Raw genomic sequence first — 113,992 nt, 5'->3', positions numbered from 1 at the left:
TGGTATCAGCTTCTCTGAACTGCTGCTCGTCGGCCTCGTAGCCCTGCTGGTGCTGGGCCCCGAGCGTCTGCCGGGTGCTGCGCGCACCGCAGGCCTGTGGGTCGGCCGTCTGAAGCGCAGCTTCAACGCGATCAAACAGGAAGTTGAACGTGAAATCGGTGCCGACGAGATTCGTCGGCAGCTGCATAACGAGCACATTCTGTCGCTTGAGCAGGAGGCGCGGAAGATTTTCACGCCGACTCAGCAAGAAGCCACGCCGGTTCAGCCGGTTGAACCTGTGGCGGAGCAAACGATTCATGCTCCGATGGCAGCGGAACCTGCCCCGGTTGTAGCCGCGGTAGAACCTGCACCCGTTGAACCTGTTGCTCCTGCCGCCGTGCCGTCAACGCCGGCTCCTCACGACACCACTTTGCCGCCGCGAGTCTCATGAGCGATCTCCCCGAAAATGACCAGCACATGCCGCTGGTTTCGCACCTCACTGAGTTGCGTACCCGTCTGCTGCGCTGTGTAGCGGCGATCTTCATCATCTTCGCCGGGTTGTTTGCCTTCACCCAGCAGATCTACACCTTCGTCTCCACGCCGCTGCGCCAATACCTGCCAGTGGGCGCGACGATGATCGCCACCGACGTGTCGTCGCCGTTCCTGACTCCACTGAAGCTGACCATGATGGTGTCGCTGTTCCTGGCGATCCCGGTGATCCTGCATCAGATCTGGGGCTTCATTGCGCCAGGCTTGTACAAACATGAAAAACGCATCGCCGTGCCCTTGCTGGTATCGAGCATCATGCTGTTCTACGCCGGCATGGCGTTCGCCTATTACCTGGTGTTCCCGCTGATCTTCAAATTCTTCGCCGCCGCCACCCCGGCCGGCGTGGAGATGATGACCGACATCAGCAGCTACCTCGACTTCGTCATGACGCTGTTCTTCGCCTTCGGCGTGGCGTTCGAGATCCCGGTGGCCGTGGTGCTGCTGGTGTGGATCGGCGTGGTCGACGTCAAATACCTGAAGAAAATCCGCCCGTACGTGATCATCGGCTGCTTCGTGGTCGGCATGATCCTGACGCCACCGGACATCTTCTCGCAGACACTGTTGGCCGTACCGATGTGGCTGCTGTTTGAAATCGGCATCCTGTTCGGTGGCCTGATCAGCAAGCGCGGCGATCATCCGGACGACCAGCCGGTCGACGATCACAACGACCAGCCGCCAGCGACCCAAGCGTGAACCTGCTGCTTCTCGAAGAGGCCGACTTCATTGCGGCCGACCGGGCGATCCTGCGTGATCGCCGGTTGACGCACATGCAGGAAGTCCACCGTTCGGTTGTCGGCGACAGCCTGCGGGTCGGGCGTATCGGCGGGCTGATGGGCTCGGCCGAACTGCTGCGCCTGGACGCCGATGAAGCCGAGTTGCGCGTCACTCTCGACCAGCCACCACCGGCCAAGCTGCCGCTGACCTTGGTGTTGGCGCTGCCACGGCCGAAAATGCTGCGCAGGGTGTTTCAGACCGTGGCGGCCATGGGTGTGCCCCGAATCATTTTGGTGAACAGCTATCGCGTCGAGAAGAGCTTCTGGCAAACGCCGTTTCTGGAGCCCGAGGCGATTCGCGAGCAGTTGATCCTCGGCCTGGAACAGGCCCGGGACAGCGTGCTGCCGGAAGTCGTCATCGAGAAGCGCTTCAAGCCGTTCGTCGAAGACCGTCTGCCGGCGATCACCGACGGTACCCTCGGCCTCGTTGGCCATCCCGGCCATTATCCGCCCTGTCCTCGCGGCCTGGCCGAACCGGTGACCCTGGCCATCGGCCCCGAAGGTGGCTGGATTCCTTACGAAATCGACCTGCTCGGCAAGGCCGGTCTGCAACCGGTGCAGCTCGGCGACCGTATCCTGCGGGTCGAAACCGCTGTCACTGCGCTACTCGCCCGTCTCTTCTAAAACCTACAGATTCCCGCCCGCCTGCCGATACAACTCCCATAAAACCAACGAATGGTTCGAGGGAGTTGCAGCATGTACCGATGGCTAGCCGAGAAACTGGGGAACGTCAGCGTCAATCGCAAACTGGGTGTCGGCTTCGGTCTGGTGCTGCTGCTTACCTTGTTGATAACCTTCACCGGCTGGACCGGCCTGAGCGGTGTGATGAGTCGCGGCGATAAGCTGGGGTTTATTGCCAGCCTCAATGACCTGACCAAAGACCTGCGCCTGGCCCGTCTGGATTACGAAATGCGTCGTGGCGACCAAGGCCCCGGTGCGGTCAACGACCTGCTTGGCCAACTCGATACCGGCCTGAAAACCGCGCGCACGCTGATCGAACAACCGGCCGACGTGGCGATGATCGACCAGCAACTGGCTGCCGTCAGTGAGTACAAACAAGCCTTCACGGCCATGACCCAGGCCGGCGCCAACCGCGAAGACGCCCGCGGCAAACTCGGCGCAACCGCCGACAACGCCGCGGCCCGTGTCGCCGAAGTCGAAAAATCCATGCTGCAAGGTGACAGCGTCGCCGATTTCAACAGCGTGATCGACTTGAGCAAACTGATCCAGCAAGCGCGCTTCCAGGTTCGCGGTTATACCTACAGCGGCAAAACCGAGGCCGAGCAACCCGCTCTGGACGCCATCGACAACGCGTTGAAAAACCTCGAAAGCCTGCCCTCCAAACTGCCTGAACAGCACATCGCCAACCTGCAACAGGCCACTGACTCGCTCAAAGCCTATCGCGCCGCCGTCGGCCAGTTCCGCGACTCTCAGGTTGCCAGCGCCGCTGCGCTAAAACGCATGGCCGTACAAGGCGACATCCTGCTCGACGTCAGCAAAAAACTCACCGTGTCGCAAACCATCGTCCGTAACACTGACGCCGCGCATGCCAAAAACCTGCTGCTGCTGGCCACCGTCCTGGCGCTCGCCTTCGGCCTGCTTGCCGCTTGGGCGATCACTCGCCAGATCGTGATTCCCCTGAGCCAGACTCTCAAAGTGGCAGAGCGCGTTGCTGCCGGTGACCTGACCCAAAACCTTATCTCTGAGCGTCAGGACGAACTCGGTCAGCTACAGCGCGCCATGCAGAGCATGACCCTGGGCCTGCGCGAGTTGATCGGCGGCATCAGTGACGGCGTCACGCAAATCGCCAGCGCCGCCGAAGAGCTGTCGGCAGTCACCGAGCAGACCAGCGCCGGGGTCAACAGCCAGAAGGTCGAGACCGACCAGGTAGCCACCGCCATGAACGAAATGACCGCCACCGTGCAGGAAGTCGCGCGTAACGCCGAAGAAGCGTCCGAAGCCGCCGTCGCCGCTGACCAGCAGGCCCGCGAAGGTGACAAAGTAGTCGGCGAAGCCATCGCCCAGATCGAGCGCCTGGCCAAGGAAGTCGGCAACTCCACCGAGGCCATGGCTCATCTCAAACGCGAAAGCGACAAGATCGGCAGCGTGCTCGACGTGATCAAATCCGTGGCCCAGCAAACCAACCTGCTGGCCCTCAACGCCGCCATCGAAGCCGCCCGTGCCGGTGAGGCCGGACGTGGTTTTGCGGTGGTCGCCGACGAAGTCCGCAGCCTGGCCCAGCGTACCCAGAAGTCCACCGAAGAAATCGAAGAGCTGATCGTCGGCCTGCAAACCGGCACCCAGCAGGTGGCGACCATCATGGACAACAGCCGCAGCCTGACCGACAGCAGCGTCGAACTGACCCGCCGCGCCGGTGGCTCGCTGGAAAGCATTACCCGCACCGTCTCGGCGATTCAGTCGATGAACCAGCAGATCGCCGCCGCGGCAGAACAACAGAGCGCGGTGGCCGAAGAGATCAACCGTAGCGTGCTGAACGTGCGCGACGTGTCCGAGCAGACCTCGGCAGCCAGTGAAGAGACCGCGGCGTCCAGCGTTGAGCTGGCACGGCTGGGGACGCATCTGCAGATGCTGGTGGGCAGGTTCAAGGTTTAAGGCGATTCAATGACATCGGCTCGCTTGGGACCGAGGTGACGCAATCGCGGGCAAGCCTTGCTCCTACAGTTTGATGTTTGCCGCAAGAATCGGGCACAACATCAAACTGTAGGAGCAAGGCTTGCCCGCGATGCTTTTAGGCCGGCGCTGAGGTTAGAGGACCTGCCGCAAGAAGGCCTGAGCCCGTGGATCCTTCGGCGCATCGAAGAATTGGGCCGGTGAAGCGTCTTCCAGCAATTTGCCGTGATCGAAGAACAGCACCCGATCCGCCACTTCCCGGGCGAAGCCCATTTCGTGGGTGACGCAAACCATGGTCATGCCTTCCACCGCCAGGGTTTTCATCACGTCCAGCACTTCGCCGACCATTTCCGGGTCGAGCGCCGAGGTCGGCTCATCGAACAGCATGACCTTCGGTTCCATCGCCAGTGCCCGGGCGATGGCCACGCGCTGCTGCTGACCGCCGGAAAGACGCGACGGAAACTCGTTGGCCTTCTGCGCAATACCGACCTTTTCCAGCAACGCCAAGGCCTTGGCCTCGCGCTCCTTCTTGCCGCGTTTGCGCACGACTTTCTGGGCCAGGCAGAGGTTTTCCAACACGGTCATGTGCGGGAACAGGTTGAAATGCTGGAACACCATGCCGACTTCGCGGCGGTAGGCATTCACATCGGTTTTCGGGTCGGCCAGTTGCAAGCCGTCGATGCTCACCGAGCCAGAATCAAACTCTTCCAGGCCGTTGAGGCAGCGCAGGAAGGTGGATTTGCCGGAACCGGACGGGCCGATCACCACCAGCACTTCGCCCTTGGCCACGTGCGTCGAGACGTTATCCACCGCGCGAACCACGTGGCCGCGGGTGTCGAAAACTTTTACCAGATCGCGGACTTCAATCACTTTGCGCGAGCCTCCGCTCAAGCCGGCTGGCGATTTTCGACAGCGGCAGGTTGATCAACAGGTACAGACCGGCCACGCAGAACAGGATTTCGAACGGCGAGAACGAGGTGGTGATGACTTCGCGGCCGCTTTTGAGCAGCTCGGTAATGGCGATCACCGACACCAGCGAGGTGTCCTTGACCAGACTGATGAACTGGCCGGCCAGCGGTGGCAGCACCCGTTTGAACGCTTGCGGCAGCACCACGTGGCGCATCGACTGACCAGCGCTCAGGCCCAGGGAGCGCGCGGCTTCGTTCTGGCCACGGGCGATGGATTGAACGCCGGAACGGATGATTTCCGCCACATAAGCACCGGTGAACAGCGACAGCGCGGCGATCCCGGCGAACTCCCGGGAGAGGTTCATCACAGTGCCGATGAAGAAGTAGAAGATGAAGATCTGCACCAGCAGCGGCGTACCGCGGACAAGCTCGACGTAGATCGTCGAGAGATCGCGCAGGGTCGGGTTGCTCGATAGTCGGCACAAGCCCGTGGCCAGGCCGATCAGCAGACCGAGCACACCTGAAATCACGGACAACCATAAGGTGGTCCAGAGCCCCCACATCAGCGGTCCGGCGGCCCAATGGCGGGTCACGCCAATCACATCGCCCTCGGCCACGTCATCACCTTGGGCGACTTGCAGGCTGTTGTCGTCGACGGTCAGGTGTTGCTCGACGCCGGCATCATTGCGCAGGGTGACTTCAGCCTTGTCGCCCTTGCGCACCAGTTCGCTGACGGTGGAGATATCGGCGGCACGCTGGGATTCTTCGGCGTGATAGGCGAAGTATTGCGGCACACGGTTCCAGCGCCATTCGTAGGACATCAGCGAGGTGGCGTAATACAACGCGCCAGCCAGGCCGATCAGCAGCAGCACGGTTAATACGTGCCACGGCCATTGGGCTTTTTTCTGTTTCATCTGTAAGCAGATTCCGAAATTTGTGTCGCCAAGGAGGCCGCCTTCGCGGGCAAACCTCGCTCCTACTTTGGAATGCGTTCCCCCTGTAGGAGCGAGGCTTGCCCGCGAATGGAGCGACGCGGTCTAGCTGACCGGGCCTTATTCCATATCCTTGAGCCAAGCGGTGTCTTTGAACCACTTGTCATGGATGCGATCGTAAGTGCCGTCTTCGTGGATCTGGCGCAGGAAGTTGTTGATGAAGTTGATGCTGTCGTAGTCACCCTTCTTCAAACCAAAGGCCAGCGGCTCGTAGGTGAACGGCTTGTCGAGGAACACCAGTTTGCCGGCACCAACCTTGTTCACCGCCACAACGTTGTAGGGCGCGTCGTAGATGAAAGCGTCGGCCTTGCCGTTGACCACGTCGAGCACAGCTTCCTGCTCGTTGTCATAGCCGTGGTATGTGGCTTTGGAGATAAGCTTTTTGGCCACCATCTCGCCGGTGGTGCCAAGCTTGGAAGTAATGCGGTAGTCGGCGGTGTTCAGGTCTTTATAGGACTTGATGGTGCCTTCCAGTTCCTTGCGGATCAGCAGGGTCTGGCCCACCACGATGAACGGTTCGCTGAAGTTCAGGCGCAGGTTGCGCTCCTGGGTCAGGGTCATGCCGCTGCCGATCATGTCGAACTTGTCGGTGAGCAAGGCCGGGATAATGCCGTCGTAGCCGGTGGAAACCATCTCCAGCTTGACGCCCATGGCCTTGGTCATGGCTTTGAGAATGTCGACTTCGAAGCCGATGATCTCGCCGCGCTTGTTGGTCATTTCGAACGGCATGTAGGTCGGGTCCATGCCGACTTTCAGCGTGCCGCGCTTGACCGCGTCATCGATGGCACCGGCGTACGCCGCGTTGACTGCAACCAATGCCGTGACGCCGACCAGCAGCATCGAGAGATACTTCTTCATCATCAAGTCCCCAAAACCATCGCGTTGTGAGGCGCGCAAACCGCGGGTTTCCATTGGGAAACCGGCAGATACGAACAGAAAGTTGTCCGGGCGCACCAATTCGGGAACGGATGCTAACGCACTCGTTCGTTTGCACAAGGGTTTACACAGGATTTGTTGCTCAAACGCAGAGCGTGGGAACGATCATCTGCGCAAAAAAAAACCCGCTTTCGCGGGTTTTTTTGTCAGGCCAACTGAGGCTGCACACTCAGCGGCTTGAGCGGCAACAGCGGCGCATGGGGGTCGGCTTTCACCGATTTACGCCACGCTTCCAGCCACTCGGGGTGAGCTTCGTTCCAGATCTGCTCATGCAGACGACCCAATGCCACCGGATCACTGAGCAGTTGCACGCGCTCATTGTTGTTCAGACCTTCAGGCCCGGCTTTCAGCGCATGACGCACCCGTTCGATCCGCAGCCATTCGATCGGCTCGGCCTCACGGTGGCGTGAAGTCGCCAGCGAGCACGCCAAGGCGTTCTGCTGTGGATCGACCACTGCCCGGACGAAGCCGTCGTTCAGCGCATGCCAACGGTTTTCGTGGGTGTACTGGTCGGTCGCCACCAACGCCTGTGGCGGATTGTATTCCTCAGGGATCAGGAACAGGCTTTCGTCACGGGACTTGAGGCCCAGGCCAACTCGACTGGAGATCACCGACACCGGAATCGACAGCATCAACGAACCGACGATCGGCACCAGCCACCAGAGAAAGCTCGGGTTCAGCCAGATCACCAGCAGGGCCCAGAAAAAGCCCAGCAAGGTTTGCGGACCGTGGCGTTTGACCGCTTCGCTCCATGGCGTGGAATCGTCGTCACGTTGCGGCGAGTTCCAGGTCGCGGCCCAGCCGAGGAACGCGGCGAGCACGAAGCGGGTGTGGAAAATCATCCGTACCGGTGCCAGCAGCATGGAGAACAGCATCTCCAGCAGCATCGACATCGTCACCTTGAACTTGCCACCGAACTCTTTCGCGCCCTTGGCCCAGATCAGGATGATGCTCAACAACTTCGGCAGGAACAGCAGCACGACGGTGGTCGAGAACAGCGCAATCGCCTTGTCCGGGTGCCATTGTGGCCACAACGGATAGAGCTGACGTGGCTCAAGGAAGTACTGCGGCTCCATCAGCGTGTTGACCGCCAGCAGCGCCGTCGACAGCACGAGGAAGAAGAACCACAACGGCGCCGACAGGTAAGACATCACGCCCGTCAGGAACACCGCACGGTGCACCGGGTGCATGCCTTTTACCAGGAACAACCGGAAGTTCATCAGGTTGCCGTGACACCAGCGACGGTCACGCTTGAGTTCGTCCAGCAGGTTCGGCGGCAATTCTTCGTAGCTGCCCGGCAAGTCGTAGGCAATCCACACGCCCCAGCCGGCACGGCGCATCAGCGCCGCTTCAACGAAGTCATGGGACAGAATTGCACCGGCAAACGCGCCTTTACCGGGCAACGGCGCCAAGGCGCAGTGCTCGATGAACGGCTTCATGCGGATGATCGCGTTGTGGCCCCAGTAGTGGGATTCGCCCAACTGCCAAAAGTGCAGACCGGCGGTAAACAGCGGACCGTACACGCGAGTGGCGAACTGCTGCATGCGTGCATACAGCGTGTCCATGCCCGAAGCGCGTGGCGCGGTCTGGATGATCCCGGCGTCCGGGGTGGCTTCCATCAAGCGCACCAGACTGGTCAGGCAATCGCCGCTCATCACGGAGTCCGCGTCGAGCACGACCATGTACTTGTAATCACCGCCCCAACGACGGCAGAAGTCGTCGAGGTTACCGCTTTTACGCTTAACGCGGCGGCGACGGCGGCGATAGAAGATCTTGCCGAAGCCTTTGGCTTCACGGCAGACGTCCAGCCAGGCCTGTTGCTCGGCGACGCAGATATCGGCGTCGTTACTGTCGCTGAGGACAAAGAAGTCGAAGCGATCCAGGTTACCCGTGGCCGCAACCGACTCGAAGGTCGCCCGCAAACCGGCAAACACCCGCGGCACGTCTTCGTTGCAGATCGGCATCACCAGTGCGGTGCGCGCGTCCGTGGGGATCGGCTCGTTACCGGCGCTTTTACCGGAAATGCGGTATTTGTCATGGCCTGTGAGCAACTCGAGGAAGCCCATCAACGCGGTCCAGAAACCGGCCGACACCCAGCAGAACAGAATCCCGAACAGAATCAGGATGCTGGTTTGCAGCGCATACGGCAGTACTTGGGTGACGGTTTGCAGGAACGGCTGGTGCAGGACTTCATCGAGGTCGACGAACGACCAGCCCTGGTACGGCATGATGCCTTTCATGTACCAGCCGGCAACGATGGTCTGGCCGAGCATCAGTATCAGCAGAATGTAGCGACGGATCGAACCGACGGTGCGCCAGCGAGCCGCCGGCAGCACATTTTCATCCTTCGGCGGGGCCGGCGGATTGGTGCGACCGGTCAGACGACGCCAGCCACGCACCAGAATGTTGGTGCGCCACGGCTCCGGCACGACTTTGGTCCGACGAATCGGCGGGGTTGCCCGCAGGCAAACCCGGCCGCTGGCGTCGAGCACCAGCATTTCAGCGTCGGCCAGTTCTTCGGCGGTGTTCAGCGTCAAACGACGCCCCACCGAAGCTTGAGCAGCCTCGGTCGGCGCGTCGAACGTCGAGGACGAAAGGCGCTCATGCAATTCGCTGAAAGACTGGCAGCCCGCGAGTTCCGCGCGCTGCTGGTCGGTCATCGGCAGATGCGCCAGATACTCGGCAAGAGTCTCTGGCTGTACTTGAGAATTACTCATCGGCAGGCAACTGGTAGCTCCAGGTCTCGGTCAGGACTTCTTCAGTCGGTACCGATTCCGGTGTGGCTGGGGCCGCCTCGGCAGCAACAGGCTGCTTGGCGTCTTTGTTGTCCTTGTCCTTGGAATCTGCGGCTGGCTTGGCTTCAACCTGCTTGGCCTCAGCTTGATTGGCTTCCTTGTCCAGCTTCTCCTGCTGCCGAGCGGCAATCTTGTCAGCCTTGGCGACGGAAGAATTGGATGCCGGATACGATGTTTTGGCCAGGTCGGCAGTCACGATGTTCTTGACCAGCGCAGCACGCATCTCGGTAGGCTTGCCCGGATCCTTGATTTTCATCCGCAGCGTCAGGCGCCAGCCTTTGGTTTCAGGGTTGTAACGTACGCTGTTCTCGACCAGCTCGGCATTCTCGCCAACGCTGACCTGGCTACGAACCTCCGTATCTTCCGGCAATGCCGCAAGGGACGGGCCTTCGAAGTCCACCAGATAAGCAACGCTGCCGTCCGGCTGACGGATCAGGTTGGACTGTTTCACGTCACCTGTGGAACGCAGGGTCTGTTGGACCCAGGCGCTGTCCGGTGCGTGAAGCGAAGCTTCGTCGATGGTCCAGTGCATGCGATAAGCGACGTCCAGCGGCTGGCCAGGCTCAGGCAGTTTTTCCGGACTCCAGAACGCGACGATATTGTCGTTGGTTTCGTCGGCAGTCGGAATCTCTACCAGATCGACGGAGCCCTTGCCCCAATCGCCTTTTGGTTCGATCCAGGCACTTGGGCGCTTGTCGTAGCGGTCGTCGAGGTCTTCGTAGTGGCTGAAGTCACGGCCACGTTGCAGCAGGCCGAAACCTCGCGGGTTCTCGATCGAGAAATTGCTCACTGACAAGTGTTTCGGATTGTTCAGTGGGCGCCAGATCCACTCGCCGTTACCGGCATGGATCGACAGACCGCTGGAGTCATGCAGTTCTCGACGGTAGTTCAGCACTTTCGACGGCTGATTGGCGCCGAACAGGAACATGCTGGTCAGCGGCGCAACGCCAAGCTTGGTGACCTTGTCACGCAGGAACATCTTGGCCTTGACGTCGACAACGGTGTCGCTGCCCGGACGCAGGGTCAGGCGATAGGCACCGGTAGCGCGTGGCGAATCCAGCAGGGCGAAGATCACCAGGTGCTTGTCACCCGGTTTTGGCTGTTGAATCCAGAACTCGGTGAAACGCGGGAATTCTTCGCCGGACGGCAACGCGGTATCGATGGCCATGCCGCGAGCGGACAAGCCATAGGTGTGACCCTTGCCGACAACGCGGAAGTAACTCGCGCCGAGCATGGTCATGATTTCGTCTTGCTTGTCAGCCTTGTTGACTGGGTAAAGCACACGGAAACCGGCATAACCCAGTTGCTCGGTGGCTTTCGGATCGAACTTCACGTCGCCGAAATCGAAACGACTTGGGTCGTATTTGATCTCTTCGACGGTGTTAGCTGTGATTTCGTTGATTTTCACCGGCGTATCGAAATGCATACCCTGGTGATAGAACGACAGCTTGAACGGGGTCTTCTGATCGGCCCACTCGGCTTTTTCGGTCAGGAAGCGAATTTTTTGATAGTCCGCGAATTTCATCTCGCGGAACTCGTTCGGCAGGTTACTGCGCGGAGCTTCGTACTTCTGCCCGGCCAGCTCTTTTGCTTTGACCGATACATCATCCAGATTGAATGCCCAAAGCTGACCGGCGCTGAGCAGGCAGAGCAGTGCAGAGCCCGCTACCAGAGCGCTTCGTAACCGTTTGGCAGACAATTTTGGTGCATTACAGGGACTAACAATCACGAGCAACCCTCGCCGAAAACAGATCAAAAAACCAACGGCCAGTTAAAGAGCCTGTGAGGAGAACGGCATGGAAAAACCGACCCTACAGACCACTCTTGCCAAGTTGGCGAGCATTGTTCCGACTCCTATGGGGCTAAATGATTCCCCAAGAAGTCCAGGACAAGTCTCTACCTAAGTCAAAATGGACCAACGAACGCTGATCCCCGTAGCGCGCGATTATCTAGTAGGCCGCGTTACAACGCATCAGGGGTAACAAAGTATTTATCGCGAAAAACCCCTGTTTTCAGTCGAAAAGCCCTTAAAAACATGTTTCAAGCGCTTTCAGGTCTGTAACAGGAAGGTTACCGGGCCGTCGTTGACCAGGTGCACCTGCATATCCGCGCCGAATCTACCTGATGCCACAGTGCCATGCACCTGTTTCGCTTTGCCTAATAGATAGTCGAAAAGTTCCTCGCCAAGGGCCGGAGGGGCAGCGGTCGAAAAACTCGGGCGCAACCCGCTCTTGGTATCGGCGGCCAGGGTGAACTGTGAGACCAGCAGCAACCCACCGCCTACATCCGCCAGGGACAGATTCATCTTGCCCTCGGCGTCACTGAACACACGATAGTTAAGCAGCTTCTGCAGAAGTTTGTCGGCGCTGGCCCGAGTATCCTCGGGCTCGACCGCCACCAGCACCAGCAAACCCTGATCAACGGCGCCAACCACCTCCCCCGCTACCTCGACTCGCGCGCCACGCACGCGTTGCAGCAGGCCCTTCATGCTTCTTCAGGGGCCAGGTCGAGCAGACGATGGGCCATCTGATTGGCGGCGCGAACCAGTGCGTCAGTAATGCCAGGTTCGGAGGCGGCATGGCCGGCGTCACGGATCACCTGCAATTCACTGTTCGGCCAGTTCTGATGCAGTTCCCAGGCGTTATCCAGCGGGCAGATCACGTCGTAGCGACCGTGGACGATCACGCCAGGCAAATGAGCGATCTTGCCCATGTCGCGGATCAGCTGGTTGGGCTCGAGGAACGCATTGTTGGTGAAGTAGTGACATTCGATGCGGGCGATGGACAGCGCGCGCTGTGGCTCGGAGAAACGATCGACCACCATCGGGTTCGGGCGCAGGGTAGCGGTCCGGCCTTCCCAGGTGGACCAGGCCTTGGCCGCGTGCATCTGGGCAATCTGATCGTTGCCGACCAGGCGTTTATGGAAAGCCGAGAGCAAGTCTTCACGCTCGTCCAGCGGGATCGGCGCGATGTAGTCCTGCCAGTAATCGGGGAACAGACGACTGGCGCCACACTGGTAGAACCACTCGATTTCCTGCGGACGGCAGAGAAAAATCCCGCGCAGAATCAGACCGTGCACACGCTCCGGATGGGTTTGTGCGTAGGCAAGCGCCAGGGTCGAACCCCACGAACCGCCGAACAACACCCATTTGTCGATGCCAAGGTGCTGGCGAATTCGCTCAAGGTCGGCGACCAGATCCCAGGTGGTGTTGTTTTCCAGGCTGGCGTGGGGCGTGGAACGACCGCAACCGCGCTGGTCGAAGGTCACAATGCGATACAGGTTTGGATCGAAATACCGGCGGCTCTGGGCATCACACCCGGCGCCGGGGCCGCCGTGGATGAATACAACCGGCAAACCTTCCGGCGAACCGCTTTCGTCGACATACAGCGTGTGGGTTTCATCGACGGCCAGATCGTGCCGGGCGTGGGGTTTGATCTGCGGGTACAAAGTCTGCATTGCGCGCTCCGTAAGGGGTCGAGGTCATCCCTGGGGGGACTTCTATTATTCTGCCGTCCGGCATCATAAACCCGAATTACGCCAATGAGCATGCCTTGCAGAGTCAGAGTTTTTCAGCCCGTTTTTTCAGACAAATAGCCGAGCAGCGTTTCATAGAGTGCGTCGACCTCGGCGACCTGCCCCCGAGCCCGCAGACAGCCGTGGACCAACCCCTCGCCGTAGTAAAGCGTCGCTGTCACATCTGATGCGTTCAGTCGCTCGGCGTAGAGCACGCCGTCATCGCGCAGCGGGTCGAATTGCGCCACGGCGATCAAAGCCGGCGGCAAGCCCCTGAAATCTTCGGCGAGCAACGGCATCGCATAGGCCCCTGGCTGCCCAGTGCCGCGCAAGTACAGGGCGTGATAACAATCCAGATCGCTACTGCTGAGCAAGGGGGCATCGATGCATTCGCTGCGCGACGGCAATCGGTGATCACCGCCCAGCCCCGGATAAATCAGCACCTGCGCAGCCGGCAATGGCTCCCCCGCATCGCGCAACGCCAAACACAACGCAGCCGCAAGATTGCCACCGGCGCTGTCCCCGGCCACCAGCGTTCGTTCAGGATCGAGCCGGAATGGCCCGGTCCGTAGCGCACGCCAGACACCCAGACAGTCCTCGAACGCCGCCGGAAACGGATGCTCCGGCGCCAGCCGATAATCGACGGCGATCACCAGCACACCGAGCGTCGACGCCAGTTCGGCGCAGATGAAGTCGTGGGAATCCAGATCCCCCACCACCCACCCACCGCCGTGCAGATACACGATGCACGGGCAACCGCTGGTCGGTGGCGAAACCGGCGGCTGATAAGACCGCACCGGCACGCCGGCCAATTCGAAATCCACCACATAAAGCCCGGCGGGACGTGACGGAGTGAACGCCCGGCACATGTCGCTGTAGGCCTGACGCAAACCGGCGAGGCTGCTGTCGGTGCTGTTGTAGCTGACGGTTTTCCCGACGAAAGCCGCCATTTGCTCGGATAACGGATAGGAACTCATCAAAGTTTCAAACTGGTCTGAACGGTCGCCACGCCATCCTTGCCATCAAAACTGGTGACACCGGCGAGCCAGCGCTGCAGATCCTCGGGATGATCGCGCAACCATTGTTTGGCGACGTCCTGAGGCGTCTTGCGCTCCATGATCGGCACCATCAACTGGCTTTCCTGGGCCGCGGTGAAGGTCAGGTTTTCCAGCAGGCGATTCACATTCGGGCAGCGCTGTGCGTAGTCCGGGGCGGTCACGGTGGAGACGGTGGCGGCGCCCTCGTTCGGGCCGTAAACGTCTTCGCTGCCGGTCAGGTAGGCGATCTTCATGTTGATGTTCATCGGATGCGGGGTCCAGCCGACGAATACCACGAACTCCTTGCGATTCACCGCCCGCTGAACGGCGGCAAGCATGCCGGCCTCACCGGACTCGGTCAGCTTGAAATCCTTCAAGCCAAAGTGATTGGTCTCGATCATGGATTTGATGGTGGTGTTGGCGCCGCTGCCCGGCTCGATGCCGTAGATCTTGCCGCCGAGTTGATCCTTGAATTTGGCGATATCGGCGAAAGTTTTCAGGCCTGCTTCGGCGACGTACTCCGGTACGGCGAGCGTTGCCTGGGCGTCAGCCAGGCTCGGCTTGTCCATGACCTTCACCTGATTGGCAGCCACAAACGGGGCGATGTTTTTGTCCATCGCCGGTTTCCAGTAACCGAGGAAGATGTCGAGGCGCTTGTCGCGGATGCCGGCGAAGATGATTTGCTGCACGGCGCTGGTTTGCTTGCTTTCGTAACCGAGGCCATTGAGCAGCACATCGGCCATGCCACTGGTGGCGATCACGTCGGTCCAGTTGACCACGCCCATGCGCACGGCCTTGCAGGAAGCGTCGTCACTGGCCAGGACGCTGGTGCTCAGAAGAGCGGTGCCGCAGAGGATTGAGAGACAGCGGGTAAACAGTCTTTTCATTGGGGAGGTTCTCGTGCGGCAGCGGATTATTGTCGGGCCGGTGTCTTTGTGCACCGTGCCCAGAACATTACGCAGCGCCGAGAGGGAAAAAGCGAACTGTAGCGACCGTGTTTTGCACGGTGGCGACTGTCCCTATCAAGTATCGAGACGGACACCAACCTGTGGGAGCGAGCCTGCTCGCGAAGGCGGTGTATCAAACAACATTTATGTCGACTGATACTCCCTCTTCGCGAGCAGGCTCGCTCCCACAAGGGTTATGCGCTGTAGTGTTTCTCGCCCCAGGCCAGCAGCCCTTGCAGCAATTCCTTGAGCACCACCTGCGTCGGCGCCGCCAGGTCCGGGCGATAGCGGAACGGCTCGAACTCCTCCATGTACGTGCACTGGCCCAACTCCAGTTGTACGGCATGGATGTTCTCGGCCGGATTGCCGTAATGCCGGGTGATGTGGCCGCCCTTGAAGCGACCGTTCAGCACATGGCTGTAATCGCCGTGGCGCGCGCAGATGGCTTCCAGCTCAGAGGCCAACTGCGGATCGCAACTGGCGCCGTTGAAGGTGCCGAGGTTGAAGTCCGGCAGTTTGCCGTCGAACAGGTGCGGAATGATCGAGCGGATCGAGTGCGCATCGAACAGCAATGCGTAGCCAAACTCGGCTTTCAGTCGCGCCAGCTCGTTCTGCAAAGTGCTGTGGTACGGCGTCCAGATCTGCTCCAGGTAAGTCGCGCGTTCCGCCGCTGACGGCTCCATGCCCTCACGGAACAACGGAATGCCGTCGAACAGCGTCGCCGGGTACAGACCGGTGGTCGCGCCGGCATACAAAGGCTTGTCGTCGGACGGTCGATTCAGGTCGATGACAAAACGCGAGTACTCGGCGGCCAAGGTGCTGGCGCCCAGCTCGGCAGCAAATTCATAGAGCTGCGGGATATGCCAGTCGGTGTCGGGCAGGCTTTTCGCGTCGGGGATCAACCCGGCTTCGACCGTCGGGGTCAGGCGCAGGCCGGCGTGGGGCATGCTGATCAGCAGCGGCACGCGGCCTTGTTTGAAGTTCAGAACCTTATCCACAACTGTTCTCCTAAATGCTCACTTCAACGCCGTGACGCACGACGCGTTTTTCCAGGTCACCGCCCAGCCAGTACGACAGGTCGGCCGGACGATCGATTTGCCAGGCGACGAAATCTGCACACTTGCCGACTTCCAGCGAACCGTGAGTTTCAGCCATGCCCAGCGCGGTGGCGGCATGAATCGTTGCACCCGCCAAGGCTTCTTCCGGGGTCATGCGGAAACAGGTGCACGCCATGTTCAGCATCAAACGCAACGACAGCGCCGGCGAGGTGCCTGGGTTGAGGTCGCTGGCAATGGCGATTTTCACGCCGTGTTTGCGCAGGGCCTCCATCGGCGGCAATTGGGTTTCCCGCAGGAAGTAAAAGGCGCCGGGCAGCAACACTGCGACGGTGCCGGACTTGGCCATGGCGATGGCGTCGTCTTCGGTCATGAATTCCAGGTGATCGGCCGACAGTGCGTGGTAACGCGCCGCCAGACTCGAACCATGTAACGACGACAACTGTTCGGCGTGCAGCTTCACCGGCAAACCGAGTTCCTGCGCAGTGATGAACACCCGTTCGACCTGCGCCGGCGAAAACGCCAGGTACTCGCAGAACGCATCTACCGCATCCACCAGCCCTTCGGCGGCCAGGGCCGGGAGCATCTCGGCGCAGATGTGATCGATGTAGTCATCGGCACGATCCGCGTACTCCGGCGGCAAGGCGTGAGCGGCCAGGCAGGTGCTGCGCACGCTGACCGGGAGCTCGGCGCCGAGACGGCGGATGACTCGCAGGATCTTGCGTTCGCTGGCCAGGTCCAGGCCGTAGCCGGATTTCATTTCGACCGTGGTCACGCCGTCGCGCATCAGGCTCTTCAGACGCTTGGCGGCGCTGACGAACAGCTCGTCTTCAGTGGCCGCGCGAGTGGCGCGCACGGTGCTGGCGATGCCGCCACCGGCCGCTGCGATTTCTGCATAGCTGACGCCTTGCAGACGCTGCTCGAATTCACCGCTGCGGTTACCGCCGAACACCGTGTGGGTGTGGCAGTCGATCAGGCCCGGCGTCACCCAGGCCCCTTTAAGATCATTGACTGCCGGGTACTCGCCCGACGGCAGTTCAGCGCGTGGGCCTATCCACTCAATGTGCGCTCCTGACGTCACGATGGCCGCATCCTCGATGATCGAGTAGGCGCCTTGCGCCATGGTTGCGACGTGGCAGTGTTGCCAGAGAGTTTTCATCCGTAGCCTCCGTTAGGTTATCGATGAGTAAAAGAAGGTTCCCGCTCCACCGGTACTGCCTTGCCTGCCGCCGGTTTCACCCACGTCAGGTAGGCCAGCACCAGCAATACAATCCAGACCACGCCGACGATCAGAGCCGCCTGGGTGTCCGGGAAATAGCCCAGCACGCCAAAGATGAACAGCATGAAGGCAATCGCCGCCATTGGCGCATAGGGCCAGAACGGCACCGGGAATTTCAGTTGGGCGACCTGCTCGGCACTCATGGAGCGACGCATGGCCACTTGGGTGAACAGAATCATCAACCAGACCCACACCGTCGCAAAGGTTGCGATGGAGGCGATCAACAGAAATACGTTTTCCGGAATCAGGTAGTTCAGCAGCACACCCAGCAGCAGCGCGGCACTCATTACCACCACGGTCATCCATGGCACGCCATTGCGCGACAAGCGGGCGAAGCCCTTGGGCGCATGCCCTTGCTGGGCCAGACCGTACATCATGCGGCCAGCGCCGAAGATGTCACTGTTGATCGCCGACACCGCTGCCGAGATCACCACGATATTGAGAATGGTCGCCGCCGAGCTGATCCCCAGGTTGTCGAAGATCTGCACGAATGGACTGCCTTGGCTGCCGATCTGCTGCCATGGAAAGATCGACATCAGTACGAACATCGTCAGCACGTAGAACAGCAGGATACGCAACGGTACGGCATTGATCGCCCGGGGCAGCACGTGCTGCGGGTCTTTGGCTTCACCGGCCGTCACGCCGATGATTTCAATGCCGCCAAACGCAAACATCACCACCGCAAACGAAGCGATCAGGCCGCCCACGCCATTGGGCATGAAGCCGCCATGGCTCCAGAGATTGCTGATGTCGGTCGCCTGAGCACCGGGCGCGGTGCTGATGCCGAACAGCATGATACCGAAGCCACCGAGGATCATCGCGACGATGGCCGCGACCTTGAGCAGCGACAGCCAGAACTCCATTTCGCCGAAGACTTTGACGTTGCACAGGTTCAAGCCGCCGACCACCGAAACGATGCCCAGTACCCAGATCCAGCGGTCGACTTCCGGAAACCAGAAGCCCATGTAAATACCGAACGCGGTGACGTCGGCCATGCCGACGATGACCATTTCAAACGCGTAGGTCCAACCGAGGATGAAGCCCGCCATCGGACCCAGGTAGGTGCTGGCGTAGTGGCCGAAAGAACCGGCCACCGGGTTGTGCACCGCCATCTCTCCGAGGGCGCGCATGACCATGAACACCGCTGCGCCACCGATCAGGTAAGCGAGCAGGACCGCAGGACCGGCCATTTGAATGGCCGAGGCAGAACCGTAAAACAGCCCGGTGCCGATTGCCGACCCCAGCGCCATGAAGCGAATATGTCGGGCAGAGAGCCCGCGTTTCAAACCCTTTTCTGACTGTTGCATTGCTCGTCCTTAATTATTCTTATTCGACGTTGAATCGAATCGCGAGCAGGCTCGCTCCCACAGGGGTATGCATTCCAATGTGGGAGCGAGCCTGCTCGCGAAAAGGCCATTACAGGCTAGGCAACAACTTCGCCGTAACCAGCTCGTTCAGGCAACGCGTGGCCAACAACTCGCTCGCCGCATTGATGTCTGGCGCGAAGAAACGGTCCTTCTCATAGAACGGCACTTCAGCACGCAGAATCGCGCGAGCTTTTTCCAGTTTTGGCGAGGTTTTCAGACCGTCGCGCAGATCCAGACCTTGGACCGCAGCCAACCATTCCACCGCGAGAACGCCGCGCGTGTTTTCGGCCATTTCCCACAGACGCTTGCCGGCAGCCGGGGCCATGGAAACGTGGTCTTCCTGGTTCGCGGAAGTCGGCAGGCTGTCCACCGAGTGCGGATGGGACAACGCCTTGTTCTCGCTGGCCAGTGCCGCAGCGGTCACCTGGGCAATCATGAAGCCGGAGTTCACGCCGCCATTGGCCACCAGGAACGGCGGCAGTTGCGACATGTGCTTGTCCATCATCAGCGAGATACGACGTTCGCTCAGGGAACCGATTTCAGCGATGGCCAACGCCATGTTGTCGGCTGCCATGGCGACCGGTTCGGCGTGGAAGTTACCGCCGGAGATCACGTCGCCTTCAGCGGCGAATACCAGCGGGTTGTCCGAAACGGCGTTGGCTTCGATGGCGAGCACTTCGGCGGCCTGGCGGAACTGGGTCAGGCAGGCGCCCATGACTTGCGGCTGGCAGCGCAGGGAGTACGGGTCCTGAACCTTTTCGCAGTTCTGGTGCGAGTCGGACACTTCGCTGCGCTCGCCCAGCAGATCGCGGTAAGCGGCAGCGGCGTCGATCTGGCCTTTCTGGCCACGAGCGGCGTGGATGCGAGCATCAAACGGCGAGCGCGAGCCCAGCACGGCTTCAACGGTCAGGGCGCCCAGCGCCACAGCGCCAGCGAACAGATCCTCACCTTCGAACAGACCACGCAACGCGTAAGCGGTGGACACCTGAGTGCCGTTGAGCAGCGCCAGACCTTCTTTCGCGGCCAGGGTCAGCGGGGTCAGACCGGCGACTTTCAGCGCTTCGGTTGCTTCCATCCACTCGCCTTTGTAGCGGGCCTTGCCCTCACCCAGCAGCACCAGCGACATGTGGGCCAAAGGCGCCAGGTCGCCGGACGCACCGACCGAACCTTTCAATGGAATGTGCGGGTAAACCTCGGCGTTGATCAGGGCGATCAGCGCGTCGATGACCTTACGACGAATGCCGGAGAAACCACGGCTCAGGCTGTTGACCTTGAGCACCATGACCAAGCGAACCAGTGCGTCGCTGATCGGCTCGCCAACACCGGCGGCGTGGGACAGCACCAGCGAGCGCTGCAGGTTTTCCAGGTCTTCGCTGGCGATACGGGTCGACGCCAGCAGGCCGAAACCAGTGTTGATGCCATAAGCGGTGCGGTTCTCGGCGAGGATCTGTTCCACGCAGGCAACGCTGGCTTCAATCTGGGCCGAGGCACTGTTGTCGAGGGTGATTTTGACCGGTTGCTGATAAACATCACGCAGTTGGGCAAGGCTCAGTTGGCCGGGAATCAGGTTTAACGCAGTCATTTTGTGCTCCTTTTGAGAGTTTTATTCTTCATAAATGAAGAGGACTCACCAGACGCTCCGGAGATTTCCGTTGTCCGTCGCGTCTCGCCTTCTGGGGAGCCGCGCCTTGGCACGCTGGTGTGGTGGAAATCAGTTCAGGTTCGGTAACACTTTGTGCAGCAAAATCGGGTCTTTCAAAACGGCGGCGGCACTGGCGATGTCCGGAGCCAGCCAGCGGTCCTGGTCGTAGGCCGGAACTCGCTCGCGCAGCAGACGCCAGGCGGCATCGGTGCCGGCGCCGAAGCGTTGCTCTTTCAAGAATTCAAACGCCTGAGACGCCAGCAGGTACTCGATGGCGAGAATCTGTGTGCAGTTTTCCAGGGCACGATGCAGCTTCAACGCGGCGTTGGTGCCCAGGCTCAGGTGGTCTTCCTGCAGGCCCGAGGTGACGTAGTTGTCGAGTACTGCCGGTTGCGCCAACTGACGGTTTTCCGCACACAGCGAAGCGGCGACGTACTGGACGATCATCATCCCGGAGTTCACACCCGGATTGGCCACCAGGAATGCCGGCAAACCACTGACGTGCGGGTTGATCAAACGATCCAGGCGACGTTCGGCGATGGAGCCGATTTCAGCCATGGCGATGGCCAGCAAATCCGCCGCCAAGGCCACGGATTGACCGTGCGGGTTGGCTTGGGACACCACCCGGAAGTCGTCCGGCGTGCCTAGCAGCATCGGGTTGTCGGTAACCGAGTTGAGTTCGGTTTCGATCTGCTTTTTCGCGTGCTCAAGCTGATCGCGAGCGGCGCCGTGAACTTGCGGAATCGAGCGGATGCTCAGCGCATCCTGAGTACGAATGCCTTTGCTGCTGGCGATCACTTCACTGCCATCGAGCAACGCCCGCAGGTTGATGCCGACTTGCTGCATGCCTGGATGCGGTTTGAGCGCGATGATCTCGGCATCGAACGCGGCAATCTGACCGCGCTGAGCTTCGAAGCTCATGGCACCGATCACGTCGGCCCATTGCACCAGACGCGTCGCGTCGGCGAGTGCCAGGCAGCTGAGGCCGGACATGCACGGCGTGCCGTTGACCAGACACAGGCCATCTTTGGCGCCCAGTTGAACCGGTTGCAGACCTTCTTCGGCCAGGGCTTGCTGCGCGGAAACGATCTGCCCGCGATAGCTGACATTGCCGACACCCAGCAGCGCAATGCTGATGTGGGCCATATGGGTCAGGTAACCGACCGAACCCTGGGACGGCACTTGCGGGGTAATGCCGCGATTGAGCAGCGCCAACAGGGCTTCGACCACTCGGCGATGAATGCCGGATTTGCCATGGCTGTAGTTGCGAATAGCGGCGCAGATGATTGCGCGAGTCTGTTCGTCGGCCAGTGGCGCGCCAACGCCACAGGCGTGACTGAGCAAGGTGTTGCGCGACAGTTGGCTGAGTTGCTCGTCTTTGAGCGAGACATTGCACAGCGCGCCGAGGCCGGTGTTGACGCCATAGGCGCGCTCGCCGCTGACGACGATGCGCTGGACGATCGCCTGAGCATTTTCGATCCGCGCCCAGACCTGTGGTGACAGCTCAAGCTGTGCGCCATGACGGGCGACGGCGACCACATCCTGCCAACGCAGGTGGTCGCCTGCGATAACGATTTTTTCATCCTGGGACATCTTCAACCTCATCCAAATATTGATGCAGCTTCACCGCCGCCTTCGCGAGCAGGCTCGCTCCCACATTGGAATGCATTTCCCTGTGGGAGCGAGCCTGCTCGCGAAGGGGCCGGAACAGACACCGCAAGGCTCTTAAACCACCGCAGCCCGCCGCTGTACGAACCGATCGACATACTCATCCGCCGGCGAATGCAGGATCTCCCTCGGCGTACCCACCTGAATCAGACGGCCATCCTTGAGAATCGCAATCCGGTTACCAATCCGCACCGCCTCATCAAGGTCGTGGGTGATGAAGACGATGGTCTTGTGCAGGGTCTTTTGCAGGTCCAGCAACTGGTCCTGCATCTCGGCGCGAATCAGCGGATCGAGGGCGCTGAACGCCTCGTCCATCAGGATGATGTCGGTGTCTGCCGCCAAGGCGCGAGCCAGGCCCACACGCTGACGCATGCCACCCGAGAGCTGGTGCGGGTATTTGTTTTCGTAGCCCTTGAGGCCCACGGTGTTGATCCAGTGCAGCGCGCGTTCGGAGCACATTTGCTTGGTCCCGCCACGCACTTTCAGGCCGTAGGCGACGTTATCCACCACGGTCTTGTGCGGCAGCAGGCCGAAGCTCTGGAACACCATGCTGATCTTGTGCCGGCGAAATTCGCGCAGGGCTTCCATGTCGTATTGCAGGATGTCCACGCCATCCACCAGGATCGCGCCGCTGGTCGGGTCAATCAGGCGATTGAAGTGGCGCACCAGAGTGGACTTGCCGGAGCCCGACAGGCCCATGATCACGAAGATCTCGCCGGTGCCGATGCTCAGGGACAAGTCGTTCACGCCGACCACGCAGCCGGTCTCGGCCAGCACCTGATCCTTGGTTTTGCCCTGACCAATCATGGCCAGCGCATCCTTGGAACGGTTGCCGAAAATCTTGAAGACGTTTTTGACTTCGATTTTGCTCACGGTTGCGTCGTTCATTTGCTCACCTCATGCCGTGCCCGACCATACGCCTGAGTAATGCGGTCGATAACCACTGCCAGAATCACGATCGCCAGACCCGCCTCAAGGCCACGTCCAACGTTGAGGGTCTGAATCCCCACCAACACGTCTTCGCCCAAACCACGGGCACCGATCATCGAGGCAATCACCACCATCGACAGGGCCATCATGGTGGTCTGGTTAATCCCGGCCATGATGCTCGGCAGGGCCAGTGGAAGTTGCACGCCAAACAGTTGCTGCCAGCGGTTGGCACCGAAGGCGTTGATCGCTTCCATCACTTCGCCGTCGACCTGGCGAATACCCAGATCTGTCAGGCGGATCAGCGGTGGTGCGGCGTAGATCACGGTGGCGAAAATCGCCGGGACCTTGCCCAGGCCGAACAGCATCAGCACCGGGATCAGGTACACGAAACTCGGCATGGTCTGCATGATGTCCAGCAACGGCATCAAGATCGAACGCAGGCGATTGCTGCGCGCCGAGAGAATGCCCAGTGGAATGCCGATCATCACCGAAATGATGGTTGCCACCATCATCAGCGCCAGGGTCTGCATCAGCTTGTCCCAGAGGCCGACCGCACCCACCAGGAACAACAAGCCTACGATCACGGCGGTGGTCACGACTTTGCGGGTCGCGTGCCAGGCAACGCCCGCCACGATGGCCAGCATCAGCCACCAGGGCGCCGCACGCAGCAGCCCTTCAAGATTGACGATGGCCCACAACAGGGTGTCGGAGATGCTGCGGAACACATCGCCGTAGTTGGTGACCAGTGAATCGACCCAACTGTTGACCCAGTCGGCGATGGAAAAGGTAAAGCTTTCGGGAAACATAAGAGACTCTCAATCAAGGGGTTGCGATCAAGCGTCCGACTGCCGCTCAGGGCAGTCGGAGAGGCTCGACCTACAAGGCCGCGTCGATCTTTTTGGCTGCGTCTTCGCTCACCCATGCGTGCCAGACTTCAGGATGTTCCTTGAGGAAGATTTTCGCCAGTTTTGGTGACTCGATCCGCTCTTTGGCCATGCGCCCGAGGTTCTGGTTGAGCAGGTCGATTGGCAGGTTGACCTTCTCCAGCACAGCCACCAGTTCCGGGGCTTGCTCGTGGAAGGTCTTGGACAGGCCGACCTTGATGGTCACGCGCTTGTCCACGCCTGGTTTCTCTTCGAGTTTCACCAGATCAACCTGACCCATCAGCGGGGTTGGCGACCAGTAGTAGAACAGGATCGGCTCGCCACGTTTGTAGCTCGACAGCACGGCGGCATCCAGTGCCGGACCGGTGCCCGGACGGAAGTTGGTGTAGGTGCTTTCCAGGCCGTAGCTTTTCAGCATTTCGCTGTTATCCAGCTCACAGGTCCAGCCCGCCGGGCAGTTATAGAAACGGCCCTTGGATGGCTCTTCCTGATCCTTGAACACGGCGGCGTACTTGGCCAGGTCGGCGATGTTTTTCAGGTCCGGCGCCTTGGGTTCCAGCTTGCGCTTGGCGTCGCCTTCGATCACGTAGCGCGGCACGTACCAGCCTTCGATAGCACCCACCACCGGAGCGCCGACACCGACGACTTTGCCGGCCTTCTCGGCCTTGTTCCAGACTTCGCTGCGGCCGACCCACTCTTCGGCGAACACTTGGATGTCGTTGCTGCTCAGGGCGTTTTCCATGGTGATGGAGTTGCCCGGCAAGCTGTCGGTCTTGCAGTCGTAGCCCTTCTCCAACACGATTTGCATCACGTCGGTCAGCAGCATGCCGCTCTCCCAGTTCAGGCCGGCGAATTTCACCGGTTTGCCCGACTCGCACCAACCGGCTGCCTGAGTGGCGCCGGCGCTGGCCAGTAGGCCCATGGAAAGCAATGTGGTCAGCAGGGTCTTGTTCGATTTCATTGTGTGACGCTCCTAATCATGAATTGGCTTACGGCAGTCAAGAGGCATCCAGCCCTGTCCACGTCCAATCAGGCCTGCGCCGCAGCGCGACTGGCCCCGCTTGTTATAGGTGCTGCATCGCTGTCCTGCTCGACTGGCAGAATCAGGTGATCGGGTACTGCGCTGTGCCATTTTTTCGCGCACACGTAATACAGGACTGCAGGAAGCACCAGACCGATGATCCAGGAAATATCCACACCACCCAGAGCGTCCACCAGCGGACCGGTATAGAACTTGGTGGAGATGAACGGCAGTTGCACCAGTACACCGAAGACATAGACGCTGATACCGAGGGGGTTCCAACGGCCGTAGCGACCGTTCGGATCGGCCAACGCCGGCACGTCATAGCGTTCGCGGGTGATGCAGTAGTAGTCCACCAGGTTGATCGCGCTCCATGGCGTAAAGAACGCCAGCAAGAACAGGATGAAGGACTTGAACGCACCGAGGAACGAGTGCTGACCGAGCAATGCGATGAGGGTCGCAGTGCCGACGATGACCAGCACGAAGACCAGACGCTGCAAGCGCGTTACCCGCAGGTCACCTCGAAAACCGCTGATGACGGTCGCAATGCACATGAAGCTGCCGTAAGAGTTCAGCGTGGAGATGGTGACCTTGCCGAACGCGATGCTGAAGTACAGCAGCGCAGCGGTGGCACCGCTGCCGCTCAAACCAACGATGTAGGCCACTTCGTGGCCGGCGAATTGCCCGTTGGCCATGGCGGCGGCAAACACGCCGAGGATCATCGCCACCTGTGCGCCAATGACCGAACCTGCGCCAGCGGCGAAAAAGGTTTTCACCGAGGAAGTCTTGCTCGGCAGGTAGCGTGAATAGTCAGCCACGTACGGGCCGAAAGCGATCTGCCAGGATGCCGCGAGCGACACCGCGAGCAGGAAGCTGCTCCAGCTGAAGTGGCGGATCTGCAGGAGTGCGCCAACGTCCGTCTGGCTCATCAGACGACTGAACAGGTAAACGAATGCAATCACACCAATAACGCTGGCGACACGGCCAATGAAATGGATCACCCGATAGCCAAGCACCGTGACCAGCACAATGACACTGGCGAAAATCAGGATGCCGACGCTGTCGCTGACCCCAAACAACTGACCCAGCGCCTGGCCGGAAAGCACGGTGCCCGTCGCAGTGAAACCGAGGTACATCAGACAGACCAGCACGATCGGGATGGCCGCGCCATACACGCCGAACTGTACCCGGCTTGAGATCATCTGAGGCAGGCCAAGCTTGGGCCCTTGCGCCGCATGCAGCGCCATTACGCCGCCACCGAGCAGTTGACCGATCAACAGACCGATCAACGACCAGAACACGTCACCGCCCAGCACCACGGCCAGGGCCCCGGTGACAATCGCGGTGATTTGCAGGTTGGCACCCATCCACAGGGTGAACTGGCTCAACAGACGACCGTGTCTCTCCGCTTCCGGGATGTAGTCGATCGAACGTGTCTCGATCAACGGTTTACTGCCTGCACGATCGCTGTTAACAGCCATGATTCAACCTCTGTGGATTGTTTTGTGGGGTTAGCTTTGCGTTGTTATTTACCGGTAATCATCGGCAGGTTCAGCCCCTGCTCCTTGGCGCAGTCGATCGCGATCTGGTAACCCGCATCGGCGTGACGCATGACACCGGTCGCCGGGTCGTTGTGCAGGACGCGAGCGATACGCTCGGCCGCTTCGTCAGTACCGTCGCAGACAATCACCATGCCCGAGTGCTGGGAGAAGCCCATGCCGACGCCGCCGCCGTGGTGCAGCGAAACCCAGGTCGCGCCGCTCGCGGTGTTGAGCAGAGCGTTGAGCAGTGGCCAATCGGACACGGCATCGGAACCGTCCCGCATCGATTCGGTTTCGCGGTTCGGACTGGCTACCGAACCGGAGTCCAGGTGGTCGCGACCGATCACGATTGGCGCGGACAATTCACCGCTGCGAACCATTTCGTTGAACGCCAGACCAAGTTTGGCGCGCAGGCCCAGGCCAACCCAGCAGATACGTGCCGGCAGACCCTGGAAGCTGATGCGCTCGCGCGCCATGTCCAGCCAGTTGTGCAGGTGGGCGTCGTCCGGGATCAGTTCTTTTACTTTGGCGTCGGTTTTGTAGATGTCTTGCGGATCGCCCGACAGTGCAGCCCAACGGAACGGGCCGATACCGCGGCAGAACAGCGGACGGATGTAAGCGGGTACGAAGCCTGGGAAGTCGAATGCGTTCTCGACGCCTTCTTCTTGGGCCATCTGACGGATGTTGTTGCCGTAGTCGAAGGTTGGAATGCCCATCTTCTGGAATTCGAGCATCGCTTTAACGTGCACGGCCATCGATTGCTTGGCGGCTTTGACGACAGCGGCTGGCTCGGTCTTGGCGCGAGCGCGGTACTCTTCCCAGGTCCAGCCGGCTGGCAGGTAACCGTTCAGCGGGTCGTGGGCGCTGGTCTGGTCGGTGACCATGTCCGGGCGCACGCCGCGCTTGACCAGTTCCGGAAGGATTTCAGCTGCGTTGCCGAGCAGGGCGATGGAAATCGCTTTGCCTTCCTTAGTGTATTTGGCGATGCGGGCCAGCGCGTCGTCGAGGTCGGTGGCTTGCTCATCGACGTAACGGCTGTTCAGGCGGAAATCGATGCTGACCTGCTGGCATTCGATGTTCAGCGAGCAAGCGCCGGCCAGGGTCGCGGCCAGAGGTTGAGCGCCGCCCATGCCGCCGAGGCCTGCGGTCAGGACCCAACGACCTTTCAGGTCATCGTTGTAGTGTTGGCGACCGGCTTCGACGAAGGTTTCGTAGGTACCCTGAACGATGCCCTGGCTGCCGATGTAGATCCAGCTGCCGGCGGTCATCTGGCCGTACATGGCCAGGCCTTTGGCGTCGAGTTCATTGAAGTGTTCCCAGCTCGCCCAGTGTGGCACCAGGTTGGAGTTGGCGATCAGTACGCGCGGGGCGTTGCTGTGGGTCTTGAACACGCCGACCGGCTTGCCGGATTGCACCAGCAGGGTCTCGTCGTCATTCAGGTTGGTCAGGCTTTCGACGATCTTGTCGTAGCATTCCCAGTTACGTGCCGCACGACCGATACCACCGTAAACCACCAGTTCTTTAGGGTTCTCGGCGACTTCCGGGTCGAGGTTGTTCATTAACATGCGCAGCGGCGCTTCGGTCAGCCAGCTCTTGGCGGTCAGCTTGTTACCGCGGGCAGCGCGGATTTCGACGTTACGGTGCTTTGTAAAAGAAGCGGTCGTAGGTTTCTGGGTATTGTCAGTCACGAAAAAGACTCCTCAGCGATCAATCCAAACCAACCCTGGCGGTGGGTAAGCCAGCCTGTGCGCGTCAAAGCGACACAAGCGAATCAGTGGACGTTGCGAGGAGTCTCGATCGACTCTTACGCATACGTCTTTACTTGTACATACAAGCATATGCAATCAAGCGGCCAACTTGCTGGATGAGTGTTCAAGAAAAGTTCTGAAAGGGCTGGAAAGCGCCTGGATCGAGGGTTCTGGCAAAGATGAAATTTTTCGGGGGGATTTTGCGAGGGAGATTACAGCTGTTACTTGAGCGAGGTTTTGCGCCACGCTGGGGCGTTCGGTAACAAGTTGGTGCGCAGTTTCGAATCAGATGATCGTTCCCACGCGGGAGCGTGGGAACGATCAGTGGAGGTGTTGAATCAGCGTGCAGTCAGTTCAATCACGCAGCAGGCGCCATTGCTGGAGACTTCCAGCAGGCCGGCGTTACCGTCGAGTTGCAGGCAATCATGGCGACCGAGTTGTGAGGCGCTGTTACCGACCTTCACTTCAAGCTCGTCGGTGACACTGAACACGAGCACGGTGCCTGCCGAGCTGAAAAACCGCTGCTCGCCGTCCAGCCACTGCAATCGCGCGCTATAACGCTGCGGCGCATAAATCAGGTTGAAGTCGCGAATCGGCTCACCGAGCAATGTGCAGAAAACCTGGCTCTCGCCGCTGAAAGCAAATGGGTCCAGCGGTAACAGTGGCTTTGTGTCCTGGCCATCAACCCGCAAGGTCATGCCCTCGCCTTGCAGCACAGTGATCACTCGCTCGTAGCCGGCGAACGTCGAGAAGCCGCCCGACTCGCCGATATCGGCAATCGACAGACGCCAGCCGAACCCCTCAAGGCCGGCACCTCCATCACGGGTGATTTCTTCGGTACTGCCGCCGCCGTTTTTCCACGGCATGCGCGGGTAATCAACTGCGCGTAGAACCTTGAACTGACTCATTTATGCTCTCTATTTATGGAATCGTCCTTCCAGACGATGACGGGAACCGGGGTGGATCAAACGGGCGGCGGTCACTGGCTGACGGCCGGACCAGGTACGACGACGAATCAGCAGGCACGGCTCGCCCTTTTCAATCTGCAGCAACTTGCATTCGCTGGCCTCGGCCAGAATCGCCTCGACCACATGCTCGCCTTCAGTCAGCGGCGCGACCTGGTTCAGATAGGCGTATGGCGTTTGCAGGGTGAAGTCCTGCTTGAGGTAATCCGGCGCCACCAGCGCGTTGACGAAACGGTCTTCGATTTGTACCGGGATATCGTTTTCGAAATGCACGATCAGCGAATGAAAGACTTTCTGGCCTTCACGCATGTCCAGCGCCAAGGCGCGCTCGGAACCGGCGGCCTCTTCTTCAAGGGTGATGACCTTGCAGGTATGATGATGGCCACGGGAGGCGATTTCGTCGGCGATGTTGTGCACTTCAAACAGCGCGGATTGGCTTTTCGGTTCGGCGACAAAAGTCCCGACACCCTGCATGCGCACCAACAGACCGTCAGCGGTCATTTCGCGCAGGGCGCGGTTGATGGTCATGCGGCTGAAACCCAGCTGGTTGACCAGCTCGCTTTCCGACGGAACGCGGTAGTGCGGCGGCCAGTTTCCACTGTCGATTTGCTGGGTGATCATCTGTTTGACGCGGGCGTACAAGGGCGCCGGACTGTCGCCCAGATTGGCGCTCAGATTGGCATTCGGCGGCAATGTGGCAGGCGGAGTCGGCACGGTTAATCCTTGGTCATTTGGTGAGGGTTGCTAGCTTGCCGGAGTTTACCGAGCAGGCAAACGTCTGTATATGTATATACAAATAACACACGATGGGGTGCTGAACCATGTCCGCCTTCTTTGCCGAACGCGCGCTGCTGCCTAGTGGATGGGCCAACAATGTACGTCTTGAGGTCAGCGCCGATGGCGTGTTGACCCAGATCCAGGCCGATTCCAACGCAGATGGCGCCGAGTGGCTGAGCGGTCCGCTGCTGCCGGGTATGCCGAATCTACACTCCCACGCCTTCCAGCGGGCCATGGCCGGGCTAGCGGAAGTGGCAGGGAATCCGAATGACAGTTTCTGGACCTGGCGCGATTTGATGTATCGCCTCGTCGGAAAAATCAGCCCGGATCAACTCGGCGTCATCGCCCGTCAGCTGTACATCGAAATGCTCAAGGCCGGTTACACCTCGGTCGCGGAATTTCATTACGTACACCACGACACCAACGGCCAGCCTTACGCGGACCCGGCCGAACTGGCGCTACGTATCAGCCAGGCCGCCAGTTCCGCCGGGATCGGCCTGACCCTGCTGCCGGTGCTCTACAGCCATTCCGGTTTCGGCGGCCAGGCCCCGAACGAAGGCCAGCGCCGCTTTATCAACAGCACCGAAAACTACCTCAAGCTTCAATCGCGCTTGCAGCCAATCCTGGCGCAGCAACCGGCGCAGTCGTTGGGTTTGTGTTTCCACTCGTTGCGCGCGGTAACACCGCAGCAAATCAGCGAAGTGCTGGCGGCCAGCGACCAGCAGTGCCCGGTGCACATTCACATCGCCGAGCAGCAGAAGGAAGTCGATGACTGCCTGAGCTGGAGCGGCCGCCGTCCGCTGCAATGGCTGTACGAAAACACCGAGGTCGATCAGCGCTGGTGCCTGGTTCACGCGACCCACGCCAACCCGGAAGAAGTTACGCTGATGGCCAAGAGTCGCGCCATCGCCGGCTTGTGCCTGACCACCGAAGCCAACCTCGGCGACGGGATCTTCCCGGCGGTGGATTTCCTCGCTCAGGGCGGGCGCATGGGCATCGGTTCCGACAGCCATGTGTCATTGAGCGTGGTGGAAGAATTGCGTTGGCTGGAATACGGCCAACGTCTGCGCGACCAACGACGTAACCGTTTGTATGGCGCGGATCAGCCGATGGTTGGCCGCACGCTGTACGACGCGGCGCTGGATGGCGGCGCTCAGGCGCTGGGTCAGCCGATTGGTGCACTGGAAGTTGGCAAGCGTGCGGATTGGCTGGTGCTGGATGGCAACGATCCGTACCTGGCGACAGCCAGCGGCGACGGGATTCTCAATCGTTGGCTGTTTGCCGGCGGTGATCGCCAGGTGCGGGATGTGCTGGTCAATGGCCAGTGGGTTGTGCGCGACGGGCATCATGCGGGCGAAGAAGAGAGCAATCAAGCCTTCACCCAAGTCCTTCGCGATCTTTTGGGCTAACACCGGAAACCATTGTGGGAGCGAGCCTGCTCGCGAAAGCGGACTATCAGTCAACATTATTGTTGGATCTGACGGCCTTTTCGCGAGCAGGCTCGCTCCCACATTGGGTCTTCGGTGACTGTTAATTCGAAGTCTTGGCCATCTGCGTATCGGTCGCGCGCCAGATCAGCCGCGTAGTGTCGTAACCCTGCTGACGTGCCTTGCTCAGCAGTTCCTCACGCACTACACCATTGACCGTCGGGGTCCGTGACAGCAGCCACAGATACTTGCGGCTCGGATCGCCAACAATGGCGGTCTTGTAGTCATCGCTGACGTACAACACCCAATACTCGCCCTTCGCCACACCCGGAATCAGCCGCGAAAACCAGTTATCGAACTCGACCCACAGCTTGTCGGTTTTGCCCGGCTCCTGTGGCCAGGCCGTGCCTTTGGCCTCTTCCCATTGCCAGTCTGCCGTCAGGCAGCGATTGAGCACCAATACCTTGCCGTCAGGCTTGAGCGTGTAATGGGCTTCGGATTGTGCGCAGTTGCGCTGGAAATACATCGGCAGACGAGCCAACTCGTACCAGGTCCCTTGGTACTTCTTGAGATTGACGCTGTTGACGGTTTTCGGTGCCAACGGATCTACGCCGGAAGTGGCGCAGCCGGCCAATACCAGGCCGGCAAAAAGGACTATCAGTAACCGCTTCATTATTTTTCTCCCGTGGGCGTATAGCCCCGGATTACTTCAGGCCTTGGCCGGAAAACATCAGCACTTTGTCACCGGCGTACTGCACACTGATAAAGCTGTTCTTGTCGCCCCAAGTGCAACTGGACATGCCGAGCGCGCCCGAGCAGTCGGTGGGTTTGCCCAGCAAGGTTTCTACTTCGGCCTTGGGCATGCCTGACGACAGCTTCGAGTAGTTTTCCTGATTGACCTTGCTGCACGCGGCCAGCAACACGCAGAACGAAAGCAGGGCGATTGAACGCAGCGACATTGTGTAGCTCCTGGGGCGAAGGGGAATGGCAGGACTGCCAAGCAGAAGCTTAGAAGAGAAAACCCCTATCTGGTTCCGTGGCCGGCCGCCTATTTTCGGGCCGCTCGTCCGCCTTTCGTGAAATATAAGGAACTTTTGTTTGCTGTTGAACATTTCGTCGGTTTTCGCAAAAGCCGCCTAATCTTTGGCACCGCTCAGTCGACATAAAAGCAGCGCAAAGCCCACGACTGTGGCAAATTGACGCCCCTTTGTTGACCAGCCTCTTCGCGGTAGTTCATTTAATGACCAAAAACATGAAGTTCAGCCACAAGATCTTGTTGGCTGCCGCCCTCGTGGTGGCCGTTGCATTCGCTTGCTTCATCCTCTTCAACGACTACCGCCAGCGGCAAACCCTGCGCAGCAGTACCGAATCCTCGATGCAGGAACTCGGCAGCCTGACCACCAGCAACATCCAGACCTGGCTGGAAAGCCGCATTCAGTTGCTGCAATCGCTGTCCCAGCAGATCGCCGTGGACGGCAGCGCCCAGGCCAACCTCAAGCGCGCCATCGACCTGCCGGCCTACACCAGTAATTTTCAGTTGAGCTATTTCGGTGGCACCGACGGCGTGATGTTCTCGGTTCCGGCTGGCAATCGTGCCGCGGATTACGACCCCCGCTCCCGTGGCTGGTACAAGGCGGCCAACGGTGCGCAACAGACCATCGTCACCGAACCGTACATCGCCGCGTCGTCGGGCAAACTGGTGATCACCGTTGCCACCCCGGTGAAACATCAGAATCAAATGATCGGCGTCGCTGGCGCAGACATCGACCTGTCCAGCGTCAGTGCGATCATCAACTCGCTGAACTTCGGCGGCCACGGCCATGCGTTTATCGTCAGCGCCGACGGCAAGATCCTGATTCACCCGGACAGCAAACTGGTGCTCAAGAGCCTGACCGATGCCTACCCGAACGGCGCGCCGAAAGTCAGCCCGGGCATGAAAGAAGTCGAGATCGACGGCAAGACTCAATTCATCTCCTTTACCCACGTCAATGGTGTGCCCTCGGCAGACTGGTACGTGGCGCTGGTGCTGGATCAGGACGCCGCGTTCTCGATGCTCAGCGAATTTCGCACCTCGGCGATCATCGCCATGGTCATTGCCGTGGTGATCATCATCGCGCTGCTGGGCATGCTGATCAGCTTCTTGATGCAGCCGCTGTTGACTATGGGCCGCGCCATGCATGACATCGCCGAAGGCGAAGGTGACCTGACCAAACGACTGACCATCCACGGCCAGGACGAATTCGGTGCCCTAGGCACCTCGTTCAACCGTTTTGTGGAGCGTATTCACACCTCGATTCGCGAAGTGTCCTCGGCCACCGGCCAGGTCAACGAAGTCGCCTTGCGTGTGGTTGCCGCGTCGAACTCGTCGATGTTCAACTCCGACCAGCAAGCCTCGCGCACCAGCAGCGTGGCAGCCGCCATCAACGAACTGGGCGCCGCCGCCCAGGAAATCGCCCAGAACGCCGCCCTCGCCTCTCAGCATTCGAGCGATGCTCGCGCATTGGCCGAGGACGGTCAGCAAGTCGTCGATAAAACCATCGCGGCGATGCAGCAGCTCTCGGCGAAGATCAGCGATTCGTGCGGCAACATCGAAACGCTCAACAGCAACACCGTGAACATCGGGCAGATTCTGGAAGTGATTACCAGCATCTCTCAGCAGACCAACTTGCTGGCACTCAACGCAGCCATCGAAGCGGCCCGTGCCGGTGAAGCCGGTCGTGGTTTTGCCGTAGTGGCCGACGAAGTGCGCAACCTCGCGCACCGTACTCAGGATTCAGCGCAGCAAGTGCAGAAGATGATCGAGGAACTGCAAGTCGGCGCCCGGGAAGCCGTGATCACCATGACCGACAGCCAACGCCAGAGCGAAAGCAGCGTTGGCATCGCCAACCAGGCTGGCGAACGTCTGGGCAGCGTGACTCAGCGTATCGGTGAGATCGACGGGATGAATCAGTCGGTGGCCACTGCGACGGAAGAGCAGACGGCGGTGGTGGAGTCGATCAACGTCGACATCACCGAAATCAACACGCTAAATCAGGAAGGCGTGGAGAACTTGCAGTCGACCTTGCGCGCGTGTGCGGATCTTGAGCAGCAGGCGGCGCGGTTGAAGCAGTTGGTGGGTAGTTTCCGGATCTAAAGCGCTTTTAAAGGCCTCATCGTCGGAACGCCGCCCGGAGCCGGCTCGCTCCCACACTTGATTTGTGTCATGCACAAATCCCCTGTGGGAGCGAGCCTGCTCGCGATGGCGACATCAGGAACAACAAAGAATCAGAACCTGGATCCAGGCCCTGAAAGAAACTCCAACTCCTCAGCCGTAGACTCCCTTCCCAACACCGCATTGCGATGCGGAAACCGTCCAAACCGCGCAATCACTTTCTGATGCCGCTCGGCATAATCCAGGTTATCGGCAAACACCGCCCGATCACCCTCAGGTTGCTGCGCCACCAACTCGATAAATCGTGAAACCGCTTCGTTCTGCACCGCCAGATTCTCGCAATGCTCAAACACCAGATAGATGAATACACGCTGAATCGGCCGCAACTGCCGATCGAAATCCGCAGCAATACCTTGCGCTACCAGTGCCTGAGCCCTGAGATCGCCTGAAAAGGATTTGGGAGTGTCACGAAAGATCATTCGCGGGAGTTGATCGAGCAGCAGCACCAGAGCCAGCCAACCTTCAGGGCGTTGCGCCCACTCGGTCAATCCGCCGGCCAGTGCTTGCTCGACCCAGTCCCCGAAACGCGTGCGCGCTTCGAGGTCCTGGCTGTCGCGCTTGCCGAACCATAACTTGCCCTTGTCAGCCGCTATTTCGTTGGGGGATTCGAGCGTTCCGAACCACCATTCGAGCAACGGCTGCCAGGGCGCGGTCATGGTTTATTCCTTGTGGTAAGCCGTGACGCGTGCGACTTCTTCTTTCGAGCCGAGGAACACCGCTACGCGCTGGTGCAGGCCTTCCGGTTGAATGTCGAGGATGCGCTGGTGACCATCGGTTGAAGCGCCGCCGGCCTGTTCAACCAGGAACGACATCGGGTTGGCTTCGTACATCAGACGCAGCTTGCCCGGCTTGGACGGCTCGCGGCTGTCGCGTGGGTACATGAACAAGCCACCACGGGTCAGGATGCGGTGCACGTCCGCGACCATCGCGGCGACCCAGCGCATGTTGTAGTTCTTTTTCAGCGGGCCTTCTTCGCCAGCCAGCAATTCGCCGACGTAGCGTTGTACCGGAGCTTCCCAGTGACGCTGATTGGACGCGTTGATCGCGAATTCCTGAGTGGACTCCGGGATCTTGATGTCTTCATGGGTCAGTACGAAGCTGCCCATTTCGCGGTCCAGGGTGAAGCCTTTTACGCCATCGCCCAAGGTCAGTACCAGCATGGTCTGCGGGCCGTAGATGGCATAACCGGCGGCTACCTGCTCGGTGCCTGGCTGCAGGAAGGCCTTTTCGTTCAAGGCTTCGTTCTGGCTCAGGTATTCGCTCGGGCAACGCAGCACCGAGAAGATAGTACCGACCGGCGCGTTGATATCGATGTTCGACGAACCGTCCAGCGGGTCGAATACCAGCAAGTACGCGCCTTTCGGGTATTTGCCCGGAATCTGGTAGGCATTGTCCATTTCTTCGGACGCCATGCCGGCCAGGTGACCGCCCCATTCGTTGGCTTCGAGCAGGATCTCGTTGGAGATCACGTCGAGTTTCTTCTGCACTTCGCCTTGGACGTTTTCGGTGCCCATGCTGCCCAGAACACCACCGAGGGCGCCTTTGGACACGGCATGGCTGATTTCCTTGCAGGCGCGCGCCACCACTTCGATCAGGAAACGCAGATCGGCAGGGGTGTTGTTGCTACGGGTCTGCTCAATCAAATAGCGACTCAGGGTAACGCGGGACATGGAAGGCTCCGGTGGAATGGGGGGCTAAAAACCCGCGCAGTTTAACGCGAGTCGGGGCGCATTTCCTCCTATCAGACGTGTTACACCCAATAGAGTTCATGCGCCCGGTTGAGCGTAGATCGAAACCGCCCGGATGTGCACCGGGCGTTGCTGCCAGTTTCAAGGTTTGACTGGTGGCTTGCGCAACAGACTGAACGCCATCGCGCCCAGAAACAAAACACTGAGCAGCAACACCGCCCACAACCCGAACTTCTTCCAGTTTGTGTCCATCGTCGCAGCCGTTGTCACTGTTGACGCTGGCGTGGCCACCGCCCCGCCTTCCACCGTAGCCTTGCCCAATGTCGCCAACTTTGCAGCGCTGTAATCCGGAATCAACGTCGACAGCGGCAGGCTCGCCGCCTTCACCGTGGCATTTCCCAGCGCGAGCGTATAAGGCCCCGCTCCGCGCGCCAGGAACACCAATTGAATGGAGCGCACGGCGAACCGCACAGTCGGGGCCTCGGCCCCCAGACCGCCGCCGCGCTCGTCCACCGTCAGCTTCAACTGCTGAACGGTTTGCCCCGACAGCTGCAATTCGTTCTGCACCACGTCCTGGCCACTCTGGGTCAGGCGATAGAGCAAACCGCTGCTCAGCGGCTGCCACGGCAGGCTGCTTTCCCGACGACCGGACAAGGTCACGGGCGCCAAACTGTTGGGCTGACTCAACTCGACTTGCAAGCGCTCGACATTCAGCCCCATGGGTAATTGCCAGGTGTATTCACCGGCCTTTACGCTGCTGCCAGCCAGCGGTTGCGACCAGACAAGCGGTAGCGGCAGGCTGCGGGTCTTGGCGCTTTGCAGTTGCGCCGAAGTCAACGTCGGGGCCGATTGCGGCGTGTTCCACAGCAAGCGCAGATAACGGGCCGATTGCCCCGGCAAGACGACTTCATGCTGCTCGACCCGCTCGTCGGCGAACGTCAGGCGTGCCACCTGCCCTTCGCCCCACGACTGCCAATGCTGCAGGTCGTCGCTGGCTTCGATGGTGAAACGCTGGAAGCCATCGCGTTCGCTGGTCCAGTCGAGAATCAACTGCTGCAACGGTGCCTTGATGGCGCTGGCGTCAAGCAACCAACCGCGCAGCATTTCTTCGCCCGCCTCCAGCTGACTGGACGGCTGCACTTCGACCAGCGTGCCATTGGCGCTCGATTGCACCCGCACGCTTGGTGCGTGCTCGGTGGAGTCCGCCGAGTTGTACAGCGGGAACCATTTCACGTCGGTCAGGGTACGGTTGTCGCTAGTCTGCGCCGGCGCGCGCGCCAAGGAATACGCCTGAGCCTCACCGGCGGCATTGAACACGCGCACATCGCTGAGATCGGTTTGTCGCGCATTCAATTGCACGCTCAACGGCAATTCGAGGCGATACCACGGACCTTCGCCACTGACCGGCAACGGCACCTGCGTGGCGAAGTCCGCCAATTTTTCCTGAGCACTGGCCGACAGCGCCACACCCAGCGCAACAGCGCCCAACCAGACACGGTTCAGCTTCTGACTCAAGACGACACTCCTTCGGTTTGCGGGGCCGGTTTTTCAGCCTCCGGCACAGCATCAAAGCGCTTGGGCGGCAATGGGGCGAAATAGCCCACCACCAACAGCAACACGCCAACGCCGATAAACGAGACGATCCGGGCGAGTCCGCCGCGGTTACTCAATTCGACAAAGAACAGTTTGGCCACCACCACACCAATCAGCGCCGCACCGATCAGCCAGACTTCGCGGCGATGACGCAGATGGCCGCCAATCATCAGACTCAGAGCCATCAAGGTCCAGACGATGGACAGACCGGCCTGCACCCGCATGGATTCGAGCAACGCATCCAACTCAAACGGCACACCGCCCCAATGGTGGGCAGTGCGCATCACCAGCGCAGTAAAGAACACAAACAGCGAGGCGCCAGCGATCAGTTGCGTGGCGTGATCAAAGTAGTCCTTGCGGATCGCCAGTTGCGTCACGGCGCTGCGAGACCAGACATAAACGCCGAACAGCGCAAACAGCAGACCCAACTCCAGTGGGTTGATCAGCGGCACGTAAGGCAACGGCTCGGCGGTGCCGTCGCTGACGACGTTCGCCAGCCAGAACCAGCCGAGCATCAGCAACGCCAGCGGTGCCGCCGTGTATAAACGGTATTCGCGGGCATAAGCCGACACCGGCCACGGCCAGGCACGGGGTGCCGCCATCAGCACCAAATACACGCTCGGCAGAATCGCCCATCCCAACCAGCGCCAGGCGTTGTACTGCTCGGACAACAGCAACAGGCCGTAACGCAGCTCCAGGGCCAACACACCAATCAATAGCCAACAGCCGAGCACGTGCGCGGTACTGAGGGTGCGCTCCGGCAAAATCGACGCCAGACGCCGCAGAGAGATGAAGTGCACAACGAACACGGCCGCCCACACCAGCCAACCGACGTTGGCCGCCGGGTGATAACGCGAGTGCCACGCAGCCAGCAACACCAAACCGGCCGCAGGAATCAGCAAGGTGCAGAGCAAGCCCAGCGACGACCATTTCAGGCGCAGCGCCAAGATTGTCCACAGCGCCACGCTCACTGCCGCGACGGCCAGCAACAACGTCGCTTGCAGAGTCAACGGTGCGAAGCGCAGTACTTCACTCACCCACGCCAGCGCCCACCAAGCCGCGCCCCACACCAGCAAAACTTCGGACAAACGCTCCAAGCTCAGCACATCGAAGGCCGAAGCATGATTGCCGAGCTGCAAGCGCCAAGCGCCAACCATCGCGGCCAGACCCAACACCAGCGGCGTCCAGAAACCGCTATGAGCCAGAGGCTTCAATCCTTCGCTCGCAAGCGGTCCGAGCCAATCAGGCCCGGCCATCAGGAACGCAGCGCCGCCGATGACCTGCAACAGCAAACCGAAGACAAAACTCACGCGCTGCTTCAGGTACAGGCTCAGCCAGATGATGAACAGACCGCTGGCCGCCCACACCGCACTCGCCGTTTGCCAAGGCAGGACGAACAGCACCGCCAGATTGATCAACACCAGACCGGCCAGCAGCACCACCGACAAGCCGCGCAGCAATCGCACGTCGCTGCGGACCATCTCATCGCGCGCCGCCAGCAACATGCCAGCGATCAGCGCCAGGCCGATCAACGACGCGCTCAGCAGGCCGCTCCAACCAGTGTTGAACACAGCGCCGAATTCACCGCTCGAACCTTGCAGCCGCAGCAGGAACAAAGCTCCCCCGAGCAATTGCACGGCGAACGCTGTGAACAGGAATGTCCGCGATTGCAGACGCAAGCCAACAAACAAGGTCGCCAACCCCGCCAGCGCCCAACTGATCGCCGTGCCGTGAGTGAAGAAGAACAACGGCGCCAGCAGATAGAGGAAGGTCAGACCGAGGCAAGCCAATACCGGCAACCCTTTGCGTTCCCATTCCGACGCCTGCTCGGGCAAGGCTTTGCGCAACTGGTAGAAGCTGAACAACAACGCCACGCCGAGCATCAACGCACCGAGCGGCGCACCGTCGAGCAGGCTGCTTTCACCGATCCGTAGCTCACTGATAAACGCCAGCGCCGAGCCCAGTTGCAGCAGCAAGGCAAAGGCTCGGGCCAGCGGTCGTTGCTGACGCAGGCCGAGCCAGAAGATGCCGGCGCCTTCGACAGCCCAGGCAGCAGCAGTCCAGCGCGCATCGAGCCCCAACGGAATCGCGAGGCTGGCAAAGATCACCCCCAGCGCCAGACAGGTTTCCGCCAGCAACAACGCTCGTCCGCCCATCAGCAGCCGCGCCAGGCCCATATAAATCATGCCCAATGCCAACGCGCTGAAGGCTGCAGCGAATTCCAAGTGTTGGACCAACGCGAACTGCAAACCGAAGCCCACCAACGGAGGACCGAACAGCATCGTGCCGTCGACGTAATCGCCCTTGCGCGCCGACCAGTGCAGAAGCGCTTCACGACTGTCGTCCTCGGGTGCGTCGCTCATTTCCAGCAACTTGCGTCGGGCGAACAGTAGACCGATGGCCAGGTACATCAGGAAGAACACAATCAGGAACGGCTCGGTGCTCCACAACAACTCCGGCGTATAGGAGCGCAGGCCCCAGACGAAACCGATGCCGAAGGTGCCAACGAAGCCGATCAGGTTGAGCAGCCGCCAGGCCTTGAACCAGGCGATCGCAAGGATGCCGGCGTTAAGCAAGGCGAAATAGCTGAACAGCGCGACATGGTTGCCAGCACCGGTGGAGGTCAGGATTGGCGCCGCGAAACCACCGAGTGCCGCAGCGGCAGCCAGGCCCAAAGCATCCTGGGTGATGGCGAGGATCGCCGAGAACACCGTCACCGCGACCAGCAGACCTAACGCCGCCGTAGGATCGAGCAGCGGATGCAGGCGCATCGCAGCAAACACGGTCAGGTACAACACCGCGATCCCGGTGCCTTGCAGCATCAACGCGTAATGGCTGTTGCGTGTTCTAAGCCACCAACCCAGCCCCAAAAGACCCAATGCCGCCGCCGCAACACCGGCGTAACGCAACTCGATCGGCACCACCATGCCTTCGGTGGCGTAACGCAACAGGAAGGCCAGACCGAGAAACAACAGCACCACACCGACCCGTAGCACAGTGTTGCCACCAAACAGCCAGTTGCGTGCGCCACTGATGGCGCGGTCGATGAAGTTCGGGGCGCGCGGGATGGCGGGTTGTTGCGGCTCGCGGGCGACCGGTTCGGGTTTCCAGGCATCGACAGGCACTGGTCGGCTAGCTTCGGCGGCGGCCGCGGTGATCGGTTCCAGTTCGGGAGGGAGTTCCCAGATCAGCTCCGGGGCCTCGGCAGGGATTTCGTCGAGAGTGAATTCGGGAGGTGCAGCGGCTTCGCTGGCAACTGGCTCACGGGTTTGCGGCGCCTTGACGTCTGACACCTCCAGCAATGCCAGACGTTGCTCGACCGCATTCAGCGTCACCTGCGCCTGTTCAAGCAGCCGGCGCTGCTGGTCAGCTTGTGAACCCAAGCGGCCAATGCGAATGGCCTGGCCAATACCCAACCCGAGCAGCCCGCCCAGTAGCGCATCACTGAAAGACTCGTCGAGTACCCAGCCCAGCACCAGCCCAATCAGCATGAACATCCATTGCATGGTCGATATCCCTAAGCGCAGTGGCCAATCCGGCAAACTGACGCTCAGTATATCGGCCAGGCCCAACAACCGTCGGGCCTTGCTCGCAATTATTGCTAAAAGTTACTCCAACGCTTTCCAGATATCCGTGGCGTACTCGCGAATGGTCCGGTCGGACGAGAACCAGCCCATCCGGGAGGTGCTCAACACCGCTGAACGCCACCATTCCTTCGAATCGTGCCAATGGGCTTCAACCCGCATCTGCGCGTCCCAGTAAGAGTCGAAATCGGCGCAGACCAGGAAGCGATCGTAGTCGATCAGCGAATCGATCAATCCTGTGTAACGGGAAGGATCATCCGGCGAGAACACCCCGCCGCGAATCGCTTGCAGCACGTCATTGAGCCGGTGGGATGCCGCAATATCCGGCGTCGCGTTGAACTCATGGTTCTGCTTGCGCGCTTCAACCTGCTGAGCGCTGAGGCCGAAGATGAACATGTGTTCGACGCCAATGCGTTCGCACATTTCGACGTTGGCCCCGTCCATGGTGCCGATGGTCAGCGCGCCGTTCAGGCCGAACTTCATGTTGCTGGTGCCCGAGGCTTCGAAGCCGGCGGTGGAAATCTGCTCCGACAAATCCGCTGCCGGAATGATGCTCTCCGCCAGACTGACGTTGTAGTTGGGCAAGAACACCACTTTGAGCAAACCGCGTACCGTCGGGTCGTTGTTCACCACCCGAGCGATGTCGTTGGTCAGTTTGATGATCAGCTTGGCCTGGTGATAACTGGCCGCCGCCTTACCGGCGAAGATCTTCACCCGCGGCACCCAATCGATTTCCGGCTCGGCGCGAATCGCCTGATACAGCGCAACGGTGTGCAACAGGTTAAGCAACTGACGTTTGTATTCGTGGATCCGCTTGACCTGCACGTCAAACATCGCCGCCGGGTTGACCGCCACGCCAAGTCGCTCGTGAATGATGTACGCCAAGGCTTTCTTGCTGTGCAGCCGCTGTTCGGCGAACGCCTTGCGGAACGCGGCTTTCTCGGCGAACGGTTCCAAGCCGAGCAAACGTTCTTCTGGGTTGTCCAGCAGATCCGGGCCGAGGGCATCGACCATCATCGCGGTCAACTCCGGGTTGGCCTGGTAGAGCCAGCGGCGGAACGTGATGCCGTTGGTCTTGTTGTTGATCCGGTCCGGGTAGAGTTTGTGCAGTTCGGAGAACACCGTTTTGCGCATCAGCTGCGTGTGCAGGCCGGATACGCCGTTGACGCTGTGGGAGCCAAGGAACGCCAGGTTGCCCATGCGCACGCGACGACCGTTGTCTTCTTCGATCAGCGATACCGCGCGCAGCACCTCGAAGTCATGGATACCCTTGGCCCGCAGCGAATCGATGTGCTGGGCGTTGATCAAGTAAATGATCTGCATGTGCCGCGGCAGCATCCGCTCCATCAAACCGACTGGCCAGGTTTCCAGCGCTTCCGGCAGCAGCGTGTGGTTGGTGTAGGACAGCGTGTCGACGGTGACTTGCCACGCCGCATCCCACGCGACGTCATAGACATCGACCAGTTGCCGCATCAGCTCGGCCACGGCAATCGAAGGGTGGGTGTCGTTGAGCTGGATCGCGGCATGATCGCCCAGGGTCAGGACCGAGGTGTGCATGTTGCGATGGCGGCGCAGCAAATCCTGCAAGGACGCGGCGACGAAGAAATATTCCTGACGCAGGCGCAGTTCCTGGCCGGCTTCGGTGCTGTCCGCCGGGTAGAGCACCCGGGAAATACTTTCGGCCCGGGCGACTTCCGCTACGGCGCCCAAGTGGTCGCCGGCGTTGAAGCGTTCCAGGTGCAAATCTTCCATGGCCCGGGCGCGCCACAGGCGCAGCGTGTTGACGCTCGCCCCGCGCCAGCCAACGACCGGCGTGTCATACGCAATCGCGCGAACGGTTTCTGCTGGCGTCCAGACTTGCTTGGACTTGCCCGCTTCGTCGGTGACGGTTTCGACACTGCCGCCGAAACCGATCGGGTAAACGACCTCTGGTCGTTCGAACTCCCAAGGGTTACCGAAATCCAGCCAGTGCTCGGTCTGTTCCTGTTGCCAGCCGTCGACGATGGCCTGGCGGAACAAGCCGTGTTCGTAACGAATGCCGTAACCGTGGCCGGCGATTCCGAGGGTCGACATGCTTTCCATGAAGCACGCGGCCAGACGACCGAGACCGCCGTTACCCAGCGCTGCGTCGGGTTCCAGCAGGCGGATGCGTTCAAGGTCGACGCCGAGCTCAGTCAGGGCTTCGCGGGCGACGTCCAGCAGGCCAAGGTTGCTCAGGCTGTCGTAGAGCAGACGGCCGATCAGAAATTCGAGGGAGAGGTAATAAACCCGCTTTTGACCTTTGCGGTAAATCTGCCGGGTGTGGTCCATCCAGTGCTCGACCATGTGATCGCGCGCCGCCAGGGCAATGGCTTCGAACCAGTCGTGGTCGAAGGCGTGATCCGGGTCTTTGCCCACCGCGTAGGTGAGTTTGGTCAAGACGGCGTCGCGGAATGCGGCCACCTCTGCTTCGCGAACAAGTGGTTCTTGAGTCATCGATAGGACCTCGAGCGAGCGTGGAGTTGTTGAGCCTAGACGGTCTGACAGGCCGTTGGAACTCTGGTTCGGCAGTTTTTCCCGTTAGAGTGAGATAGATCGACATTACCTTGTCGCGCACCGGAAATAATGCAGGGGCCGTGCCGGGTTACAGGTGTTGTTGGGCGGAATACGAAAAAATCTGGCGAAAGGTTGTTCAAAAATCCACCAGTCCCGGTATGATCGCGCGCCCTGATGCACGCTGGTAACAACCGATGATGAAGTCCAACCTGATCGCCGCCGCGGAGATCGATCGCCTCGATACCTGGGCCAAGTACTCCGCCCCGATGTGTGGTTCGTGCGTTTCCAGCTGCTGCACCCTGCCGGTCGAGGTCAAGATCAAGGATCTGATCCGTATCGGCATCGTCGATGAATTCGAGCGCGGCGAGCCGCCAAAGAACATCGCCAAGCGTCTGCAGAAGGAAGGGATCGTCGAGCGTTACAACCAGAAGTCCGAGATCTTCACCCTTCAGCGCATGAGCAACAACGATTGCCTGTACCTGGATCGTAAGAGCCGTCTGTGCACTATTTATGAAAAGCGCCCGGATACTTGCCGTAACCACCCGAAAATCGGGCCGCGGCCGGGGTATTGCGCTTACAAACCGAAAGAAGTGGCGCGCGAGACCAGCGAGAGCCGTCGGACCCTCGAGAAGTTTTAACCCTACCTCGATCCCCGTAGCAGCTGTCGAGCCCCAGCGAGGCTGCGCAGCAGTCGTAAACTCTGTGAATGCGGTGCACATGAATCACCGAGGCGCACGGTTTAACGACTGCTGCGCAGCCGAACGCAGCCTCGCTGGAGCTCGACAGCTACAGAGACGAACGAGTTGCTACAGCCAGACAAACAAAAACGCCCCCGACCTTGCGGTCGGGGGCGTTTTTTTAGCTGCTAACTAAGTCGAAACTCAGTTACCGGCTTTCTTGGCAGCGCGGGTACGCTCGCTTTCGCCCAGGATCTTCTTACGAAGACGGATGGACTTAGGAGTGACTTCGCACAGTTCGTCTTCTTGCACGAACTCAAGAGCTTGTTCCAGGGTGAAACGGATAGGCGGAACCAGAGCGATGGTTTCGTCTTTACCCGAAGCACGCATGTTGTCGAGCTTCTTGCCTTTGGTTGGGTTAACGCCCAGGTCGTTGTCGCGGCTGTTGATGCCGACGATTTGACCTTCGTACACGTCTTCACCGTGACCCAGGAACAGTTTGCCGCGAGCTTGCAGGGTTTCCAGCGAGTAAGTCAGAGCCTTACCGGTAGCAACCGAAACCAGCACGCCGTTCTGACGGCCGGACATGTCGCCGGACTTCATCACGTCGTAACGATCGAAGATCGAGGTCAGGATGCCTGCACCGGAGGTCAGGGTCAGGAACTCGTTACGGAAACCGATCAAGCCACGAGCCGGGATGTTGTACTCAAGGCGCACACGGCCCTTGCCATCCGGAACCATGTTGGTCAGGTCGCCTTTACGGATACCGATCTGTTCCATGATCGAACCTTGCGATTCTTCTGGCAGGTCGATGGTCACGTTTTCGTACGGTTCGTGCTTGACGCCGTCAACCATGCGGATGATCACTTCCGGACGACCAACACCCATTTCGAAGCCTTCGCGACGCATGGTTTCGATCAGTACCGAGAGGTGCAACTCACCACGGCCGGAGACTTTGAACTTGTCGGCGGTGTCGCCTTCTTCAACGCGCAGAGCAACGTTGTAGAGCAGTTCTTTGTCCAGACGTTCCTTGATGTTACGGCTGGTGACGAACTTGCCTTCACGACCGCAGAACGGCGAGTCGTTAACCTGGAAGGTCATGGAAACAGTTGGTTCGTCAACGGTCAGCGGCTTCATCGCTTCGACGTTCAGTGGGTCGCACAGAGTGTCGGAGATGAACAGCTGGTCGAAGCCGCTGATGCAGACGATGTCGCCGGCAGCTGCTTCGTCAACGTCGATACGGTGCAGACCGTGGTGACCCATCAGCTTCAGGATACGACCGTTACGGCGCTTGCCGTCGGCGTCGATAGCCACAACTTGAGTGTTCGGCTTGACGCGACCACGGGCGATACGGCCAACGCCGATAACACCCAGGAAGCTGTTGTAGTCCAGTGCCGAGATTTGCATCTGGAACGGACCGTCACGGTCAACTTGTGGAGCCGGTACGTGGTCAATGATCGCCTGGTACAGCGGGGTCATGTCTTCAGCCATGTCGGTGTGTTCCAGACCGGCAATGCCGTTCAGGGCCGAGGCGTAGACAACTTTGAAGTCCAGCTGTTCTTCGGTAGCACCGAGGTTGTCGAACAGGTCGAAGATCTGGTCCAGAACCCAGTCCGGACGCGCGCCTGGACGGTCAACCTTGTTGATGACCACGATTGGACGCAGGCCGGCTTCGAAAGCCTTCTTGGTCACGAAACGGGTTTGCGGCATAGGGCCGTCTTGAGCGTCAACCAGCAGCAGAACGGAGTCAACCATCGACATTACGCGTTCAACTTCGCCGCCGAAGTCGGCGTGGCCCGGGGTGTCCACGATGTTGATGTGGTGGCCGTTCCAGTTGATGGCGGTGTTTTTCGCCAGAATGGTAATACCGCGTTCTTTCTCCTGGTCGTTGGAGTCCATCACGCGCTCGTCGTTGAGCTCGTTGCGCTCCAGGGTGCCGGATTGACGCAAGAGTTTGTCTACCAGGGTGGTTTTACCATGGTCAACGTGAGCAATGATGGCGATGTTGCGTAGATTTTCGATCACTTGTGTATCTCGATCAGAGGATTCGGTGTGCTGACAAGTCTTGGCAGCGATTAACAGTAGAGTCCGGCAAAGCCGTTACAGCTTGACGGCGGCGTCGGGGGGCCGGTGACGCAGGCCACAGGCAAACAGCCCCGGGCACTTAGCTCGGTCGATAAACGCGCACATTGGCATGCCCCTCACTGAGCAAATGGTGGGCATGCAGGCGACTCATCACGCCTTTGTCGCAATACAGCAGGTACTGGCGAGTAGGGTCCAGTTCCTTGAAACGAGCGTTCAATGCATAAAACGGCATCGTTTGTACCTCAATGCCAACGAGGCCCAGCGGGTCGTCTTCAGCGGCATCCGGGTGACGGATGTCGATGACGATCTGACCAGCCAGCGCTTCGCTGACTTCTTCGATCTGCACATCCTGGCCCAATTCGTCGATCACGCGATCGATCGGCACCAGTTTGGCGTTCTCGAGCGCACGCTCAAGTACTGCCATGTCGAACTGTTGTTCTTCGTACTCCACGCGTGGACGCTTGGCGTGGGTCTTGGGGTTCACCGAGATGACCCCGCAGTATTCCGGCATGTGCTTGGCGAAGTCGGCAGTACCGATTTCGTTGGCCAGGTCGATGATGTCCTGCTTGTGACTGGCGATCAGCGGACGCAAGACCAGCTTGTCGGTCACGCAGTCGATCACGGACAGGTTCGGCAGCGTCTGGCTCGACACCTGGGAAATCGCTTCGCCGGTGACCAGCGCATCGATGTCCAGCCGATCGGCAATACGGGAAGCAGCGCGCAACATCATACGCTTCAAAACTACGCCCATATGACTGTTATCGACTTTCCCGAGAATTTCTCCCAGTACTTCCTCGAACGGCACACTCACAAATAACACGCGCTGGGAGCTGCCGTACTTCTTCCAGATGAAGTGCGCGACTTCCATAACGCCCAGTTCATGGGCTCGTCCGCCCAGATTGAAGAAGCAGAAATGGCTCATCAGCCCACGGCGCATGATCTGGTAAGCAGCAACAGTGGAATCGAAACCGCCGGACATCAGCACAAGTGTCTGTTCCAGGGCACCCAGCGGATAACCGCCGATGCTGTTGTGCTGGCTGTGGATCACGAACAACCGTTTGTCGCGAATTTCGAGGCGAACTTCGATTGCAGGCGTTTTCAGCGAGATTCCGGCGGCGCCGCACTGACGACGCAGTTGGCTGCCGACGTATTTCTCGACGTCCATCGAACTGAATTCATGCTTGCCGGCACGCTTGCAGCGCACCGAAAAGATCTTCCCGGCCAACGCGTCACCGAAGTGCTGTTTGCACTTGGTGACGATGTCGTCGAAGTCGCCCAACGGGTATTCATCGACTTGCAGGAAATGCGCGATGCCCGGCATGCAGCTCAGGCGCTCGGTCATGTCCTTCAGGGCTTTGGGCTCGCTGACGCGGGTCTCCAGCTCGAGATTGTCCCACACACCGTTCACCACCACAGCCGGGTCCAGGTCGCGGAGCACGGTACGGATGTTTTTGGCCAACTGGCGGATGAAACGCATCCGTACCGGGCGGCTCTTGATGGTGATCTCGGGGAAGACTTTTACGATTAGTTTCATGAAAACAGCGCGCGCTGGGCCAGCCGAAAAAGGGGGGCGCGGATTATAGCGGAAATTGCTCAAGGTTTAACCAGTTAATGTGCAGAAGGTTTTGCGCGCACCAAAACGGGTCATTTGTTGGATTTGACGCTACATTACGGGGCGCTATTTCCAGCTTTGCTGCGCCTTGCACCTTTATAAGCGTGAAATTGGGGCAAAAAACCCATGGTGGGGCACTGGCATGCAATTTGCTCCCTTGTGAGGCAGGTTGCCTTGGCAGAGTATTCGCGCCGGCATCACCCACATTCTAAGGGCATCCACTACTAAGCCCGAAGCCACCCGGAGGACACTATGTCGAAGTCGGTTCAACTCATCAAAGATCATGACGTCAAGTGGATTGATCTGCGCTTCACGGACACCAAAGGCACTCAGCACCACGTGACCATGCCGGCTCGCGACGCGCTGGATGAAGCTTTCTTCGAAGAAGGCAAAATGTTCGACGGTTCCTCCATCGCTGGCTGGAAAGGCATCGAAGCCTCCGACATGATCCTGATGCCGGACGACAGCACTGCCGTTCTCGACCCGTTCACCGAAGAGCCAACCCTGATCCTGGTTTGCGACGTGATCGAGCCTTCGACCATGCAAGGCTACGACCGTGACCCACGTGCGATCGCCAAGCGTGCCGAGGAATACCTGAAGTCGACCGGTATCGGCGACACCGTATTTGTCGGTCCAGAGCCTGAATTCTTCATCTTCGACCAAGTGAAGTTCAAGTCCGATATCTCCGGCTCGATGTTCAAGATCTACTCCGAACAAGGTTCGTGGATGTCCGACCAGGACGTGGAAGGCGGCAACAAAGGCCACCGTCCAGGCGTCAAAGGCGGCTACTTCCCGGTTCCACCGTTCGACCACGACCACGAAATCCGTACCTCCATGTGCAACGCCATGGAAGAAATGGGCCTGGTCATCGAAGTTCACCACCACGAAGTGGCAACTGCCGGCCAGAACGAAATCGGTGTGAAGTTCAACACCCTGGTGGCCAAGGCTGACGAAGTTCAAACCCTGAAGTACTGCGTACACAACGTTGCTGATGCATACGGCCGCACCGCGACCTTCATGCCTAAGCCACTGTACGGCGACAACGGTTCGGGTATGCACGTTCACCTGTCCATCGCCAAAGATGGCAAGAACACCTTCGCTGGCGAAGGCTATGCCGGCCTGTCCGACACCGCTCTGTTCTTCATCGGCGGCATCATCAAGCACGGCAAGGCGCTGAACGGCTTCACCAACCCGTCGACCAACTCCTACAAGCGTCTGGTCCCAGGTTTCGAAGCTCCGGTAATGCTGGCCTACTCGGCTCGTAACCGTTCCGCTTCGATCCGTATTCCTTACGTGTCCAGCCCTCGCGCTCGCCGTATCGAGGCTCGCTTCCCGGATCCGGCAGCCAACCCGTACCTGGCCTTCGCTGCCCTGGTAATGGCCGGCCTGGACGGTATCCAGAACAAGATCCACCCTGGCGACGCTGCTGACAAAAACCTGTATGACCTGCCGCCTGAAGAGGCGAAAGAGATCCCACAAGTTTGCGGCAGCCTGAAAGAAGCCCTGGAAGAGCTGGACAAAGGTCGTGCGTTCCTGACCAAGGGCGGCGTTTTCAGCGACGACTTCATCGACGCTTACATCGCCCTGAAAAGCGAAGAAGAAATCAAGGTTCGTACCTTCGTACACCCACTGGAATACGAGCTGTACTACAGCTGCTGATCCAGTAGCGCCTGCGCAAGCGGCGTGACAAAAGAGAGGCTTCCTTCGGGAGGCCTTTTTTGTGGGCGCTCGTTTCCCCCGGACACACATCCATGGATAATCCGCCGCTCTCGCGCCCTGCCCGGCGCCTTGACGAAAGGATTCGTATGAAGTGGTTGTGGTTACTCGCCCTGATGGCTGGCTTTGGTTGCACGGCCGTCAACGCGGCGCCGTTTTACGATGGCAAGTCATTGGCTCATCCGCTGATCCAGGGCCTTCAGGAAAGCTCGGCTACCCTCGCATTCATCAAAGAGGCGGGCGGCGTTAAAGGTTATTACTGCCTTTGCGATAGCGGGAATGAACAACCACAACTGCTGGATGATTTCGGCGCAGCGTCGATCGAGTCGGTATTCCTGATGCCACTGGACAGCGAAGTCCCGACCCGGTTCGTGCTGTTCAGGCAACAGGCGCAGTACAAGGTCCACGCCTACAAATACGACGCCAACGATCATCTCTACAGTCGAGTCAACGGCCTGCAAAAGGCCCTAGACCGCATGACCGCCGGCCAGAAAAACCTCGACGCCCTGGCGATCAAGAAGGCATTGGCCAAGCTCACGCCACTTAATTACCGCTTCTACTATGAAGAATCAGGCATACCTGAGTTCGACCAACTCGACCTCACCCAAGGGACACTGGTTGGCTATTTCGATGAGCGCACCCAACCTCTTGGCATCACCTCTCCCGGCACTGGGCAGCACTACTATAAAAAGACCTTTCAAGAAAAAGACGGCCGCTTTTTGACCGCAACCTTCTGGCGTGGCATCGACACCTCAATCAACGATGGCAGCCGCACGCTTTACAACTATCAGGTCAGTCGCATGGCCTGGGAAACCAATCCGGCGACCTTCAGCGGCAGCGAAGACGGCGCCTCCGTCGCTTATAACTTCGGCGCCATTACCGCCCAAGGCGCCTACAGCCACGGCGCACGCACGGGCAATTGGTCGTTCACCAAAGGTTTCCAGTATTCGTCCGGGGGAACCTATGTAGACGGTAAACGCCAGGGTCAATGGACTGAGACGATTGACGGGCAAACCCATACGGGCGAATACCAGAATGACTTGCGCGAAGGCCGCTGGGTGCTGTCGAGCGAGGAAGGCGAGTCGGATGTCAGCGGTTTTTCTACTTACATTCACGACAAACTCAACGGCCCGAGTGAGCAGCGTATCAATGGCACGATTGAACGCGGCAACTACCGCGACGATAAACGCGAAGGCCCATGGGTTACTGAAGCCGGCACAGGTAACTACGAAGATGGCCTGAAAAGTGGTCCGTGGAAGCTAAAGGCTGACAAGGGTCATACCCAAAATGTGAACTTCGTCGCCGGCAAAAAAGAGGGCGAACTGCGCGATACCGACACTAACGGCGTACTAAGCAAGATCGAGCACTACAAGGCGGATGTGTTGTCCGGTACTCGCGAAGGCTATGGCCCCGACGGCCAGTTGCAATACTCGCAGCAGTACGAAAACGGCAAGCTGGAAGGCCGTTCACTGGGCTACAGCGAAGACGGCAAGGTACTGCTCAACGATATTTCCTGGCACAACGACCTGCGCGAAGGCCCGTACCTGACCTTCCTTCGCGACGGCACACCAGCCACCGTCGGACGCTTCGAACTGGGGCGATTTGTCGGCCTGATGAAGGGCTACGACGAAAACGAGGTGCTCTATGAAGAATCCAACTGGTGCCGTTACGACAAGGACGGTCCTACCATCGGCCGCTGCGGCATATCTCGCTACTTTACTCACGGAAAGCTGTCATGGGAGACCAACTTCCTCTACGGAGATAGACAGGCTTCCGTTGAATACAACTACGAAACCGGTCGCAAGACTCGCGAGAGAATCATCGGCGACAACGACCAGATTACCGACCGTACCTACTACGACAACGGGCAGATTGAGTGCCAGAAGAACTCGGTAGGCTTCAGCTGGATGACCGTCAACCAACAGCAATTCAAGAACTACGAGTGGGGCGGCGACTTGACCGGTGAACAGCTGTGTTATCACCGCAACGGTGTGGTCAAGAGCCGGGCTTTTTATGATAAAGGTCCGGTTGGCTGCACGGTACTTTATGACGAAACCGGGCAGCAGACATTCCCCGGCCCCGAGGGCTGCCCAAAGCCACCAGCGGCACCCGAGAAGAAGCAACGCATGCTTAATTTCAGCAGTTGATTGCTGGCAAGGCGAACGGGGCGTTTATGTGAGCGGATGTTGAGGAGTTGGGCTAACTCGCGCCCCTGACCTATGCTGCAACCCAACGCCTTCGCTTCCGGTCAATTTTATGGGTCGTGGTTTTCTACTGATGTTGCTGCTGATCGCCCTGCCCGCCGCAGCGCAGATCTATAAGTACACCGACGCCGACGGCAACACCGCCTACAGCAACCAACCGCCCGATGGCGTGAAGGCTCAGCCGGTCGAGTTGCCGCCGCTTAACAGTGTCGAGCCCCAAGCCCCTTCTGCGCCACCTGTCGAAGCCACCAGCCGCGAACAGCCGCATAGCGCTTACGAGGTGTTGGAGCTGACCAACTTGCCCACTACCGAAGCGCTGCGTGCCAACAACGGCACCTTCACCGTCAACGTGCTGATCAAACCCCGCCTGCAAGGCCCGCATCTGTTCAGGCTGTTGCTGGACGATCAACCTTACGGCCAGCCGAGCAACGTGCCGATCCTGCAACTGGTCAATATTGATCGCGGCACACGCAGCCTTGCGGTGCAGGTGATCGACGGGGAAAACCTCGTGCAGCAAAGCCCCACCGTGACATTCACCGTGCAACGGGTGCATAAGCCGTGAGGCTGTGGTTGCTGATCGCATGCTTGATCGCCCTGCCGGTGAGGGCCGAGGTGTTCACCTACGTCGACGCCCAGGGCAATCGGGTCTACACCGACCAGCCAGGCTCCGGCAACGCCAAGCGCGTGCCGCTGGCGACGAGTAACCGCATGTCCGCCAACCCTGGCGGCGCAGCACCGGTGATGGCTGGAAAAAAGGCCGAAACAAAACCACTGTTCCACTACGACATGCTGAGAGTCCTGGTACCAGAGCCAGACGCCACGGTACGCAGCAGCGCTGGCGAGATTATCGTCAGCGTCACCAGCGAACCCGGCCTGCAACGTGGCCATCGCTACCGATTGCTACTCGACGGCCAACCTACCGCAGATCCCGGCCTGAGCCCGGTGTTCGCCCTGAGCAACATCGACCGCGGCAGCCATAACCTCTCCGTGGAAATTCTCGACGAGCAGGGCCGCACGGTCGAGCGCACAGCCAACCAGCCGTTCCACATGCTGCGCATCTCCCTCGCGCAGAAGCGTCAGGTCAAACCCTGCGCCCTCCCCGATTACGGCCAACGGCCGGAATGTCCGCTCAAAGACAAACCAGCAGAAGAAAAAAATCCCTTCCTGCGCTTCTTCTAACGCCGCTCAGGTTTGCGCACTATATTGGTGCAATTGGTTGCACCGTACTCACATCCCAACCCATTTTGGTTCGAAAGTACCCGTCAAAGCTGGCAGAACGCCACGAAAACGAGCGTCAAACGCCCGTTTCAGGCCTTTAACGCTTCTTTTCGGAGCCTTGGTTTGGTTTTTGCATTTTCCTTGTATCAGCGCTTGATTCTTGCGCACGCTCCGCTCCAAAAGAGGTCCTGATGACCATTAGCGACGCACTACACCGCTTGCTACTCGACAACCTGACCACCGCCACCATTCTGCTCGACGCCGAACTGCGCCTCGAGTACATGAACCCGGCAGCGGAGATGCTCCTGGCCATTAGCGGTCAGCGCAGCCATGGGCAGTTCATCAGCGAGTTGTTCACCGAGTCCACCGAGGCGCTGAACTCCCTGCGCCAGGCGGTCGAGCAGGCACATCCGTTCACCAAGCGCGAAGCGATGCTCACCGCCCTCACCGGCCAGACCCTGACCGTCGACTACGCGGTAACGCCCATCCTGGCCAACGGCGCCACGATGCTGCTGCTGGAAGTCCACCCCCGTGACCGCTTGCTGCGGATCACCAAGGAAGAGGCGCAGCTGTCGAAGCAGGAAACCAGCAAGATGTTGGTGCGCGGCCTCGCTCACGAAATCAAGAATCCTCTGGGCGGGATTCGCGGCGCGGCGCAATTGCTCGCCCGCGAACTGCCGGAAGAAAGCCTGCGCGACTACACCAACGTGATCATTGAAGAGGCCGACCGCCTGCGCAATCTGGTCGATCGCATGCTCGGTTCCAACAAGTTGCCATCGCTGGCCATGTGCAATGTCCATGAAGTGCTGGAGCGCGTCTGTCACCTGGTGGAGGCCGAAAGCCAGGGCTGCATCACATTGGTGCGCGACTACGACCCAAGCATTCCCGACGTGTTGATCGACCGCGAACAGATGATTCAGGCCGTGCTGAACATCGTGCGCAATGCGATGCAGGCCATCAGCAGCCAGAACGAGCTGCGCCTGGGCCGCATCAGCCTGCGTACCCGCGCCATGCGCCAGTTCACTATCGGCCATGTGCGTCATCGCCTGGTGACCAAGATCGAAATCATCGACAACGGCCCGGGCATTCCCGCGGAGTTGCAGGAAACCATCTTCTTTCCGATGGTCAGCGGCCGCCCGGACGGTACCGGGCTGGGCCTGGCCATTACCCAGAACATCATCAGCCAGCACCAGGGCCTGATCGAATGTGACAGCCATCCAGGCCACACCACCTTCTCGATCTTTCTGCCACTGGAACAAGGAGCCACATCGACATGAGCCGTAGTGAAACCGTGTGGATCGTCGATGACGACCGTTCTATCCGTTGGGTCCTGGAAAAAGCCTTGCAGCAAGAAGGCATGACCACGCAAAGCTTCGACAGCGCCGATGGCGTGATGAGCCGCCTGGCGCGCCAGCAGCCGGACGTGATCATCTCCGACATCCGCATGCCGGGTGCCAGTGGTCTGGACCTTCTGGCGCGGATTCGCGAACAACACCCACGGCTGCCGGTCATTATCATGACCGCTCACTCCGATCTGGACAGCGCTGTCGCGTCCTATCAGGGCGGCGCGTTTGAATACCTGCCAAAACCGTTCGACGTTGACGAAGCGGTGTCGCTGGTCAAACGCGCGAACCAGCACGCCCAGGAACAGCAAGGCCTGGAAGTCCCGGTCGCCCTGACCCGCACCCCGGAAATCATCGGTGAAGCGCCGGCGATGCAGGAAGTGTTTCGCGCCATCGGGCGCTTGAGCCACTCCAACATCACTGTGCTGATCAACGGTGAATCCGGTACCGGTAAAGAGTTGGTGGCACACGCGCTGCACCGTCACAGCCCACGGGCGGCTTCGCCGTTCATTGCGCTGAACATGGCGGCGATCCCGAAAGACCTGATGGAATCCGAGCTGTTCGGCCATGAGAAAGGCGCGTTCACTGGCGCGGCCAACCTGCGTCGCGGGCGCTTTGAACAGGCTGACGGCGGCACGCTGTTCCTCGATGAAATCGGCGACATGCCGGCAGACACCCAGACTCGTTTGCTGCGGGTGTTGGCGGACGGCGAGTTCTACCGCGTCGGCGGCCATGTGCCGGTGAAGGTCGATGTGCGAATCATCGCCGCGACTCACCAGAATCTGGAAACCCTGGTGCACGCCGGGAAATTCCGTGAGGACTTGTTCCACCGCCTCAACGTGATCCGCATCCATATTCCACGGCTGTCGGACCGTCGCGAAGACATCCCGACCCTGGCCAAGCACTTCCTCAGCCGGGCCGCGCAAGAACTGGCGGTGGAGCCGAAGCTGCTGAAAAGCGAAACCGAGGAATACCTGAAGAACCTGCCGTGGGGCGGCAACGTGCGTCAGCTGGAGAACACCTGCCGCTGGATCACGGTGATGGCTTCGGGTCGCGAAGTGCACATCAGCGACCTGCCGCCGGAGCTGCTGAACCTGCCGCAGGATTCGACGCCAGTGACCAACTGGGAGCAAGCGCTGCGCCAGTGGGCCGATCAGGCGCTGGCTCGCGGTCAGTCGAGCCTGCTTGACAGCGCTGTACCGGCGTTCGAGCGGATCATGATCGAAACCGCCCTCAAACACACCGCCGGCCGCCGCCGCGATGCCGCCGTTTTGCTGGGCTGGGGGCGTAATACCCTGACGCGCAAGATCAAGGAATTGGGGATGAAGGTTGATGGTGGGGATGATGATGAGGGGGAAGAGGGTTAATGCTTAATTCACTCGAAGTCGTAGTCGTCTTCGAGAACCATCCCCTCACCCCAGCCCTCTCCCTACAGGGAGAGGGGAAAGGGAGCCGATCTCCATGCTTTTCAAAACCTGAGTTCGACTCGGACTATCAGGTCGATGTGTCGTGGTCAACTAATTCCGGACACCTCGATAGGTGATTTTGATGCCATCGCCCGTTCATAAACTGTCGGTGGCAGATATCCCAGTTTCGAGTGCAGCCGTTCGTTGTTGTAAAACCCAACGATGTACTCAGTGATGTCGCGTATCGCCTCGCCATGGTTGGCGTAATCACGTCGCCATACCCGCTCCATTTTCAAGCTCAGGAAGAAGCGCTCCATCACTGCGTTATCCCAGCAGTTACCTTTACGGCTCATGCTTTGCTGCATGTCACTTCTTGCCAGCAGCGCTCTGTAGCTCGCACTCGCGTACTGGCTGCCGCGATCCGAGTGGGCGATCAAGCCGGGTGGCGGTTGACGTTGAGCAACCGCCAGCTGCATTGCACTGCACACCAGTTCAGCGGGCATGTTCGGCGCCATTGACCAGCCCACTACCTTGCGTGAGAACAAGTCCAGCACCACAGCCAGATACAACCAGCCACTGCGGGTTCGGATGTAGGTAATGTCTGCTACCCAGGCCTTGTTCGCCGCCTCGGGTTCAAATTGGCGGTTCAATACATTTTCAGCAATCGGCAGGTCATGTTTGCTGTCGGTGGTGTGCACAAATTTACGCTTCCAGGCCGAACGCAGGCCGTTGACGCGCATCATGCGGCGAATCTTGTAAATGCCTACTTCCATACCCTTTGCACGTAACGCTTTACGCAATGGGCGACTGCCATAGCAGCCGCCACTTTCAGCAAACGACGCCTTGAGTTGCAGAGCAACGGGGCAGATCGATGCAGGAGCCTCAGCGCGCTTGTTGGCCTCGTAGAAGCCGGATCGACTAACCCCCAACAAACGACACACATACGCCACCGAATAAGCCTTCTGTTGCAGCTGCCGAACCAAGCGGTACGTTACTTCAGCTCGCGGGCAAAGAAGGCGGTGGCTTTTTTTAATACATCGTTATCCATCTTGAGTTGACGGTTTTCTTGCTCCAACTGACGAATACGCTGTTGCTCAGAGGTCAGCGGCTTGCCGATCCCGGCTTGTCCCAACTTCTCGGCCTCATACTGTTGTACCCAGCGTCGAACGGCCGTATCACCAATATCAAGATCACGACAAACCTGTGAAACACTCAGGCCCTGGTCCTTGATCATCTTTACAACTTCCAGCTTGAAGCTGTCGTCGAATACTTTACGTTTGTCGGTCATGGAGAACTCCTCAATAGGTGCATTTTCCACCTATCGGGGTGTCCGGGGAAATTAGACCACTGCAATGTAACTCGAAAGTACTACTCGGTCAGTCCCCTCTCCCTCAGGGAGAGGGTTAGGGTGAGGGGTCGATTCAGGGTCAGTCCCATTTCCAGGCTGCACCGCGAGCCCCTCCGTGCACCGCCGCAATGCACCGTGAACCGCAATCGCGCACGAAAGCAGCTTCGAAATCCCGCCCACGTTCGCAATCGAACCCCAATCGAAAAAACACGAAAGCCCCGAAATACGGGGCTTTCGACGTTTCAGCGCGACATTCAGTTTCAACTTGTTAAAACCTGGCACGCCCCCTGCAATAGTCCATTCAGTGATTCAGTTCACTACCCGGTTTCGGGGACCTTGGTACAGGCAGGCCGGGGATTCCCCTCTTTATATCGGGCTCACACCGCTAATAGCGACGAGCCCAAGCTGTTTTGGGGCCCTTGATACAGGCAGGTCAGGGGTTCCTTCTTTACACCGGGCTCACGACGCAATGCGCGAGCCCTGCCGTTTTGGGGACCTTGGTACAGGCAGGCCGGGGATTCCCTCTTTTATTGCTCTCGGAGATGGATCTCCAGCCGCCAGCGGTCATCGACTTCGCTACCGACCCACTCGCCCTGCAGTGGCCGGGCCGCCACCACCGTCAGCAACAATCCACCATCACTCAAACGCACCCGCCAGTTCACGTTCTTGTCGTTGAGCTTGAGCTGGCCTTTCTGCGCCTTGCCTTCAGCCTCGAACAGCAGCGCGAGGCTACCGTCGACGAACTCGCCGTGAGCCTTGGGCTCGTTGTTGAACCACACCACCAGCCCATCGTTCGTGACCTCGACCTGCTGCAATTCGCTGGGATCGGGCGTGGTCAGGCGACCGATCATCAGCCCCACCATCACCCCGACAATCGCCAGCGAAGCCATCACTCGCGGGAATAGCTTCGAACGTGGGTCTGCTTCAGGCGTAGAATGCCGCTCATCTTTACCTTCGGAGCCGTGCATGTTTCACGTCATCCTTTTCCAACCAGAAATTCCGCCGAATACCGGCAACGTTATCAGGCTGTGCGCCAACAGTGGCTGCCACCTGCATTTGATCGAACCGCTGGGCTTCGAGATGGACGACAAGCGTCTGCGCCGGGCCGGCCTCGATTACCACGAGTATGCCACCCTGCAGCGCCACGCAGACCTCGCCAGCTGTCTGGAAAGCCTCGGTCATCCTCGGTTGTTCGCCTTCACCACCAAGGGCTCGCGGCCGTTCCACGATGCCAGCTTCGCCGAGGGCGATGCGTTCCTGTTCGGCCCGGAAAGCCGTGGTTTGCCGGCGGAAGTGCTCGATGCCCTGCCCGGCGAACAGCGCCTGCGCCTGCCGATGCGTGAAGGCTGCCGCAGTCTGAACCTGTCGAACACCGTGGCGGTCGCCGTGTACGAAGGCTGGCGCCAGCTCGGGTTCAAATAACACCACATAACAAATGTGGGAGCGGGCTTGCTCGCGAAGGGGCCATAACATTCAACATCTTCGTTGACTGTTACACCGCTTTCGCGAGCAAGCCCGCTCCCACATTGGACTTGCTTCGACGCTCAGACCGCTTATTGAACGGTTGGAGTCTCGCCCGCAGCCTGCATGCGTTGCAGTTCTTGTGCGTACAGCGCGTCGAAGTTCACCGGGGCCAGCATCAGGGCCGGGAACGAACCGCGGGTGACCAGGCTGTCCAGGGTTTCGCGAGCGTACGGGAACAGGATGTTCGGGCAGAACGCGCCGAGGGTATGGCTCATCGAAGCGTCGTCGAGGTTCTTGATCAGGAAGATCCCGGCCTGTTGCACTTCAGCAATGAACGCTACTTCGTCGCCGTTTTTCACGGTGACGGACAAGGTCAGCACGACTTCGTGGAAGTCGCCTTCCAGAGACTTTTGACGGGTGTTCAGATCCAGACCGACGCTCGGTTCCCACTGCTGGCGGAAGATGGCCGGGCTTTTCGGGGCTTCGAAGGACAAGTCACGTACGTAGATGCGCTGCAAGGAGAATTGCGGTGCGGTTTCTTCTTCGCTAGCTGCAGTGTTCTGTTGGTCAGTCATCTCAGATCCTTTCTGATCTTGGGGTCTTACAGGGAAGGCGTTCAGGCCTTGAGCATGGCGTCGAGCTTGCCGGCGCGCTCAAGGGCAAACAAATCATCACAGCCACCAATGTGGCGCTCGCCGATCCAGATCTGCGGCACGGACGTACGTCCGGCCTTCTGAGCCATGGCGGCACGCACCTGCGGCTTGCCATCGACCTTGATCTCTTCGAAGGCCACGCCTTTGTTCTCGAGCAAGTACTTGGCTCGAGAACAGTAAGGGCAGTAATCGCTGGAATAGACGACGACGTTGCTCATATCACTTCACCAGCGGCAGGTTGTCGCCTTTCCAGCTGGAAATACCGCCGGAGAGCTTGGCGGCGGTGAAGCCGGACTTCATCAGTTCGCGGGCATGAGTGCCAGCAGTCTGGCCCATGGCGTCGACCAGGATGATGGTCTTGGCCTTGTGCTTATCCAGTTCGCCGACGCGAGCGGTCAGTTTGTCGTGAGGAATGTTCACTGCGCCAACAATGTGACCGGCGGCGAAGTCCTTGGTCGAACGAATGTCGATCACAACGCCCGCGTCCTTGTTGACCAGCCCGGTCAGTTCACCGGTGCTCAGGCTGCGGCCGCCGCCTTGCATCTGATAAGCGATCAGCAACGCCAGCAGTACGACGAAGATACCGACGAGCAGATAGTGGTTAGTGGCAAATTCAATCAGGTGAGCAACCATCGAAGGAGGTTCCAGGGCGTTAAAATGTCGGCCAGTATACACAGCCACTATGGTGGGCCAAACCCCGTCCGGCGGTGACGTGGATTGAACTTGCCTTTAAACTGCCACTCCCTTTTCCATCGCACTCTTTTAACTCAGCCACGAGTGGAATCCATGACTACCACGCCTAAACCTTTGGTCCTGATTATTCTCGACGGCTTCGGTCACAGTGAGAGCCCTGAATCCAACGCCATCTTTGCGGCGAAGAAGCCCGTGCTGGACCGTCTGTGGGCCACCGTGCCGAATGGCCTGATCTCGGGCAGCGGTATGGACGTCGGGCTGCCGGATGGCCAGATGGGCAACTCCGAAGTCGGCCACATGAACCTCGGCGCCGGCCGCGTGGTGTATCAGGACTTCACACGCGCGACCAAATCGATCCGCGACGGCGAGTTCTTCGAGAATCCGACCATCTGCGCCGCTGTCGATAAAGCCGTTGCTGCCGGCAAAGCCGTGCACTTCATGGGCCTGCTGTCCGATGGCGGCGTTCACAGCCACCAGGATCACCTGGTTGCCATGGCCGAACTGGCTTTCAAGCGCGGCGCCGAAAAAATCTATCTGCACGCCTTTCTTGATGGTCGCGACACGCCGCCGAAAAGCGCCCAGTCGTCCATCGAACTGCTGGATGCGGCCTTCCAGGCCCTCGGCAAAGGCCGGATCGCCAGCATTGTCGGCCGCTACTTCGCCATGGACCGCGACAACCGCTGGGACCGCGTGTCCCAGGCTTACAACCTGATTGTCGATGGCAACGGCGAATTCAACGCCGCCACCGCTCAGGAAGGCCTGCAAGCCGCGTACGAACGCGGCGAGAGCGACGAATTCGTCAAAGCCACCAGCATCGGTGAGCCGGTGAAAGTCGAAGACGGCGATGCCGTGGTGTTCATGAACTTCCGCGCCGACCGCGCCCGCGAACTGACCCGCGTGTTCGTCGAAGACGATTTCAAGGAATTCGAACGTGCCCGCCAGCCAAAACTGGCCGGCTTCGTCATGCTGACCCAGTACGCCGCCAGCATTCCCGCGCCATCGGCCTTCGCCGCGGGCAGCCTGGATAACGTACTGGGCGACTACCTGGCGAAAAACGGCAAGACCCAGCTGCGCATCGCCGAAACCGAGAAGTATGCCCACGTGACCTTCTTCTTCTCCGGCGGCCGTGAAGAACCGTTCCCGGGCGAAGAACGCATCCTGATCCCGTCGCCAAAAGTCGCCACCTATGACTTGCAGCCCGAGATGAGCGCCCCGGAAGTCACCGACCGCATCGTCGATGCCATCGAAAACCAGCGTTACGACGTGATCGTAGTCAACTACGCCAACGGCGATATGGTCGGCCACAGCGGCGTGTTCGATGCGGCCGTAAAAGCTGTTGAATGCCTCGACCTGTGCGTCGGCCGCATCGTCGATGCGCTGGAAAAAGTCGGCGGCGAAGCGCTGATCACCGCCGACCACGGCAACGTCGAGCAGATGGCCGACGAGTCCACCGGCCAGGCGCATACCGCCCACACCACCGAACCGGTGCCGTTCATCTATGTCGGCAAGCGTGACTTCAAGGTTCGCGACGGCGGCGTGCTGGCGGATGTGGCACCGACCATGCTGATGCTGATGGGCCTCGAGAAACCGACCGAAATGACCGGAACGTCGATTCTGGTGTAATCGGTCTCTCAGACTCCACTAAACCCTGTGGGAGCGGGCTTGCTCGCGAATGCGGTGTGTCAGTCAACGTTGATGTCGACTGACACACCGCATTCGCGAGCAAGCCCGCTCCCACATTGGTTTTGCGGTGTTTTCACCCCCGAACCTACTCCGGTTATCACACAGCCCCAATTGGGCGTTTTTTTTGCAGCGCTTGGCGGGCATACTAGGCTGTCCCTTTCCCTGGTATCACCCGCCTCTATGCTTCGCGTCCTGATAGCCCTTGCTCTGACATGCCTGCTCCAACCGGCCTTTGCTGACGAGCGCGCGCAAACCCAACAACAGTTGGACGCCACGCGTCAGGACATTGCCGAGCTGAAAAAACTGCTGGGCAAGCTCCAGGAAGAAAAATCCGGTGTGCAAAAAGACCTCAAGGGCACCGAGACCGAGATGGGCAAGCTTGAGAAGCAGGTCGACGCCCTGCAAAAAGAGCTTAAGAAAAGCGAAGCCGAGCTGCAGCGACTCGATACCGAGAAAAAAAAACTCCAGAGCGCGCGGATTGAACAGCAACGACTGATCGCCATTCAGGCCCGCGCGGCCTATCAAAACGGCCGTCAGGAGTACTTGAAGCTGCTGCTCAACCAACAGAACCCGGAAAAATTCGCCCGCACCCTCACCTATTACGACTACCTGAGCCAGGCCCGCCTGGAGCAGCTGAAGAGTTTCAACGAAACCCTGCGCCAACTGGCCAATGTCGAAAAAGACATCGCCATGCAACAGGCGCAATTGCTGGTGCAGAAAAGCAGCCTCGACAGCCAGCGCGACGAACTCGACAAAGTCCGCAAGGAGCGCCAGCAAGTCCTGGCCAAGCTCAGCGACGACGTGAAGGTCCGCGATCAGAAACTGGCAGCCCGCGAGCAGGATCAGGCAGACCTGTCTAAAGTCCTTAAAACCATTGAAGAAACCTTGGCCCGTCAGGCCCGAGAGGCAGAAGAAGCGCGGCAAAAAGCGCTGATCGCCCAGCAGGAAGCCGAAAAAAAGCGTTTACGTGAGGCTCAGGCTGCAGCAGACGCAGACGCAGACGCCACTGATGCCCCACGCAAACCCGTTAAATCGACACCCGGCGCACTGGTATCAAGCTCAGGCGAGACCTTTGGTGGCCCCTTTGCTTCAAGCCGGGGAAAACTTCCCTGGCCCGTTGATGGTCGACTGCTGGCACGCTTTGGCGAAACCCGTGGCGACGACGCCCGCACCAAGTGGGACGGCGTGATGATCAGCGCCTCCGCCGGCAGCCAGGTGCACGCAGTGCATGGCGGTCGCGTGGTATTCGCCGACTGGTTGCGAGGCGCCGGGCTGCTGGTGATTCTCGACCATGGCAACGGTTTTTTGAGTCTTTATGGTCACAACCAGACGCTGCTCAAGTCTGCGGGTGACGTGGTTAAAGCCGGTGAGTCCATCTCCACTGTGGGCAGCAGTGGCGGGCAGGACACACCAGCGCTGTATTTCGCTATTCGTCAGCAGGGTCACCCGAGTGATCCAACGCAATGGTGTCGCGCGCAAGGATAAGCACGCGACCTAATTCAGGAGTTCGTTCGACATGCTGCATTTGTCCCGCCTTACCTCGCTGGCCCTGACGATCGCCCTGGTGATCGGCGCGCCTCTGGCGTTCGCCGCTCAACCGGCCCCGGCAGTCGCGCCTGCGGGCACTGCTGCGACCACCAAGGCGCCGTTGCCTCTGGAAGAGTTGCGCACCTTTGCCGAGGTCATGGATCGGATCAAGGCTGCCTATGTCGAACCGGTGGACGACAAGACCCTGCTGGAAAACGCCATCAAGGGCATGCTCAGCAACCTCGACCCGCACTCCGCCTACCTGGGCCCGGAAGACTTCGCTGAATTGCAGGAAAGCACCAGCGGCGAATTCGGCGGCCTGGGCATCGAAGTGGGCGCCGAAGACGGTTTCATCAAGGTGGTTTCGCCGATCGATGACACTCCGGCCTCCAAGGCTGGCATTCAGGCCGGCGACTTCATCGTCAAGATCAACGGCCAGCCGACCCGCGGCCAGAGCATGACCGAAGCCGTGGACAAGATGCGCGGCAAGATCGGCCAGAAAATCACCCTGACCCTGGTGCGCGACGGCGGTGCACCGTTCGACGTGACCCTGGCCCGCGCCATCATTCAAGTGAAGAGCGTGAAGAGCCAGTTGCTGGAGTCCGGCTACGGCTACATCCGCATCACCCAGTTCCAGGTCAAGACCGGCGACGAAGTCTCCAAGGCCCTGGCCAAGCTGCGCAAGGACAACGGCAAGAAGCTCAAAGGCATCATCCTCGACCTGCGTAACAACCCGGGCGGCGTGCTGCAAGCGGCGGTGGAAGTGGTCGACCACTTCATCACCAAAGGCCTGATCGTTTACACCAAGGGCCGTATCGCCAACTCCGAGCTGCGCTTCTCCGCCACCGGCAAGGACGAGAGCGAAGCCGTGCCAATGGTCGCGCTGATCAACGGCGGCAGCGCCTCGGCCTCGGAAATTGTCGCCGGTGCCTTGCAGGATCAGAAACGCGCGGTGGTCATGGGTACCACCAGTTTCGGTAAAGGCTCGGTACAAACCGTCCTGCCACTGAACAACGAACGCGCACTGAAGATCACCACGGCGCTGTATTACACGCCGAACGGTCGCTCGATCCAGGCTCAGGGCATCGTCCCGGACATCGAAGTGCGCAGGGCCAAGATCACCAACGAGCAGGACGGCGAGTACTTCAAGGAAGCCGATCTGCAAGGTCACCTGGGCAATGGCAACGGCGGCGCCGACAAACCGACCAGCGCCAGCGGCAAAGCCAAGGCCATGCCGCAGGATGATGACTACCAATTGGCCCAGGCCTTGAGCCTGCTCAAAGGGTTGAGCATCACCTCCGGCCGCTGAGATGCGCCTGCCGTTGCTCCTCGGCCTGCTGTGCTTTCTGGTGGGTGTTGCTCACGCAGCGCCCGCCCCTCAAAAGGCCTACATCACTCTGATCATCGATGACCTGGGGCAGAACCTGCCCCGGGATCGCCGCGTGCTGGCCCTGCCAGGCCCGGTCACCACGGCGATCATGCCCGACACGCCCCACGCCACCGAATTCGCCCGCGAGGCTCATCGCGCCGGCAAGATTGTCATCCTGCACATGCCCATGGACCCGGCCACCGGTCCGTTTGCCTGGCATCCCGACTTGCCCATCGAAGAGCTTGAGAAACGGCTGAACGCTGCGTTCAAAAAGGTGCCGTACACCGCTGGCATCAACAACCACATGGGCAGCCGCATGACCGCCCAGCCGGTGGCGATGGCGTGGTTGATGGCCGAGTTGCAGCGCCGCCACAAACTCTTCGTCGACAGCCGCACCAGCGCTCAGACAGTCGCCGCCGCCGAGGCGCAGAAGATTGGTCTGGCCAGCGTCTCGCGAGATGTCTTTCTCGATGATGAACGCACCGAGGCCGCGATCTTCACTCAGCTACAGACCGCCATCAGCCTGGCGCGCAAACAGGGTTCGGCAGTGATGATCGGTCACCCTTATCCGCAAACCTTGGCGGTGCTGGAGCGCGAGCTGCCCAAGCTCAAGGCTCAGGGCATTGAGTGGATCGATATCAAGTCGATGATCGGCCTGCGTGGCAATCGCGCAACTGCCGCGCATGGGAAGGACGGTCATTACCGACTGCCGCAAACCCAGTAATTTCACTGCAATTAGTTAGTTAACTTCAAACTTAATCAGCGCCGATAAATTACCACCCCCACTCACCCTCCACTCGCCACCTCTTCACAATCGGACACACATCAACAACCAACTCCCCCCCACTTCAATTACACTTCTTTCGCACCGCAGCAACATCCAACTTTATTAACATCCACGTTCACAACCAAGGATCGGTTATGAATTACAAATCTATTGCACGTACAACTATCCCCTTAATAGCACTCACCTTCTCCCTAGCCTCTTGCGCCTACACTGTTCCCGAGCCACCGGAGCCCGTCCTGCTCAGTAATGCTGACGGACAATACACAAACTGGAACGGCATTGGAGGTACATTTAAGGATGACAACCGCTATTGCACGGCAAGTTTGCTTGATACTCGCGACGCCATGGGTACCTCTACAGGCCCTGCTTACCTATTGACCAATGGGCACTGTGCTTCAATCATCTCCGGCACAGCAGCCGATACTCCATTCAACGGCCATGTACAGTTCAACTTTTTCCACGATACGATGGAAGGCGCCAAGCGTTACGACATCCACAAGATAAACTGGGCCAGCCTCGCCAGTTCTGATGTCGCTATCCTGGAACTGACCGACTCGCTGGATACACTGCTGAAAGACGGAATTACGCCACTCAAGCTAGCGTCTAAAGCGCCTGCAGAACCGCGCCCGATTCAAGTCCCTGGCGCACCTGGAATCGCCCCCGGCCTCAGGCTGTCAACCTGTACCCTAGAGCCAACTAACACCACATTGATCAAGCACTTGGCCGTCCACACCGATTACCAGAAGCACGACTGCAAGGGTATTGCATCAGGCTCTTCAGGGTCTCCCGTTCTTGATGCAGCGACAGGAGAAGTTATCGGTGTATTGTCCGGAACGACTTATGGTATCTCAACGGATGATTTATGTTTCTGGCATGCACTTTGTGGAAATAATCAAAAAAAATCCATCTTGCCTGATCAGGCAAGCCACAGCTTTCCTGTTGACTATCTTTCTTACTGTTTCACCAATGGACGTTTTAATACGGACGCCCAATCTTGCACAATAAATCCAAACTTCAACTTCAAATCCAAAAGAAACGCTGACATCACACTTCATAGAAAACCCGTTGACCACAATGATCAAGCACCTGTCTGGGATGTCGACTTCTCGATGAGCACCGCTTTTTATCGCTTTAAAACAGTACGCGACGCACACGCTTGTTATTTGCCTGATCACTATAGCCGCCCGATCAGCACAGCCAATGCGAAAATTGATGCAGAGATCGGTCGAGAGGAAGGTTTGTATTATCTTTGCCTGGTGGGTGTCGAGTCAGCCGAGCAACGACCTAGCATCGGATTACGCAGAAACACCCAAATACTGTCTGCCCGGCTAACCGAACCGACTTTCGCCACACTACCTGAACCAACTGTCACATTTAGATTCTCAGAGAAATATGTTTCTGTTGACTGGTTCGAAAAGCCTTCCCGTTCCATTTGGACTCGATTCTACGATAACAACCTTGGCGAACGTAATTGCGCTGATATAGATCGCAGGGAGTATGAACAAACAGATAATGGACTCGTTATCCCACTGGAATTTCTTCCGGTGTCGTTTTGCAGTTACATCGAGGACAGGAATTTTAATACTTCCCAGGTACACACAGTCCTGGTGCAAGCCCCGACAACGGTCACAGATACCGCGCCATGAAGTCGTCTACCACGCCTTCCTTGCGCAACTGATCCGCGCAGCCTGAAGCTTGGCGACTATCTCTTCCGACAGTTCAGTGCCAGATAAAGTTGGGCACTGTTGAAACGCAGCACGGTCTTGAGACCAGTCACACCATCCTGCCGAGCGAGGTAACGGCCGGCAGGATCACGCGTCGCCCAAGGATGTTTTCCGTCAGCAGCACCAGATCGGTGTCTGCTTGCTCCACGCGGCTTCATTAGCGCACTCGAGGCAATAACTATCTATCTCTCTGGGCACAATGATGCGTGCCAGGATAGGACTCACTCTGAATTTCATCACCAAGGAATGGCCATGAAATGCGTTAGTCATCTGTCCGCCTGGGGACTTGCCTGCCTCTTGGCCGCGAGCCCCTCTGCACACGCACGAGACCTGGGAGAAGGCGCTGTCAACAACTCAGGTTCAAAAGCCCTTCAAAACAGTAACAACCAATACGCAATCTGGAGCGGCATCGGACGCCTTGCTCACCGCTCCGGCGCGTCCTGCACCGCTGCTCTTCTTGATACCAGAAACAGGCAAGGCAAAGCGGTGGGGCCGGCCTATCTGATTACCGCCGGCCACTGCGTTGTCTTTGCGTACGGCACCGCCCGCACGGACGAACCCATCGAAGCGAACATCACCTTCAACTACTTCCATGACTCGCCCAAGCATCACATTACTTACCCGGTTCGAATTGCTCGCTGGACCAGCATGGTGGGCACCGACCTGGCGATACTCGAGGTTGGGACTTCACTGGCAACCCTTATAAAGAAGGGTATCAACCCGCTCAATCTCGCCAGCCATCAAAGCTTCGAAGCCCATGACGTACTCAACCTTGGTGCACCCGCGGGCTATCTAGAGAAAGGGTTACGCTTGAGCGCCTGCTCAGAAGAGACGGCCGGAACCTTCATTGATCATCCAGGCGTATTTTCGCAGGCCATGAAAAACCTCTGCGATTTGCGTGGTGGTAGCTCTGGAAGCCCGATGCTTGATCGCCAGACCAATGAAATCACCGGCATCGTCAGCAAAGTTGCAGCCAGGTTAAAAAAGGAGGCATCGCCTGATTGCACAACGGCAGCCTGCCAGGCGGCCACCTTTAATTACAGCTACCCGGCCAACTTCCTGCATCAGTGCTTTATCGCGGGTGTTTTCGATGTCAATGCGCCGGATTGTTCACTCAAGCCTGTGAATTTTACGGTTACGCAGCCTTGGGACATCAAGCCTTATGTGCACACGCAAAAAAACACTGCTGGACAAATTACTTTACCAACGTGGAATTTCAGGTTTTCGCTTGACGATCCGTTCTATCGCTATAAAGCCGTGCGCAACGCCAGAGACTGTCAAACACGTCGCAACTACAGCGACGCCATTCACTCCGAAGATGCCTACATCAACGACGATATAGGCCCTCAACCCGGTATACATGCGCTATGCATCATCGGTGCCGCCTCGCAAGAGCAACCACTCACCCTGTCATCGTTGAAAAATGCTTTTACCCACGCGGTGTATTTGACCTCCGCCGAGCTGATGCCCAGCATCAGCCCTGATTACCGCGTCACCTGGGAACTCTTGCATGCGGAATTCATCCACAATTTCTTCTACTCAGCCCCCGCTGACGGTCAGCACTGTGGCGACATTGATGACCCTCGTTACAAGCCTGTTCCCGAGAGCATCACCTTCGCCGAAGAACAATTGCCGGTCATGCTGTGCAGTTACGTTCGCAATCGTTCCGGACAACCGTCATCGATACGCACCGACCTTATTGGACAGCCCTAGAGATACCGCGCCATGATGTCGTCCACCACGCCTTCCTTGCGCAACTGATCCAGCGCGGCCTGAAGCTTGGCGACGATTTCGTCGGACACGTCTTTGTTCAGCGCCAGATAAAGTTGGGCACTGTTGAAACGCAGTACGGTCTTGAGACCAGTCACACCATCCTGCCGAGCGAGGTAACGGCCGGCAGGATCACCCGTCGCCCAAAGGTCGATCTGGCCACTGACCAGTTTCTTCGCGTTGTCCTGATCGCGCAGCACGACTATCGGCTTCAATCCCTGGCTGGCCAATGTCTCGGCAATCGCATCGCCCTTGTAGGCGCCGATCTTGTATTTGCGCGCCTGCTCCAGCGACTCAAGGCTGATCTTGCTATCGGCCTTGGCCAGCATGATCCAGTCATCCGGCCCGATCGGGCCAACCCACTTGAACAGGTTCTCGCGATCCGGCAACCGCGCCATCACAAATACGCCGTAACCGGGCTTCTCCAGGGCGAGCTTGTAGATTCGCTCCCAAGGAAAACGCAACGTCAGGCTGTAGGTGACTTCGGCGCGTTTAAACATCTCGCGGACGATGTCCACGGCGATGCCATTGATGTTCTCGTCCTGAGCGAAGTTCTTGCCGTTCTTCGCCATGTTGTAGGGGGGGAAATTTTCAGTCAGCAACACCAGATCGGTGCCGGTATTTTCTGCGGCACGCGCCCCATTGATGAGCAATAGAGAGGCGCTGGCGAGGACAAGAAGAAGGCGTTTAAGCATGTCTGGCTACCGAGATCCATGGCGTACCCAAGAGTGCCCTGAGCCCGCCATGATGTCCACTGGCCTGTATCGGTTTGTTTAGCGCATCACGATGCCGCGATGAGCCATGTAGGCCTTGGCTTCCTGCACGGTGTATTCGCCAAAGTGGAAAATACTCGCCGCCAATACTGCACTGGCGTGGCCTTCTAGAATGCCGTCAGCCAAGTGCTGCAGGTTGCCGACGCCGCCCGAAGCAATCACCGGAATACCCAATGCATCGCTGATCGCGCGGGTAACGCCCAGATCGAAGCCGTTTTTCATGCCGTCCTGGTCCATGCTGGTCAGCAGGATTTCACCGGCGCCCAGGCCTTCCATCTTCTTCGCCCACTCAACGGCGTCGAGACCGGTAGGCTTGCGACCGCCGTGGGTGAAGATTTCCCAGCGCGGGGTTTCGCCCGGACCGGAAACTTTCTTGGCGTCGATCGCAACGACGATGCACTGCGAACCGAAATGCTGAGCCGCTTCACCAACAAACTCAGGATTGAATACCGCAGCAGTGTTGATCGAAACCTTGTCCGCGCCGGCATTCAGCAGATTGCGAATGTCCTGCACGGTACGCACACCGCCGCCCACGGTCAGCGGGATGAACACCTGGCTGGCCATGCGCTCGACGGTATGCAGCGTGGTGTCGCGGCCATCGACGCTGGCGGTGATGTCGAGAAAAGTAATCTCGTCGGCACCCTGCTCGTCGTAACGACGGGCGATTTCCACCGGGTCGCCGGCATCACGGATGTTCTCGAACTTGACGCCCTTGACCACCCGGCCGTTATCCACGTCCAGGCAAGGGATGATGCGTTTGGCCAGCGCCATGGTCAGTCCTCAGCCTTTGTACGAATCGCAGAAAGCTTGCGCTTCAGCGACATCGAGAGTGCCTTCGTAGATCGCCCGGCCAGTGATGGCGCCGATGATGCCTAGCGCTTTCGCGTCGAGCAGCGACTTGATGTCGCCGAGGTTGTGGATGCCACCGGAGGCGATCACCGGGATCTTCGTTGCAGCGGCCAGCGCAGCGGTGAACGGTACGTTGCAGCCCTGCATCATGCCGTCTTTGGCGATGTCGGTATAAACGATCGCGGATACGCCGTCGGCTTCGAATTGCTTGGCCAGGTCGATCACCTGAATGGTGCTGATTTCAGCCCAGCCATCAGTGGCGACAAAACCGTCTTTGGCATCCAGACCCACGATCACTTTGCCCGGAAATGCGCGGCAGGCTTCGGCGACGAAGGCCGGATCTTTCACGGCTTTGGTGCCGATGATCACGTAGCTCACGCCGGCTTTCACGTAGTGTTCGATGGTTTCCAGGGAACGGATACCGCCGCCAATCTGGATCGGCAGGTTCGGGTAGCGCTTGGCGATGGCAGTCACCACTTCGCCGTTGACCGGCTGACCTTCGAAGGCGCCGTTCAGGTCGACCAGATGCAGACGACGGCAACCGCCCTCCACCCACTTGGCAGCCATGCTCACCGGGTCATCGGAGAACACCGTGGAATCTTCCATGCGGCCCTGGCGCAGACGAACACAGGCACCGTCTTTAAGATCGATAGCGGGAATAATCAGCATCTGGCAAACCTTCAAATTCGATTGTTCAGCTTCGCTCGAAAATCAGTTTTTCTCGAGCGCCCACAAGTCGCTTTCGATGCTTTCGAACCTCTCTTTGAGGTGCGTCTGCACATCGAAAATCGCCCTGTTGTAATAGTGCGGCGCAATTTCACGGGTAAACAGCTCAAGGATTTCGGCCGCTTCGAACGAACCCAGGTCCAGTTCGAAGCGATCTTCCATAAAGCGCTTGATCTTGTGATTGGCCTCGTTCTCCTGTTCGGGAGTGAGGGTCAGGATCGGCGGCTTCTTCTTGACGGCCATTTACCAGCGACCATCCCACGCGGCGAAGTTCTGCAGCAATTGCAGGCCATGGGTATGGCTTTTCTCCGGGTGGAACTGCACGGCGAAACGCGAGCCATCGGCCAGCGCCGCAGCGAAATCGACACCGTAGTGACCGCCGCCCACCACTTGCCGCGCATTGCCGGCAGCGATGTAGTAGCTGTGCACGAAGTAGAAACGCGCCAGGTCCGGAATGTCGTGCCACAGCGGGTGACTCACCTTCTGCTTCACTTCGTTCCAGCCCATGTGCGGGACTTTCAGGTGTTCGCCGTCTTCGTGCAGGTCTTTGCCGAAGAACTTCACCGCGCCCGGGAACAGGCCGATGCAGTCGACGCCGTCGTTCTCTTCACTGCTGTCGAGCAAGGCTTGCATGCCCACACAGATGCCAAGGAACGGACGGTCCTGGCTGACTTCACGCACCAGCGAATCGAAGCCCAGGCGACGGATCTCCGCCATGCAATCGCGAATCGCGCCGACGCCGGGGAATACCACCCGGTCGGCTTCGCGAATCACATCGGCATCGCTGGTGATCAGCACCTTGCCGGCACCGACGTGCTCGAGGGCCTTGGCCACCGAGTGCAGGTTGCCCATGCCGTAATCGATAACCGCGACCGTCTGCATTACAGAACGCCTTTGGTCGACGGCATTTGACCGGCCATGCGGTCATCCAGCTCTACCGCCATGCGCAGGGCGCGGCCGAAAGCCTTGAACACGGTTTCGATCTGGTGGTGAGTGTTGGTGCCACGCAGGTTGTCGATGTGCAGGCTGACGAGGGCGTGATTGACGAAGCCCTGGAAGAATTCCTGGAACAGGTCAACGTCGAAACCGCCGACGGTGGCGCGGGTGTAGGGAACATGCATCTGCAGGCCAGGGCGGCCGGAGAAGTCGATCACCACGCGCGACAGCGCTTCATCGAGCGGCACGTAGGCGTGGCCGTAGCGACGGATGCCTTTCTTGTCGCCGATGGCTTTGGCGAAGGCCTGACCCAGGGTGATACCGACGTCTTCCACGGTGTGGTGGTCGTCGATATGCAGGTCGCCCTTGCTGACAATATCCATGTCGATCAGCCCGTGACGGGCGATCTGGTCCAGCATGTGCTCAAGAAAAGGAACACCGATATCAAATCGGGCCTTTCCGGTGCCATCCAGGTTGATCGAGGCTTTGATCTGGGTTTCCAGAGTGTCGCGCTCGACTGACGCCTTACGTTCGGCCATCACCAGCTCCGCAAAATCATTGGGCGAAAAAGGCAATCATTATAGGGGCGCGGGCGGGAAACAGAAACACGGGAGGTGATATGACTGACGGACTGAACCCCATGCTGTCGGGGATAGACATGTCCATACAAGCCATTTGTACACACCACAAAACAAATGTGGGAGCGAGCCTGCTCGCGAAGAGGCCTTTACATTCAACATCTCTGTCGAATGTCAGACCGCATTCGCGAGCAGGCTCGCTCCCACAGGAGTGATGCGTTTACTTAGTGGAACAGAACCGCCGTTTTCTGCAGGGTCACCCAAACACCCCACGCCAACGGAATACCCACCACCAGCCACGCAGCCACTGCCAAAGGCTTGGTGCCCGCATCCGCTTTCCACTCCAATACGGTGCTGCTGTCAGCACCTTTGTCGTGGCCCAGCGCCTGTTCGGCGGCCAGTTCAGCGTCGGTCATGAAGTACTTATCGGCCACCGGACGCACCAGCAGGTTGCAGATGAAACCCAGCACCAGCAGGCCCGCGAGGATGTACAGGGTGATGTCGTAAGCCGCGGCGCGTTCAACGCCGATGCTCAGCTGATACTCACGCAGGTAGTTCACCAACACCGGACCCAACACACCCGCCGCCGCCCACGCCGTCAACAGACGACCGTGGATCGCGCCGACCATTTGCGTACCGAACAGATCCGCGAGATACGCAGGGACAGTCGCAAAACCACCGCCGTACATCGACAGGATGATGCAGAAGGCCGCCACGAACAGCGCAACGTTGCCCAGGTGACCGAGGTTCGGGATCAACGCGTACAGGGCAAAACCAAGCGCGAAGAACACGAAATAAGTGTTTTTGCGGCCCAGGTAGTCCGAGAACGAGGCCCAGAAGAAGCGGCCACCGATGTTGAACAGGCTCAGCAAACCGGTGAAACCGGCAGCAATCGCCGCGATCGAGGCCAACTGCGAGGCGTCGAGCTGACCAAATGTCAGGCCGTTACCCAACAACGTGCCAGCGAATACTTCCTGCAACAGCGGCGAAGCCATGCCGAGGATGCCGATACCTGCCGAAACGTTCAGGCACAGCACCAGCCACACCAGACGGAATTGCGGGGTTTTCCACGCCACGTTCACGTGGACGTGACGGTGGGTGATCATCGCGTTGGAAGCTTTCTTCGCCGGAGCCGTCCAGCCTTCAGGCTTCCAGCCGGTTGGCGGAACGCGGTAGGACAGTGCGCCACCGATCATGAACACGAAATAGATCGCGGCCATCACCAAGAAGCTCTGCCATACGCCGACGCTGGTTGGCGAAGCGAAGTGGCCCATCAATACTGCGGCCAGCGGAGCACCGACCATTGCGCCCCCACCGAAACCCATGATCGCCATGCCGGTCGCCATACCGCGCTTGTCCGGGAACCACTTGATCAGAGTCGATACGGGCGAGATGTAACCCAGGCCCAGGCCGATACCGCCAATGACCCCGGAGCCGATCCACATCAGCCATATCTGGTGGGTATAGACCCCCAGCGCTGAAATCAGCAGACCGCCACACCAGCACAGTGCCGATACAACGCCAGCCTTGCGTGGCCCGGCGTGTTCCAGCCAGCCGCCCCAGATGGCGGCCGAGCAACCGAGGAAGATGAAGAACAGAGTGTAGATCCAGCCGAGCATCGAGATCGGCCAGTCACATTGGGACGAGAAGACTTGCGAGATGAAGCTCATGTCCGGCGCGCAGGTCACTGCCTTGGTCACGCCCAAGGCTTTGGACAGTGGCAACCAGAACACCGAAAAGCCGTAGGCCATGCCGATGCACAGGTGGATGGCCAGGGCGGCCGGTGGTACCAGCCAACGGTTGAAACCAGGCTTGGCGATGATGCGCTCCTTGGACAGGAACGCGGGCTGGTCGGCTTTGAGGCCGTCCGCCGTGATGCTCGTGGTCATTGTGTATCCCCCAATTATTAGAATGGTTCGTCAGCGCTCCTCACCCCCAGCCTTTATGCGCACGCATGACTGTTTTTGAGGTGAAGCTCCATTTTGATGCGACATCACGTCGCAGAAGGACGGACGAACCGGCAGAGGTTACCATCTGTACGTGACAGAAAAATCAAAGTGATATCACCTTTTGTATGTCATCAGTTCTCGTACCACTGAAGGACCCCTCATGCCGATCATTGTCGAGCCGCTAAACGAAGCCACTTATCAGGATCAGCAAGATCTGCAGAAGATCTACCGCGATGCACCGGACTGGCTGTTTGCCCCGTTTGCCGGAGATTTGCAGTTGATCGAAAGCTGCCTGCTGGACGGTTCGCTGATTGCCGGCCGCTTCAACGATCGGCTTTTGGGCGCGGCACGCCTGCAACGGCACCAGGATGTCTGGCATCTGTCCCAACTATGCGTACGAAAAATTACCCGTCGGCGTGGCGTGGCCGAGCGCCTGGTGAACGAAGCGCAGAAAATGGCGTCGCAATCGGGCGCGACATTGCGCTTGCTGGCGCCTGCCGGGCATCTGGAGGCGCAAGCGCTGGCGGCCAAACTGATAATGCCGCTGGACGAGTTGCCGACGTGATCGCTGACCGGTCGTCCGCTGCGGAGCGCTATACTCCCCGGCTAAATTTCGAATTCGACTAACTACAAGGACTCGCCCATGAAAGCGTTCGGCAAAATCCTGGGTCTGGTACTTCTCGGGCTGTTGCTGATCATTGTGGCGCTGGGCTTTGCCCTGACCCACCTCTTTGATCCCAACGACTATAAAGACGAGATTCGCCAGATAGCCCGCGACAAGGCCCACATCGAGCTGACGCTCAATGGCGATATCGGTTGGAGCCTGTTCCCGTGGCTGGGCCTGGAATTGCATGAAGCCAGCGTCGCGACCCTGGCCAAGCCCACCGAGCCGTTCGCTGATTTGCAGATGCTCGGTCTGTCGGTCCGTGTGCTGCCGCTGCTGCGCCGAGAAGTGCAGATGAGCGATGTGCGCGTCGAAGGCCTGAACCTGCGCCTGAACCGCGACAAGGACGGCCACGGCAACTGGCAAGACATCGGCAAGGCACCGGCGCCGGCCACGCCGCCCGCGACCACTGGCGAACCAGCGACTGAGACCACCGCCCAAGCGGAAAAACCGGCCCAGCCGATTCGCCTGGACATCGACAGCCTGACCGTCAACAACGCCCGCGTTGAATACAGCGACGAAAAAACCGGCAAGCAATACAGCGCCGAAAGCATCCAGCTGAGCACCGGGCCGGTGCATGACTCCACGAACATCCCGGTCAAACTCACCGCGTTCCTGGGCACCAACCAGCCGGTCTTGCGTGTCCGTACCGAGCTCAACGGCGAGCTGCGTTTCGAGCGCGCACTGCAGCGCTACAAACTCGAAGACATGAAACTCACTGGCGAAGTGGCTGGCGATCCGCTGCAAGGCAAAACCATGACCTTCGCTGCTCAAGGCCAGTTGCTGCTGGATAAAGCCGCGAACGTCGCCGAATGGACTGGCATCAAGATTTCCGCCAACCAACTGCGCGCATTGGGTGAACTGAAGGTCAACGACCTCGACAAAACCCCGCAAATCAGCGGCGGCCTGTCGATCGCCCAGTTCGATCTGGCGAAATTCGTCGACAGCATCGGCCAGAAGCTTCCGGCGATGGCTGACGGTAGCCTGAGCAAAGTCGAGTTAGTCAGCCGCCTGGCTGGCACGCCGACCAGTGTGGTGCTCGACAACATCAACCTGAAAGTCGACGACAGCACCTTCAGCGGCCGCATCGCCGTCGAGGACTTCGCCAAACAATCGCTGCGGGCGAACCTCAAGGCCGACACCTTCAACGTCGACCGTTATCTGCCACCAAAATCCGCCGAAGCCAGTAGCGCGACGCAAGTGCGTAAGGCCGAAGTGGCCAGCACCGAAGCCGATGCATTGGCTGGCGCGGGCAGCACACCGCTGCCGCAAGCACCGACCAAAGACGCGTGGAGCAACGAGCGCCTGCTGCCGGTGGAACGCCTGAGCAAACTCGACGTAGACGCTGACCTCACCTTCGGTCAGTTGACGCTCGATAAATTGCCGATACAGAACGCTGCGCTCAAGGCCACAGGCCAGGGCGGTCTGCTGACACTGGAAAGCCTTCGCGGCGACCTGTACGACGGCAACTTCGACGCCAAAGGTACGCTCGACGTGCGCCAACAAGTGCCAGCGCTGAACATGCAGTCGAGCATCAGCAAAGTACCGGTGGAAAAAATCCTCGAAAGCCAGGGTAAAATTCCACCGGTCAAAGGTCTGGTGACGCTCAACAGCAACCTGACCGGCAGCGGCAACAGCCAGAAAGCGCTGATCGAAACCCTCAACGGCAACGCCAGTTTCGTCATCAACAACGGTGTGCTGCTCAATGCCAACCTCGAACAACAGCTGTGCAAAGGCATCGCCACCCTGAACCGTAAATCCCTCAGCGGGGAGCCACGGGGCAAGGACACACCGTTCCAGGAACTCAAGGGCAACCTGACCTTCCGTAACGGCGTGGCCAGCAACCCGGACCTGAAAGTGCGCATCCCGGGCATGACCGTCAACGGCGACGGCGATGTCGATCTGCGGGTGCTGGGCATGGACTATCGCGTGGGCGTTATCGTCGAAGGCGACAAGAGCGACATGCCGGACCCTGCCTGCCAGGTCGGCGAGAAGTTCGTCGGCATCGAGTGGCCGCTGCGCTGCCGTGGTCCGCTGGAACTGGGCGCCAAGGCTTGCCGCCTCGATAACGAACGCATGGGCGAGGTCGCGAGCAAACTGGCCGGCGAACGGATCAGCGAAAAAATCGACGAGAAGCTTGGCGACAAGGTCAGTCCTGAACTGAAAAACGCATTGAAGGGGCTGTTCAAGCGATGAGAGCCGAGCAGTTTTCATCGGCGGTGCTGGACTGGTACGACCGCCACGGCCGTCACGATTTGCCCTGGCAACAAGGCATCACCCCGTATCGGGTGTGGGTCTCGGAAATCATGTTGCAACAGACCCAGGTCAGCACCGTGCTGAACTACTTTGATCGGTTCATGGCCTCGTTGCCAACGATCGAGGCCCTGGCCGCCGCGCCGGAAGACGAAGTTCTGCACCTGTGGACCGGCCTCGGTTACTACACCCGTGCGCGCAATTTGCAGAAGACCGCGAAGATTGTCGTCGAGCAGTACGGTGGCGAGTTTCCCCGCGATGTGGAAAAACTCACGGATCTACCGGGCATCGGCCTGTCCACGGCGGGCGCCATCGCCAGCCTGAGCATGGGTCTGCGGGCGCCGATCCTCGACGGCAACGTCAAACGGGTGCTGGCGCGCTTTACCGCGCAAGAGGGTTATCCGGGCGAGCCAAAGGTCGCCAAACAGCTATGGGCGAACGCTGAGCGCTTTACACCGCATGATCGGGTCAACGCCTACACCCAGGCGATGATGGATCTGGGCGCCACGCTTTGCACCCGTAGCAAGCCGAGTTGCCTGCTCTGCCCGCTCGAAAAGGGCTGCGAAGCGCACATGCTCGGCCTGGAGACGCGCTACCCGATCCCCAAACCGCGTAAAGCCGTGCCACAGAAGCGTACGCTGATGCCGATGCTCGCCAACGGTGACGGCGCGATTCTGCTTTACCGTCGCCCTTCCACGGGCTTGTGGGGCGGTCTATGGAGCCTGCCGGAACTCGACGACCTCGACGACCTGCAACATCTGGCTTCGCAGCACTCGCTGGAACTGGGCAGCCAACAGGCGCTGCCGAGCCTGGTACACACCTTCAGTCATTTTCAGTTGTCCATCGAACCCTGGCTGGTTCAGGTCCAGGAGGCCGGCCATCACGTGGCCGAGGCCGACTGGCTCTGGTATAACCTCGCCACCCCGCCGCGCCTGGGCCTTGCCGCCCCGGTCAAAACCTTGCTCGAACGCGCGGCTGCCGTATTGAACGCAGGAGAGTCGTCATGACCCGCACCATCATGTGCCGCAAGTACAAAGAAGAATTGCCCGCCCTGGAGCGCGCTCCATTTCCAGGCGCAAAAGGTCAGGACATTTTTGACCACGTCTCGGCCAAGGCCTGGGCAGATTGGCAGAAACACCAGACCCTGCTGATCAACGAAAAACGCCTGAACATGATGAACACCGAAGACCGCAAATATCTTCAGGGCGAGATGGACAAGTACTTCTCCGGCGAGGAATACGCCAAAGCCGACGGCTACGTTCCGCCGGCTGAATAATCCCGCTTTTTCGAGGGTCGGAACGTAAGCGACGGTAATAATTAAAATTTTTTTGAAAACTTTCTTGACGACCCCCTGAAAAACCAGTTTAATGCGCCCCGTTGCCCAGATAGCTCAGTCGGTAGAGCAGGGGATTGAAAATCCCCGTGTCGGCGGTTCGATTCCGTCTCTGGGCACCAAATACCGAAAACCCTGAATCGCAAGATTCAGGGTTTTTTTATGTCTTGGATTTGATCAGGCGCGATTCGGCTGTCCCATCCACGGTACTTTTTCCTTCCCTTACGGAAAGCCGAGTCGCCTTTTGGCTGATCAACCTTCGCTTCAGGCTGAAGCAAGCCTCATAGCGTGTTGACGTAATCGACCGGCAGCAACACGGTGTCCAGCGCGGCATCCACGGGCAGGGAAACCACCGTGATAAGCGGGCAGACGATCATGAAGTAACAAATAACAGCCGCCGGCATTCCATCCCCGCCCCTCACGCCAAGCAACTGCAGATTGCCATCGACGCCTTTGTAGTAGTCGACTTTCGTTGCGTTACCCATTCGGCCGATCATTGTTCCGCAACCGGCGAGCATCAATGCAAGGCTCACGACAGAACCCACACGCAAAATCCCTTTCAAGTTCAGCATCCCTTCTAACGCGCTTATGAGGCGCGGGAGTGTAATGGCAAAGGAAGGCTGATCAACGTAAGTACCTCATCCATTTATTCTTCACCACTCCAGTGAAAAACCAGATTACGGGCCGTGCCGCTTCCTACATCCGCAGTGTCATGCTTCGCCTCGCCATTACGCGTCGCCACCACGGTGTACTTGCCGGGAGGTAGCTGAACGTACACCAGCGGGCCAGCCTGACTCAGCGTCAGCACCGTCTGCCCTGGTTCTTTCTGAATGACCACATCCACATCGGGAACGTATTTGTTCTCCACACCGATAGAGAATGTCATGTGCAGGTTGTAGCCGGCAGCTTGCTGGATGGCTTTCGACTCATCCTCGCCGATCCCCCCGGACAGGTAAGTGATCCCGCCTTGTTGTTGCGGCTGGACTTGCACGCCCGAGCTGTCGACGGGTTCAAGACTGGCAGCGCTCAACATGACGGGAAACATCAATACGCCAACAGCGGCGATGGGCAAGAGTGAATGGATGTACTTCATGATGGCGACTCCCGGGTTGCGCGGAACCCAATCGTTACTCCCGTTAGATTTGTTGCTGAATGTTCAAGTTTTAGATCGATTCGCACTTGGGGTCACTGCGAATTGGACTACGTGATGTGCTCTTCATGCATGAGCCGCCGTCGGCCCGGTCCTGCAAAGCAAATCCACCTTTCCTTCCGATTTACCAGCAACGCCCGGCATCGCGGGCTATCACTCTCTTGCCATCCTCTTCCGCCTGTTTCCTTCAGCTGCGGAAAATGTCATGACCTCCCTCAAACCCGGTAACAAAGATCCACAAATAACCTCACTGCTCGGCAATCTTGGCGAATTGATCCGCGAAGCGCGTCAGAAGGTATTACGTGCGGTCGATACCGTCCAAGTGCAAACCTGTTGGCAGATCGGACGGCATATTGTGGAGTTCGAGCAGGAAGGCGCTCGGCGGGCGGGATATGGGAAGCAGTTGCTGGCGACGCTGGCGACGAGTCTGACAGCTGAGTTTGGCAAAGGCTTTGACATCTCCAACCTTCGCTACATGCGCCTGTTCTATCAAGCATTCCCAATTCGTGACGCACTGCGTCACGAATTGAGCTGGACGCACTACCGTAGGTTACTGCGTGTTGAAAACGATCACGCTCGCCACTGGTACATGAACGAGTCGGCTGTTCAAAACTGGTCAAGCCGCGCATTGGAACGCCAGATCAACACGCTCTACTACGAACGCCTGCTGGCAAGCCGAGACCGCTGTGCCGTCAAACAGGAAGCCGCCACCAACATCCAGCAAATGAACGCCAGCCCTCGGGATTTCATCCGGGACCCAGTGCTACTGGAGTTTCTCGGCTTGCCCAATGCGGGCTTGATCCAGGAAAGTGAACTTGAACAAGCATTGATCAATCAACTCCAGGGCTTCCTGCTCGAATTGGGCAAAGGCTTTGCCTTCATCGCTCGCCAGCAACGCATCAGTACCGAGAGCAAAGACTTCTACATCGATCTGGTGTTCTACAACTACCTGCTCAAGTGCTTCGTCATCTTCGACCTCAAGCGCGGCGTACTGACCCACCAGGATGTCGGCCAGATGGACATGTACGTGCGCATGTACGACGACCTTAAGCGCGGACCGGAGGATGGCCCCACCGTCGGCCTCATTCTCTGCGCGCAAAAAGATGAATCGGTGGTGCGCTATTCAGTACTGCAAGGCAACGAACAACTGTTCGCCAGTACCTACAGACTGGTACTGCCGAGCGAGGAGGAACTTCGCACAGAACTGGATCGGGAGTGGGCGGTGCTTGAGGAGCGGTTACTCAAGCAAAGGCCCCGACAAGCACGGGTGGATTGTTCATAAACGGCGTGAAGACTATGGTGACTGGCTAACCGCAAAGGTTCAAAGCCGATGAATTTGCAGGACATGCCCTCACTGGCCCCGACGCAACTTGAATTGCCGTTACCCACCGGCACACCTGGTGACTCTTTCAAGGAACCCGCCGCCGACGGCTTCATCCTTGGCGGCTTCACCTGGCGGCACGCGAATCAAGACTCGACCCGTCCTGTGGTGATCATCAACGCCGCAACATCGGTCCGCTGTCGGCACTACTCGCGCTTTGCCGATTACCTGTACGCCAACGGCTTCGACGTGATCACTTACGACTACCGTGGCATCGGCGAATCGCGACCCGTGTCGCTGAAAGGGCTTCGGGCTTCATGGTCAGATTGGGGCGCGCTGGACTTTGAGGCGATGCTCAAGCGCGCTCAGCGTGAATTTCCCGGGCAACCCATCGATGTTGTAGGCCACAGCTTTGGAGGCTGTGCAGCGGGCCTGGGAGCTTCCGGGCATTTGATTCGACGTCTGGTGACCGTCGGTGCGCAATTCGCTTACTGGCGCGATTACGCGCCGGCCCATCGTTGGCGGATGTTCGGCAAGTGGCATCTGGTGATGCCGTTGATGACATTGCTTTACGGCTACTTCCCCGGCAAACGTCTCGGCTGGCTAGAGGACACCCCCGCTGGCGTGGTTCGCGACTGGAGCATGCCCACCGCGCACTACGAGAAACGCCCCAGCGGTCGCGTCCTTCACGCAAAATCCGGGCGACTGCCCTTCTCATCCGTCACCGCACAAAACCTGGCCATCAGCATCAGCGACGACCCTTACGGCACAATTCCGGCCATCGAACGCCTGCTCGGTTACTTCACCAACAGCACGAACGCCCACTTGCGAATCACCCCCGAAGACCTCGGCGAACAAGAAGTCGGACATTTCGCCTTTTTTCGTAGCGCATACCAAGCCACACTATGGCCCATTGCATTGTCCTGGCTGCAGACCGGCGAACTGACCCCCGACACACCTGGGCGGCTAGTGCCACGCAACTGACTGATGCGCCCACTCAACGAAATACGGAACGACGCCCATGGCCTCCGCCAACAAGCAGCAAAAACGCGCCACACGCGCCAAAGCCAAGGCCAAGCAGAACCGCACCCAACGGGCTGCCGCGCCGGTCGAGCTGGACCCGAACGATGATCGTATCGACTTCGAATCGGTGGACCTTACCGACCTGTTCAAAGAAATGATCGACGCGCAAAAGATCAGCCAACAAGCTATGTGCGCGGCGTTTCTTGAACACCCGCTGCTCGCGCTGGTGCTGGAGCAGGAAGGCGAAGAAACAGCGACAGACTTCATCATCGCTGCGCTGATCGAGTACCGCCAATGGTCCACCGAAGCAGACGAAGCCAGTGCCCTGGCCTGGATCGAATCCCCGGCCTTCCAGATTGATTACGTGGCAGCTTCCGAAGCTATCGCGGCCCAAAACCAACAGAAACCGAACTGAGTTCCCATGGCCTCCCTGAACAAGCAACAGAAACGCGCCAAACGCGCCAAGATCAAAGCCAAGCAAATCAATATCCACGGCAGAAAACCCGTCGCGCTGGACGATGACCTGGGGGAAATCGGCGAGCCGATCCCGGAATACACCCTGGCGATGTTCAGCAAAATGCGCGACGCAGAAGCCACCAGCCGCAACGACATGCTGCTGACCTTGCTGTCGAACCTCGCCGGCATCATCAGCGACCATCCAGAACTGCTGGACTTGGAAAACGCCGACAACGAAGCCATGGCCGCCACTCACCTGGCCGCCGACATGCTGATCGATTACCGCATGTGGGCCGACGGCATGGACCGCGACACCGCCCAGGCCTGGCTGACAGATCCGCAGTTCATCACCGACTTTGGCACGGCGCTCGACAGCTATCGCGAGTCGCTGGACGCGCTGGAAGAAAAGGCTGAGTAAACACTCACCTCAGAAACAACAACGGCCGCTTGTCATCACTGACAGCGGCCGTTTTTTGTTTGAGAAGCCAATAACCCAAAACGATCTGACATGACCCCTCGTCAGCGACCGCGTATATCCCATTGACATATCCCTTAAGAAATCTATTCTTTGGGCTCACAGCACCTACAAAACCGCAGGAGGCCAAAATGGAACAGACCACCCTTTTCATGAGCAATCGAAGCCAGGCTGTCCGCCTCCCCAAAGCTGTTGCCATGCCAAGCGACGTGAAACGAGTCAACGTAGTTGCCATCGGCAGGGCTCGCATCATCACTCCCGCAGATGAAACATGGGACAGCTGGTTTGACGGGGATGGCGTAAGTGCAGATTTCATGACCGATCGTGAACAACCCGCCGATCAGGAGCGTGAGTCGTTCTGATGATCAAATACATGCTCGATACCAACATCTGCATCTTCACCATCAAGAACAAACCGCAAATCGTACGAGAAGCTTTCAATCGTCATAACGGGCAGCTATGCATCAGTGCCGTCACGCTGATGGAGTTGTTCTACGGCGCCGAAAAATCGGCCGCACCGGAAAAGAACCTCGCGGTGATCGAGGGTTTTGTGGCACGCCTTGAGGTCTTGCCTTTCGACAATGAAGCGGCTGCGCACACCGGTATGATTCGATCCGAGTTGGCCAAGGACGGAACGCCTATCGGGCCCTACGACCACATGATTGCCGGCCACGCACGTTCACGCGGATTCATAGTGGTCACCAACAACCTACGCGAATTTGATCGGGTTCCAGGGCTACGCGTAGAAGACTGGGTTCACCCCGATTGAGCCCAGTACAACTGACAGAAACAAAAACGGCCGCTTGTCATCACTGACAGCGGCCGTTTGCGTTATGCGGTACGAATCAGTTCAGCACCACCGCACCCATCTTCTGCAGTTTGCGACGGCGAGCCACAAGCAAACCGGCAGCCACCACCAGCAAACTCAGCAGACCGGTCGCGAGGATCTCCACGCGATGCGCTTCCTGGAACAGCATGATGGTCAGGGCCGCAACGATGAAGATGATCACCGCGTAGGTCAGGGCCGGGAACAGCCACATGCTGAAGGCGATTTTTTCACCGCGGGCCATGCGCTGCTTGCGCATACGCAGTTGCGAGATGGCGATCACCAAATACACCAGCAGCGCGATAGCGCCGGAGCTGGCCAGCAGGAATTCGAACACAGCGGCCGGGGCCACGTAGTTGGCGAAAACCGCGATAAACGCAGCACCGGTGGACAACATGACGGCCCAGTACGGCGTGCCGCTCTTGTTGGTGCGCTGGGAAACGGCCGGTGCATCACCGCGCTTGCCCAGAGAGAACATCATGCGTGAGGCGGTGTACAGCGCCGAGTTCAGGCAGCTGGTCACAGCAACCAGCACCACGATGTCGACGATCAATTTGGCATTCGGGATGCCCATGCGCTCAAGCACAGTCTGGTAGGAGCCGACGGCTGCCAACACCGGGTCGTTCCAAGGCACCAGGGCCACAACGATGAAGATCGATACGAGGTAGAACAAGCCAATCCGCCAGATCACCGAGTTGGTGGCCTTGGAGATTTGCTGGCCAGGGTTCTTCGATTCCGCGGCCGCGATGGTCACGATCTCGGTGCCCATGAAGGAAAACATGGTGGTCAGGATCGCGCCCAACACTGCGCCCATGCCGTTTGGCAGGAAGCCCTGGGTGTCGAACAGGTGCGAAACGCCGCTGACCTGGCTGGTCGGCAGGAAGCCGAAGATCGCCAGAATGCCAAGGCCAATGAAGCCGATGATCGCGATGACTTTGACCAGAGCGAACCAGAATTCGAATTCACCGTAGTTCTTCACGCTGAACAGGTTGGTCACCGTCAGCAACAAGGTGATGACCAAGGTGAAGGCCCAGATCGCCACATTCGGGAACCAGGCGTGCAAGATGGTCGCGGCGGCGTTGGCTTCCAGCGGAATCACCAACACCCAGAACCACCAGTAGAGCCAGCCGATGGTGAAACCGGCCCAGTGACCGATCGCGCGATCGGCATACGTCGAGAAGGAGCCTGTGTCCGGCGAAGCGACGGCCATTTCGCCGAGCATGCGCATCACCAGCACCACCAGCATACCGGCGGCAGCGTAGGCCAACAGCACGGCTGGGCCTGCGGCGGCGATGGCGTGGCCCGAACCGACGAACAGGCCGGCACCGATAACCCCGGCGATCGACAGCATGGTCACATGACGCGGTTTGAGCCCCTGTTCGAGGCCATTGGAGCTTGGGGTACTGCTCATTGAAACTACCTTTGTAAGGAAAAGCGATTACGTCCACCCGGCGTGGTGTTCCCTCTCGTAAAAAGAAACCAACGGGGCGTTCCGTATTCTGCACGCAATAATTGCGCCAAAATGTTACAGAACGCCCAGGGATGGGGCTCTCCGCCGGACCGGACAGTCATCGCAAGTCATTGAGATTAATGGCAATTCGCCAGATCGTTACCCTGCGACCCACTTTAAGAACGAAGCGGCGCACCAGAAACACACCCAAAAATGGTCCGACGCACAATAAAAGTGCAGCTCAGGAACGTTTGGCCGGTTAGCGCTTCCAACACCCCGCCAAAGCTGGCAACATCGCGCCCTTTTTTACGGGACCTGCGGCTGTTTTGTATTTAAAAGCAGGTTCAAACGCCTGTTCGGTTGATAGCAGCGCGACAGTCTGCTGTACCGATGCGACAACCTGCCACAGGCCACCCGTTTACCGCCCATAGCGCTGTTGGCTGCCATTCAGACGCTATGCTAGCTTGGCCGCCTCGCCAGGAAGGCCGCCAACAGCAGGAGCGAAATACTTATGAGGAACGCACATGGCTGAGGCCACGCCCGCGCTTGAAATCCGCAACTTGCACAAACGCTACGGACAGCTTGAGGTGCTTAAAGGCATCTCGCTGACCGCCCGCGACGGCGACGTGATCTCGATCCTGGGTTCTTCCGGTTCCGGCAAGTCCACCTTCCTTCGTTGCATCAACCTGTTGGAAAACCCGCATCAGGGCCAGATCCTGGTGGCCGGCGAAGAACTCAAGCTCAAAGCTGCCAAGAATGGCGAACTGGTCGCTGCCGACGGCAAGCAGATCAATCGCCTGCGCAGCGAGATTGGTTTTGTGTTTCAAAACTTTAATCTCTGGCCGCACATGAGCGTGCTCGACAACATCATCGAAGCGCCGCGCCGCGTACTCGGCCAGAGCAAGGCCGAGGCCATCGAAGTCGCCGAAGCCTTGCTGGCCAAGGTCGGCATCGCCGACAAACGCCACGCCTACCCAGCGCAACTCTCCGGCGGTCAGCAACAACGCGCGGCCATCGCCCGAACGCTGGCCATGCAGCCCAAGGTGATTCTGTTCGACGAACCCACCTCCGCCCTTGACCCGGAAATGGTCCAGGAAGTACTTAATGTCATCCGCGCATTGGCCGAAGAAGGCCGCACCATGCTGCTGGTCACCCATGAAATGGGCTTTGCCCGTCAGGTGTCCAGCGAGGTGGTGTTCCTCCACCAGGGCCTGGTAGAAGAGCAAGGATCGCCACAGCAGGTGTTCGAAAACCCGCTTTCGGCGCGCTGCAAACAATTCATGTCCAGCAACCGCTAACGGAGCTACCCGCATGCAGAACTACAAAAAGATCTTCCTGGCTGCTGCCGTCACCCTGGCCTTCAGCGCCGGTGCCGCCGCCGAGACCTTGAAGATGGGCATCGAAGCGGCCTACCCGCCGTTCAACAACAAAGATGCCAGTGGCAATGTCGTCGGCTTCGACAAAGAAATCGGCGATGCCCTGTGCGCCAAGATGAAAGTCGAATGCACCGTGGTTACGTCCGACTGGGACGGCATCATTCCGGCCCTGAACGCCAAGAAATTCGACTTCCTGATCTCCTCGATGTCGATCACCGACGAGCGCAAGCAAGCGGTGGACTTCACCGACCCGTACTACTCCAACAAGCTGCAATTCATCGCCAAGAAAGACGTCGACTTCAAAACCGACAAGGCTTCCCTGCAAGGCAAAGTGATCGGCGCACAACGTGCGACCCTCGCTGGCACCTGGCTGGAAGACAACATGGAAGGCGTTGAAATCAAACTCTACGACACCCAGGAAAACGCCTACCTCGACCTGACCTCCGGTCGTCTGGACGGCATCCTCGCGGACAAATACGTCAACTACGAGTGGCTGAAAAGCGACGCCGGCCGTTCTTATGAGTTCAAAGGCGACCCGGTGGAAGAAAGCGACAAGATCGGTATCGCTGTACGTAAAGGCGATGAGATTCGTACGAAGCTGAACACCGCACTGAAAGAAATCGTCGCTGATGGCACCTACAAAAAGATCAACGACAAGTACTTCCCGTTCAGCATCTATTGATTCTGACCTGCCGGGCTGGCGCCGTTATTTGACGGCGTCAGTCCCTGGCATTGCCTGCCGCGATTTGAAAAGAAATCCATGACTATCGATCTCTACGGATTCGGCCCGGCGCTCGCCGCTGGTGCGCTGATGACTGTGAAACTGGCACTCTCGGCCTTGTGCCTGGGGCTGGTGCTCGGTCTGCTCGGCGCCTTGGCCAAGACTTCCCCGTACAAGCCGCTGCAATGGCTTGGCGGCACTTATTCGACACTGGTTCGCGGCATCCCGGAATTGCTCTGGGTGCTGTTGATCTACTTCGGCACGGTCAACTTGATGCGTGCCCTGGGCGAGTTCTTCGGCAACCCCGACCTCGAACTCAATGCCTTCGCCGCTGGCGTGATTGCGCTGGGGCTGTGCTTTGGCGCCTACGCCACGGAAGTGTTTCGTGGTGCAATTTTGGCTATCCCCAAAGGTCACCGCGAAGCGGGTGTGGCGTTGGGTCTGTCGAAATTCCGTATTTTCACCAAGCTGATCATGCCGCAGATGTGGCGCATCGCCCTGCCCGGCCTGGGTAACTTGTTCATGATCCTGATGAAAGACACCGCACTGGTATCGGTCATCGGCCTGGAAGAAATCATGCGTCACGCGCAAATCGGCGTGACCGTGTCCAAGCAGCCGTTCACCTTCTATATGGTGGCCGCGTTCATGTACCTGGGCCTGACGGTTCTCGCCATGACCGGCATGTACTTCATGGAAAAACGCGCCGCTCGCGGCTTCGCGAGGAGCACCCAATGAACTGGGAAGTCATCATCAAGTGGCTGCCGAAACTGGCTCAGGGCGCAACCCTGACCCTGGAGTTGGTGGCCATCGCCGTAATCGCCGGTTTGCTATTGGCGATTCCGCTAGGCATCGCTCGCTCGTCGCGACTCTGGTACGTGCGGGCATTCCCCTACGGCTACATCTTCTTTTTCCGCGGCACGCCGTTGCTGGTTCAGCTGTTCCTGGTCTACTACGGCCTGGCGCAGTTCGACGCGATCCGTAACAGCTCGATGTGGCCGTATCTGCGCAGTCCGTTCTGGTGCGCCACCGTGACCATGACCCTGCACACCGCGGCCTACATCGCCGAGATCCTGCGCGGCTCGATTCAGGCGATTCCAAAGGGCGAGATTGAAGCTGCCCGGGCGCTGGGCATGTCCCGAGCCAAAGCGATGTTCTACATTATCCTGCCCCGCGCAGCGCGCATCGGCCTGCCGGCCTACAGCAACGAAGTCATCCTGATGCTCAAGGCCAGCGCCCTGGCCAGCACCGTGACCCTGATGGAACTGACCGGCATGGCCCGCACCATCATTGCCCGGACCTACCTGCCGGTGGAGATATTCTTCGCGGCGGGCATGTTCTATCTGCTGATGGCTTATGTGCTGGTTCGCGGCTTCAAGCTGCTGGAGCGCTGGCTGCGCGTCGATGCCTGCCAAGGGCGTTGATGCCTGCGTGCTGACGGGCGAGGCGTTACTCGCCCGTTTCGCGGAGCTGGATGCTTTTCTGATCCAGCATCAGGCGCTGTGGAAGCCTCGGCCGTTTACTCATCTGCAGCTTCCTTGGGAAGCGTCCTACCCTGAGTTGGCGACCTGGCTACGAGGGCGATCGCTGGAGGACGCGGAACACGCGCATAACAACCCAGCTCTTTTGGACGCACCGGAGCCGTTTGCCTCATTGGCGGCGATGTCCCTTGAGCTGAGCGCTGTGGATGAGTTGCCGGCGCATGCGCTTGAAACGGCAGGCCATCGGTTGAATGTCGATGTGCCGGGGCGCAAGTGGCAGCAGATCGAGGCCTTCGCCAGTCGTTTGCAGTTTGCTGACGCGCCGAGCCATTGGCTGGACTGGTGCTCGGGCAAAGGCCACTTGGGTCGACGTCTGCTGCAATCCGGACAACAACTAACCTGCCTGGAATACGACCCGGCGCTGGTCGCCAGCGGTCAGGCACTCAGCCAGCGTCATCAATTGCATGCGCTGCATGTCAAGCAAGATGTACTCGCGCCCGGTGCCGCCTCTTTATTGAATGCTGACCACACGCCGGTAGCGCTGCACGCCTGCGGTGATCTGCATGTGCGGCTGATGCAGCTCGCCAGCGCCACCGGTTGCAGGCAACTGGCCATTGCCCCTTGCTGCTACAACCGGATCAGTGTGGGCGAGTATCAGACCATTTCCTCTGCGGGCATGCGATCCGACCTACAACTGTCGCTCGAAGACCTCTCGCTGCCGATGAACGAAACCGTCACCGCCGGCGCTCGCGTCCGACGTCAGCGCGACACCTCCATGGCCCGGCGCCTGGGTTTCGACCTGCTGCAACGGCAACTGCGCGGCGTTGACGAGTACCTGCCCACCCCTTCGCTGCCCAGTGCCTGGCTGGATAAATCTTTCGCCGATTACTGCCAACATTTGGCCTCGCTCAAGGAGTTATCCACAATCGGACCGCAGAATTGGCCAGCGCTCGAAACTTCCGGTTGGCAGCGACTGGCCGAAGTGCGCAATCTCGAGCTACTGCGCGGACTTTTCCGACGCCCATTGGAGCTGTGGCTGGTACTCGATCGAGCCCTTTTCCTCGCCGAGCAAGGGTATGCGGTTCGCCTCGGAACCTTCTGCGAAACCCCGCTTACACCGCGTAATTTCCTGATCCTGGCTGAGCGCCCTTAAAGCGCTTCAGCCTGTGGATAACTCTGGGGATGAAATTATCGTGGATCCAATATATACGGCTGTTTCGGGGCTGAAACACAACTGTTCAATTTTCGTACACCTGTAAAAAAAGCGGAAAAACAGGCATTTGCGATCAAATGAGAACGGCTCCGCAAATTTGCCTCTAAGCAGATGCGGAACAGATCCCGTTGTGCATAAGCATTCAGCCAAAACAACATAAACGACCTGCGAAACCTCAACTATCTTTGCCAAACGCCAGAATTGTCTGGCGTTCAAACAGCAAGGAGCTGGGAAAAACATGAGTACATTGAACAGTGCGCAGGAAGCGGTCGATACCGTCGCCAACCAAGCCATTGATGCTGCGCTGCAGCAAACCTTCGCGGTGGGCGGCGCCATCATCAACAACGCAACGGGCGAAGTCATCGCCGCGCTGCACAACAACGTGCTGATGCCTTTCCCCGGCAGTGGCACCACGTACTTTCTACCTCATGACCCGACCGCCCACGGCGAGCGGCAATTGGTGGACTGGTACTATGAAAACGTCGCGCCATTGAACCTGCCACCGCCCAATCAGTTGACTGTCGTCACCACGCTGGACCCGTGCGCCATGTGCGCTGGTTCACTGCTGACTGCAGGGTTTAACGTCGCCGTCAGTGCGATCGATGACTACGCAGGCATCAACTACAACAGCCAGTTCACCTTTCCGTCGCTGCCGCCGCAGATCCGCCAACAGGCGCAGGGCACCTGGGGTTATTACGCGATTGCGGCGCCGGTCAGCCGGGCTTATCAAGGTTCGACCAGCCCGGTATTCGGCGGCCAGACCATCGACTCGGCAGCTTACTTCCTCACCAGCTCGATCTTCTCCGCCAGCGTCAACACCGTACGCGAGGCCAGCAACAACAGCGGTCTGCCACCGGATCAATTGCAAAACCCGGCAAACCTCCCGGCCAACAGCAAAGTCCGCCAGGCACTGACTGCGCTCAGCCCGTTTGCGCTGACCGTGCAATCGGCCAACCCACGCGACCCCGGCGCAGAACTCGCCCCGCCACTGTTACAAACCGCACAGCACAGCCCGGTGTTCAACTCGGTAGCCCTCATCGATCCATTCGGCAACCTGCTGGTGTGTCTGGGAGGCGTCGAGAACCAGTCGCCAATTCGTACAGCGTTCATGGAAACCACCCGCAACTACGCGGTCATGCGCTGGACCCTGATGAACGACCCCGACCCGGCGGTTCGCGCCCAGGCCGAGCAATACCTGACACATCCCAAGTACGGCACCTTCGTCTTCCTCTATGCACCCGATCCCACCACACCGCAGGCCGTGATGACCTTCGGCGCGTACGGCTCGACCATGGAAGGCCCCGTGCCGCAGAGCTATCCGTCCAACCTCCAATACGTGCTGCTGCCGGGCAACACCACCGCCCAAGCGTTATCGACACTGGCCCAGAACCTGCCGCCGTTCTACACGCAAAGCGTGCAAGTGGCGCCCGCGCAGGTGCTGAGTCAGGACCTGATCAACGCGGTGAAAAACGGCGTGTAACGCTTTAAAGCAATCGCATTGGCCGGCCCCGCAGAAGCGTTCGCGGGTCCTGCCTGACGCCTGCGCAAAAATAGTCTGAATTCAGGGGTTTACAGAACCAACCCAATCGCTATAATCGTCGCCCTAACACGCCGGTATAGCTCAGTTGGTAGAGCAACTGACTTGTAATCAGTAGGTCCCGGGTTCGACTCCTGGTGCCGGCACCATACAAAACAAAGCCCTCATAGAAATACGAGGGCTTTGTCGTTTCTGGCTTTCGGAATCCCCTCACGTCAAATCGTGTAGATGACGCGCATAGAACAACAGCGATTGTCCCGCTGGCGTCAGTTCGACACCGCGGGCATTTCGCACCAACAGATCCGAGCCAATGGTGACGTCGTTCGCGCGTCGCAAGCGCTAAGCACTTAGCCGCTTAATCCAGTCAAGGCTCGCAACGGTAGAACCGGAAGGATGGTATTCACACCCGATCCATCCTGGGTAGCCACGCTGCTCCAGCGCCGCGAACAAGGAAGCAAAGTCGATACTCCCCGTTCCCGGTTCGTGACGACCCGGGCAGTCGGCAATTTGCACATGGACGGTTCTGTCATAAAACCGAGCCAGAACATTTGCTGCGTCTCCGGTCAGAAGCTGGGCATGGTAAAGATCGAGAATCAGCCCAACACTCGGGAAGGTCTCCAGCACCTGTTGCGCCTTGCTGAAGTCAGACATGTAATAGTCAGGCATCGCCTGCGAACTGATCACTTCGATAAGCGGCCGCAAACCCTGATCTTCGAAGTACTTGACTGCATACTCCAGATTGCCCCCAAAGATAAGCGCTGCCTCATCCTGCGTTGTTACGCCAGACATGATGTGGACATCCGAACACGCCAGCGCCTTTGCATAGCGGGCGGCCTGGACCAAGCCAGCGCGAAACTCTTCTTCCTTGCCCTGCAAGGCAGCGATGCCTTTGGTAACGCCAGCCGGTGCGGCGAACTGAATCAACGGCAGACGGTATTGAGCCAGGTGATCAGCCAGTTCGCTGGCGTCGAATTCATAGGGGGACGGGAACTCCACCGCCTGAAAACCAGCTGCGGCGGCGGCTTCGATGCGTTGCAGAAAAGGCAACTCATTGAATTGGAAACCGAGATGAGCATTGAATTTAAGCATTGGGTAAACATCCATCCTGGGAAGAAACGAAATCATCAACCTGGAGCATCCTTCGCAGCTCCAGCACTGCACTATCGGGAGTGGTCAATACAGGTAGACCCGATCGAGCCTGTGCCTGCCCTGCGGCGCTCGTCATCGAAAACTGTGCGAAACAGATCAGATCGCAGACCCCGACCTGACCGGCCATTTCCGCGATGGCGGTATCGTGGCCTTCTCTGTTCCCTTCACTCAGTGCCTGCATTGCACCAGGGACAAAATAGGGCACCACCTCCAGCGCTCGACCACTGCGCTCAGCCACTTGCTTGAACTCGGCCATTATCGAGCTGATGGTAGGCTCGAACGTCGCTAGCACGGCAACACGCGATGCTTGCGTTAGAGCCAGGTTGATCATGGCTTCGTTCGGCTTGAGTACTGGAATGGAGACAACAGGCTTGCACAGGTCGATGGCATCGCCGAAAGCCGAACAGGTAAACAGAATGGCATCCGCTGCGCTTTGTACTGCGTAATGGGAAAGCGTCAGAAAGCGCGCCTTCATACTCGTGGTTAATCCGCCCTCCTCCACTCGGTCTCGGGACAACGAGTCCTCGAGCAGATTGATGATCTGTGCCTGCGGCCATAGCCGGGCGAAGGCCGCCGTGATGGGATCGATCGCCAGTGCGGTCGCGTGGATCAGAAAAATGCGTGGAGCCTTCATACTCATGTGCCTCGACAAGGTTGGTCGACACGTCCACCTGCGTTCTTTGTGCAGATACCCACATCCTCTTCGTATGGTATTTTCCAACTCCAGTCCGATGGGGGTATCTACCCCAACGGGAACGGACTGAAGCTAACCATTCGAGATAGAGCCTGTGATCAAGAAAGACCTCGCCTTGCAGTTGGCCCCACGTGTCATCGACATGGTTCGCGCCCGGTCGATGAAAGCCGGTGAGCCGTTGCGCGAGCAGACGTTCGCGCAAGCGCTTGGTGTTTCGCGCTCGCCTATCCGGCGAGTTTTTGCCTTGCTCGCTGAGTGGGATCTCGCGATTCAGGAACCCAATCGTGGCTACTTTTTGAAACAAGGCGCAGGGCAGATTCAGGAAACAACATTCCCTCTCGCCAGTGATCCTTTCGAAGACTTTTACCTTCGCGTGGTCGACGACATTCTTGGCGGGGAAATACCTGCCCACTTTTTCGAAGCGCAGCTGTTGCGCCGTTACGAAGTGCCCCGCGGACAATTGCTTAAGGTATTGAACAGGCTGGCCAGCGAAGCCATGGTGGAGCGCAAGCCGGGGCAAGGATGGGGTCTCAAAGACTTCGTGCATAACACCCAGACATACATCCAAAGCTACCGCTTCCGTATGGCCATCGAGCCGGCCGCCCTGCTTGAGCCCGGTTATCAGATTAACCACGCCGCGTTTGCCAAGGCCAGGCAGCAACAGCAGGCCATGCTCGATGGGGATATTCACACCTTGTCCCGCGCCCAACTGTTCCAAGTTGGCGCCCAGTTTCACGAACTGATCGTGCAGTGCTCCGGAAATGTCTTTTTCATCGATGCCATACGCCAGCAAAATCAACTCAGGCGCTTCATAGGCTACAAAGCCAACGTCGATCGCACTCGTCTTATGGCGCAATGCCAGGAACACATCCATTTGCTCGACCTCATCGAGTCTGATCGGCGTGAAGAAGCCGCGCAATTTCTCTGGAGGCATCTGGACGAAGTGGGCCGACTCAAGACTCAGCAGGACGTCGCTCCAGAATAATGATGGGAAATAGAGCGCACCACTAACACCCCATTACTGATCGAAGCTTCGTCAGAGCGCCCTCCAATAATTCGCTAATCAGCTTAGCACGATTGTTTCTAATCAACACAAGATACAAAAAAACAACTCATCCGCACGAGATAGTTAATTTTATCGCCTGATATTGTATTTTATTGTGACAATGAGCAATCATGCGCGCCGCTTGATGAAGCCATATCGAATCACACAGGGATGATTGCAATGAACGACAGGACGTTGGGTAGAGGGGCGGGGGTCTCGAACCTTCTGTTCGGGGTGTACATCATATTTGTTGCCCTGCTTGGAGTAGCACTGACCTATAGAGGCGGGGCTCTGGTGGCAACTGGCGGATCACCCTATTACGCCATGATGGGCACCGCCCTGTTGCTATCGGCCATCCTCATCGGCCTGAAACAGTCTCGCGGCATTTACCTCTACGGTGCGGCCTCCCTGGCCACCTACGCCTGGGCGATCTGGGAGTCCGGGTACGATGGTTGGGCCTTCATTCCACGCTTAGCCTGGCTGGCCGTTCTCAGCGTACCGTTTCTGGCTTTTTGGCCTTTGGTGCGTCGTGACTTTGCCAACGCCAAAAGAAGCCATTACTTCACCATTATGGGTCTACTGCCGATACTCATGGCGATCACCATCCTGGTACCCCTGTTCTTCCCGACAACCGTTCACCTTGCCGACTCGACGCTCGCAACGACGCGTCCTGAACAACCTTTCAGTCGCAATACGGTAACTTCACCGGACGGTAATATTGCTGCGTCACACGACGAAACCAATTGGACCGCCTATGCAGGCTCCAACTTGGGCAATCACTATTCCGCAGCATCGCAAATCATCCCTTCGAATGTGTCCGGCCTGGTGAAAGTCTGGGAATACCACCACGGCGACGTGAAGCAACCAGGTGAAAAAACCAAATACTTGAACGAGGCCACTCCGATCAAGGTGGGTAACTCGCTCTATACCTGCACTCCGAAGCAAATCATCATTTCTCTGGATGCCACCACAGGAAAGGAGAACTGGCGGTTTGACTCCAAAGTCGACCCAGCCTACTTCGACAATGGCGGCGCATACTGCCGTGGTGTCTCCTATTTCGAAGTGCCAAATGCCAGTGGCCTGTGCGCCTCGCGCATCATCTGGGGCACCAACGATATTCGCTTGGGAGCGGTAGACGCCTTGACTGGCCAAGCGTGCCCCGGATTCGGCAACGCAGGTTTTGCGGATTTGAAAGACGGGTTAGGCACCTTCAGAAAAGGGTCGACCGGGATTACCTCCGCACCCATCGTAATCCGCGGGGTAGTGATCACCGGAGGCCGAGTCCTTGATTCAGATGTGCGCCCAGCGCCCTCGGGAGTGGTTCGTGCCTACGACGCGATTACCGGCAAACAAAAATGGGCTTGGGACTTGGGCCGCCCAGACACCAATGCCCCCGCTCGCGACGACGAGAACTACACACTCAGCACACCCAACTCCTGGGCACCGCTTTCCGCCGACGATGAACTGGGATTAGTGTATGTCACCACCGGCAACGCTGCTGGCGACTTCTATGGTGGTACTCGCACGGAGCAAGAGGACAAGTTCAGCTCCTCCCTGGTTGCACTGGATGCAGCCACAGGTAAGGTCAGATGGCATTTCCAGACAGTTCACCACGATCTATGGGACTACGACCTGAGCCCGCAACCCAATCTGATTGACTTCCCCACATCAACGGGCTCACGCCCTGCCGTCATTCAAGCCACCAAATCCGGCCAGCTGTTTGTACTTGACCGCGCCACCGGTGAGCCTTTGATGGATATCGTGCAATCTCCCGTCCCACAGGGAACCGCTCCTGGCGACTACACCTCGGCCACCCAGCCGCTTTCGCCCAATATGCCGAGCACCATGGGGCGCCCATCGAAAACGCCGGAAGTACTGACCGAGGCAAATGCCTGGGGCTTAACGCCATTCGATCAGTTGCAATGTCGCATCGAGTTTCGCCAGGCACGCTACGAAGGGATCTTCACACCACCAGTCGTAGGCCAACAAAGCCTGATTTTCCCCGGCCATCATGGCGGCTTGAACTGGGGAGGCGTGATGGTAGACCTCAAACGGGGCCTGCTGATCATCAATAACCAGCGGCTCCCTTACATGCAGGGGCTGGTTCCTCGCGAACAACTCGACGCCATCAATGCCAAGTCATTCCAAGAAGCGCCGGGCAACACCCAAGGCTTCCGCGTCCAGGCCGGACTGCCTTACGGCGCCATCAAAGATCCATGGATGTCATCCCTTGACCAACCTTGCATTGCGCCACCCTGGGGCTTCATCACGGGCATAGACCTGCGCACGCGCGATGTAGTCTGGAGTCGCCCGTTCGGTACGGGGTACGACAGCGGGCCTTGGGGAATTGCCTCTCGTATGCGCTTCGAAATCGGTACGCCGAGTGACGCGACGGGCGTGACAACAGCGGGAGGCGTGACGTTCATCGGTGCCGCCATCGATCGTTTCATGCGGGCTTACGACAGTGAAAGTGGAGAACTACTGTGGGAAGAACGCCTCCCCGCGGGCAATCAGGCTTCACCCTTGACCTACATGAGCCAAGGCCGACAGTACGTCGTGGCAGTGGTCGGCGGTCATGACCGAATTCCAACCAAGCTGGGTGACAGCATCATCGCCTGGGCCCTGCCCACGAGGTAAATTGCGTTCTGCCTGAAGAGGCGCTCCATAACATTGTCGGACCGGGATGGAAGGGAAGTTAGCAGTCTAACTTCCCCTTGCCAAAGAAGTGATTTTGTAGCTGCTTATCACAGCCCCGGACAGGGGCGACCCTCTAACTTTGTTTGAAACAGTGTGCGGTACGGTTGATGACGTCATTCGCGTTATCGGAGGCGTAAGTGCGCGCCGACATAACTTGGAGTCGCTGTATCGAGATGAAATCTTTATCTTAAAAAACCGGACAGGAACTAAACATGTTTGAACTCTCTTCTGGCTTATACGTTCTGGTGGGTGTCAGTTTCATAACTTCATTTATGACTGCCGCCATTGGTGTCGGTGGCGGGATTGGATTGCTTGCTGTGATGCCTCAATTTATACCTATCTCTGCGGTTGTACCGGTTCACGGCTTGATTCAAATGGTGAGCAATGGCAGTCGATTCGCATTTGACTACAAGAGCGCAAAAATAGAGATCCTTCCCAGATATATCATCGGCTGTTTGACAGGAGCTTTTATTGGGTATTTCTTCATAGGGAATTTCCCTGAAAAATACTTATCATTGATCCTTGGCATTTTTATTCTAGCAATCACATGGACCAAGATTGTTTCATCATTAGGATTCGTGCTTAAAAACTTTGCCATCGTTGGTTTTCTTCAAACATTTCTTTCGCTTTTCGTTGCTGTAACCGGTTTGATATCACAGCCCATCTTGATGAAGATGAATATCAATAAAAATGAAGTGATCGTCACGCATGCCATGCAAATGAGTGTACTGCACGGGTTGAAATTCGCTGCTTTTGTTATTGCTGGCTTTGCATTCATGGACTACGCAGAACTCATAATCATCATGATAACAGCATCCACTATCGGCTCGTATCTGGGTGGATTTCTTAGAGATCGAATATCGCAACGTGTAGGCGCCATGCTTTTGAAAGCGGGGGTCACGTTTTTTGGTTTTAAAATGATTCTGGATCATTTTATCAAGGGCATGTGAAGTTTATTCAAAAAAAACAGGGAGTGTGAAATGACGACGAGCAAAAAGTTTGATTTCTTTGACACCCAAGGAATCTCCAACTTTCTCAATGAGAACGGATATTGTGTTATCAAGCCTCAAGATAACTCTTTGGAGGCATTTAGAGATGTCGCTGGCAAATTTGGGCAAATTCAATTTCATACAAAATCTGATGAACACGGAGTCGTGGGCGGTGGAGAGCCCATTAATAAGGATTGGCAAAACTTCAAAGATGATTATCATGGTGAATTATCAAGTGATTTTTTCCCTCATACTGATGGTTCTTTTTTGAATGGGATAACTTATGTTGATGGCGTGGCAAAAAAAATCACGCCTCCCAAATTTGTCGTTCTCCAGTGCGTATCAAAGCCGGAATTTGGCGGAGATAATTTTTTGGTTGACGGACAGAAAATCTACAATGACTTACTTGCCAATCAAGCTGATATATTAAAGACACTGATGACCAGCGGCAGTGTTACTTACTGTCGAGACGACCTATTATCCATGGATTGTTCTGTATTCGAAAAAATCAATGATAGTAAATTAAGAATTCGTTATCGATATGACAGCACCGCGTTTCTTCCTGAGTGGGCTAGCGCTGCATTTAAATACATCCAAAATCAATACTCCACCAATGAGGACTACATTATTAATGTAAGTCTTGAGCCTGGGGACATTCTGGTTATGGATAACCTTAGAGTTTTACACGCACGCCATAAATTCATTGACGGTAGTAAAAAAAGGAAAGTAAGGAGACTTTGGATTGCTGATGATTCAAGTGTTATATTTGAAAACATATTAAATCAATCACCTGTGCGCAGAGCAATGTCCCCCTTTCAGAAATATAATATTGCCCAACAAGGAAATGCAGAGCATTTACTTATTGAATATACATGCGGCATTCACTATCAACCGAGCAAGAGCTTATCAAAAGCTCAGCGCGTGCTTGATATGATTGTCGAGTGATACTGGTAGTTACTGGCGTCTGCCCCTACTCTTCGACTCATGGTGCCGCACCATAATAAAGCCCTCGTAGAAATACGGGGGCTTTATTGTGTCTGCGGTTTGGAAAAGGCGGTATTAGTGACCCGCGCTCTGCCCACCATCAACGTGCAGGATCTCGCCGGTGACAAAGTTGGCACTGTCCAGATAAACAACAGCCTGCGCAATATCGCTGATCTCGCCCATATGCCCAACCGGGTGCAGATTCCCCAGCGCTTCATGAGTTTCCTCGCCATGCATCGGCGTCTTGATGATGCCCGGGGAAACCGCATTCACCCGAATCCCGCGCTTGGCGTATTCAATGGCCAGGGACTTGGTTGCCGCGTTCAAACCACCTTTGGTCAGCGAAGCCAGTACCGACGGCACACCGTCGATGGCGTGGTCCACCAGGCTGGTGGTGATGTTGACGACGTGGCCGCTTCCTTGTTTTTCCATCTCGGTGATCGCGAGTTGGGTGATGTAGAAGAAACCGTTCAGGTTCACCGACAGCACTGCGGCGTAGTCTTCCGGGGTGTAAGCGGTGAACGGTTTGGCAACGAAGATCCCGGCGTTGTTGACCAGGGTGTCGATGCGACCAAAACGTGCGATGGTTTCACGGATGACTTGCTGGGCGACTTCCGGGTTGCCGATGTCGCCCGCCACGGTGAGGATGTCCGGGTCGGTGGACGGTTTGATCGAACGCGAAGTGGCGACAACCTTGTAATCCAGATCACGGAACGCCTTGACCATGCCTGCGCCGAGGCCTTGGGAAGCACCCGTAATAACGATGACTTTTTTCGAATTGCTCATGATGAACCTCAACTAATAAATGATGGTTTGAAAAAGTAAGTAATCAGGCTTCGGCGGGGGCCTTCGCCATTTGTCTCAACATCTGTTCGTAGTACTCGACCGACTGCGAACCGGACACCAAGTGACGACCGTTAAGCACCATGGCCGGAACCGAATTGATGCCGCGCTGACGGTAAAACTCTTCAAGCTCACGCACTTCTTTGGCGAACGCTCCGGACGCCAACACCTCTTGAGCAGCCGCCGCATCCAGTCCCGCTTCAGCAGCCAGCCCCACCAGCGTCTCGCGATCGCTCGGGTTCTGGCCGTCGGTGAAATAAGCGCGCAGCAGGATCTTCTTCAGTGCGACCTGCCGCCCTTCCTGTAACGCCCACATCAACAACCGGTGAGCATCAAACGTGTTGTAGAAGTGGCTGCGCTTCTCCAGATCAAACTTGAAACCGATAGCCTCACCGCGAGCGATCTGCATCGCTTTGCCGGCGGCGACGTCTTCGGTGGTTCGTCCATATTTGCGCATCAAGTGCTCAACCGCTTTTTCGCCGACTGCCGGCATGTCCGGGTTCAACTCGAAGGGCTTGTAGGTCAGCTCCACCGAGACTTCACCGGCCATGTTCTCGATCGCCTGCTCCAGCGCCGTCGCGCCCAAGGCGCACCACGGGCACACCACGTCGGAGATGAAATCGATGGAGACGGTCGCGGTCATGACTGCCCCTCCGCCTCATCCAGCTGCTTGCGGTACTGGGTGGTGGTGATGCCGGCGTAACCCCAGTTATCGGTGTCGACTTCTTCGATCACGATGTGGGTCAGGTGCGGATCCTTGTTGAGGACGCGTTCCAGGGTTTCAGTGATTTCGGCGATCACCTGAGCTTTCTGCTCAGAGGTAACGCCATCGCGGGTGATGCGTACGCTTACGAAAGGCATGAGGAATCTCCAGTGACCTTCCCTTCGGAATGAATGGGGAGGCGTTGGAGCTCAATGTAGGGAGTTAGCTGGAGGGGATAAAGGTGGGGGCGGGAACATCATTAGTTACTTGGTGTAATGAGTTTTGTCTCGCAGACACAATACGTTTGCATCAAAAACGATCAATCGGCTAGCCTGCGTTTATCGCAAATTTTAGATAACTCGAGGGAGGGAGACGTTCATGGCAGTTCAATTTTTCGACAGCCCATTCCATGCCACGCATGACAGCGAAGTCGCTAGCAAAAAAGCGTTGAAGATGGAGCTGTCGATATTCATCACTGACTACATCAAAACCCTGGGCCTCAGACAAAGTGAGGCTGCAGCCAGGTTGAACGTGACCCAATCACGCGTATCAGAACTCACCACTGGCAAGATCGAGAAATTTACGATCGATGCAATGATGGACATGCTGGATAAACTCGGCTTTCGAACGACTTTTACGCTGCCATCCAACGATGCCGGGGCTTTGCCTCAGATCGTAATTTCACAAGCTAACGCCTGCTAGACGTTGTGCGATTTTGCAGTAGGACTCAGCCCCTTCTGCAAGTCGGCAAGGCCATCAGCACGCCTTCTTCAAATTATGAAAATTATGGCTGGGCAATAATTATTGCCCAGCCATAAAAATCACTAAAACCTTCAAACCACGCCACTACCTAGCCACGATTGCGCATCCTTCCCCCTCAAGCTACCTTCAGACCGTCGCTGCCAATTCAGCGACCGGGCCTGAGAACTCTAATTCGATGTAGGAACCAACCGGAGTTCTCCTTATGTATGCCCGCAATCCATTCAAAATTTTCGCTATTACTACACCGGGTCACGCCCACCACCGCCCCAAAACCGGAGGTGCCCAATGACCAACCCTCAAGACCTCAAAACCATCGGCCTCACCCCTTTCTCCTACCACGCCAACCAACCACTGTTCCGCATCAACGCCGGCGTCCCGGTCATCCAGGCCCTCTCCCACGCCTCCGACCTGCTCCACATCGCCAAACTTCTCGCATCAGACGCCGCCATGGTTCGTGACACCGACCGGCATGCCTGGGCGTCGCATTTTTTGCAGGATATGAGTAAGGCGATCATCGATGACGTAGCGAAGGTGCTCGATGCACCGGGTAATAATCGTAACCAGTGACGTCGTCACGTAGACCCAAGCCGCACGCGTAAAAAAGCCCCGAATCAATCGGCAATGCTGTTCACTTAAGGATTGTTGACTAATCCTCAGGCAGCCGGAAAATCCGGAATCTGATAAGGATTCCGGATTTTTTATGTCTGTTGCTCAGGATTTAAGCGCGGTTTTGGATTTTGCTAAGCAACCGCTCTCTCGCCTTGAGGTGTTCACCGATCATATTCCTCATGATTGGATCACCGCAGCGGCCGCTCTGGCGGATAAAGCCACGATCCGACGTCGGCGCTTGCCTTCGGACATAGTCCTTTGGCTGGTAGTCGGGATGGCACTTTTCAGAGGTGAGCCAATAGTCGAGGTCGCTCGCCGACTGAATATTTGTGCCGACGGTCTTGCTAATGAGGTGCTGTTAGCCAAAAGCGGGTTGTCGCAGGCGCGCCAGCGTCTGGGGAATCAGCCTGTCGCTTGGTTATTTCAACAGTGCGCCAATGTCTGGGGATACGAGCGCTACCCGCAAGATGACTGGCACGGTCTTCAAGTCTTTGCCGTCGACGGTGCCTTGTTTCGAACCCCGGAAACGTCGTCATTGCGGGACCATTTTGGCTCCGGCAATACCTCCTCCGATCGTCAAACCCCTTATCCGGTGCTGCGCCTTGTTGCGTTGATGAACGCCCGTTCTCATATCATCGCCAACGCGGCCATCAGCCCTTACCGCAAAGGGGAGATCCCGCTGGCCAAGGACTTCATCGAGAGCATACCCAACCACTCAGTGACCCTGCTGGACAAAGGGTTTTTCAGTGCGGACCTATTGTTGAGTATCCAAAGTACTGAAAAAAACCGGCATTGGATGATCCCGGAGCGTAAGGGTACTGTTCGCACGGAAATTGAACACTACGGCGATGGTGATTACCTAGTCCAGATGAAGGTCTCGCAGCAAGCGCGTAAAAAGAACCCACTGTTGCCTGAGTACTGGCAAGTACGGGCGGTCACCTACGAGGTCGCCGGGAAAGAAAAAACCGTCTTCACCTCCCTGCCAGCCTCGCACTTTAGCGCTGAGCAGGTCGCCACCCTTTATCACGAGCGATGGGAAATCGAACTGGGTTTCAGGGATATCAAAAGCTCAATGCAAGACAATGCCTTGACCCTTCGCAGCAAGACTGTAGATCTGGTGTATCAAGAATTATGGGGGCTGTTACTGGCTTATAACGTAGTGCGTCGAGAAGCCAGTCAGGCGGCTGTAGCTCATAAGCGGGCTCCCAGCGAGGTGAGTTTCAAGTTTGCCTGTCAGCACATCGCCAGCCATCTGGTGGTCATGGCCGGAGCGGTCTCGCCCTCACACACGCCAAGACGCCTGGACGAGCTTCGCGGCAGCATTGGTGTGCTCTTCATAGTAAAACGCCCCAGGCCTGCGAGGCCTAGGGCGGTGAAGATGTCAAAAACCCGGTATCCGGTTAACCGCAAGGCTGCTCCGCTTAAGTGAACAGCATTGCGAATCAATCGGGGCTTTTTAGTTTCCGGCTCACACTTCGCTGACTTCAAACACAAACGAAATCTTCCGACTGCTCGCACTCCACACATACCGAATGTGCTTGCCTTGCTTCGGAATAGACACGGCCGGCGGACGAAACGCAGCGACACATTCATGCCCAGGCAGCCGAACGCTGTTGTAAAGCAGCCCCCACGACAAGGTTTCACGCAGTTGCCGGGCAAACGCTTGTGACGGCCCGTAAGCGTCAGGATCCGGGTTGTGCAGTTCGGGGTAGTGTTGGCGAACGTCATGCATCGGTTTGACGACTTTGTTGACGTAGGTGCGCAGGGTCAACTCGATGTCGGGCTCGTTGGTCGCCGCGAGGAAGCGTTCCTGGTGATAGCTCGTTTCGGCCATGGCGGCGGCCTGGCTGCTGGCGGCGTAGTAGACGCCGTAGGTGCCGTCAGTGAAGCGGCTGGTTTTGCCGATGTGGGTGAACGCGGCCATGACCGGTGATGAGCCGGGGCCGGAGATTCGGTCTTCGGGCAGCACGCGGGAGAGCACGCCGGCTTCTTGCGCCAACCGGTCGTTGGTCAGGGCTTCCAGGGCGTAGGCGGTTTGCAGGTCCTCGGGGTCGAGCACGTCTTCAAACAGGGTGATCGGGGGGAACGCGCTGTTGATCATCCGGTAAGCACGGTTCCACTCGAGGAGCACGACTTGCGGGGCCATCAGCCGCGGACGCCATCGAGGTAGCGACGCACGTCAGCGATGTCCACCACCCGGCCGGCCAGCATATAGCTCAACGCGGATTGACCATTGAACGGCGCGGCGGTGTTCGGACTGCTGACCCATTTGTAGGCGCGGTCGCGGTTGTTGCTGAAGATGATGCTCAGGGCTTTGTGGATGCCCATCAGGTAGGAGATGCGCTCCAGGGTGTCGTGAGGGAGACGCACATTGGGCGGCAGGTGTTTGTATTTGTAGAAGGTGGTGTTGCCGACCTTGCCCAGCAGCGTGCGCTGTTCTTCAGCAGTGCAGCCCCAACGCTCCATCAGGTTGAAGAAGAACTTGAGCGCCACACGGCCGGCCTCCGGGGTGTCGAGCTCTTGGGGAGCTGTGCGGACAGGGGATGAAGTGGCCATTGGAAGGACTCCTTCGGGCAAAGGGATGTGCCTTCAGAGTAGTACAGATCCGAATATATTTTTAATTTTTGTTCGCTTACGGATTTTCTAAGGCTTTTCGACGATCACGGTTTCCACGGTGATTTGCTTGATCGCATGAAACGGCGCAAGTGCCGCTTCATCGGCCGTAGCACCGGTAATCGACCGCCATTCCCGCTCAATCGGCGTCCAATGCTGTTGCCGCGCACGACCGAGATTGTCGTTTCGATCATTCGCGATGGAAAATCCAGGCTGTGACGGGCAGCTCGAATCGCCCGGTGGCGCAAGCCAGAGCGCTGCTGCGCCCACACAAGCCCCGAACCAGTCGGGGCTTGTGTTGAGAGGTGCTACTTGAACAGTTCGGAATGACTTCCGAGATCAACGAATGTGATCAGATCGGAGCGCGCGTGCTCATAAATCATCAAGAAATCACCGCCTATATGGCACTCTCGAAAACCAGCCCAATCCCCCGTCAGCGCATGATCCAGATACTCGGCTGGCAATGGATCTCCCAGAAATAGCGTGACCATCACCTGACGGACTTCATTCATGTCACGGCGTCCGGCTCGCTTGTAACGTTCCCACGACTTCTTGAATTCTGATGTTTGTGTGCACTGTTTTGGCAGCTCAGCGCGTTTTTGCTTTTTCTCCAGTTTCGCCATCAGCGTCCCTCAGCATGTCGTCTATTGAGTCGAACCGCTGGCGAATGTCTCGTGCCTCCATCATGGCGCGGGCCGTTTTCTCCGAGGGGACGCGTACCTCAAACGGGAGGCCCTGAGTTGCTACAACCTGACGAAGAAAAAGACGCATGGCATCACTGATGCTCAGGCCGCAAGCGCTCAGGACTTCAGTAGCCCGAGCCTTCAAATCCTCATCAATGCGGCAACGCACGTCTGTGGTTTTCAGTAATGCACCCATGGTAATAACCTCATCGTTAATTTGTAGCTACATTGGCGCTACCTAGATCATTGTGGTTGAGCGGGATCTTTTCGGTCAACTTCAGTTTGATGGACGGTTCCAAAGCTCAGGAAGCGTGATCATCAGATGGATTCCTCGCTGAGTATTTCAACCGTTTGAGCTCGCGATGAATATCAGCCTGATCCCTTTCCTACTCGAGAACCGTCCCGGTTCAACGCAGGAAATAGCTGAGAGCGTTGAGCTCTAAATCGCGCCCAGAAAAAAGCCCCGAACCAGTCGGCAATGCTGTTCACTTAAGCGGAGCAGCCTTGCGGTTAACCGGATACCGGGTTTTTGACATCTTCACCGCCCTAGGCCTCGCAGGCCTGGGGCGTTTTACTATGAAGAGCACACCAATGCTGCCGCGAAGCTCGTCCAGGCGTCTTGGCGTGTGTGAGGGCGAGACCGCTCCGGCCATGACCACCAGATGGCTGGCGATGTGCTGACAGGCAAACTTGAAACTCACCTCGCTGGGAGCCCGCTTATGAGCTACAGCCGCCTGACTGGCTTCTCGACGCACTACGTTATAAGCCAGTAACAGCCCCCATAATTCTTGATACACCAGATCTACAGTCTTGCTGCGAAGGGTCAAGGCATTGTCTTGCATTGAGCTTTTGATATCCCTGAAACCCAGTTCGATTTCCCATCGCTCGTGATAAAGGGTGGCGACCTGCTCAGCGCTAAAGTGCGAGGCTGGCAGGGAGGTGAAGACGGTTTTTTCTTTCCCGGCGACCTCGTAGGTGACCGCCCGTACTTGCCAGTACTCAGGCAACAGTGGGTTCTTTTTACGCGCTTGCTGCGAGACCTTCATCTGGACTAGGTAATCACCATCGCCGTAGTGTTCAATTTCCGTGCGAACAGTACCCTTACGCTCCGGGATCATCCAATGCCGGTTTTTTTCAGTACTTTGGATACTCAACAATAGGTCCGCACTGAAAAACCCTTTGTCCAGCAGGGTCACTGAGTGGTTGGGTATGCTCTCGATGAAGTCCTTGGCCAGCGGGATCTCCCCTTTGCGGTAAGGGCTGATGGCCGCGTTGGCGATGATATGAGAACGGGCGTTCATCAACGCAACAAGGCGCAGCACCGGATAAGGGGTTTGACGATCGGAGGAGGTATTGCCGGAGCCAAAATGGTCCCGCAATGACGACGTTTCCGGGGTTCGAAACAAGGCACCGTCGACGGCAAAGACTTGAAGACCGTGCCAGTCATCTTGCGGGTAGCGCTCGTATCCCCAGACATTGGCGCACTGTTGAAATAACCAAGCGACAGGCTGATTCCCCAGACGCTGGCGCGCCTGCGACAACCCGCTTTTGGCTAACAGCACCTCATTAGCAAGACCGTCGGCACAAATATTCAGTCGGCGAGCGACCTCGACTATTGGCTCACCTCTGAAAAGTGCCATCCCGACTACCAGCCAAAGGACTATGTCCGAAGGCAAGCGCCGACGTCGGATCGTGGCTTTATCCGCCAGAGCGGCCGCTGCGGTGATCCAATCATGAGGAATATGATCGGTGAACACCTCAAGGCGAGAGAGCGGTTGCTTAGCAAAATCCAAAACCGCGCTTAAATCCTGAGCAACAGACATAAAAAATCCGGAATCCTTATCAGATTCCGGATTTTCCGGCTGCCTGAGGATTAGTCAACAATCCTTAAGTGAACAGCATTGCGAACCAGTCGGGGCTTTTCCTTTCTCAGCCTTGCATCAGGCCTCGATGGTGCAACCGATCATCAGAAAATGTTGATCGGGTAATCCACGAACACGCGCACTTCATTACCGCTGGAGTTGTACTCACTCGATTTCTGCGACACACGCAGGATCGAGCTGCGCAGTTTCACGCTCAGGTCTTTGGCCGGGCCGCTTTGCACGACGTACTTGAACTGGTTGAATATTTCGCGCTCGGTACCGCCTTCGCTGGTGGAGGTGGTGATGTTGTCGCCGCGCACGTAGGCGAAGTTGTAGCTCAGGCCTGGAATGCCGAAGGTGCTGAAGTCGAGGCCGTAGCCCAGCTGCCAGCTACGTTCGTCTTCGGCGTTGAAGTCGGACCAGTACGAGTTCGCCAGGTAGATAGTATTGCCGCCGTCGCCGACGCGACCTTGATCTTTCTGGTAGCCGCCGTAGGCGTAGCCCAGGTTGCTGTCGCCGGTGCTGCGCTGGTGGGCGAGCGTGAACGAGTGCGCGCCGGTGGCGAATGTGGCGGCCAGGCTCCAGATTTTGTTGTCGTCGCCGGTCGCACCGCTTTCGCGGACGTAGGAATCGTCCAGCTTGGTGCGGTAGCCGTTGAAGTCCAGGGTCAGGGACTGATCCTTATCGATCGGGAACACGTAGTTGGCGTTCACGTATTGCTTCTTCAACACGTCTTCGACGTCGGAGGCGTACAGCGCAGCCTTGAACTGCTCGGTGAACTGGTAACTACCGCCCAACACGTTGATCGACTTCAGGCCACCGCTGTCACGGCCTTCAGCGCTTTTGCGCGATTCGGCGGTGAAGCGACCGGCGTTCAGCTCCAGGCCTTTGATCTCCTTGGAGGTGATCAGCGTGCCGGTGTAGCTTTCCGGCAGCAGACGCCCGTTGTCGTAGCTCAACACCGGCAGGACCGGCATCTGGTCGCCGTAAGTCAGAACGGTGCTGGATACGCGGAATTTTACCGCGCCACCGGCTTTGGCCAGATCGCCGGCCGGGTTACCGCTGTCACCTTCCTTGAAGAAGTCGATGCCTTGGCCGCCGCTGTGGCTACCACGGTCCAGACGCAAGCCGTACAAACCGAAGGCATCAACGCCTACGCCGACGGTACCTTGGGTGAAGCCCGAGGTGTAAGTGCCGATGGCAGCCTGACCCCATTCACGCTGGTCGTCGTTGCCGTCTTTTTTGTCGCGATTGATGTAGGCATTGCGCAGCAGCACTTTGAGGCTGCTGTCTTCAACAAAACCCTTGGACTCGGCCTGGTCGTTAGCCATGACCTGTGTAGCACTCAACATCCCCAGAGCGATCAGGCTGATTCGCTTGTTCAACATGTTGTTCTTTTCCTTATGACCGGTTGATACGCGCTGTGTCGAACGGCTGAAACGGCGCTATCGCACTCTTTTTTCACCCCAAACAAAAAGGCCCGCGCACGAAGAAATCGTGGCGGGCCTTTTTGTTATTTTATGAGTCATGGCGGTTAGCCACAGGCGTGGGGCGAATCCTAGCCGCGCCCTTAACGATGTGTCAATTTCATGGATCGTCTGTAAATAGGTGGAAAACGTCTAAGAAATCACTTGTCGACGTCAATGGGCGCAGCCGTTCAGGCCACAGGCTTGAAGCTCCGGTGATGACGCTTGTGCAGGAAGCGACTGACTCAGCCATGCCGCGAAGGCTTGCGGCTTGCCGAGCCACGGGCTGATATCGATCAGGGTAAATTGGCCGTTGTGTTCCAGGGCGAAGGTCGGGAAACCCTGGCCGCCGACCTCGGCCAAGCATGCTCGACTGTCCTTGATGTGGCGATCGGTTTCAGCTGCTTTGAAAGCCGCCTGGAACGCTTGGAGTTCCAGACCGATGTCTAACGCGAGTTCTAACAACACAGCTTCATCGGCAATGCGTCGACCTTCCTCGTAGTGAGCACTCTGCAAACGCCCCAGCAGCTCCAGTCCGCGGCCGGCGATCTGCTCGGCTGCCAGCACCGCGGCAATCGGCGGTGCGGAATCGAAAACCGCCGTTTCATCGCGCAGCAAACCCTCGAAATACGCCTCGCCGAACGGCTGGCCGGTGTACTCGGCAATGCGACGGTCGTGGGGCATCACGTAATTGCGCAGTTGTGGCGAGACGGTCTGGCGGGTGGCGCCGGTCATCATGCCGCCGCCGTGGGCGATCACTGGCAACACAGCCTGAGCGGCTTGCACCAGCGGTTTTGCGCCATAGCACCAGCCGCATAACGGGTCGTAAATGTAGTGAAGGATCATGGGAAGACTCCGGCAAAAGCGTAGGAAAACTAGATGCCGGCAGATTAGTCCTCCGCCCGTTTCTGAAAAACGCTGCAATGGCTTTCAGTCTGTTTCATGAATCGGTCAAATGACCTCAGCGCCCCACTGTAGCCATCTCGACACAATTCGAAATAATCAGACAGTGAAACCTTTCAAGAATAATTAACGAAAGCAAATATCAAGCATTACCATTCGCACCCTCGAATTTTTCCACCCTTTCGGATGCGCTTCAGATGCCTGCCCCCTTTCGCCTCACGCCCGTCACCCTTGGGCTTTCTGCATTTCTCTCTGCCGGTTTTGCCTGCGCCGCCACCACTGTTTTACCCGAGACGTCGATCAGCGCCGAAGCTGAAGCCGATGACCCGCGCGTGAAGGAAACCAGCACCGCGACCCGCACCGCCACGCCGGTGCGCTACGTTCCACAAGCCATCGACTCGATTAAAACCGCAAACGTCGTGGATTACGGCACCAACGATCTGGGCACCGCGCTGAGCGGCATCCCCAACGTCAGCAGCGGCGCCGACACTCGCTTCGACAGCCTGCGCATCCGCGGTTTCGACGCCAGCAACGACTTCTACCTCGACGGCATCCGCGACGACAGCCAATACGTGCGCGATTTGCACAACATCGAACGCATCGAAGTCCTCAAAGGCCCGGCCGCTGTTTTATATGGTCGTGGCAGTCAGGGCGGGATCGTCAATCGGGTCAGCAAGCTGCCTGAATTCGGTCGCCGCTCGACACTCGAGGCCCAGGGCGGCAGCGATGATTTGCGCAGCCTCTACGCCGACCTCAGCACCGACCCGAGCGAGAACATCAGCCTGCGCCTGAACATGGGCAACATGGATCAAAACAGCTTCCGCGATGGCGTGAGCGGCAATCGCCAACTGTTCGCTCCGTCGATGAGCTGGCAACTGACGCCAGACCTGAACTGGCTGGTGCAGTACGAATACAGCCGCTACAACCGTACGCCGGATCGCGGCATCCCCGGTGTAAACGGGCGCCCGGCGGACGTAGGACGGGATACGACTTACGGCAGCGAACACGATTTCATCGACGACAAGTCGCAATCCCTGCGCTCGAAACTCAGTTATGAGCTCAGCGACAACTGGCAGCTGCGCCACACCCTGGGCGTGTTCAAGCTCAACAGCGACTTCGATAACACCTACCTGACCGGTTACACCCCGGCGACCAACAAGGTCACGCGCCAGCACTGGCAACAGGACCTGACCACACGCAATGTCTACAACAACGTCGAACTGGAAGGCGGTTTCGACACGTTCGGCCTTGAGCATCGCTTGCTGACCGGCATCGAAATCGGCAGCCAGCGGCGCGACCCTACGTTGTACAACGCGGCCACCGGACGCGGGACTCAGCCTGTACCGGCACTGGACCTGTACAACCCCGACCGCAATTTGCGCCATACCGGGCGGATGCAGGTTTCCAGTAGCTCTCACACCGAAGTCGAAAGCCGTGCGGTGTACGTGCAGGATCAACTGCGTCTGAACGATCAATGGCAACTGCTGGCGGGTTTGCGTTACGACACCTTCGACATCGAGTCGACCAACAAGCTGCGGGACATTTCCGAAGATCGCGACAGCCATAGCACCAGCCCGCGTGTAGGACTGGTGTGGACGCCGCTGCAGAGTCATTCCTTCTACGCCTCCTGGACCAAGACTTTTTCCCCGGTCGGCGGTGGTTTGATCGGTATCACCCCGGGTGCCGCCGGCAACAGCAACGACCTGAGTCCCGAGCTGACCAAGCAAAAGGAAATCGGCGTGAAGAGCGACTGGCTCGATGACCGCCTGAGCACCACGTTGGCGATCTACGAACTGGAACTCTACAACCGCCGTACCAGCGACCCGAACAATCCAAGCGTGACCTTGCTCACCGGCCTGCAACGTTCCCGCGGGATCGAGCTGACTGGCACCGGCAAAATCGCTGGCAACTGGTACGTGCGCGGTGGCGTGGGTATGCAGGACGCAACGGTCGAGAAGGACAACAACGGCTTTGAAGGCAAACGCATCAGCAACGTGGCCAAGCATAACGGCAGCCTGTTCCTGACCTGGAAACCGGAAATGGGCTGGTACGCCGAAACCGGTCTGACCCTGGTGGGCCAGCGTTATGCCGACAACCTCAACACCACCGTCCTGCCGGGTTATGGCCGTTGGGATGCGTTGGCCGGGTTCCGGCAGAAGGATTGGGATTTGCGCGCGGCACTGAACAACATCAGCGACAAGACCTATTACTCATCGGCCACCAGTGCGGCGCAGATTCAGCCAGGTGAACCGCGCAGCCTAGTCGTGACTGGAACCTACAGCTTCTAAATTCACTGCGATCGAAGGCAGTGTGTCAGTCGACATTAATGTTGAATAATCGATCGCCTTCGCGAGCAAGCCCGCTCCCACATTTTTGATCTCCAGTGATCACAAAAAAACCTTCGCCCATAAAAAAGCGCCGCCATCCCGGCAGCGCTTTTACCAATCCGTTGTTTTTCTTCTTATCCTTCCATCACATCCCACAACGCTTCCAGCTCCGCTTCGCTGAACAAACCAGCGGGGTAGCGTTCGATCATCATCCGGCGCGGATCAGGTTCTCTGATCTGACGCGTTCCATTGGACTTCAACCAGTGCGCCAGGACCTGGAGCGATTCGCTGTTTACTGCCAGGGGATGCAACGCCCGCTCGCTCACCACATTCATTTCGGCGTTCATTTCCGCGCTCTCTCCTGGTTTGTGAGCGGCTAACTTATCCAAGGTTTATGACAGAACATCGCAGTTCTCCCCCTCCCTGTTTTACACCATGAGAGATACAAGAGCTGTGCCAAGGTTTCGCAACTGTCGACAAGCGGATACAAAAAAGCCCGCGGTCCTGATGGGCTGCGGGCTTTCTACAAGGCGGGGGAGGGAAAACGGTTGCCGGGCCGATTCTGCAATCAACTCAAGCTGTTACAACCCCACTCACTCCTTGTGCGGTGCAGGCTGTTGTTGGGTAAGGCAGTGGATGTTACCGCCTCCCAGTAACAGTTCGCGGCCGGGCACCATCACCACTTCATGCTGCGGGAACAGCGCCTGTAAAATCTCTTTGGCCGGACCATCCATCGGATCGTCAAAGCTCGGCGCGATGATGCCGCTGTTCACGATCAGAAAGTTCACGTAGGAACCAGCCAGACGAACGGTCGGATTACGTTCCTGAGTCCCGTCCACCGGATCAACACCAGCGCACTCTTCTTCGGTCGCATACAGCGGCCCCGGAATCGGCATCTTGTGCACCGTGAATGGGCGACCCTTGGCGTCTGTGCTGCTTTCCAGCACTTTCATTGCCGCCTGGCAGCGCGGGTAGTTCGGGTCCTGCGGGTCATCGGTCCAGGCCAGCAACACTTCGCCCGGACGCACGTAGCAGCAGAAGTTATCCAAATGGCCGTCGGTTTCGTCGTTGAACAAACCGTCCGGCAGCCAGATGATTTTATCCACAGCCAGATTCGCGCTGAGCACCGCTTCGATTTCTGCACGGTTCATGTGCGGATTGCGATTGCGGTTCAGCAGGCATTCTTCGGTGGTGATCAGCGTGCCTTCGCCATCGACGTGGATCGAACCGCCTTCGAGCACGAAGCCCTCGGTGCGGTAGCGCTGGCTGCGCTCGACCTCGAGGATTTTGCCGCCCACCTGGGAATCGCGATTCCACGGCGA

At 58.4% G+C, this 113,992-nt stretch carries 103 protein-coding genes, 2 tRNA genes and 2 pseudogenes (2 of these 107 running past the window's edge); 47 read left to right on the top strand and 60 right to left on the bottom strand.

From position 1 onward, the window contains the following. The 5 genes and pseudogenes from tatB to QFX16_RS29625 all read left to right on the top strand — a co-directional run. On the top strand, window positions 1-430 hold the 3' portion of the coding sequence (gene tatB / locus QFX16_RS01880; protein ID WP_283182606.1) for a Sec-independent protein translocase protein TatB. 5 nt of this gene lie to the left of the window's left edge; only the last 430 of its 435 coding nucleotides appear in the window; its start codon lies off the left edge, out of view; its stop codon occupies window positions 428-430. Continuing rightward, entirely contained in the window at window positions 427-1,221 is a 795-nt protein-coding gene (gene tatC, locus QFX16_RS01875) for a twin-arginine translocase subunit TatC (protein WP_008025235.1), read from the top strand. The genes tatB and tatC overlap by 4 nt, the downstream gene beginning before the upstream one ends. Continuing rightward, on the top strand, window positions 1,218-1,925 hold the full coding sequence (locus QFX16_RS01870; protein WP_283182605.1) for a 16S rRNA (uracil(1498)-N(3))-methyltransferase: 708 nt from the start codon (window positions 1,218-1,220) through the stop codon (window positions 1,923-1,925). Before tatC ends, QFX16_RS01870 begins: the two co-directional genes overlap by 4 nt. 51 nt (window positions 1,926-1,976) lie before the next feature. Continuing rightward, window positions 1,977-3,056, top strand: a pseudogene (locus QFX16_RS29630) (methyl-accepting chemotaxis protein); the annotation flags it as partial. Continuing rightward, window positions 3,042-3,914: a methyl-accepting chemotaxis protein gene (locus QFX16_RS29625; protein WP_439900122.1), complete on the top strand. Its 873-nt coding sequence runs from the start codon at window positions 3,042-3,044 to the stop codon at window positions 3,912-3,914. The pseudogene QFX16_RS29630 and the gene QFX16_RS29625, both read left to right, overlap by 15 nt. 153 nt (window positions 3,915-4,067) lie before the next feature. Here QFX16_RS29625 and QFX16_RS01860 read toward each other — a convergent pair whose 3' ends face one another. From QFX16_RS01860 to hutC, 21 genes are all read right to left on the bottom strand, one after another. Continuing rightward, window positions 4,068-4,802, bottom strand: coding sequence for an amino acid ABC transporter ATP-binding protein (locus QFX16_RS01860; RefSeq protein ID WP_283182603.1), 735 nt, complete (start codon window positions 4,800-4,802; stop codon window positions 4,068-4,070). Next, a complete protein-coding gene (locus QFX16_RS01855) occupies window positions 4,795-5,754 on the bottom strand; it encodes an amino acid ABC transporter permease (RefSeq protein WP_283182602.1) in 960 nt (319 codons plus the stop codon). Before QFX16_RS01855 ends, QFX16_RS01860 begins: the two co-directional genes overlap by 8 nt. A gap of 138 nt (window positions 5,755-5,892) precedes the next feature. Then, window positions 5,893-6,690 (bottom strand): transporter substrate-binding domain-containing protein, encoded by a 798-nt coding sequence (locus tag QFX16_RS01850; RefSeq protein WP_283182601.1) that lies wholly within the window; start codon window positions 6,688-6,690, stop codon window positions 5,893-5,895. A gap of 224 nt (window positions 6,691-6,914) precedes the next feature. Beyond that, on the bottom strand, window positions 6,915-9,485 hold the full coding sequence (mdoH, locus tag QFX16_RS01845; protein WP_283182600.1) for a glucans biosynthesis glucosyltransferase MdoH: 2,571 nt from the start codon (window positions 9,483-9,485) through the stop codon (window positions 6,915-6,917). After that, window positions 9,478-11,292: a glucan biosynthesis protein G gene (locus QFX16_RS01840; RefSeq protein ID WP_283182599.1), complete on the bottom strand. Its 1,815-nt coding sequence runs from the start codon at window positions 11,290-11,292 to the stop codon at window positions 9,478-9,480. Before QFX16_RS01840 ends, mdoH begins: the two co-directional genes overlap by 8 nt. 321 nt (window positions 11,293-11,613) lie before the next feature. Further along, a complete protein-coding gene (gene dtd / locus QFX16_RS01835) occupies window positions 11,614-12,051 on the bottom strand; it encodes a D-aminoacyl-tRNA deacylase (RefSeq protein ID WP_008149496.1) in 438 nt (145 codons plus the stop codon). Beyond that, window positions 12,048-13,019, bottom strand: coding sequence for a prolyl aminopeptidase (pip, locus tag QFX16_RS01830; protein WP_223431133.1), 972 nt, complete (start codon window positions 13,017-13,019; stop codon window positions 12,048-12,050). The genes dtd and pip overlap by 4 nt, the downstream gene beginning before the upstream one ends. A 113-nt stretch (window positions 13,020-13,132) precedes the next feature. After that, the gene (locus QFX16_RS01825; RefSeq protein WP_283182598.1) at window positions 13,133-14,053 is read right to left on the bottom strand and encodes an alpha/beta hydrolase; all 921 of its coding nucleotides are present in this window, start codon (window positions 14,051-14,053) and stop codon (window positions 13,133-13,135) included. Further along, window positions 14,053-15,000, bottom strand: a complete 948-nt coding sequence (locus QFX16_RS01820) for a choline ABC transporter substrate-binding protein (protein WP_283182597.1) — start codon at window positions 14,998-15,000, stop codon at window positions 14,053-14,055. The genes QFX16_RS01825 and QFX16_RS01820 overlap by 1 nt, the downstream gene beginning before the upstream one ends. A gap of 254 nt (window positions 15,001-15,254) precedes the next feature. Beyond that, the gene (hutG, locus tag QFX16_RS01815; RefSeq protein WP_283182596.1) at window positions 15,255-16,058 is read right to left on the bottom strand and encodes an N-formylglutamate deformylase; all 804 of its coding nucleotides are present in this window, start codon (window positions 16,056-16,058) and stop codon (window positions 15,255-15,257) included. Between the two features lie 10 nt (window positions 16,059-16,068). After that, window positions 16,069-17,274 carry an imidazolonepropionase gene (gene hutI / locus QFX16_RS01810; RefSeq protein WP_283182595.1) on the bottom strand — a complete coding sequence of 402 codons (1,206 nt, stop codon included), beginning with the start codon at window positions 17,272-17,274 and terminating at the stop codon, window positions 16,069-16,071. Between the two features lie 17 nt (window positions 17,275-17,291). Further along, complete coding sequence (locus QFX16_RS01805) at window positions 17,292-18,701, bottom strand: amino acid permease (RefSeq protein ID WP_283182594.1); 1,410 nt, start codon at window positions 18,699-18,701, stop codon at window positions 17,292-17,294. Between the two features lie 109 nt (window positions 18,702-18,810). Then, complete coding sequence (gene hutH / locus QFX16_RS01800; protein WP_283182593.1) at window positions 18,811-20,343, bottom strand: histidine ammonia-lyase; 1,533 nt, start codon at window positions 20,341-20,343, stop codon at window positions 18,811-18,813. A 129-nt stretch (window positions 20,344-20,472) separates the two neighbouring features. Beyond that, window positions 20,473-21,996 (bottom strand): histidine ammonia-lyase, encoded by a 1,524-nt coding sequence (hutH, locus tag QFX16_RS01795; RefSeq protein WP_283182592.1) that lies wholly within the window; start codon window positions 21,994-21,996, stop codon window positions 20,473-20,475. A 132-nt stretch (window positions 21,997-22,128) separates the two neighbouring features. Next, window positions 22,129-22,959: a quaternary amine ABC transporter ATP-binding protein gene (locus tag QFX16_RS01790; protein ID WP_283182591.1), complete on the bottom strand. Its 831-nt coding sequence runs from the start codon at window positions 22,957-22,959 to the stop codon at window positions 22,129-22,131. Then, on the bottom strand, window positions 22,956-23,807 hold the full coding sequence (locus QFX16_RS01785) for an ABC transporter permease (protein ID WP_033055315.1): 852 nt from the start codon (window positions 23,805-23,807) through the stop codon (window positions 22,956-22,958). Before QFX16_RS01785 ends, QFX16_RS01790 begins: the two co-directional genes overlap by 4 nt. A gap of 70 nt (window positions 23,808-23,877) precedes the next feature. Beyond that, window positions 23,878-24,846: an ABC transporter substrate-binding protein gene (locus tag QFX16_RS01780; RefSeq protein WP_283182590.1), complete on the bottom strand. Its 969-nt coding sequence runs from the start codon at window positions 24,844-24,846 to the stop codon at window positions 23,878-23,880. Window positions 24,847-24,914: 68 nt separating this feature from the next. Next, complete coding sequence (locus QFX16_RS01775; protein ID WP_283182589.1) at window positions 24,915-26,387, bottom strand: purine-cytosine permease family protein; 1,473 nt, start codon at window positions 26,385-26,387, stop codon at window positions 24,915-24,917. Between the two features lie 44 nt (window positions 26,388-26,431). Then, the gene (gene hutU / locus QFX16_RS01770; RefSeq protein ID WP_283182588.1) at window positions 26,432-28,135 is read right to left on the bottom strand and encodes a urocanate hydratase; all 1,704 of its coding nucleotides are present in this window, start codon (window positions 28,133-28,135) and stop codon (window positions 26,432-26,434) included. Window positions 28,136-28,533: 398 nt separating this feature from the next. Next, window positions 28,534-29,103: a HutD/Ves family protein gene (locus QFX16_RS01765; protein ID WP_283182587.1), complete on the bottom strand. Its 570-nt coding sequence runs from the start codon at window positions 29,101-29,103 to the stop codon at window positions 28,534-28,536. 9 nt (window positions 29,104-29,112) lie between these two features. Beyond that, complete coding sequence (gene hutC, locus QFX16_RS01760; protein WP_283184505.1) at window positions 29,113-29,781, bottom strand: histidine utilization transcriptional repressor HutC; 669 nt, start codon at window positions 29,779-29,781, stop codon at window positions 29,113-29,115. Window positions 29,782-29,981: 200 nt separating this feature from the next. Here hutC and QFX16_RS01755 point away from each other — a divergent pair, with 200 nt between their 5' ends. Beyond that, window positions 29,982-31,346 carry a formimidoylglutamate deiminase gene (locus QFX16_RS01755; RefSeq protein WP_283182586.1) on the top strand — a complete coding sequence of 455 codons (1,365 nt, stop codon included), beginning with the start codon at window positions 29,982-29,984 and terminating at the stop codon, window positions 31,344-31,346. 121 nt (window positions 31,347-31,467) lie between these two features. On the opposite strand, the gene QFX16_RS01750 is transcribed toward QFX16_RS01755, so the two are convergent. Both QFX16_RS01750 and QFX16_RS01745 read right to left on the bottom strand, forming a co-directional pair. Beyond that, the gene (locus QFX16_RS01750; protein WP_283182585.1) at window positions 31,468-32,037 is read right to left on the bottom strand and encodes a lipocalin family protein; all 570 of its coding nucleotides are present in this window, start codon (window positions 32,035-32,037) and stop codon (window positions 31,468-31,470) included. A gap of 31 nt (window positions 32,038-32,068) precedes the next feature. After that, a complete protein-coding gene (locus QFX16_RS01745; protein WP_045061982.1) occupies window positions 32,069-32,323 on the bottom strand; it encodes a lipoprotein in 255 nt (84 codons plus the stop codon). A 281-nt stretch (window positions 32,324-32,604) separates the two neighbouring features. Here QFX16_RS01745 and QFX16_RS01740 point away from each other — a divergent pair, with 281 nt between their 5' ends. Further along, the gene (locus QFX16_RS01740; protein ID WP_283182584.1) at window positions 32,605-34,497 is read left to right on the top strand and encodes a methyl-accepting chemotaxis protein; all 1,893 of its coding nucleotides are present in this window, start codon (window positions 32,605-32,607) and stop codon (window positions 34,495-34,497) included. Window positions 34,498-34,628: 131 nt separating this feature from the next. On the opposite strand, the gene QFX16_RS01735 is transcribed toward QFX16_RS01740, so the two are convergent. The 5 genes from QFX16_RS01735 to QFX16_RS01715 all read right to left on the bottom strand — a co-directional run bounded on the left by QFX16_RS01735 (window position 34,629) and on the right by QFX16_RS01715 (window position 43,915). Continuing rightward, entirely contained in the window at window positions 34,629-35,231 is a 603-nt protein-coding gene (locus QFX16_RS01735) for a DUF924 family protein (protein WP_283182583.1), read from the bottom strand. 3 nt (window positions 35,232-35,234) lie between these two features. Continuing rightward, window positions 35,235-36,245 (bottom strand): class 1 fructose-bisphosphatase, encoded by a 1,011-nt coding sequence (locus tag QFX16_RS01730; RefSeq protein WP_283182582.1) that lies wholly within the window; start codon window positions 36,243-36,245, stop codon window positions 35,235-35,237. Between the two features lie 159 nt (window positions 36,246-36,404). Beyond that, window positions 36,405-37,778 (bottom strand): DUF3999 domain-containing protein, encoded by a 1,374-nt coding sequence (locus tag QFX16_RS01725; protein WP_283182581.1) that lies wholly within the window; start codon window positions 37,776-37,778, stop codon window positions 36,405-36,407. Then, window positions 37,775-41,362: a DUF2339 domain-containing protein gene (locus tag QFX16_RS01720; RefSeq protein ID WP_283182580.1), complete on the bottom strand. Its 3,588-nt coding sequence runs from the start codon at window positions 41,360-41,362 to the stop codon at window positions 37,775-37,777. The genes QFX16_RS01725 and QFX16_RS01720 overlap by 4 nt, the downstream gene beginning before the upstream one ends. Window positions 41,363-41,464: 102 nt before the next feature. Then, window positions 41,465-43,915 (bottom strand): glycogen/starch/alpha-glucan phosphorylase, encoded by a 2,451-nt coding sequence (locus QFX16_RS01715; RefSeq protein WP_283182579.1) that lies wholly within the window; start codon window positions 43,913-43,915, stop codon window positions 41,465-41,467. A 254-nt stretch (window positions 43,916-44,169) separates the two neighbouring features. On the opposite strand from QFX16_RS01715, the gene QFX16_RS01710 reads away from it, so the two are divergent. Next, window positions 44,170-44,613 carry a YkgJ family cysteine cluster protein gene (locus tag QFX16_RS01710; RefSeq protein WP_008149447.1) on the top strand — a complete coding sequence of 148 codons (444 nt, stop codon included), beginning with the start codon at window positions 44,170-44,172 and terminating at the stop codon, window positions 44,611-44,613. Window positions 44,614-44,856: 243 nt separating this feature from the next. Here QFX16_RS01710 and typA read toward each other — a convergent pair whose 3' ends face one another. Then, complete coding sequence (gene typA / locus QFX16_RS01705) at window positions 44,857-46,677, bottom strand: translational GTPase TypA (RefSeq protein WP_283182578.1); 1,821 nt, start codon at window positions 46,675-46,677, stop codon at window positions 44,857-44,859. A 139-nt stretch (window positions 46,678-46,816) separates the two neighbouring features. After that, complete coding sequence (thiI, locus tag QFX16_RS01700; protein WP_283182577.1) at window positions 46,817-48,271, bottom strand: tRNA uracil 4-sulfurtransferase ThiI; 1,455 nt, start codon at window positions 48,269-48,271, stop codon at window positions 46,817-46,819. Between the two features lie 330 nt (window positions 48,272-48,601). On the opposite strand from thiI, the gene glnA reads away from it, so the two are divergent. From glnA to ntrC, 6 genes are all read left to right on the top strand, one after another. Continuing rightward, window positions 48,602-50,008, top strand: coding sequence for a glutamate--ammonia ligase (glnA, locus tag QFX16_RS01695; protein ID WP_283182576.1), 1,407 nt, complete (start codon window positions 48,602-48,604; stop codon window positions 50,006-50,008). 146 nt (window positions 50,009-50,154) lie between these two features. After that, a complete protein-coding gene (locus QFX16_RS01690) occupies window positions 50,155-52,212 on the top strand; it encodes a toxin-antitoxin system YwqK family antitoxin (protein ID WP_283182575.1) in 2,058 nt (685 codons plus the stop codon). Window positions 52,213-52,321: 109 nt separating this feature from the next. Continuing rightward, window positions 52,322-52,831, top strand: a complete 510-nt coding sequence (locus tag QFX16_RS01685) for a DUF4124 domain-containing protein (protein WP_283182574.1) — start codon at window positions 52,322-52,324, stop codon at window positions 52,829-52,831. Next, on the top strand, window positions 52,828-53,448 hold the full coding sequence (locus QFX16_RS01680) for a DUF4124 domain-containing protein (protein WP_283182573.1): 621 nt from the start codon (window positions 52,828-52,830) through the stop codon (window positions 53,446-53,448). The genes QFX16_RS01685 and QFX16_RS01680 overlap by 4 nt, the downstream gene beginning before the upstream one ends. Window positions 53,449-53,678: 230 nt before the next feature. Then, a complete protein-coding gene (gene glnL, locus QFX16_RS01675; protein ID WP_008024908.1) occupies window positions 53,679-54,764 on the top strand; it encodes a nitrogen regulation protein NR(II) in 1,086 nt (361 codons plus the stop codon). After that, the gene (gene ntrC / locus QFX16_RS01670; protein WP_283182572.1) at window positions 54,761-56,197 is read left to right on the top strand and encodes a nitrogen regulation protein NR(I); all 1,437 of its coding nucleotides are present in this window, start codon (window positions 54,761-54,763) and stop codon (window positions 56,195-56,197) included. The genes glnL and ntrC overlap by 4 nt, the downstream gene beginning before the upstream one ends. A gap of 146 nt (window positions 56,198-56,343) precedes the next feature. Here ntrC and QFX16_RS01665 read toward each other — a convergent pair. Together QFX16_RS01665 and QFX16_RS01660 are read right to left on the bottom strand one after the other, a co-directional pair. Beyond that, window positions 56,344-57,524 (bottom strand): IS3 family transposase gene (locus QFX16_RS01665; RefSeq protein ID WP_283180883.1). Its coding sequence is split into 2 segments (ribosomal slippage): window positions 56,344-57,269 and window positions 57,269-57,524, totalling 1,182 coding nucleotides; the frame shifts between segments, so codons are not numbered across the junction. Between the two features lie 587 nt (window positions 57,525-58,111). Beyond that, window positions 58,112-58,552, bottom strand: coding sequence for a hypothetical protein (locus QFX16_RS01660; protein ID WP_283182571.1), 441 nt, complete (start codon window positions 58,550-58,552; stop codon window positions 58,112-58,114). Here QFX16_RS01660 and QFX16_RS01655 point away from each other — a divergent pair. Further along, window positions 58,551-59,006 (top strand): tRNA (cytidine(34)-2'-O)-methyltransferase, encoded by a 456-nt coding sequence (locus QFX16_RS01655; protein ID WP_007949025.1) that lies wholly within the window; start codon window positions 58,551-58,553, stop codon window positions 59,004-59,006. The two genes, QFX16_RS01660 and QFX16_RS01655, sit on opposite strands and share 2 nt — an antisense overlap. A gap of 131 nt (window positions 59,007-59,137) precedes the next feature. Here QFX16_RS01655 and secB read toward each other — a convergent pair whose 3' ends face one another. The 3 genes from secB to QFX16_RS01640 are packed head-to-tail and all read right to left on the bottom strand — an operon-like array spanning window position 59,138 to window position 60,334. Next, complete coding sequence (gene secB, locus QFX16_RS01650) at window positions 59,138-59,623, bottom strand: protein-export chaperone SecB (RefSeq protein ID WP_150656772.1); 486 nt, start codon at window positions 59,621-59,623, stop codon at window positions 59,138-59,140. A gap of 41 nt (window positions 59,624-59,664) precedes the next feature. Continuing rightward, a complete protein-coding gene (grxC, locus tag QFX16_RS01645) occupies window positions 59,665-59,919 on the bottom strand; it encodes a glutaredoxin 3 (protein ID WP_010464569.1) in 255 nt (84 codons plus the stop codon). Between the two features lies 1 nt (window position 59,920). Beyond that, complete coding sequence (locus QFX16_RS01640) at window positions 59,921-60,334, bottom strand: rhodanese-like domain-containing protein (RefSeq protein ID WP_283182570.1); 414 nt, start codon at window positions 60,332-60,334, stop codon at window positions 59,921-59,923. Between the two features lie 153 nt (window positions 60,335-60,487). On the opposite strand from QFX16_RS01640, the gene gpmI reads away from it, so the two are divergent. The 5 genes from gpmI (at window position 60,488) to QFX16_RS01615 (ending at window position 67,406) form a co-directional block, all read left to right on the top strand. Continuing rightward, entirely contained in the window at window positions 60,488-62,017 is a 1,530-nt protein-coding gene (gpmI, locus tag QFX16_RS01635; protein WP_283182569.1) for a 2,3-bisphosphoglycerate-independent phosphoglycerate mutase, read from the top strand. Between the two features lie 240 nt (window positions 62,018-62,257). Then, window positions 62,258-63,562, top strand: coding sequence for a murein hydrolase activator EnvC family protein (locus QFX16_RS01630; RefSeq protein WP_283182568.1), 1,305 nt, complete (start codon window positions 62,258-62,260; stop codon window positions 63,560-63,562). A 31-nt stretch (window positions 63,563-63,593) separates the two neighbouring features. Continuing rightward, window positions 63,594-64,913: a S41 family peptidase gene (locus tag QFX16_RS01625; RefSeq protein WP_283182567.1), complete on the top strand. Its 1,320-nt coding sequence runs from the start codon at window positions 63,594-63,596 to the stop codon at window positions 64,911-64,913. A gap of 1 nt (window position 64,914) precedes the next feature. Further along, window positions 64,915-65,697 carry a divergent polysaccharide deacetylase family protein gene (locus QFX16_RS01620; RefSeq protein WP_283182566.1) on the top strand — a complete coding sequence of 261 codons (783 nt, stop codon included), beginning with the start codon at window positions 64,915-64,917 and terminating at the stop codon, window positions 65,695-65,697. Window positions 65,698-65,894: 197 nt separating this feature from the next. Then, window positions 65,895-67,406: a trypsin-like serine peptidase gene (locus QFX16_RS01615; protein WP_283182565.1), complete on the top strand. Its 1,512-nt coding sequence runs from the start codon at window positions 65,895-65,897 to the stop codon at window positions 67,404-67,406. On the opposite strand, the pseudogene QFX16_RS01610 reads toward QFX16_RS01615, so the two are convergent. After that, window positions 67,387-67,585: pseudogene (locus QFX16_RS01610) on the bottom strand (amino acid ABC transporter substrate-binding protein); the annotation flags it as partial. The gene QFX16_RS01615 and the pseudogene QFX16_RS01610 sit on opposite strands and share 20 nt — an antisense overlap. A gap of 151 nt (window positions 67,586-67,736) precedes the next feature. On the opposite strand from QFX16_RS01610, the gene QFX16_RS01605 reads away from it, so the two are divergent. Then, window positions 67,737-69,197 carry a trypsin-like serine peptidase gene (locus QFX16_RS01605; protein ID WP_283182564.1) on the top strand — a complete coding sequence of 487 codons (1,461 nt, stop codon included), beginning with the start codon at window positions 67,737-67,739 and terminating at the stop codon, window positions 69,195-69,197. Here the strand turns inward: QFX16_RS01605 and QFX16_RS01600 are convergent. From QFX16_RS01600 to QFX16_RS01570, 7 genes are all read right to left on the bottom strand, one after another. Further along, window positions 69,194-69,949, bottom strand: a complete 756-nt coding sequence (locus QFX16_RS01600) for a substrate-binding periplasmic protein (protein ID WP_283182563.1) — start codon at window positions 69,947-69,949, stop codon at window positions 69,194-69,196. The two genes, QFX16_RS01605 and QFX16_RS01600, sit on opposite strands and share 4 nt — an antisense overlap. Window positions 69,950-70,027: 78 nt before the next feature. Continuing rightward, complete coding sequence (gene hisF, locus QFX16_RS01595) at window positions 70,028-70,798, bottom strand: imidazole glycerol phosphate synthase subunit HisF (RefSeq protein ID WP_007897430.1); 771 nt, start codon at window positions 70,796-70,798, stop codon at window positions 70,028-70,030. A 9-nt stretch (window positions 70,799-70,807) separates the two neighbouring features. Continuing rightward, window positions 70,808-71,545, bottom strand: coding sequence for a 1-(5-phosphoribosyl)-5-[(5-phosphoribosylamino)methylideneamino]imidazole-4-carboxamide isomerase (gene hisA, locus QFX16_RS01590; protein WP_283182562.1), 738 nt, complete (start codon window positions 71,543-71,545; stop codon window positions 70,808-70,810). 42 nt (window positions 71,546-71,587) lie between these two features. Then, entirely contained in the window at window positions 71,588-71,845 is a 258-nt protein-coding gene (locus tag QFX16_RS01585; protein WP_008024930.1) for a DUF2164 domain-containing protein, read from the bottom strand. Beyond that, window positions 71,846-72,484 (bottom strand): imidazole glycerol phosphate synthase subunit HisH, encoded by a 639-nt coding sequence (gene hisH, locus QFX16_RS01580; RefSeq protein WP_059181795.1) that lies wholly within the window; start codon window positions 72,482-72,484, stop codon window positions 71,846-71,848. Then, window positions 72,484-73,077, bottom strand: a complete 594-nt coding sequence (gene hisB, locus QFX16_RS01575) for an imidazoleglycerol-phosphate dehydratase HisB (RefSeq protein WP_123367004.1) — start codon at window positions 73,075-73,077, stop codon at window positions 72,484-72,486. The genes hisH and hisB overlap by 1 nt, the downstream gene beginning before the upstream one ends. A gap of 263 nt (window positions 73,078-73,340) precedes the next feature. After that, window positions 73,341-75,005 (bottom strand): OFA family MFS transporter, encoded by a 1,665-nt coding sequence (locus QFX16_RS01570; protein ID WP_283182561.1) that lies wholly within the window; start codon window positions 75,003-75,005, stop codon window positions 73,341-73,343. Window positions 75,006-75,225: 220 nt separating this feature from the next. On the opposite strand from QFX16_RS01570, the gene QFX16_RS01565 reads away from it, so the two are divergent. From QFX16_RS01565 to QFX16_RS01545, 5 genes are all read left to right on the top strand, one after another. Beyond that, window positions 75,226-75,630, top strand: coding sequence for an acetyl-CoA sensor PanZ family protein (locus QFX16_RS01565; RefSeq protein WP_283182560.1), 405 nt, complete (start codon window positions 75,226-75,228; stop codon window positions 75,628-75,630). A gap of 78 nt (window positions 75,631-75,708) precedes the next feature. After that, window positions 75,709-77,925, top strand: a complete 2,217-nt coding sequence (locus QFX16_RS01560; protein WP_283182559.1) for an AsmA family protein — start codon at window positions 75,709-75,711, stop codon at window positions 77,923-77,925. Beyond that, window positions 77,922-78,989, top strand: a complete 1,068-nt coding sequence (gene mutY / locus QFX16_RS01555; RefSeq protein WP_283182558.1) for an A/G-specific adenine glycosylase — start codon at window positions 77,922-77,924, stop codon at window positions 78,987-78,989. The genes QFX16_RS01560 and mutY overlap by 4 nt, the downstream gene beginning before the upstream one ends. After that, complete coding sequence (locus QFX16_RS01550; RefSeq protein ID WP_283182557.1) at window positions 78,986-79,258, top strand: oxidative damage protection protein; 273 nt, start codon at window positions 78,986-78,988, stop codon at window positions 79,256-79,258. The genes mutY and QFX16_RS01550 overlap by 4 nt, the downstream gene beginning before the upstream one ends. Window positions 79,259-79,361: 103 nt before the next feature. Beyond that, window positions 79,362-79,437 (top strand) — tRNA-Phe (locus QFX16_RS01545). Window positions 79,438-79,596: 159 nt separating this feature from the next. Here QFX16_RS01545 and QFX16_RS01540 read toward each other — a convergent pair. Beyond that, window positions 79,597-79,800: a YceK/YidQ family lipoprotein gene (locus QFX16_RS01540; protein WP_349294103.1), complete on the bottom strand. Its 204-nt coding sequence runs from the start codon at window positions 79,798-79,800 to the stop codon at window positions 79,597-79,599. A gap of 161 nt (window positions 79,801-79,961) precedes the next feature. Beyond that, window positions 79,962-80,408, bottom strand: a complete 447-nt coding sequence (locus QFX16_RS01535) for a carboxypeptidase regulatory-like domain-containing protein (RefSeq protein ID WP_283182555.1) — start codon at window positions 80,406-80,408, stop codon at window positions 79,962-79,964. Window positions 80,409-80,670: 262 nt separating this feature from the next. On the opposite strand from QFX16_RS01535, the gene QFX16_RS01530 reads away from it, so the two are divergent. The 6 genes from QFX16_RS01530 to vapC all read left to right on the top strand — a co-directional run bounded on the left by QFX16_RS01530 (window position 80,671) and on the right by vapC (window position 84,509). Then, window positions 80,671-81,747, top strand: coding sequence for a PDDEXK nuclease domain-containing protein (locus QFX16_RS01530; RefSeq protein ID WP_283182554.1), 1,077 nt, complete (start codon window positions 80,671-80,673; stop codon window positions 81,745-81,747). A 48-nt stretch (window positions 81,748-81,795) separates the two neighbouring features. After that, a complete protein-coding gene (locus QFX16_RS01525) occupies window positions 81,796-82,770 on the top strand; it encodes an alpha/beta hydrolase family protein (RefSeq protein ID WP_283182553.1) in 975 nt (324 codons plus the stop codon). Between the two features lie 37 nt (window positions 82,771-82,807). Beyond that, window positions 82,808-83,224 carry a hypothetical protein gene (locus tag QFX16_RS01520; RefSeq protein ID WP_283182552.1) on the top strand — a complete coding sequence of 139 codons (417 nt, stop codon included), beginning with the start codon at window positions 82,808-82,810 and terminating at the stop codon, window positions 83,222-83,224. A 6-nt stretch (window positions 83,225-83,230) separates the two neighbouring features. Continuing rightward, entirely contained in the window at window positions 83,231-83,683 is a 453-nt protein-coding gene (locus tag QFX16_RS01515; RefSeq protein WP_283182551.1) for a hypothetical protein, read from the top strand. Window positions 83,684-83,871: 188 nt separating this feature from the next. Next, on the top strand, window positions 83,872-84,102 hold the full coding sequence (gene vapB, locus QFX16_RS01510; protein ID WP_033058311.1) for a type II toxin-antitoxin system VapB family antitoxin: 231 nt from the start codon (window positions 83,872-83,874) through the stop codon (window positions 84,100-84,102). After that, the gene (vapC, locus tag QFX16_RS01505; protein WP_283182550.1) at window positions 84,102-84,509 is read left to right on the top strand and encodes a type II toxin-antitoxin system tRNA(fMet)-specific endonuclease VapC; all 408 of its coding nucleotides are present in this window, start codon (window positions 84,102-84,104) and stop codon (window positions 84,507-84,509) included. The genes vapB and vapC overlap by 1 nt, the downstream gene beginning before the upstream one ends. Window positions 84,510-84,585: 76 nt before the next feature. Here the strand turns inward: vapC and gabP are convergent, their stop codons facing one another. Beyond that, window positions 84,586-85,977, bottom strand: a complete 1,392-nt coding sequence (gabP, locus tag QFX16_RS01500; protein WP_283182549.1) for a GABA permease — start codon at window positions 85,975-85,977, stop codon at window positions 84,586-84,588. Between the two features lie 563 nt (window positions 85,978-86,540). Between gabP and QFX16_RS01495 the strand changes: the two genes are divergently transcribed. The 7 genes from QFX16_RS01495 to QFX16_RS01465 all read left to right on the top strand — a co-directional run bounded on the left by QFX16_RS01495 (window position 86,541) and on the right by QFX16_RS01465 (window position 92,490). Next, a complete protein-coding gene (locus tag QFX16_RS01495) occupies window positions 86,541-87,314 on the top strand; it encodes an ABC transporter ATP-binding protein (protein WP_007897462.1) in 774 nt (257 codons plus the stop codon). Between the two features lie 13 nt (window positions 87,315-87,327). Next, window positions 87,328-88,074 (top strand): ABC transporter substrate-binding protein, encoded by a 747-nt coding sequence (locus QFX16_RS01490; protein ID WP_095127574.1) that lies wholly within the window; start codon window positions 87,328-87,330, stop codon window positions 88,072-88,074. A gap of 78 nt (window positions 88,075-88,152) precedes the next feature. Continuing rightward, window positions 88,153-88,848, top strand: a complete 696-nt coding sequence (locus QFX16_RS01485; protein ID WP_149416717.1) for an ABC transporter permease — start codon at window positions 88,153-88,155, stop codon at window positions 88,846-88,848. Next, window positions 88,845-89,534 (top strand): ABC transporter permease, encoded by a 690-nt coding sequence (locus tag QFX16_RS01480; RefSeq protein ID WP_283182548.1) that lies wholly within the window; start codon window positions 88,845-88,847, stop codon window positions 89,532-89,534. The genes QFX16_RS01485 and QFX16_RS01480 overlap by 4 nt, the downstream gene beginning before the upstream one ends. Beyond that, entirely contained in the window at window positions 89,515-90,744 is a 1,230-nt protein-coding gene (locus tag QFX16_RS01475) for a methyltransferase (RefSeq protein ID WP_283182547.1), read from the top strand. The genes QFX16_RS01480 and QFX16_RS01475 overlap by 20 nt, the downstream gene beginning before the upstream one ends. 298 nt (window positions 90,745-91,042) lie before the next feature. Beyond that, entirely contained in the window at window positions 91,043-92,284 is a 1,242-nt protein-coding gene (locus QFX16_RS01470) for a nucleoside deaminase (protein WP_283182546.1), read from the top strand. 130 nt (window positions 92,285-92,414) lie between these two features. Further along, window positions 92,415-92,490 (top strand) — tRNA-Thr (locus tag QFX16_RS01465). A 190-nt stretch (window positions 92,491-92,680) separates the two neighbouring features. On the opposite strand, the gene QFX16_RS01460 is transcribed toward QFX16_RS01465, so the two are convergent. Both QFX16_RS01460 and QFX16_RS01455 read right to left on the bottom strand, forming a co-directional pair. Then, on the bottom strand, window positions 92,681-93,430 hold the full coding sequence (locus QFX16_RS01460; RefSeq protein ID WP_283182545.1) for a hydroxypyruvate isomerase family protein: 750 nt from the start codon (window positions 93,428-93,430) through the stop codon (window positions 92,681-92,683). Beyond that, window positions 93,423-94,124: an aspartate/glutamate racemase family protein gene (locus QFX16_RS01455; protein ID WP_283184504.1), complete on the bottom strand. Its 702-nt coding sequence runs from the start codon at window positions 94,122-94,124 to the stop codon at window positions 93,423-93,425. The genes QFX16_RS01460 and QFX16_RS01455 overlap by 8 nt, the downstream gene beginning before the upstream one ends. 154 nt (window positions 94,125-94,278) lie before the next feature. On the opposite strand from QFX16_RS01455, the gene QFX16_RS01450 reads away from it, so the two are divergent. From QFX16_RS01450 to QFX16_RS01435, 4 genes are all read left to right on the top strand, one after another. After that, the gene (locus QFX16_RS01450) at window positions 94,279-95,169 is read left to right on the top strand and encodes a GntR family transcriptional regulator (RefSeq protein ID WP_283182544.1); all 891 of its coding nucleotides are present in this window, start codon (window positions 94,279-94,281) and stop codon (window positions 95,167-95,169) included. Window positions 95,170-95,409: 240 nt separating this feature from the next. Further along, window positions 95,410-97,866, top strand: coding sequence for a membrane-bound PQQ-dependent dehydrogenase, glucose/quinate/shikimate family (locus QFX16_RS01445; RefSeq protein WP_283182543.1), 2,457 nt, complete (start codon window positions 95,410-95,412; stop codon window positions 97,864-97,866). Between the two features lie 272 nt (window positions 97,867-98,138). Further along, window positions 98,139-98,876, top strand: a complete 738-nt coding sequence (locus QFX16_RS01440; protein WP_283182542.1) for a TSUP family transporter — start codon at window positions 98,139-98,141, stop codon at window positions 98,874-98,876. A gap of 30 nt (window positions 98,877-98,906) precedes the next feature. Then, entirely contained in the window at window positions 98,907-99,860 is a 954-nt protein-coding gene (locus QFX16_RS01435) for a TauD/TfdA family dioxygenase (RefSeq protein WP_283182541.1), read from the top strand. 114 nt (window positions 99,861-99,974) lie between these two features. On the opposite strand, the gene QFX16_RS01430 is transcribed toward QFX16_RS01435, so the two are convergent. Genes QFX16_RS01430 through QFX16_RS01420 form a run of 3 tightly spaced genes read right to left on the bottom strand, consistent with a single transcriptional unit; the run spans window position 99,975 to window position 101,603 of the window. Continuing rightward, window positions 99,975-100,685, bottom strand: coding sequence for an SDR family NAD(P)-dependent oxidoreductase (locus QFX16_RS01430; protein ID WP_283182540.1), 711 nt, complete (start codon window positions 100,683-100,685; stop codon window positions 99,975-99,977). Between the two features lie 43 nt (window positions 100,686-100,728). Then, window positions 100,729-101,385 (bottom strand): DsbA family oxidoreductase, encoded by a 657-nt coding sequence (locus QFX16_RS01425; RefSeq protein WP_283182539.1) that lies wholly within the window; start codon window positions 101,383-101,385, stop codon window positions 100,729-100,731. Then, the gene (locus tag QFX16_RS01420) at window positions 101,382-101,603 is read right to left on the bottom strand and encodes a tautomerase family protein (RefSeq protein WP_283182538.1); all 222 of its coding nucleotides are present in this window, start codon (window positions 101,601-101,603) and stop codon (window positions 101,382-101,384) included. The genes QFX16_RS01425 and QFX16_RS01420 overlap by 4 nt, the downstream gene beginning before the upstream one ends. A gap of 220 nt (window positions 101,604-101,823) precedes the next feature. Here QFX16_RS01420 and QFX16_RS01415 point away from each other — a divergent pair, with 220 nt between their 5' ends. The 3 genes from QFX16_RS01415 to QFX16_RS01405 all read left to right on the top strand — a co-directional run bounded on the left by QFX16_RS01415 (window position 101,824) and on the right by QFX16_RS01405 (window position 104,245). After that, window positions 101,824-102,147 carry a helix-turn-helix domain-containing protein gene (locus QFX16_RS01415; protein WP_283182537.1) on the top strand — a complete coding sequence of 108 codons (324 nt, stop codon included), beginning with the start codon at window positions 101,824-101,826 and terminating at the stop codon, window positions 102,145-102,147. A gap of 345 nt (window positions 102,148-102,492) precedes the next feature. Further along, complete coding sequence (locus QFX16_RS01410) at window positions 102,493-102,774, top strand: DUF3077 domain-containing protein (RefSeq protein ID WP_056745530.1); 282 nt, start codon at window positions 102,493-102,495, stop codon at window positions 102,772-102,774. 133 nt (window positions 102,775-102,907) lie between these two features. Next, on the top strand, window positions 102,908-104,245 hold the full coding sequence (locus QFX16_RS01405; protein ID WP_283181394.1) for an IS4 family transposase: 1,338 nt from the start codon (window positions 102,908-102,910) through the stop codon (window positions 104,243-104,245). Between the two features lie 39 nt (window positions 104,246-104,284). Here the strand turns inward: QFX16_RS01405 and QFX16_RS01400 are convergent, their stop codons facing one another. The 7 genes from QFX16_RS01400 to QFX16_RS01370 all read right to left on the bottom strand — a co-directional run bounded on the left by QFX16_RS01400 (window position 104,285) and on the right by QFX16_RS01370 (window position 110,286). Beyond that, on the bottom strand, window positions 104,285-104,962 hold the full coding sequence (locus QFX16_RS01400; RefSeq protein ID WP_283182536.1) for an RES family NAD+ phosphorylase: 678 nt from the start codon (window positions 104,960-104,962) through the stop codon (window positions 104,285-104,287). Beyond that, a complete protein-coding gene (locus QFX16_RS01395) occupies window positions 104,962-105,372 on the bottom strand; it encodes an MbcA/ParS/Xre antitoxin family protein (protein WP_033058347.1) in 411 nt (136 codons plus the stop codon). Before QFX16_RS01395 ends, QFX16_RS01400 begins: the two co-directional genes overlap by 1 nt. Before the next feature lie 365 nt (window positions 105,373-105,737). Next, complete coding sequence (locus tag QFX16_RS01390; RefSeq protein ID WP_283182535.1) at window positions 105,738-106,052, bottom strand: type II toxin-antitoxin system YafQ family toxin; 315 nt, start codon at window positions 106,050-106,052, stop codon at window positions 105,738-105,740. Further along, window positions 106,018-106,308, bottom strand: a complete 291-nt coding sequence (locus QFX16_RS01385) for a type II toxin-antitoxin system RelB/DinJ family antitoxin (RefSeq protein WP_056745544.1) — start codon at window positions 106,306-106,308, stop codon at window positions 106,018-106,020. Before QFX16_RS01385 ends, QFX16_RS01390 begins: the two co-directional genes overlap by 35 nt. A gap of 289 nt (window positions 106,309-106,597) precedes the next feature. Next, window positions 106,598-107,935: an IS4 family transposase gene (locus QFX16_RS01380; RefSeq protein ID WP_283181394.1), complete on the bottom strand. Its 1,338-nt coding sequence runs from the start codon at window positions 107,933-107,935 to the stop codon at window positions 106,598-106,600. Window positions 107,936-108,078: 143 nt separating this feature from the next. Continuing rightward, window positions 108,079-109,362, bottom strand: coding sequence for an OprD family porin (locus QFX16_RS01375; RefSeq protein WP_283182534.1), 1,284 nt, complete (start codon window positions 109,360-109,362; stop codon window positions 108,079-108,081). A 252-nt stretch (window positions 109,363-109,614) separates the two neighbouring features. After that, window positions 109,615-110,286 (bottom strand): DsbA family protein, encoded by a 672-nt coding sequence (locus QFX16_RS01370; protein WP_283182533.1) that lies wholly within the window; start codon window positions 110,284-110,286, stop codon window positions 109,615-109,617. Window positions 110,287-110,540: 254 nt separating this feature from the next. Here QFX16_RS01370 and QFX16_RS01365 point away from each other — a divergent pair, with 254 nt between their 5' ends. Beyond that, window positions 110,541-112,631: a TonB-dependent receptor gene (locus QFX16_RS01365; RefSeq protein ID WP_283182532.1), complete on the top strand. Its 2,091-nt coding sequence runs from the start codon at window positions 110,541-110,543 to the stop codon at window positions 112,629-112,631. Between the two features lie 173 nt (window positions 112,632-112,804). Here the strand turns inward: QFX16_RS01365 and QFX16_RS01360 are convergent, their stop codons facing one another. Both QFX16_RS01360 and aguA read right to left on the bottom strand, forming a co-directional pair. Then, window positions 112,805-113,017, bottom strand: a complete 213-nt coding sequence (locus QFX16_RS01360; RefSeq protein WP_046045525.1) for a hypothetical protein — start codon at window positions 113,015-113,017, stop codon at window positions 112,805-112,807. Window positions 113,018-113,263: 246 nt separating this feature from the next. Continuing rightward, window positions 113,264-113,992 carry the 3' portion of an agmatine deiminase gene (gene aguA / locus QFX16_RS01355; RefSeq protein WP_283182531.1) on the bottom strand. 378 nt of this gene lie beyond the right edge of the window, so 729 of the gene's 1,107 nt are visible here — the last part of the coding sequence; the start codon falls outside the window, past its right edge — the gene reads right to left on this strand; its stop codon occupies window positions 113,264-113,266.

Source organism: Pseudomonas svalbardensis, assembly GCF_030053115.1.
Taxonomy (GTDB): Bacteria; Pseudomonadota; Gammaproteobacteria; order Pseudomonadales; family Pseudomonadaceae; genus Aquipseudomonas; species Aquipseudomonas svalbardensis.
The sequence above is the reverse complement of the archived record's forward strand: the minus strand, read 5'-3'. Positions and strand labels throughout refer to the sequence as shown.

What these genes read in the sequence shown, in the direction of transcription:
- tatC (WP_008025235.1), top strand. Translation starts at nt 427, where the DNA reads ATGAGCGATCTCCCCGAAAATGACCAGCACATGCCGCTGGTTTCGCAC.
- QFX16_RS29625 (WP_439900122.1), top strand. Translation starts at nt 3,042, where the DNA reads ATGCAGAGCATGACCCTGGGCCTGCGCGAGTTGATCGGCGGCATCAGT.
- QFX16_RS01855 (WP_283182602.1), bottom strand. Translation starts at nt 5,754, where the DNA reads ATGAAACAGAAAAAAGCCCAATGGCCGTGGCACGTATTAACCGTGCTG.
- QFX16_RS01850 (WP_283182601.1), bottom strand. Translation starts at nt 6,690, where the DNA reads ATGAAGAAGTATCTCTCGATGCTGCTGGTCGGCGTCACGGCATTGGTT.
- mdoH (WP_283182600.1), bottom strand. Translation starts at nt 9,485, where the DNA reads ATGAGTAATTCTCAAGTACAGCCAGAGACTCTTGCCGAGTATCTGGCG.
- dtd (WP_008149496.1), bottom strand. Translation starts at nt 12,051, where the DNA reads ATGAAGGGCCTGCTGCAACGCGTGCGTGGCGCGCGAGTCGAGGTAGCG.
- pip (WP_223431133.1), bottom strand. Translation starts at nt 13,019, where the DNA reads ATGCAGACTTTGTACCCGCAGATCAAACCCCACGCCCGGCACGATCTG.
- QFX16_RS01825 (WP_283182598.1), bottom strand. Translation starts at nt 14,053, where the DNA reads ATGAGTTCCTATCCGTTATCCGAGCAAATGGCGGCTTTCGTCGGGAAA.
- QFX16_RS01820 (WP_283182597.1), bottom strand. Translation starts at nt 15,000, where the DNA reads ATGAAAAGACTGTTTACCCGCTGTCTCTCAATCCTCTGCGGCACCGCT.
- hutI (WP_283182595.1), bottom strand. Translation starts at nt 17,274, where the DNA reads ATGAAAACTCTCTGGCAACACTGCCACGTCGCAACCATGGCGCAAGGC.
- QFX16_RS01805 (WP_283182594.1), bottom strand. Translation starts at nt 18,701, where the DNA reads ATGCAACAGTCAGAAAAGGGTTTGAAACGCGGGCTCTCTGCCCGACAT.
- hutH (WP_283182593.1), bottom strand. Translation starts at nt 20,343, where the DNA reads ATGACTGCGTTAAACCTGATTCCCGGCCAACTGAGCCTTGCCCAACTG.
- hutH (WP_283182592.1), bottom strand. Translation starts at nt 21,996, where the DNA reads ATGTCCCAGGATGAAAAAATCGTTATCGCAGGCGACCACCTGCGTTGG.
- QFX16_RS01790 (WP_283182591.1), bottom strand. Translation starts at nt 22,959, where the DNA reads ATGAACGACGCAACCGTGAGCAAAATCGAAGTCAAAAACGTCTTCAAG.
- QFX16_RS01785 (WP_033055315.1), bottom strand. Translation starts at nt 23,807, where the DNA reads ATGTTTCCCGAAAGCTTTACCTTTTCCATCGCCGACTGGGTCAACAGT.
- QFX16_RS01780 (WP_283182590.1), bottom strand. Translation starts at nt 24,846, where the DNA reads ATGAAATCGAACAAGACCCTGCTGACCACATTGCTTTCCATGGGCCTA.
- QFX16_RS01775 (WP_283182589.1), bottom strand. Translation starts at nt 26,387, where the DNA reads ATGGCTGTTAACAGCGATCGTGCAGGCAGTAAACCGTTGATCGAGACA.
- QFX16_RS01765 (WP_283182587.1), bottom strand. Translation starts at nt 29,103, where the DNA reads ATGAGTCAGTTCAAGGTTCTACGCGCAGTTGATTACCCGCGCATGCCG.
- hutC (WP_283184505.1), bottom strand. Translation starts at nt 29,781, where the DNA reads ATGATCACCCAGCAAATCGACAGTGGAAACTGGCCGCCGCACTACCGC.
- QFX16_RS01755 (WP_283182586.1), top strand. Translation starts at nt 29,982, where the DNA reads ATGTCCGCCTTCTTTGCCGAACGCGCGCTGCTGCCTAGTGGATGGGCC.
- QFX16_RS01750 (WP_283182585.1), bottom strand. Translation starts at nt 32,037, where the DNA reads ATGAAGCGGTTACTGATAGTCCTTTTTGCCGGCCTGGTATTGGCCGGC.
- QFX16_RS01745 (WP_045061982.1), bottom strand. Translation starts at nt 32,323, where the DNA reads ATGTCGCTGCGTTCAATCGCCCTGCTTTCGTTCTGCGTGTTGCTGGCC.
- QFX16_RS01740 (WP_283182584.1), top strand. Translation starts at nt 32,605, where the DNA reads ATGACCAAAAACATGAAGTTCAGCCACAAGATCTTGTTGGCTGCCGCC.
- QFX16_RS01735 (WP_283182583.1), bottom strand. Translation starts at nt 35,231, where the DNA reads ATGACCGCGCCCTGGCAGCCGTTGCTCGAATGGTGGTTCGGAACGCTC.
- QFX16_RS01730 (WP_283182582.1), bottom strand. Translation starts at nt 36,245, where the DNA reads ATGTCCCGCGTTACCCTGAGTCGCTATTTGATTGAGCAGACCCGTAGC.
- QFX16_RS01720 (WP_283182580.1), bottom strand. Translation starts at nt 41,362, where the DNA reads ATGCAATGGATGTTCATGCTGATTGGGCTGGTGCTGGGCTGGGTACTC.
- QFX16_RS01715 (WP_283182579.1), bottom strand. Translation starts at nt 43,915, where the DNA reads ATGACTCAAGAACCACTTGTTCGCGAAGCAGAGGTGGCCGCATTCCGC.
- QFX16_RS01710 (WP_008149447.1), top strand. Translation starts at nt 44,170, where the DNA reads ATGATGAAGTCCAACCTGATCGCCGCCGCGGAGATCGATCGCCTCGAT.
- thiI (WP_283182577.1), bottom strand. Translation starts at nt 48,271, where the DNA reads ATGAAACTAATCGTAAAAGTCTTCCCCGAGATCACCATCAAGAGCCGC.
- glnA (WP_283182576.1), top strand. Translation starts at nt 48,602, where the DNA reads ATGTCGAAGTCGGTTCAACTCATCAAAGATCATGACGTCAAGTGGATT.
- QFX16_RS01690 (WP_283182575.1), top strand. Translation starts at nt 50,155, where the DNA reads ATGAAGTGGTTGTGGTTACTCGCCCTGATGGCTGGCTTTGGTTGCACG.
- QFX16_RS01685 (WP_283182574.1), top strand. Translation starts at nt 52,322, where the DNA reads ATGGGTCGTGGTTTTCTACTGATGTTGCTGCTGATCGCCCTGCCCGCC.
- glnL (WP_008024908.1), top strand. Translation starts at nt 53,679, where the DNA reads ATGACCATTAGCGACGCACTACACCGCTTGCTACTCGACAACCTGACC.
- ntrC (WP_283182572.1), top strand. Translation starts at nt 54,761, where the DNA reads ATGAGCCGTAGTGAAACCGTGTGGATCGTCGATGACGACCGTTCTATC.
- QFX16_RS01655 (WP_007949025.1), top strand. Translation starts at nt 58,551, where the DNA reads ATGTTTCACGTCATCCTTTTCCAACCAGAAATTCCGCCGAATACCGGC.
- QFX16_RS01660 (WP_283182571.1), bottom strand. Translation starts at nt 58,552, where the DNA reads ATGCACGGCTCCGAAGGTAAAGATGAGCGGCATTCTACGCCTGAAGCA.
- secB (WP_150656772.1), bottom strand. Translation starts at nt 59,623, where the DNA reads ATGACTGACCAACAGAACACTGCAGCTAGCGAAGAAGAAACCGCACCG.
- grxC (WP_010464569.1), bottom strand. Translation starts at nt 59,919, where the DNA reads ATGAGCAACGTCGTCGTCTATTCCAGCGATTACTGCCCTTACTGTTCT.
- QFX16_RS01640 (WP_283182570.1), bottom strand. Translation starts at nt 60,334, where the DNA reads ATGGTTGCTCACCTGATTGAATTTGCCACTAACCACTATCTGCTCGTC.
- gpmI (WP_283182569.1), top strand. Translation starts at nt 60,488, where the DNA reads ATGACTACCACGCCTAAACCTTTGGTCCTGATTATTCTCGACGGCTTC.
- QFX16_RS01630 (WP_283182568.1), top strand. Translation starts at nt 62,258, where the DNA reads ATGCTTCGCGTCCTGATAGCCCTTGCTCTGACATGCCTGCTCCAACCG.
- QFX16_RS01625 (WP_283182567.1), top strand. Translation starts at nt 63,594, where the DNA reads ATGCTGCATTTGTCCCGCCTTACCTCGCTGGCCCTGACGATCGCCCTG.
- QFX16_RS01620 (WP_283182566.1), top strand. Translation starts at nt 64,915, where the DNA reads ATGCGCCTGCCGTTGCTCCTCGGCCTGCTGTGCTTTCTGGTGGGTGTT.
- QFX16_RS01615 (WP_283182565.1), top strand. Translation starts at nt 65,895, where the DNA reads ATGAATTACAAATCTATTGCACGTACAACTATCCCCTTAATAGCACTC.
- QFX16_RS01605 (WP_283182564.1), top strand. Translation starts at nt 67,737, where the DNA reads ATGAAATGCGTTAGTCATCTGTCCGCCTGGGGACTTGCCTGCCTCTTG.
- QFX16_RS01600 (WP_283182563.1), bottom strand. Translation starts at nt 69,949, where the DNA reads ATGCTTAAACGCCTTCTTCTTGTCCTCGCCAGCGCCTCTCTATTGCTC.
- hisF (WP_007897430.1), bottom strand. Translation starts at nt 70,798, where the DNA reads ATGGCGCTGGCCAAACGCATCATCCCTTGCCTGGACGTGGATAACGGC.
- hisA (WP_283182562.1), bottom strand. Translation starts at nt 71,545, where the DNA reads ATGCTGATTATTCCCGCTATCGATCTTAAAGACGGTGCCTGTGTTCGT.
- QFX16_RS01585 (WP_008024930.1), bottom strand. Translation starts at nt 71,845, where the DNA reads ATGGCCGTCAAGAAGAAGCCGCCGATCCTGACCCTCACTCCCGAACAG.
- hisH (WP_059181795.1), bottom strand. Translation starts at nt 72,484, where the DNA reads ATGCAGACGGTCGCGGTTATCGATTACGGCATGGGCAACCTGCACTCG.
- hisB (WP_123367004.1), bottom strand. Translation starts at nt 73,077, where the DNA reads ATGGCCGAACGTAAGGCGTCAGTCGAGCGCGACACTCTGGAAACCCAG.
- QFX16_RS01570 (WP_283182561.1), bottom strand. Translation starts at nt 75,005, where the DNA reads ATGACCACGAGCATCACGGCGGACGGCCTCAAAGCCGACCAGCCCGCG.
- QFX16_RS01565 (WP_283182560.1), top strand. Translation starts at nt 75,226, where the DNA reads ATGCCGATCATTGTCGAGCCGCTAAACGAAGCCACTTATCAGGATCAG.
- QFX16_RS01560 (WP_283182559.1), top strand. Translation starts at nt 75,709, where the DNA reads ATGAAAGCGTTCGGCAAAATCCTGGGTCTGGTACTTCTCGGGCTGTTG.
- mutY (WP_283182558.1), top strand. Translation starts at nt 77,922, where the DNA reads ATGAGAGCCGAGCAGTTTTCATCGGCGGTGCTGGACTGGTACGACCGC.
- QFX16_RS01550 (WP_283182557.1), top strand. Translation starts at nt 78,986, where the DNA reads ATGACCCGCACCATCATGTGCCGCAAGTACAAAGAAGAATTGCCCGCC.
- QFX16_RS01540 (WP_349294103.1), bottom strand. Translation starts at nt 79,800, where the DNA reads ATGGGTAACGCAACGAAAGTCGACTACTACAAAGGCGTCGATGGCAAT.
- QFX16_RS01535 (WP_283182555.1), bottom strand. Translation starts at nt 80,408, where the DNA reads ATGAAGTACATCCATTCACTCTTGCCCATCGCCGCTGTTGGCGTATTG.
- QFX16_RS01530 (WP_283182554.1), top strand. Translation starts at nt 80,671, where the DNA reads ATGACCTCCCTCAAACCCGGTAACAAAGATCCACAAATAACCTCACTG.
- QFX16_RS01525 (WP_283182553.1), top strand. Translation starts at nt 81,796, where the DNA reads ATGAATTTGCAGGACATGCCCTCACTGGCCCCGACGCAACTTGAATTG.
- QFX16_RS01520 (WP_283182552.1), top strand. Translation starts at nt 82,808, where the DNA reads ATGGCCTCCGCCAACAAGCAGCAAAAACGCGCCACACGCGCCAAAGCC.
- QFX16_RS01515 (WP_283182551.1), top strand. Translation starts at nt 83,231, where the DNA reads ATGGCCTCCCTGAACAAGCAACAGAAACGCGCCAAACGCGCCAAGATC.
- vapB (WP_033058311.1), top strand. Translation starts at nt 83,872, where the DNA reads ATGGAACAGACCACCCTTTTCATGAGCAATCGAAGCCAGGCTGTCCGC.
- vapC (WP_283182550.1), top strand. Translation starts at nt 84,102, where the DNA reads ATGATCAAATACATGCTCGATACCAACATCTGCATCTTCACCATCAAG.
- gabP (WP_283182549.1), bottom strand. Translation starts at nt 85,977, where the DNA reads ATGAGCAGTACCCCAAGCTCCAATGGCCTCGAACAGGGGCTCAAACCG.
- QFX16_RS01495 (WP_007897462.1), top strand. Translation starts at nt 86,541, where the DNA reads ATGGCTGAGGCCACGCCCGCGCTTGAAATCCGCAACTTGCACAAACGC.
- QFX16_RS01490 (WP_095127574.1), top strand. Translation starts at nt 87,328, where the DNA reads ATGCAGAACTACAAAAAGATCTTCCTGGCTGCTGCCGTCACCCTGGCC.
- QFX16_RS01485 (WP_149416717.1), top strand. Translation starts at nt 88,153, where the DNA reads ATGACTATCGATCTCTACGGATTCGGCCCGGCGCTCGCCGCTGGTGCG.
- QFX16_RS01480 (WP_283182548.1), top strand. Translation starts at nt 88,845, where the DNA reads ATGAACTGGGAAGTCATCATCAAGTGGCTGCCGAAACTGGCTCAGGGC.
- QFX16_RS01475 (WP_283182547.1), top strand. Translation starts at nt 89,515, where the DNA reads ATGCCTGCCAAGGGCGTTGATGCCTGCGTGCTGACGGGCGAGGCGTTA.
- QFX16_RS01470 (WP_283182546.1), top strand. Translation starts at nt 91,043, where the DNA reads ATGAGTACATTGAACAGTGCGCAGGAAGCGGTCGATACCGTCGCCAAC.
- QFX16_RS01460 (WP_283182545.1), bottom strand. Translation starts at nt 93,430, where the DNA reads ATGCTTAAATTCAATGCTCATCTCGGTTTCCAATTCAATGAGTTGCCT.
- QFX16_RS01455 (WP_283184504.1), bottom strand. Translation starts at nt 94,124, where the DNA reads ATGAAGGCTCCACGCATTTTTCTGATCCACGCGACCGCACTGGCGATC.
- QFX16_RS01445 (WP_283182543.1), top strand. Translation starts at nt 95,410, where the DNA reads ATGAACGACAGGACGTTGGGTAGAGGGGCGGGGGTCTCGAACCTTCTG.
- QFX16_RS01440 (WP_283182542.1), top strand. Translation starts at nt 98,139, where the DNA reads ATGTTTGAACTCTCTTCTGGCTTATACGTTCTGGTGGGTGTCAGTTTC.
- QFX16_RS01435 (WP_283182541.1), top strand. Translation starts at nt 98,907, where the DNA reads ATGACGACGAGCAAAAAGTTTGATTTCTTTGACACCCAAGGAATCTCC.
- QFX16_RS01430 (WP_283182540.1), bottom strand. Translation starts at nt 100,685, where the DNA reads ATGAGCAATTCGAAAAAAGTCATCGTTATTACGGGTGCTTCCCAAGGC.
- QFX16_RS01425 (WP_283182539.1), bottom strand. Translation starts at nt 101,385, where the DNA reads ATGACCGCGACCGTCTCCATCGATTTCATCTCCGACGTGGTGTGCCCG.
- QFX16_RS01420 (WP_283182538.1), bottom strand. Translation starts at nt 101,603, where the DNA reads ATGCCTTTCGTAAGCGTACGCATCACCCGCGATGGCGTTACCTCTGAG.
- QFX16_RS01415 (WP_283182537.1), top strand. Translation starts at nt 101,824, where the DNA reads ATGGCAGTTCAATTTTTCGACAGCCCATTCCATGCCACGCATGACAGC.
- QFX16_RS01410 (WP_056745530.1), top strand. Translation starts at nt 102,493, where the DNA reads ATGACCAACCCTCAAGACCTCAAAACCATCGGCCTCACCCCTTTCTCC.
- QFX16_RS01405 (WP_283181394.1), top strand. Translation starts at nt 102,908, where the DNA reads ATGTCTGTTGCTCAGGATTTAAGCGCGGTTTTGGATTTTGCTAAGCAA.
- QFX16_RS01400 (WP_283182536.1), bottom strand. Translation starts at nt 104,962, where the DNA reads ATGGCCCCGCAAGTCGTGCTCCTCGAGTGGAACCGTGCTTACCGGATG.
- QFX16_RS01395 (WP_033058347.1), bottom strand. Translation starts at nt 105,372, where the DNA reads ATGGCCACTTCATCCCCTGTCCGCACAGCTCCCCAAGAGCTCGACACC.
- QFX16_RS01390 (WP_283182535.1), bottom strand. Translation starts at nt 106,052, where the DNA reads ATGGCGAAACTGGAGAAAAAGCAAAAACGCGCTGAGCTGCCAAAACAG.
- QFX16_RS01385 (WP_056745544.1), bottom strand. Translation starts at nt 106,308, where the DNA reads ATGGGTGCATTACTGAAAACCACAGACGTGCGTTGCCGCATTGATGAG.
- QFX16_RS01380 (WP_283181394.1), bottom strand. Translation starts at nt 107,935, where the DNA reads ATGTCTGTTGCTCAGGATTTAAGCGCGGTTTTGGATTTTGCTAAGCAA.
- QFX16_RS01375 (WP_283182534.1), bottom strand. Translation starts at nt 109,362, where the DNA reads ATGTTGAACAAGCGAATCAGCCTGATCGCTCTGGGGATGTTGAGTGCT.
- QFX16_RS01370 (WP_283182533.1), bottom strand. Translation starts at nt 110,286, where the DNA reads ATGATCCTTCACTACATTTACGACCCGTTATGCGGCTGGTGCTATGGC.
- QFX16_RS01365 (WP_283182532.1), top strand. Translation starts at nt 110,541, where the DNA reads ATGCCTGCCCCCTTTCGCCTCACGCCCGTCACCCTTGGGCTTTCTGCA.
- QFX16_RS01360 (WP_046045525.1), bottom strand. Translation starts at nt 113,017, where the DNA reads ATGAACGCCGAAATGAATGTGGTGAGCGAGCGGGCGTTGCATCCCCTG.